The organism is Flavobacterium sp. WG21, from assembly GCF_000335775.1.
Classification (GTDB): domain Bacteria; phylum Bacteroidota; class Bacteroidia; order Flavobacteriales; family Flavobacteriaceae; genus Flavobacterium; species Flavobacterium tructae.
In genome coordinates this window covers 1-115,343 of record NZ_AMYW01000010.1, presented here as the reverse complement: position 1 = coordinate 115,343, position 115,343 = coordinate 1, and the positions used below count along the sequence as shown (strand labels likewise).

Sequence of the window (115,343 nt, the reverse complement as noted above, 5' to 3'; positions counted from 1 at the left end):
AGGAATTAAGGCAGAGGAAGAACAACTTTTTAGATCTCTTTTCACTACTGAAACACCAATGCCATATTCGCAATATAAAGGAGATAAAATTAGAATGAGATATTTTGGGCATGCTTCTATTTTAATCGAAACACCTCAAACGAGCATATTAATTGACCCAATAATTAGCTATTATGGATATCAAACAGATGTTTCCAGATACTCTGATATTGATTTACCTGATGAAATTGATTATGTTCTTATAACGCATAATCATCAGGATCATATCTTATTAGAATCACTTTTGCCATTGAGACATAAGATTAAGAATTTGGTAATTCCAAGATCAAACAATGGATCTCTTCAAGACCCTAGTCTCCGACTTATGTTTGAGAATATTGGGTTTAAAAATATTATTGAGATTGAAGAAATGCGAAAGGTGCAATTCGATGATTGTACAATAACCGGAATTCCTTTTATTGGAGAACATAGTGATTTAAATATTCAGGCAAAAATTTGTTTTCATGTTGAGATTGGAGAAAACTCAATACTGTTTGTTGCCGATTCCTGTAATGTTGAACCTAAATTATATGAGCATGTAAGGAATGAGCTTGGCGACATTGATGTTGTTTTTTTAGGAATGGAATGTGACGGAGCTCCTCTTACTTGGCTATATGGGCCATTAATGTCCGAAGAATTTCCACGTGATAAAGATAACTCGCGTCGACTTGCAGGATCAAACTTTGAAAGAGGGAAAAGTTTAGTAGATACTTTCAATCCTAAAGAAGTTTATGTATATGCTATGGGGCAAGAGCCTTGGTTGGAGTTTATCAGCAGTATAAAATATACTCCTGAATCTAATCCGATAATTGCTTCTGACAAACTGATTGATTATTGTAAAAATAAAGGATTAATTGCCGATAGATTATTTGGAGAAAAAGAGTTGCTTTATGAAAAAAAAAGTAAATAATAATTCCTGGATTATACTATAACTGCCAATTTTTTATAAAAACTAAATGAAAAAATATGAATGAAAAAATAAAGTTATTTTGTTTTCCTTTTGCTGGCGGTAGTAAATACTCTTTCAATTTATATTTAGAATATGCCTCAGAAAACATTCAACTAATTCCGTTCGATTATCCCGGTAGAGGCGCAAGAATAAATGAAATTTTGCTGTCGAATATTGATGAAATTGTTGAAGATGTTTTCAAGAGTATCAAAGGGCAATTAAATGAACAATACGCATTTTATGGGCATAGTATGGGTAGTTTAGTGGCTTATTTACTAATTAAAAAACTAATAAAACACAACCTGCCTTTGCCTTTTTATTTATTTGTATCTGGAGCTGGAGGACCTTCGGTACTCCAGCCTAAAGAACGATCAACACTTCCTACAGATGAGTTTATCAATGAACTTAGAACTATTGGAGGTAGTCCCGAATCAGTACTCGAAAATAGTGAATTAATAAAATTTTTTGAACCGATATTACGTACTGATTTTAAATCTATTGAAACGTATAGCTACGAAGCGACAACTAAGTTTAATATCCCAATTTCTGTAATCATTGGAGATCAAGAAGGTATTAGTATAGAAGAGGCTAAAGCATGGGGTAGGGAAACCTCTTTAGAGGTAGACATTGAGGTATTACCCGGGCATCATTTTTTCATTTATGAGCATCATGAAAAATTAATGAGTTTGATAAATGAAACATTATTAGCAAGTGTTAATGTTAATTACAATGGCTAAAGATAATAAAATAATTATTGTAACTAACAGGTTACCATTTAGTTGTGATGTAGATAAAGATAGGATAAGACTTATTCCTAGCGCAGGAGGTCTTATAACAGGGATAGGTACTATATATCCAAAAAATGATACACATTTATGGATAGGATGGGCGGGGGCCGTTGCAATTGACAAAACGAATGAGAACAGAATAAAGTCGATGCTAAATGAAAAAAGATTCGAACCTGTTTTTATGTCTAAAAAAATGTATATAGAACATTATAATGGTTATTGCAATCAGGTTCTTTGGCCAATATTACATGGGTTTACAAAAAAGGTTGTTTATCAGCAATTTTTTTGGGAATCTTATATAAAGGTTAATAAAAAATTTTGCATACAGTTATTAGCTACATATACAAAAACAGGTATCATTTGGATCCACGATTTTCATTTAATGTTACTGCCAACATTACTTAGGAAAAAAATACCAACTGCCAAAATTGGTTTTTTTTTACATACACCATTTCCTTTGTATGAAGATGTATGCAAGGTCCCGGAATATATTGAATTAATAAAAGGATTGCTAGGGGCGGATTTGATAGGTTTTAGCATTCTTTCATATAAATTAAATTTTATAGAAACTTTGAAAAAAATTGGCTACGAAGTTTATGATGATAGATTTTTAATAGTTAACGGCAAACAAGTTAATATTGATGTATTTCCAATTGGAATTGATTTTAAAGCGTATGAGAAGCTTTCTTTGTCTGCACAAGTATCAAAAGAAGTTCAAAGGATAGGTAAATTATTTACAAATGAAAAACTCATACTATCTATAGATAGGTTAGATTACATTAAAGGTATTCCTGCTAAGTTGAGAGCTTTTGAGCTTTTTCTTCAAAATAATAAATCAAAGATTGGAAAAGTTCAACTCCTACTGATTGTTGTGCCTTCAAGAGTAGAAATAGAGGACTATAAGATATTGAAAACAGAAATTGAAGAATTGGTTACAGATATTAATAATTGTTATAAAGAACTTTCCTGGCTTCCGATAATTTATAGATACAATTCATTTAGTCTTGTTGAAATTTCATCATTTTATAAATCGGCAGACATTATGCTTGTAACTTCTCTAAAGGATGGAATGAACTTAGTGTGTAAAGAGTATATTGCTAGCAGAGAAAATTATTCAGGTGTACTTGTTTTAAGTGAGGAAGCGGGTGCTTCAGATGAACTAAAGGAAGCGATTTTAATAAAACCAGGTTCGTTAACAAACGTTGCAAGGGGAATTGAAAAAGCAATAAATATGTCGCTCGATGAACAGCAACAAAGAATGAAGATTTTAAAGAAAAAAATTAGTCTTAAAGATGTATTTGATTGGAATAGAACATTTTTGGAAAAGTTAGAAGAAATTTAAATTAGATAGTATTGTATTGATCAGGGGTGTTTTTTATTAGATATAATTAAGAATAAATATGAATAGAATTTGCATTATAGTTTTTTATTTTGGTGAAATGCCTTGGTATCATAGTTTATTTATGGAATCTTGTATGAGAAATAAGTCATTTGATTTTCTCTTTTTGAGCGATTGTTTTTCTTCTGTAAAACAATATAATAACATAACTGAGCAGCCTTTTACTATCAGTGAGTTTAATGAGTTGGCAAGTAATAAATTAGGTTTTGATGTTTCGGTTAAAAACGGACTTAAAATGTGTGATTTCCGTCCTGCTTTTGGCCATTTGTTTTCTGAGTATTTAAAGAATTATGAATTTTGGGGGTATTCAGATACTGATATAGTACTTGGGAATTTGGGAAATTTTATCACAGATAAAATACTTTCTAATTATGATTTTATATCAGTAAGAAAGGAATATCCTTCTGGTTTTTTTGCTGTTTATAGAAATGAAAATTTTATAAATAAATTATTCTGTCAAAGTGAATCATATAAAGAACATTTTGTAAAGGATGAAAATACTTTATTTGAAGAATGTGGAGGGTATTACTATCATCTAATCAAACTTAAAATGAATATTTTAGATACAGAATGTCCATACGATACTTTTCATCATTTATTGGAGCGCAATAAAAATCAAGTTCGTTCTTATTATGAAAATCTATCTGTTGATGAAGTGGAAAAGAAAATTACACTTATCGGTAATCAGTTATTTTACAATAATAAAGAAATAATAATGTACCATCTTACAAATTTTAAAAAAAATTATTTCGTAAAAAAACCAAATTGTAAAATTTCAGATTCAGACTTGTACTTTTTTAGGTATAGTATCCGAAAGAAATCTCCCATTAACTTTATTGTAGGTCAGTGTAATGATATTTTCAAAGTTTTATATATGTCACTAAGTACTTTTATAGATTCAAAATTAAAACGCTCTGTAAAAGTTTTTGATGTTAGAGGAAATTATAGATATATGCAAGGAATAGCTGAATTTACAGAACTTGAGGGTAAGCCAGTAATATCTTATGATGGGTTTATGTTTTCAGTTGTTAGATCTTTATTTGAAAGAAAAAAATTTTATATATGTGATGTAAATGCTTATTTAGAAATTAATAATGAGAATTTACTAACAGTCATTTTTTTTAATGGAGATAAGATTATCTTGACGAAAGAAGAAGTATCTGTATAATATGAGAATGCTGAGTTTTTGAAGAAAAGTCAAAAAGAAGTATAAGGCCACAATTAATTCAACTCCAGCCCTAAAAAAAAACGAGTTAAAATATTGTTTATTAATATTTTAACTCGTTTTTTTGTTTCTCTATTTGCCGATGCAGAAATTAATATTCCAGTATCTACTGGGGTTAACAGATGTCGAGGTACATGTAAAGTACAAATCTGAACAAAATAAAACGAAATAAAAACGTACAAACCTTTCAATCGAATGACAGTATTTTGTTCATTTATGAACTGTATTTTTAAGAACACACATTAATCCAGAGGTTAGTGTAAAGTTATAGAATATATTTGGAAGAAAAATAATTTTATTTATATTTTATTAAGAGTAGAGCAGGATTCGAACCTAATCGTGTAAATCTCTGCTTATACAGCACTTTTAAAAATTTTCAATCTACTGTACCACGATTTTGCCACAAAACTTAGAATAATCAATTTCTGAGAACATTATCTTGTTTTAAATGAGCTATGTAATTCTACTTGAATCAAAAATAGGCAATTCCTTTTGACAAATGCGAGAAATTAATAACCTTAATTTTCCTTTAGCAAAGCAGGAGGTAATTTCAAATTATTTGAAAATACAATAGATGATAGAAAAGAATAGAGCTATCACGCCAAAAAAGGATGCTTGATTTTAAAAAGCCTTTTCTGTTCATATTATTACTAATTTAATGATTATGCCTAAAACAGCCGCTCCAACAATAATATAGGGTTCCTGAATTTTCTTTATATAAAGTAATGCAAAAATCGTGACAATTGCCATTAAAGCAGTTGGAATGTCTATAATACTTCTTTTGGCTATCACAATTACAGATCCGACAAGAGCACCTATCACAGCCGTTGTAATGCCTTCTACAAATGCTTTAACTGCTTTGTTTTGTGCTATTTTTTTAAAAGAAGGCGCCATTGCTATAGTAAAGAGATAGCAGGGAAGGAAAGTGGTCAAAGCCGCCACTAATGCACCTAAAAAGCCATTGATTAAATAACCAATAAAACCTACTGTTATTACGACCGGACCAGGTGTAATCATGGCAACAGCAACCGAATCCAGAAATTGTTGCTCAGTAAGCCATTGATTTTCGATTACAACTCCTGAATGTAGAAAAGGTACTATCGCCAGACCGCTTCCAAATACAAAAGTTCCTGCTTTAGCAAAGAAAACAGCAATTTTAGTAAGAGTAGAACTTTCATAGCTCCAAAAACCTCCCAGTAAAAAAAGGAGGGATAAAAAGTTTATAGTTTTATTATTCCACCATTTAGGAGGTGCTTTAATTACCATGTATAAAAGACCGGCTGCAATAAATAAAAGGACCGGTTCGTGTTCTGTAATATAAGTAATAAAAACCGCTAGAATAAAAAAGAGCCAAAGCAGCCATTTGGATTTCATTGATTCCCACTTCAGTTGCCCAATGGATTTTAAAGTAAGTTTATAAGAACTTAATGCTATAATTCCGATTACAGCCGCTCCAACTCCGTAAAATACAGCCTGAATCCAGGATAGTCCTCCGTAGAGTTTATAAGTGATCCCTAATAAGAGCACCATTAAAAAAGAAGGTAGAACAAAGGCAATTCCGATTAATGTAGCACCAAGGAAGCGATAATGCACAAAACCAAGATAAATTCCGAGCTGCGCCGCCAAAGGACCCGGAGCAAGCTGAGCTAGAGCGAGTCCTTCGCGGTATTCGTCCTCTGAGATCCACTTTCGATTCTCCACCAGATCTTTGTGCATATAACCCACCAGAGCAACGGGACCGCCAAAACCTATAGTACCAAGCTTTAGAAAATAAAATGCTAATTCACGTAATGTATATTTGTGACTTTCATTCATGATTTGTAAATTAAAATGCAATTCCAAACTGAAAACCGACTGTAAAGGAAGCAGGATGATTATTACCAAAGCGGATGGGCAGGGGGATTGCGGCAAAGTAGCTGCAATTGGTGCTTTTTATTATTGTTTTATTCAAAACAGGTGTAATGCCATATCTTCCGGAGGAATCAAAAGCAGCCCTTCCCGCAAAAGTATATCCGTGTCCTAAGGCTACCAGAACCCCGGGATGAAACAATAAGTTAGTTACTTTGCTGGTACCCTGATCGCCCTTTATATTGGGAACTACCTCAAAAGAAAATCCGATTTTCTCGTTTTTCCAGATATTGATTCCAGTTGGAAATCCTACAGCGTAGTAGTCTCTGAAATTTACTGCAGTTTCATCTTTATTTAAGGTTACCAGAGGATGCAGTATACCAAAATATCCTGTGATTTTTGGATACGTAGTCTGTGAAAAGCACGGAAGGCTAAATAGTAGTAGAATAGTAAGGAGCGGGAATCTTAAAAGCATCGATTTTGTTTTTATAAATTATAGAAACAAAATTACAAGCATTAAACCTCCCTAAATAGAATGCGTTTTACGTTTTGTATATTGATTACTTTTTTTTGATTTTTTTTCTGTATGCCGACGGATTCTTTCCGGTTTGAAGTTTAAAAATTCTTGTAAAATGGCTTTGATCTGAAAATCCGGTTCTATAGGCAATCTCCGTCAAAGTATAGGTAGTATTCTCAATAAGATTTACCGCTTTTTCAATCCTTTGTTTTCTGACATAATCCCCGAAATTTAAATCTTCAAAATATTTAGAAAATTCTCTCGACAGGTAGGATGGGTTCAAATCGAGTTCATCCGATATTTTTTTAAGGTCGAAAGTAAACTGTGCATCAATCTGGTCCTGAATAAGATTTTTGAGGTCTTTTACCCAGGATGGTGTTTTTCCGGCTGTTTTTTTGTCTTTAAGAAATTTATTGTAAACTTCATGTAGCAGGTTCTCAAACGGGCTGTTCTGCAGATGTTTTTGTTTGTATAGATGTGAAGCCCAGCTGTAAAGTGCGTCATAGAGCACCATTCCGGTTTCAAGGAGTTTGTAATCATCAGTAATATTATGCGAAAGCCCGGCAGACACCGCCCAGAGTCCGGCAGATTCTTTTGCAATTTCATGACGATCGGTATCAGCCCCTCGTACAATTCCTGCCATGATGGAAATAGCGGGATCTTCAATTTCATATTTTTTTTATAATATAATCGAAAGTGCACTGCTCCTGATAATGTGTGAATTCAACATTTGGGATATCAAAAGGAACAGCATTTAATTCTTTTGCTTTGTCCAGAACCTGATCAAAAGGCACGTAAATAAATTCAGCCTCAGGATCCACAAAATTTCTAATAAGCCATGGGCATGCAATTCGGTCTATTTTTGGTCTTTCTCTGGTGATCCATTTCATAAATCAATTGTTTTTTAGAATGCGTGCTAAGTTACATTTTTTTATTATTTAAGTATCAGGTAGTGAGAATGCACAAAGAAATGAAATTAGTTTTTTTGATAAAATTTATTGAGGGTTAGTCTTAAAAAACTTGTTTAAATAACTGGACATTGACTGTTAAATTCTTCTATTGTTAAATTGCGGATTGCTGAGAGTTCTTTGGCAATTCTGGGCTTCCGTATTTGCATTGGCACCAGTGATAAATTTGGGTAATTTCAGATGTGATGAAAATTTTACGCACGGCTCTGCTGCTAGGTAGTCCTTTAAGCCATTTATAGTAGCAGCTCGGATCGACCTTGAAAACCCTGCATATCTTCCCAATGGGAAATATCGCGGCATGCTCTCTGATAAATTCGTATTTTACTCGTCATTCTTGGAGAAGATGTCTTGAGTTTTTTTTAGTATGACGCATTCTCTCTGCAGTTCTTTAATGTGCTTTCTCATTTTCATGAACTCTTTTTTATCAGGATCATTGGAGGGTTGCTTTTTAGCGCCAAACTTCCCTTCTTTGTAAGGCTTCTTCCAGTGCTGCAGGGGGTCTGTGCTGATATTAAGCTCCCACGCCACTTCAAATACCTTTCCGCAATGGATGCTCATATGGACTTGAAATAGAAAATGTAAACTTAAATCAGGGTGCTGAGTCAACGATTTGCTATACTACAGCAAGATTGCTAATGGAAAACTTTAAATTATCTGAGTCTAAAATAATTTCGTTAATTAAAACAAGGACGAGTACCATCTTTAACTCCTAATTATCTTAATAATAAAAAAACAACTAAAATATTATTTAATCTTTAATAAGGAAGCCTGATAATACAGAAACTTCCTCATTAGTTTTATAAGAGATTTTTTCAAGTAGTTATTTAATCCATTGCGCTGGTTGCTTGTCTTTTTGGTTTGTCTTACTAGTAAGAACTTGCTAATTTACACTGTTTTTTATTCCAAAGTAAAAAAGGCGGTTTCATCTCTTCGGCAGTAATTATCAATAATACCTAAGTAGGGAATTATTAGTAAAAGTACAATATTTAAGTTTTCAAAATTAAAATACAAAAAAATAAACAATTGTATATAAGGAATTTATTTATAATTTCCAAAAAAAGACCTCCTTTCATTCTGTAGGATTTTTTATATCTTTGAATAAGCACATTACCAAGCCTAATTATTGTCATACTAAGAATAGAATAGTAAAAAATTACAATTTAATCAATTTCGCAACTCCTAATCCTAAGTAATATGAAAGTTAAATCGTTAAAATTGGTAGTAATTCTTCTTTTTATTTCGCATAATAACATATCTGCGCCATCACCCCCGGAACCACAACCGCAATCTATACCTCCACCAGTTGGAGATCCTGTACCAATAGACAACGAAATTTCGATATTATTTCTAAGCGGAATAATACTTGGAGCTTTTTTTTTTAATTAAAAAAAGAAAAAGCATCTAATATATAGTTTTAGTAAATAAACCCTGTTAATCTTAAAGTTAAAGTAATGAAGATCATAATTCTATTTATTTTCCTGTTGATTAATTCAAAATGTATCTCACAAATTTATTTCAGTCCAAATACGAACATGTATGTAAAGAATGAAGTGTTATATGTTCAACAGAGTATCAACTTAGCTTTGAATTCTAATCTCTACCTACGTAATAATTCACAATTATTGCAGGGAACAATAGGGAATTCAACTAATTCGGGATTGGGGACATTGTCAGTTTATCAAAGGGGAACTTCAGATAATTTCGATTACAATTATTGGTGTTCTCCTGTTGGAAACGCCTCTAATTCATCCGGAAATGAAAACTTTGGTATTACATTGCTGAGCAGACCTACCACGGCAATTGCTTCAGTAGCATCAACAATTTTACCCGTAAGTAATTCCGATGGAACTTCCAATCCTCTGGCAATAGCACCTAAATGGGTTTATAAACTCATAAATGCTAATAATTATTCACAATGGGTTTTTGTTGGGGGATCTACCATTTTAGCACCTGGCGAAGGTTTTTCAATGAAAGGAACAAGTGGAACTGATTCAACCGATCCTGAGGGAACCGGTGTTACAAATAATTCCGGGGGATCCCAAAGATATGATTTTAGAGGAAAACCAAATGATGGCAATATTACTATTTCCTTAGGGGCTAATAATGCCACTTTAACCGGAAATCCATATCCTTCAGCTTTACATTTAAATGCTTTTCTCTTAGATCCTTCTAATGCAAATACAGGTGGTGTTGCTTACTTCTGGGAACAAGATAAGACAGTAAACACACATACTTTAGTAAATTACAAAGGAGGCTATGGCGCATATTCTCCAATCAGTTTAGGTTCCAATGGTGTATATGTACCGGCCACTTTCAATACCTATAACCCGGATGGCTCAGTGAACAATACAGGACTGTCTTCCGGACTTGTAATACAAAGAAAATATTCTCCAATTGGCCAGGGGTTTGTAATTAGTGCGACCGCTAGCGGAACTGCTACGTTTAAAAATGCCCATAGGGCATTTTACAAACAAGGAAGTGGTTTGTCACAATTTGAAAAACATATTCCTAAAGAAAAAAGTACTAAAGGAATTGAAGTTACTGAGGAGATTTCATATTTGAAATTGAATGTTATAATCAATAATGAATTTACCAGACAATTAGCCCTTGTATTTGTCTCTCGCGCAACAGATGGAGTTGATATTGGTATTGATGCGCTTGGTATGGATGAACTTCCCAATGATGTGAACTTTTTAATAGAAAATAATAATTATATCATTCAGGGTTTAAATTTCGATGCTGAAAAAAAAATCCCCATAATCGTAAAAGCAACTACCAATACTATCTTTAAATTCAAGATTCCCGAGGTAATAAATTGGGACGCTTCGCAAATGATTTACCTCTATGATGCATTGAATAATTCTTTTCATGACATAAAAAATGGAATGTATGAGGTAAATCTTGAAAAAGGAGTTTATACAGATCGTTTTAAAATTGCGTTCAAAAACGATAAAAAACTTAATACTACAGAGAAAAACTATAATCCGTTTTTCATTAATCAGGATAATATCAATAATAGTTTAAAAGTATCGAATCCCAAAAATCTTTCTTTAAGAACGTTCAAGCTTTATGAAATAACCGGGAAAGTTATTCTGCATAAAGAAAATCTGGGAACAGAACAAAATTATACTTTTTCAACCAATGGATTTAGCAGCGGAATTTATATTGCTGAATTTTTAACCCTGAATAATGAAAGATTCACGGAGAAAATTATCGTTTTAAATTCTAAAAATTAACAGTCATTACTCAAAATAAACAACAGGAAAAAATAACTAAAATCAAAAATTATGATCAACAAACCTGCTCTTAGAAATCATAAAACATTCTTAGTGTTTCTCTTTCTTCTTTTTGGATTTATAGCTAATGCGCAAGTCGGAATTGGGACAATAACGCCAAATTCCAGTTCAATACTAGATCTTACCTCTACTACACAAGGATTACTTACGCCTAGAATGACAACTGCTCAAAGAACTGCGATCACAACTCCGGCTGATGGTCTTATAGTCTATGATACGGATTTAAAAGTTTTTTACTATTATTCAGCAGGCAGTACTTCATGGATGCCGTTAAGCAGCGGAGTGCAGGGAAGGATCAATTTTAAACGTATAAAATCTACGGATAATTTAGCCACTATTTTAGCTGATGAACTTGCCGCCGGAGGAGGTTCTAAATATCTACTGAATTCCAGTACATTATATGAAATTAACGGTAATGTTACTTTTAATTTTCCTATTGACCTAAATAATGCTTATTTACAGGGAGTGGATTCCAATCAAGATGTTATTATTAGATCATCAGGAAATATTTTTGAAGGTGCAAACGGAGGAACTATAAAAGGTCTAACTCTTCTTGCTACAGCCGGAAACGTATTTAATCTTAGTGGAGCGGCGACTCAAAACTTAATATTCAGAGACTGCATAGTAGCTAATTCTAACTCTGTAGGAAGTATATCAGGCTTTGGATTGGTTTTTTTAAGTATCATTCAGTTCTCAGGAAATACAAATGGAATAACATACAACAATATCACGCAATTATTACTTAGTAATTTGGGGTGGTTCAGCAACAATTCGGGGACTTATGAAAAACTAACCGGAACTTTTACTCTTGTAGAAAAACAAGGCGGCTTCAGTCAGGTCAATGGTACTGCTATTGGATTTGATGTATCTTCAAATCCAACAATATCAGGAGATGCTGTCTTAGAAACAGTTGTTTTTACTGGTACCAACACTAGCGGATATGTAAAGCCCTATACTGCCGGTACGTATAGCGGATATAACTTTACCAATAGCTGGAACGTACGATGTTCTGGAATCCCTACCGAAACCGACGCCAGTGCTGTAGCCGATTTCACTATGGATTATCCTGTTGGCTCCGGTGCTTCTACAACCTTTAATACATCGAATCCAAGTAATATTGTTAAAGTTAATGGGAATTCAACATCCTATAATTTATTTAGATTTTCCTTAGATGCACCAACAAATAATAATAACAGATTGAGATATATGGGAAAAAAGAAACGAATTTTTCAGGTTACAGGCTCTATTTCCTTTCAAGTATCCGCAGTAGGTACCTATATAATCTATATTGCAAAGAATGGAACAGCTTTAACACAGAATAAAATTTATGGAAGAGGGGTAGCAATAAATGACATTATCGTCCTTCCTTTAAATGCTTCTGTTGAACTATTAACAAATGATTATCTTGAAGTTTATGCCCAACGATTCACAGGAGGAATAACTGACGCTATAATTGTTCCTAATATGACATTAACTGTTAAATAATTTTTCTTTTAATTTTAATTAGTATCATATTAATGTAATAGTTTAGTGTAGATGAATATGCAAAAAAAAACTAATGAATAAGTAGAGTTGTCTCCAATTTTACCGCAAAAAACTAAGATGGTTTTGATAAAAATCATGAAGAAAAACTTTTTTAATTGAAATCTGTTTGGTGCTGCCTGTTTTTTCTTCTTACCCAGTATTCCATCTTGAAGCTGGATTTTCCATCGCCTGATATTCTCTGGACTTGTATTTACTTCTTTAGCTGCCCGTATGGTGCTGTAATATCTATTACTGAGTTCTACTGCCTTTTGCTTGAATTCTAATGTATAGTTCTGCCTTGGTTTTTCCATTTCCTTTGTTTTATAATCAAAGGTCTTGTGTTTCTGTGTTCATTTTATGGTATGAACTCCAAATTCCAAAGTATACGATCATCAATACTACTGGGCACATCACCATCATCGACTTAAAAGAAGAAAAAGGTATACACTAAAAGCTAGTGCTAATTAAAGTTTTCGACCTCAAAACAAGGATGGATCTTTAATTGACATTGTACCTTTTTTAAAAGGGCTTGGACTAGATCTGAAAGATCTAAAAAACAGGTTATAGTTCTAAGCCAATGAAGCTAGATATCAGTGTTGCAGAGTTACTATATGAGTTTCCATTTGACAATTCTGATATTAAAATATTTGGCTATCAAATAGCAAATCTTCATCCTTAAATTATCAAATTATGTTCATTATATTTTTATTACTAACCACAAATAGTTAATACGAATTACTCATTAAAAGATTTGGGGGTCAAAGAGGCGATTCCTAATTTTTTTAAAAAAAATAGTTAAAAACGGCGCAAAAGTTAAGCGACGTTTATTTTTTATCTAAAATATTACTTCTTAGATTTTCTCTTTCAATTTGTTTTATAGTAAAGTCTAATTGCCTGTCAAAATTCGTTTTAAGGTCATTAGGTTGAATTTGTATTTCAAAATCTGGTTTAATTCCTTTTGGGTCATATTTAAAATTTGCTGTTCTCATTTTGTATTGAAAAGTAGGGATCCAAACCAAAGTTTTTGAATATGGTAAGACAAATGCCTGTCCACCCGCATTACTATAATTACTTCCTTGTGTATACTCTCCATAGAATACTCCAATATTGTTGTCTTTCAATAAAGCTAGTAGATGCCCGGTTGTTGAAAAGCAAGCACCATTAATTAAAACGCTTATTTTTCCTTTAAAGAAATTTGGCTTATTCTGTTGTTTTTCGAACCACCAGTTATCAGTTCCGTCAGTTTCTGTATTACAGTTTAATCCGTTTTTAAATTTGGTTTCAGCGAGATTTATTTCTTCAATATTATCAGGATATTGAGCAAAATGTTTCCACTCTTTTACACTATTAAATTTTGCTCCAGTATAATCAAAGTAATAATAAGGTCTGTTTGTTAGATAGGAAAATAAATAATTAGCAATATCTGCAGAACCACCACTGTTGCCTCTTAAATCAAGAATTAAATCAGTAATTTTTAAATCATCTGCTTTAGCAAAAAAAGCATCTAATTGTTTTTCGGCTTTTTTTCTATCAACTTCATTATAACCATTTTCAAAAGAGTGAAATTTTAAAATGGCAATTCCATTGGTTCTAAATTTTGTCGATAATGGTTCAATATTCTCAGTTATAATTTTTGTAAAATCTTCAAATTTTACTCCTTTTAAATCAATATTCTTCTTGTCATTGTTACTATCCAAATATTCTATCTTAAAGTTTTCAGATTGGTTGTAAATGAAATAATAAAATGGAAAATTTTTAAATCTTACATTTAGTCCCGTTTCGTTTCTACCCTCAAGATGAATGTATTTTTGAATTTCGTTTACTATTGTATTAATATTTTCACCGTTGATTTTTAATATTTTACAACCTGTGAAAACTTTATTTTCTTTTGTTGTTTTGTCTAAATAAAAGTTGTTACTGATTTTATAAATACTGAAAGGAAAAACAGGGTTGCCATTAAGAAGTTTGCTAATATTGCTTCTGTCAGCCGCTGTATGCCCATCTTTAATTTTTGCCAGTAAAGTGGCTGTTAGTTTATAATAATCAACAATTGAAAGATCGCTTTTAATTGAGTTTCTTAAATCCAGATAAGTTTTACTAAATTCTTTCTTTGTACAAAACATAAATTGTCCTGGATGGATGGTGTTTGTCAAGTTATATAGGACAGTAAATTCAGAAATAATACTGTCTTTACTTAAAGTTTTATCTAATAAAGAATTTTCCGATTCAGTTTTTTGCCCAAAGGAAAAACTGAAAGTAAAAAGTAAAAGGCATAAAATTTTTTTAAATTTATTTTGTTTATTTGGTTTCATTATAGTCTTTTATACATCTTTGAGTTTCTTTGGAAAAACCATTTTATCTTTTTTTTCTAAATTCACAACCTATTCCCTTTGTATAATTATTTTTTTTGGTAATCGAAGAGTTCATTCACGTACTTTCCATAACAACTCTATTGTCGGACTCAATTGATTTTCATTGCAATAGAAAAGATTCGCCTGAATGCATAGTATAATGTTAGGCCCTATCTGAACAAATCAAATAGGGCTCATTGATCGTATAGAAGTAAGGGAAAATTATTTCTTTTCGTATTTTTTTACTCTTTGATTAATTTTACCAAATAGGGAATCACCGACTGCATTTTTCATTTCAATCTCAATTTTGTCTCCAAATTTCATAAATGGCGTGGAAGGTTTTCCGTCTTTTATGGTTTCCAGACATCTGATCTCAGCAATACAGCTGGATCCCGTTGGACTTCCCTGATTGGCCACTGTGCCTGAACCAATAACTGTACCGGCCATTAATGAACGGGTTTTTGCAGCATGGGCAATTAATTCGCCAAAATTAAAGGTCATGTCGACGCCTGCATTGGGAGTCCCTACAATTTCATCATTTAATATTGATATCAATGGTAAGTGCAGTTTACCGTTAATAAATTCGTCTTTCAATTCATCTACAGAAATGATAACCGGAGCAAAAGAAGTCCAGGGTTTGGATTGATAGAATCCGAATTGTTTAGAGAGTTCATTGGGAATTAGGTTTCTGAGTGAAACATCGTTTATTATTGTTACAAATTTAATATGATTTAAGGCATCTTGAGCACTTACACCAGCAGGAACATCATCAGTGATTACGGCAACTTCAGATTCAAAATCAATTCCCCACTCTTCATTTTCAATCTCTATGGCATCATAAGCTCCGATAAAAGCATCCGAGGCCCCCATATACATTAGAGGATCTGTCCAAAAAGATTCAGGAAGCTCTGCGTTTCTTGCTTTTCGAACAAGTTCGACATGAGTAACATAGGCGCTTGCATCTGCCCAGTGATAAGCTCTTGGAATTGGAGCTAAAACACGCACGCTTGTAAAATCAAAACTACCGATTGTTAATTTACCAGAGTTTAGTTGCTGGTAAATATCCTGAAGTTTCTTTTCATTGATTGGCCAGTTATCGATTGCCTGTTGCATGGTTACGGCAATTTCAGTAACCCGGATGGCTTTTGTCAGTTCTTTATTTACAACAACCAATTCTCCATCTCTGGTGTTATTATCTATTGATGCTAGTTTCATTATAATACTTCGTTTAGTTTTTTTATTCGTTTTAAGTTTAACTGATTCATTATTAGCTGTTAAAAGTAGTTGACGCAGTTTTTGATGTTTAGAACGAATATATGAAATAAAGATACATTTACAGCTACTCCATAATAAATTCAATTTTTATAAAATAATAGCTATTCTTGGATTGAGCCCAATATAAAAAAGAGAACAATGCAATTTCCGGTTCTGTCGCATTCTGGAATAACTTTTATCTGAATAAAGATAGATTTTAAAGCAACGGATAACAACTACAGATTTAAGAATAAAGATTATAATCAAAATCAAAATTGGTACACAGGCTATAATTGCAGTTGTGGGGCACAAGTATGTATTCCGCTTTGAAATTTCCTAAATCTAAAAAGAACCCGATCTATTAGATCATACACTCAAGAAATAGTTTCCAAAGAAAAGAAGTGCCCATAACTAGTCATTATAGTATTAAAAAAAAAGTCCTCATTTTAAAGCACTTCGGCTAGTGAACAACTTGTTTTGGTCTTTTTTTTGTGTAAATTCTTATTTGTATTCTACATTATCCACATAAAAAGTACAGTCTGGAAAAATATCTTCTAGTGTAATTATGTGCTCCAAAATTTGTTCGCTATTCAGCTCTGGAAAAGTACCTTTCACTTCCGTTAAGGAGGAAACAAATACCTTTTTTAAATTTTTCAGTCCATCCAGTGCGATTAGATCTGCCAGGTCAATTCCTGTTCGCCAAATATCGAGATATTCCAGATCAGTAAGTTGTTTGAGGTATGGAAGACTGTTTTTAGTAATATTAGGATGCTTCATTAAAGTGAGGCTTTTGAGTTGCTTTACTTTTGATATATGTTGTACACCTTCATCTGTAAGAGCAGTTTCTTTGAGATAGATCGAATCAATAATCTTTACTTTATCAGTAAGTATTTTGAAGTATTTGTCATTATAGTCGGGATCATCTATTCCGGCAATGGCATCCACTTTTTTAGGAATGTCTTTGGAATCATTGATTTGACAAAAATGCCACCAAAATGTTTTTTCTTCACCTTTGAGTTTCATCGCTTTTACAGAATTAATAATAGGCAATACGGTTTATTGTGCCAATATTCAAAGTTAAAAGATATTATTAAAAGTAATACTAATTTGGCCTCACTAAGGCTTAAATTAATTCAATACTAGATTGTTGCCGATCAGGTGCATATCACTGTCAATTGTCAAGTAATTCAATTGCAAGATCAAATTGTATTAACCAGAAAACGGACCTTGCTTTTAAATCCTGTCAGAAAACCCAAATAACAGGATCACTAACCCATTTCTCTTTTCGTAGAGGCAACTTTTTTCAATTAATGTATTAAGTATTAGATCTGATAAAGAGACTAATGGCAAGAGATTATACTATTCTTCCAACTCTTAAACAAGAGGGTTAATGTAAAGCATAACTAAAGAAATTTTCATTCGAAACGGACTAAAAGGGCAGCCAAGATAGTGACCGCCGGACGCTGCGCGCGCATAATGGCTGAGCCAGCCTCCGGGACTTATAGCGCTTCGCATCCTCTAGACCGGTCACTTGATTATTGCTTTCTTTTTTTCCGTTTTTTCTTTTGAAAAATACTTTTAAGTCAGACGTTTATGAGAAAAAGTACTTTCCTGCAATAACTATATTTGTTGAGATAAGGATATAAAATCTTCATCTCGTAGATATATCCATTATCAGCTTTTAATTTCTTCAAATTCTTTTCATCAATTTTTATAGGGATGGATACGGAAGAATTGGCCTCTGAAATCAAGTAGTGCATTAAATTATTAACTTCTTGTGATTTAGGGAACGTTTTTTTTAGTAATTCGTTTGGTTCTCTAATTTTGATAATTGCAAAAGCAATTATGATGTCATCTTGTTTATTTTTAATGCTATAAAGTAATAGAGACTGGAGATATTTTGGAGAAGGGTCATAATTTTGTATCGAATCAAGTCCAAAGTAAGATCCAGGCTTATAGAAAGTTAAATGACCTTCCTCTAAGAAATATTTGAATGTTTTGTCCAAGGACTCTTCCTGTGCATTGGTAAAAGTGCAATAGAAAAAAACAGAAAGAAAAACGATGCAAGTTTTTTTCCAAAAAAAATAAGCCAAATTGGATGGCAAAAAAAACTCTTTGAGGACTTTTAATTAGGTTGTCATTATCATAAATCTACAAGGAAGTTGGTTTATTTGACAACTTTTGCTATGCTGTATGATAACCAAAACATTTAAAAATACAATTCTTAAGCTATATAGGATTGAAATAGTTTTGGATTATAGCTTACTAGTATATTTTTATACTGTATTTTCTTATTTTTACAATGTAAATATAGAGAAAAAGTTTCCTGTGTTCGCTAATCCTTAATAGATTACATTTTAATCTTAATGAAATATTAAGGCGTTAGGTGCACAAATTATTTTACGAGGAGAAATTAAATCAATATATTAGTTTCATAATTCTTTAATTTTTAGATTGCAAAGAATCAGCTTTTGCGAAAAATTATTTTAAATATAAGCGATAAAACCTATGAAATCTGCCTTTTTTTCTTTAAAAAGCGGAATCCTTTTTAGAAGAGCTTTCAGCAATTGAATTAGTACTTTACGCATTGGAGAATTTAGGAGATGATTTTTATGAAGATTCTATTATGGACAACCATAATGATTTCTTAAAACAATTTAATGAAATTGAGCATATAAAATTTCAGATGAATTTAATGTTTTCAGATTTTGGTATGGGATATTTTTTCTCAGATGAATTAAATGATTTTATTCCTGAAAACGAATTTAATAATCAGTTCTATCTATGCCACCTTATAAAGGTAAATGGACTATTTATGGATTTTTTAAAAGAATATAGAATTTCATAAAACAATAAATTTTTTCAAATACAGTTTAATATTAGGTATTGTTTCAACGACTTTATAATATTTCAAAAACATTTGCAAATAATCAATAACCTGTAGTGTATCGCAGTTAAAACTAAACAATCTCAGATTTTCAGCATTTTGTCCAATACAGGAATCATGTTTTTTACTTCAAAATCAAACTCAATAAGTTAACTCTTAATTTAATAATTGCCCATTAACTTCTAATTCAAACAATATCCAATGAATTTTATCAAACCCACCCAACTACTTATAATATTTATTAGCATTTGTCTAATTAGTTGTGATAGTAAAAATGAAGAGCAGTCTGTCCTGCCAGAATCAAACAACGGCATTGAGGAATCAGCTATAATTGCGCAAGGTTACACAAAAGTATTTGAAGAGAATTTTACAACCGATTTAAACAAATGGAACATCTGGATAGGAGGTGCTTATAACGATGAATTACAGCATTATCAAGCATCGAATCTAGGAATTAATAATGGAAATTTAGAAATCAAAGCTAAAAAGGAAACCGTTACCGGAGTCACTGATCCTGAAAATACCCAGCCAAAAAAATTCGAATATACTTCGGGAAGAATCGAATCAAAGTTTGAGATTGCTCCTACTGCTTCCAAAAAGAAAGTGCGAATCAGTGCCCGAATAAAACTCCCTGCCGGATATGGTATGTGGCCAGCATTCTGGTCTTATGGTGATCCATGGCCAACTCATGGCGAGATAGACATATTAGAAGCTTTAGGACAAGACCATAACAGTTATATTATAAATTATTATTACGGAACTACAGAAGGTTATCCACTTACCAACAATGACCTTACGACTTCAATTATTCACTCTGAGAAAGACTTAACTCAGGATTATCACCTATACGAAGTTATTTGGGAACAAAATAGTTTGACTTTTTTACTTGACGGAAAAATCATCAACACCAAATTATCAAGTAACCCTGGAAATAAATTTATTTCTGAATTCTTTAATAAACCTCAACATATAGTTTTAAACACTGCTATTGGGGGAAATATGTTTGATAACTTCAATCCAGAATTGATTCAAACAGGTGTTCTTTACGTAGACTGGGTCAAAGTTTTTGTATCAAATTAATTATTTATTAATGCATTTAAAATAAGAAATCATTTTTTAAATAAAAGAACAGGGTTCTGTGTTGCTCCATGTTTCTTGGCTCCGCCTGAAATCCGTTTTCATTCTGGCAGCCTAAACGATTTTGTAGAATGATCCTAAAAAAACTTTATCTACTTTAATATTTAGATTATTACTTTACATGCAGTATTTGGTTGCTCCTAAAATAGCTTCTTTGTTTTTTCACTTCAAAAACAAAGAGTATAAATCTCTTTTTTGAATATTTTATACTGTTTTTAAAATCAGTGAATTACGTTTTGTGTAAGAAAAACACACAAAAAACGCTAAAAATGTTAAATTTAACTAATATGATTTAAGAGTAATTTCGAAATATTTGTAATTCAAGTGCTTACATTGTAAAGAAGTAAATTTCTTTTGTAATTTTGCACTCCGAATTTATTTTAACATCAAATAATTGCAAATACGAAGAATGACAAAATTTATTAAAAAGAGTTTAATTGTAACCGCGTTATTAATTACAATTATCACTTATGCAGGTAAAAAAAAGGGAGATTATATTCTAAAAATCGCAACCGGAAATGGAAAAATGGTAAGCTTTATTATTGATGCTCTCCAAGATTCATCTTTTTCTATCTATGATCAAAATCATGATTTAGTTTATGCTGGAGAAGCTGCAGTAAATAAATTCGAGACTTCAAAAACAATAAGTTTAGAAGGACTTCCAGTCGGGATTTATTTATTAGAAGTGAGCGAAGACGGTAGAACCATCAAACACGAAATAGAAGTTACTAACAATTTAAAAGCGGTTAGAATGGACAAATCTGTAAATATGAGTCCTTCTTTGCGCCGTTAAATTTTTGCCCCAAATTAAGAGCAGTTCAGAGTTGAGCTGTTTAATGGCTACTCAATTCTGAACTGCTCTTTTATCTTTTCTTGTTTGTTTTGAACAAGTTTACCTGAATATTTTCTCTTTTGCATTTATTCTAGGACCAAAATTTAGCTATGTGTATGAATAATATAATTTATAATTGGAGTCCTTACTTATTATAGCATATGAAAAAGAAATTTCATAAAAGTATAATACAAATATTTTTCTTTTCCTATTTATGATCATAGCCACTTTAGTACAGGGAGGCTGGGCCTTATGGGATTATCGCTCAACAGGTACCTGCTCTTGGTTATATTGTGATATATTTTCAGATTTATTTCTTTTGTCTTTACTACCGACGGCTTTGATTTGCATTATGAATATTTCATTTTTCATGATAACTTCCAAAAGAATTTTGAGTACATTAATTACGGTATTTGTTTTGATGTCGTCTTGCCTAATAATTGATACAGAAATTTTTATTGATAGGGAAGTCGCATGGAGTACATATGGGAATATCTGGAATACAGGATTTTCTTTGGCAGCTGAACCAATTTTAACAATATGTTTATTTTTTATTTATCCCTTTTATTATTTATCTCAAAAAATTTCTTTTTACGCGGACTAAAGTTAAATACTGTTTTTAAATATGTATATATTACTAAACTTCAGTTTTCTCAATAGAATATGAATATCTAAGAATTTAATAAACATAATCATTATTATTTTTAGCTTAATATAAAATCAATAATTTTTTTAAGTATTGTTTTATTTATTTTTGCAGCTTAAATTTAATTTATATAGTATTATGAACAATCTGTTAGAAAAAATTAGCGCAGAGTTTGAAACATTTAAAACCGAATCCGGATCATTAATTGAGAAAGGTATTAAAGCTGCCGGGCCAAGAGCACGTAAATCAACTTTAGAACTTGAAAAATTATTAAAAGAGTTTAGAAAAGTTTCTGTAGAAGAATCAAAAAAATAATTTACCTGTTTTTAATTAAAAGCCCTCTGCAATTTAACAGAGGGCTTTTTTTAAAACTTTAGATATTTATTATAAGTGCCTTTTAAGAAAAAATTACTTACAATCTCTGTAAGCAATGTTAATTTTTAATAGCTTAGTTTTCAAGTTTTGTATGCAATAACAAAAAATTGGAACAATTATCTTCTTATGGTGTGTAATTTTTAATTTTTATACATTTTAGTTTAAAAAAATTGAGTTATTTTTTAAGATAGTTAATTATCAGCTATAATATAATGAGTATTTCAACTAATAGAAAATGTTTTTGCAACCGACAGTCATAAGTACAAAAAGGATTGGATAGACAAATGGGAGTATGATGATTTAGCAAAACTTATTTATACACTAGGAAAATATGATGACAATTTAGCCGACAAAGAACTTATGTATTCTATGCCTTTTTTCGATAATCACGAAATTGAATTTGAAGAATAGACTGTTCAAAATATAAAAAAATAATCCAACAGTTTTCTATTATTTATGGAAAGAAACGATGCCTAGACATTGGGATATTTTTTAGAGCGACTAATTTATATTAAAACGAGGCCTGTAATTTTTGGGAAGCACTAAGACTGACCACCTGCAGCTACAACGGATTTGGGCAACTGGCTTAATGGAAAGTTGATTTTGTATTTGAGATGATTTGACAAATCCTAAAATAGGACTTAATTTAGTCCCAAACCCATTGTAATACCAGAAGGATAAAGATGGATTTTAAAGAGGCTGTTTTATCAAAACCATCAAATTGTATTTTGTGCACTTTTTCTTAATTAAAATGTTTATCTTTAGTTATTATTAACCATTTCCACGGATATAATTCGATCGTTTATCAATTTACAAGAGCTTATATTTTATATAAACATTTGCGGATTTCTAAATTCTTGTCTTATGTTTTTGAATTATAAAATATTAGTCATGGCTCTAAACAAACAAAATTCCCTACGATATATTTATTTAGCTGACGATGACGAGGATGACCGCGAATTGTTTGTAGATGCGCTCAGAGAGGTAGATCCGTCTGTAATTCTAACTCAGGTCGAAGATGGAGGACAACTGATGGATGTTCTCAGTACCATCACAGACTCTATACCTGAGATTCTTTTTTTGGATATCAATATGCCGGGTAAAAGCGGATTTCAGTGCCTAGAAGAGATTAGAAGGCAGGAAGGAGACCTGAAAGAACTTAATGTCATAATACTTTCCACTAGTAATGATCCCGAGGATATTGAAAAAGCATTAGAACTCGGCGCAACTTTTTATGCGGTAAAGCCACATAGATTTGACTTGTTGAAATCTTTTGTAAAAGAGATGCTGCAGATTGACTGGGATATGATCCAGGAAACTGAAAGATTTCGATTGATATAGGATTGGCTAATATTTAAGCTTTGGAAATCTGAACTTACCGGACTCCTTGTGAGAGCTGTTTTTTTAGGGTACTTGTTTTTTAAGTTCCATTGGCATGAAATACTTCAGTAAAAACCTCAAAATAATCTCTTCCAAGATAGTAAGAAAAAAATAAAACACACACTTGTAATAGAGATAAAAAACAGGTGCGTATTTACTAGTTTTGGGTGAATAGAACCAATAGTCAGTCAACATTTGTAATTTAGTAATTTGTGTGTGAATTTTTAATCAAAAATAGAAACCTTCTCTGATACACTATGAAAAGTAAGATAGATAAAATGTTGTCAAGTTATGGGTTGAGTGAAGCTTGCAGTATTTTGCCTTTGCTGGACAATTTTATGGATGAAGATGATATAAGAAATTATTGCTGGCAGGTACTGCATGCTTATTCTGACCTGAAAAAGGAAGACTGGATTATTGGAATTGAAGGAGGGGATTTTATTTATAGTTTTGATAATAACTATGTTTTTATCACTGACGATATCTGGAGCTTTAATTTAATAGCCGAAGAGCCAGTTCTGGTATTGTTGGCTGAAAAGATGAAATTATTAAAGTAAATCAGTGAGCTTTCTCTTGTTATTGAATTGGAAGTTGTTTCACCCTCTCTGCAAACTCTATATTTAATAAACGTAATAGATAATTGTTAATTAATATATGGTAAGAGAATAAATTATTTTGATTTAATTAATATGATAATACAGGTTCGATCCTAAACGTCTTAGATCTTGATTCTACAATGTTTACCGTTTCCTAAAACTGCAAGTGCCACGATTTTACCACAAATATTAAAGTTCTCATAGTATTATCTAGGTTTTCGCATTCTTTGTAGTGGCAGGAGCTTCAGCTCTTCAATTAATCCTGCTGCAATCGGCAGATCCAGTAAAGGTTTTTCCGTCATGTTTATCTCATCTTTGAAACCAAAACCGGCATTGTAAAGGTCATCAAAAAAAAGATTTAGATAACCGAAGTACATAGCAATGCAAAAAGACATTTTCAGAATCTAAAAGCAGGTTTGTTTTTCATTGTATAAATGTATAAAATGTTTATTTTTAGTATTTTGAATAAAATTTGGTTCTTTTAGCTTTACGACTTTTAAACTTAATTGGCCTGCTGAATAATTTCGTTTAAAAACTTATCGTAATCGAAATTCTCAAAGTCTGCAGGTGATTTTAGTTTAATTTTATACGCTTTTGTTGTTGAGGGCATATCATCTTTCATTGTATTAATGGTAGTTTCTTCGAGCGTGCCGTCAGTTTGGTTTTTAGGTTTATAAACGTACTGAGTATGTGAGCCTGCTCCCATAAAATACCCGGTAAATTCATGTAATTGTAAACCATTATTTTGAAAGATAAATTCAAAAGAAATATGTCCGTTAGGACCAACGGCGCTTAAATCAAATACAATTTTATTGTTTTCGATTGCCACATCCTCCACATCGAATTTTTTATAATTATCAGCATTATATTCGGGCGGCATGATGGTATAACTTTTTTTATACAACTCAAAACCTTGCTTGTTACCCAATAAAACAAGGGTGATACGCGCAAGCGATTTGTATTCTTCGTCTTCTTGCAAAATCAAAACTTTGTCTTTAAAGTTGTCCTGATTAAGAAAACCAACAGCTTCATATTGGATTACATAATTATAGTTCTCTAAAAATTCAGTTATTTGGCTGCCTAAAGTATCTTTTTTTAAAGCTGCTGATTGCAATGGAGTTGTCTGTTTGTTTGTTGCTTTTGATACAGGTTTCTTTTTTAAAGTGCTGTCTAACGAATTTTTGTTTTGACAAGCAAATGCCAATAAACTAAAAAAAACACCCGATATAATTTTTTTGCAGACCATAATTTTTGATAAAAAGTAGCAATTACTACCTGCAAATTTTAGAAAAAAAGCATTGTAAATCAAGATCAATATAAATTCGGAGAAAGTTGGAAGAAATTCGATAGTAACTTTTTTAAATTCGTATTCCTTTAAAGATAAAAATCAAGATTTGCCCTATTAAAACTTTGAAATAAAAAATGATATATTCGTGGCTTAAATTGTATTCAGGCAAAATATCATTTGTTGAATAAGAATTTATTTAACCGTTATTTCATATATGAGCAAAATACGAACCTTAATTATAGAAGACGAACCGGCGATACGAAAAGAACTACAATGGTTGGTTTCACAAGAAGAATCCTTAAAGTTAGAAGCTATGACGGGTTCGGTAAAAGAGTCATTGCAGATCATAAAAAACACAGAACTTGATTTAATTTTGATGGATATTCAGCTGACAGATGGTACAGCTTTCGATATATTGAATCAATTAGAACAGGTTTCCTGCCCAATCATTTTTATTACGGCTTATAATCATTTTGCTATAAAAGCGATCAAGTATGGCGCATTGGATTATCTTCTAAAACCAGTTGACAGCGATGAATTTGCAGCAGCCATACAAAAAGTTAAGAAAGTCAAACAGACTGATTATCTCACGCAGATTAATGTTTTGAAAGCATACAGTGCTGTAAAAACTATTGAAATGAGTTCCAGTATTTGTATCACTTCTTTAGATTGCATGCAGATAATTCGGCTGAATGAAATTATATATCTTTCGGGAGAAGGCTCTTATACTCAAATTCATCAGGAAAATAATAAAATTGTAACCGCTTCGAAACCTTTAAAATACTACGAAGAGATTCTGCCAGATGACTTTTTTATAAAAACACATCAATCCTATATTGTGAATAAAAATTTTATTGACAAATACATGAAAACAGGCATAATTGTTATGAAAAATGCTGCTGAAATTCCTGTTGCGACCCGCAGAAAAGAGTTTGTTATAGATCATTTAAACCCTTTGAGATAATGCGCAAAATTGTATTCTTTGTGCTGATTTTATTAGTTTCCTGTCAGCAGAAATCCAAAAAAGAATTGCTTCATCCTGAAAAAGTGCTCGAAAAATTAGTGGTAATCAGCGATAGCATAGATCAGAATCCTGAAATTGATAAACTTATTTTTTGGTCGGGTAAGCTCAAAGAAAAAGATTTCTCAAAAACAAGTTCGACTTTAGCGTTTATACATTACAATTTGGCTAAGAATCTGGCTAAAAGCAATATAGACAGTGCCAAAAATCATATTAATATTGCTTTAAATTTAATCGAAAAAGAAAAAGGTTTCAATGCGCTTAAATTTACGATTTACAACGGTGCCGGATTAATTTCAGAGCACGAAGGCAAGTTCTACCAATCGGTTTATTATTTTAATCAATCGGCGGCGATCATTATGAATGACGATTCACTGCAATGTAAACCAATGGCAAAAGTGATTTGCTTGCTCAATGCGGCTCAGGACAATAACAAAATTAGTCAATATCCAAAATCGGTGGAGCAAAACCAATTGGTATTAAAAATTTTAAAAAAACTGCCCGAAGATAATTTTAAATACAACTTTAGAGCTTATTCGCAATTGTTTACGGCTTGTGAAGAAAGTGAAATTTACAAGACAGATTCGCTTTTATTTTATATTAAAAAACTAAAAAGTATTTCGGTACAAACGAATGATCCGATGCAAATTAGATTTACTAATGAGCATATAGCACATTATTATTTGCTAAGGGAGCAGTACGATAAAGCGATACAGCATTATAATTTGGTAAAAGAATATGATGCAGAAATGGTCTCCGAAGAGCCCGAAAAACCAATTGCAATAAAAAATCTGTATACGACTTTGGCGAATCTTATCGATTTATACGTGCAAACCAAACAGTTTCCCGAAGCAGAAAGTTTAATTAAAAAGGCTGATACAATTGAAAAGCAACATTTTCAAATCTTGTCATATTATGAAAAATGCCTGAATAAAAAGGCAAAAATGCACTTTTATTTGGCTAAAGGCGATAATCTCAAAGCGCAGAACGAAGTGAATCAGGTATTAGAACTAAAAGATAATATTCTGAGAAATTCGGGCATTCAGGCGACAGAAGAAATGGCGACGATTTACGAACTGCAAGCCAAAGACAAATCTATTTACGGATTGAATAAAACGATTGATTCTGCTACAAATCGTCTGGAACGTAATAAATTGTTGCTGTTTATTGTTGGATTATTGGGCCTTTTGGCGGTTTCGTGGGTGTTGTTGCTTTATTTTTTCCAAAGGCAAAAAAGACAAAAGCAGGAAAAAGAGAAAATTTTATTGCAACAGCAATTACTGAGAACTCAAATGGAACCGCATTTTATTTTCAATACTTTATCGGCATTGCAAAGTTTTATCCGATTTGACGAAAAAGAAAAATCGATAAAATATTTAAGTCAGTTTAGTAAATTACTTCGAAGTAGTTTAGAATTAAGCCGAAAAAATGATGTTCCGCTCGATCAAGAGATTGAAGCAATAGAAAATTACCTGAGTTTGCAGCAAATGCGTTTCGAATATACGTTTGCTTACGAAATAATAATTCCCGATACAGATACATCGGCATTGTTAATTCCGCCAATGTTGATTCAGCCTTTTGTTGAAAACGCCATCATTCACGGTATTGGAAATCTGTCTGACAAAGGATTTATAAAGTTGGAAATTGTTGCGAAGGAGAATCAATTGCTGGTAAAAATTACAGATAACGGAAAAGGGTATCAGGACAAATCGAATTTAGAGATGAATCATCAGTCTTTATCGGGTGCTATAGCCCGAGAACGTTTGGAGATTTTAGCCCGAGAAAACAAAATAAAAACAAATATTGAAATTGTTTCGAATGAGAAAGGAACGGTTGTTTTATTGGCACTTCCCATAAAAAACCAGAAGTAGATCGAAAGTTTTAAAGTCGAAAGAACTGTAATTTAAAAACAGAAATATTCAATTAATACAGATTTAAAAAGAATCTTCACGAATATTCAATTATTTCAAGCGAATTGATATTGGCTTGCATTTACATTGTCTTTTTTTTAAAATTTGTATTCGGTTGAAGATAAACTAAAAAAAAGGAAATCAAATTTAACAATCAATAATAAAAATAGACATATGAAATCTGAATACTTTACAGGATTAAGTGATCAAGAGCTTTTGCAGAAAATGAAAAAATTAAAAACCGATAAAATAGTTGATGCCGCAATTATTGGCCTTACAATTGGAATCGCAATTTATAGCGTTGTGCAAAAAGTCTTTGGATTTTTTACTTTCTTTCCTCTAATAATCGGGTACCTAATTATTAAAAATTCTAAAAATAATGAAATATTGTATCGAGAAATGGAGAAAGAATTAGAATCTCGAAACTCAAAAAAGGCATAAAAACAAAGGAATTTTCACAAATATTTAATTATTTCAGACGAATTTATATCGGTTGAGATTCAACATTATCATTTTTAAAATTTGTACGCTATTACCATTTAATTGGCGATAATTTTTGAAAAATCCGTAATTAACAAACAGATTAAGTAAAATGAAGAAAATAATTTATCTTTTTATAATTGGACAACTACTAATAAGTTGTAATGATAATTTGCAGAAGAAAAGCAAATTAGAAATTAAGCCAAATACAAAAAGTGATAATTCAGGAAAAATTAATTTGCAAACGGCTCAAGTAATTTATAAAGATAGTTTGGATATTTCCTTTATAGGAAGAACAACGAAAGAATTAAATAAGTATAATTTTCACATATGTTTTGGGGCAATGATTGAAGAATATTCTGAAAATAAAAAATATGCAGTTTCAGAATATTCTTTAAAAGTTGGCAATTGCAGAAATGGAAAAAGTAAAATAACGATAGAGCAATTTATTAATTATTATGACGAAGTAAAAGCAAATTTTGTAATAAAAGATGAACTGATTGTCAGAAGTAGTTATCCAAAAAAATGTTATTCAACAATTACTTTAAAATTAGAAAATAGAGAAGAAAGCAAGTATTTAATGGAATACGAGGATAATTCAAAAGCAATTCTGACAAACATTCATAAACTTTGGGAAATAAATTTGAATGAAATGAAATTTATTGAAATTGAAACCCCAAAAAACTTTAAATGCAATAATCCGGGTTTTGCGGACGGAATATAGAGATGAAAACACACAAATTCATATTAATCAGAATTGCAATAGTATTGGGGGCTCTCCTAATAATTTACAACGGAGCTTATTATACTTTGCCAGAATACATACAACAAGATAGCTTTAGTTTTATTGCCGAAATTGATAGGATTTTTGAATTAAGCTTGATTTTTTCAATTGTATTTTTACTATTTCTGCTAGTAGAAATTTACATATTTAAGAAACGACAACAAACTAATTTGCGTAATGCAGCAATGATTTTGAGTTTATTTATAACTATTTTGGTCATTGCTTTAGTTTATGCTAACGGAATTTTTTAACCCAATTAAAAAATGAAAAAACGGATTCTAATTTTAATACTATCGAGTGCAAGTTTTATTGGTTGCAAGCAGGAAACAAAACAGCTTAGAATAGAACTTGAAAATGAAAAATCAATTGAGCCGAAAAAGGAAAATTTACAAATAATTGATATTGATTCTTCACAATTTCCAAAATCATTAAAATATGAAGGATTCATAAAAAATGCCGTTCGATGGAAAGATCAATTAGGGGATAATATTGTAATCACTACAGAAACAGGAAGCCGCAGAAATGAAAAATTTCAGCATGAATATGACGAAAGTGGTGATGCAGAATTATTTGGGTATCATTTTTTAGTAAAAAACAACCAGGTAATTCAAACTTGGAAAGTATATGATTACATCGATGATTGTCCGGTTGATATTGTGGCGTCATTTGTAAAAAACACCTTTAAAATTACTGATTTAGACCATAACGGAATTGCCGAAATTTGGTTAATGTACAAAATTGTATGCCATGGCGATGTGAGTCCTTGCGAAATGAAAATTATCATGTATGAAGGAAAACAAAAATTTGCTCTGCGCGGAGAAAGCAAGGTTCAAGTAGGAATTGACGATAACGGAGAAAAAACATTTGAAGGCGGCAATTATAAATTTGATGCAGCATTTGAAAAAAGCCCAAAAGTTTTTAGAAACTTTGCAATCAACTTATGGAATAAAAATATAATTAACTGATTTTTCAATATTTTGATTAATATTGATTTTTTTAACCTTTAGGCTTATTTTATGAAACAACTTTTACTACTTGCCATTTTACCCTTTATGATTTCTTGCAACGGACAAAAGAAAATAGATGTACTAAAATTAAATCTAAACGAACCAATAAAAAATGTGATAGATTTTAATGACAATTTACGTATTGGTGTTGAAACTGTAGAATATCCGTTTTGTTTATTAATTGAAGTAAAAAAATCTGAAAAATATAGTTTTGAAGGAATTGATCTGGAAGGACAAAAAATCATCTTTCAAATAAACGCCGAAAAACTCAAAACAGACAGTATTTCAAGATTTGGTGGTGCTCATATTGATTTAAAACCAATCAAAAATGAAAACGAATTATCGAATACGTTACAAAATTTTAATGCCGAGAATAAAATTTACGGACTGAGAATAGAAATGAAAACTCCGGGTTTAAAATCGGAAATTTTAAAGAAAATTGAGTTAAAATATGGCAAGGGTGCAAAAAATCCAAATACAGATAATGGTTTATATTGGAACCTGAAAAAGGAAAACAAATATATTTTTTTTGCACCCGATTATGACAGACTCATCATTTTAAACAACACCAATTTATCTAAAACGTGTTATTGGGATACTTTTAACGGACTTCTTGATTTTGGAGGTTGCGACAACGAAAAATACACCCAAGAATTGATGAAAAATGCAACAAAACCTGAAGATACTAAAAACAAACCCATCATAAAAATCGATAAAAATTGGAATCTAAACAATTTAATTGTGGGAAAATCAACCGAAGACGATTTTGTGCAATCTCAAACCAACAAAAATTTTGAACGGATGGTAGAAATTGATGGAAGTACAGGAAATGTAAATGAAATTATGTATCAAAATGAATATCATGATTTCTATTTTTATTTATCTGCAAGTAAAAAGAATCCTGAAAACAGGAAAGAAAACCAAATTATGGGATATGCTATAAACGATTTTAGGAAGGTTGAAATTTCATTTGAAAACGGATTGAAAACAGGTATGAAATTCGAAGATGTGGTCAAATTATTCGACAAAAATTCAATAATTGATTATGAAAGTTTAAAATTCGCAAACTACATTGAAATAAAAAATGGACCTTACAAAACAACGTTGAATTTTGACAAAAAAATGTTGTTTTCGGGAATGTTTGTAAAATAAAAACTTCCGCCCACAATCAAAAGAAAAACAATGAAAAATAACCGAACATTATTTTTATCAATGATAACTTTTTTAAGTTTCGTTCTGCAATCTTGTGAAAATAAAACAAAAAATACAGCCGAGATAAAAAAAACAAATCAATCCAAAACAAAACAAACTGATCTTAAAATTGTCCAGACTAAAGAAGAAATTTTTAAGGATGTTTTCGAATTTGTAGCCTACAATGACGACGGAGACTATTCGTATATTCAAGTAAAAAAAGGAGATGAATCATACGGTTTTGTTAATGATAAAAATGAGGACCGGAGTTTGTTAAGAGGCGATATTTGTGAAATTCAATGGAAAAAAGATACCATTTATATTGCAGGTGATGGAGAAACGCCAATGCTTGAGGATTGGTTGGTTTCGGTTAATAAAATTAAAGATGGCAATGTTTCTAAGTTGAGAAAAGAGCAGAAAACAGAATTTAAATATCATTGGAGTGAGCAGGAAAATTACTCGCAGGGTTTTTTAGACGATATCTATTTAGTGACAGAATATTACATTGCCAACTCAAAAAACAAACTTTTGCAACTTCATCTCAAAAGTAAAGAACAAATAAATTATTCGATAGAAAATCGAAAAAGAGAAAACAGAGATTTTACAGTTATGGGAATTGGTTATGAATTTGAAAATCGGACCAATATTTTTCAATGGCTGTATTACGATACCGAAAATCACAAACTTTATGAATACGATTTGGGCAATGATGAACTTAATGAATTTAAATAAAAGTTTCACTCAATAACCATAATTATAAATTTAGGATGAATAGAATTTTAGCACTACTAGCCATTTTGCCGTTTCTGATTTCTTGTCAGAACAAAAAAGAACAAGAGGAGAATAATTTAAAAGAACTTCAAAAGCAAGCTCAGGAATTGAGAAAAAATCAAATTGATTTTTTTATGAATGCAACACCAAAGCATTTTTCTGCGAAAACTTTAAGTGGTAAACTATTTAATTCTCAATATTTTAAAAACAAAAATTTGGTGGTATTCATTTATGACAAGTCCTACTTAAAAATGAGTGATACTTATGATATGACTAAAGAATTAAATGAAATTTATAAGGCATATAAAAGCAAAATCGAGTTTGTAGGTATAATTGAGGGCTATGTTGAAAACCAAAACGAACTGAATGAATATTTGAAAAATTCTAAAATTTTATTTGAGCAAATTGACAATACAAAATCGAAAAACAAACCTGAAATTTTAAATTATAATATGTATTGTAGTCCGGCTAAAATTCTTATTAACTCAAATGGAAAAGTAATTCATTCTTTTTGTGGAGGCGGAAACAGTTATGAATTAATACAAAAATTAGAGCGTATAAAAAACTCTCGCTAATAAAAGGTTTAATGTCACTCGTGAACGCAAAGCATCAAAATGTTCCCGAAAACTTTAAGCCAACATTTTCAAAATGAAATATACAATCCTTTTATTCAGTCTTGTTTTTGGCCTATTTTCTTTCAAAGATTTCGAGATACAATGGGTCGAAAATCTGGATGGCGATTTTTCTTTTTCACGAAAGCACAGTTTAAAATGTGAGGCCTGGTGTTACGAATATGCGGGCGTTACCGAAATAACAGCAAAACGATTGCATAAAGACACGATTGAGTGTTATACCATGGCAAATGCGGCAACCCATTGTTCGTTACGTTTTTATATTGTCAATAATGTCATCAGAAATCCAAGAATTGAGCTGAATAGTATTGCTGGCGGAAAATACACCTATCTATGTAAGGAAGGCAATATAAAAATGGACAAAAAAGTGATGCAAAAAGACATCTTAAAAGCCCAATTTGATATGAAGTTTGACCATCCCGAAAATCCAGAAAAGCTAATGTTTTGGAAAGGAAAAATTTATGCCAAAATAAAATAAGCGCAAAAGTTAATTGTTGTTTCAAAAAATAAACCGAAATGGAATTAGAAAATTTTAAGAATAGTCTAAAAAGATTAAAGAAATGTGATATGTATTGGGACGAAATGCAACCGAATGAAATCGGACGTTTATGTCAGAGATGCAATAAGACAATCATCGATTTTTCAAAAATGTCTTTTACTGATATTGCTTTTAAAATGGCTGAAACCAATGAATCTACGTGTGGTTTTTATTTACCTGAACAATTGGCAAAAATTAAACAATCAAAAAAAAACATCCCTTTAAGTGTTGGATTGACTACTTTAATGGCAACGACTTCATTAGCAAATTCAGAAAACAAAGAAAATAAAGAAATTGAAAAATATTGTTTAAACAAAGTTTACAATGACAAAGAGAAGAATGAAGAATGTACGGAACAAGTTAAAATAGGTCATGATTCAATTTTAATAAGCGGTAAAGTTGAATATTATGATTCGATCGCAAAAAAAAACCTAACCGATGCTTATGCCTATATAATAATTAAAGGAACTAAAACGGGAACTGTAACAAATGAGAATGGTGATTTTCAAATGAAATATTTGCCAGGCCTTGAAAATGAAAAAATTATACTATCAATAGGAGCTATTGGATTTGAACAAAAAGAGATTGAAATAAGTACTGAAAGTAAAAGTACAGACTTAGGTGTAATTGTTTTAGTAGGGCGGGAAGCTAAATTAACTGAATTTATAGTAACAAGAAAAAGAATAAGTTTTGCCGGAAGAATATGGCGAAAAATAACAAAACCATTCAGATAAAAAAGATAATAGCTACTATTTAGTATATAGCATATAAAAAGAGAAAAAAAACGGATTTAAAAAAGAGCTTCACGAATATCGAATCATTTGAGGCGAATTTATATCGACTAAAATTTGTGCCCTTTTAATTTTCAAATTTGTATTGAAAATAGAAACTATTGTAATTTTATAAGAAGAACAGTAATAGAGTTGATATTTAGGGTAATGAAGTTTGGTGCTTTAGCGAAAGCAAAGAGTTTGGAGAGTTCTTGTTTCAATTTTCGTCAATGATGATAGTCGTATTTACAGCTGTTCCTGTAATTTGTTATTGTCTTATTTATCATTTAAAAAGGGGACTAAAATGAAAAAAATATTATTTATACTATTGGTATTTTGCTGCTTTAAAACAACAGCTCAAGTACTAAAAGATTGCTCGAGTTGCTCGACAAAAATAATCACACAAAAACAAATCAATGGTTTGAGCATTGACGAAATCCGACTTTTAACAAATGAAATATTTGCAAGAAAAGGGTATCAGTTTGAAAGAGGCAGATTTGAAGATTACTTTGCTGGGAAGGCGTGGTACAAAGCAAAGAATGACAACAAAAGCATCGTATTTAATGAAATCGAAAAACAAAACATAAAATTTTTTCAAGACATAACAAAGTCACTCAAAGCAAAACAAGCTCAATTAACCAATCAGTTAAAAGTTTTTAAAAACCTTGTTTTAACAGGCAATAAAGAAGAACTTAAATCTAAATTTAATTTTTTCTACGAAAATCAGACTGGAGATGATGAACCGAAATCGCTTAAAGAGGTTTTAAATAAAATCAATCTTGACGATATAAACTATTATAAAAATAAAGGGCTCAATAGTACCACGACAGACAATGGTTTTGTAAAAATTGTTTATGAAATTTCAATAAATGAAGAAAAGATAAATGTCTATTACAACTACATGACTCATTCTGAAATTATTGAAAATTTTGACGAATTTACAGACTATCATTCCGAAAATGAATTTATGTATAATTGGCAATTTGAATTTAAAAATAACAAACTGAAATTTATCAGATTGTCAGTCGCAGGATAAAGAAACTTACATAAATAAAGGCTTTTCGGGAATGCAATTGATTAGTTAGCAATCAGCTTAAAACAAAATACTTAAAAAAAATATGAAAAGATTATTGTTAATGAATTTTATTTTAATTCAGTTTTTTGCGAATTCCCAAACGATAAATCTAAAAGAAAATTTTAATTTTAAAATAACAGAGGTTAAAGGCGATTTGAATAATGATAAATTAGATGATAAAGTAGTAGTTATGCAGGATACTGTAAACGAAATTGCACCATTTAAATTAGAAATATTTTTTGCCAATTCAAATGGGGATTATAAAACTATTGCAACTTCGAGAAAAATTATTGCTCCTCAATATCCAAATGGTAGAAACGGATTTTTAACTGGAAATAGTCTAGAAAATATTACCATAAAAAAAACATTGTTATTGTAAATTATGGGCTTTTACGGGGGCATTTAGAACACAAATTTAGGTTTCAAAACGGAAATTTTGAATTAATTGGTTATTCTGCATCCTATTTAGAAAATCCACAAATAATTCGAATAATAGATTTTAATCTTTCAACAGGATTAAGGTATGAAAAAATGGAAAAAGTCGGTACCGATGAAATCGAAAGTAAATCTACAACAAAAGTAGTAATAAGACCGCTACCAAAAATACAAGATGTAGAGCCATTTGAAAACGATTTATACTAAAAAACCGAACGGCTAACGTTACCAATAATTTTAAGAATGAGACAAATACTTACATTTTTGACAATATTAGTTTTATGTTCATGTAAACAACAAATCGAACAGACTAAAATATCCGGGAATACAACTTCGTTGGATAGCGCTAATAATTCAGCTGTTTTAGTGAAAGTGGAAAAGGTAAATAACAAAACGCCCCAGAAAGACTCTATTAATTGGGAAAAACATCAAGACTCCCTTCGGAATAAAATTTTAAAAGGAAAGAAAAATAAAATATTGAAAGAAAGCTTTCTTCAGGAAATGTATATAAGGAATGTGGCGACAATTTTCAATGACAGCGTTACCGTGAATATACCGTTTAATGTACACGGACTTGATTGCGGAGCACCGGACTGTTATTCTACTGATATTAGTTTTAACTTGAAACTTGGTGACAAATTAATATTCCCAAAGAACATCCAATTTATGGAGCACGAACATGGCTGTGTTGACAATGAACAAAAAATTTCAGGGGATTTTAAATTAATGGAAGAAACTACGAATCATGTAATTTACTATTCAGCCAAGCACAAAAGGACAATGGTTTTATTTCGCTCAAATAGAAAAAATGGGACAACAGCATTTTATTTTACTGGACTTGGAGAGAACAGAATTAATGGAAAGAATGTGTATAACATTACGAAGGAGTACAATGAGGAGGACAAGAATTCTATTTATCCATTTAGGAGTTTGGTCTTGACTACAAATGAGTATGAGAATTTTATAGAGTAAAGACTTAACAGAAAGAAAAACTACTAAAAAATGAACATAATGTTTATGAAAAATATTTTACTTTTTATGCTTTTATCCTCTTTGATGAGATGCAATGCGCAGGAGAATCCAGAACCACTGGTGATTTCAGAAGTGTATTCTCTTTCAAAAAAAGAAAAACTTTCGACAACTGCTTACGAAGTTTTCAAAACCAATAAATTTTTAAATTTTAAAAATAAAGACACTCTTATTGAAAAAATTGATGGTGTTGTTTACAAAAAAAACGATTTGAATAATTTTTTCTCCTATAAAAAAGATTGGGAAAAAATTGAGAAAGAAGATACGACTTCATACACTAAGAAAGAGCGTGCAAAATATGTGTATAAAGACAATACCATGATTGAAACCTATTTAGAATTTGGAAGTTATGAGGTTCGGAAAGAAATAAAAACAGTTTACAATTCAAAATGTTTTGTGTTACGGTACGAAAAAAAATATTTTGTGGGCGAAAATTATAACCGCACCGAAAGCATTACCAACGAATATGATAACCAAAACAGAGCCGTCAAAATCATAAAGCGCACAGAATACAGCAAGAAAGAAAATAATGAAGAAGCAATAATTACAGTAAAATACCAAGACGGAATTGTAACCATTATGAGCGAGAATGGTACGATTGTGTGCGAATTAATTAAAGATGAAAATTCGGTTGGTTTTATTTCTAAATTAAGTGCAAATGGTACTGCTGATTATTTTCGTTATGCAATGGCACAGCGGCAAATTGAAACGGCAAAAGAATACTGTACGGAAAAAATGATAAAGAAAATCGAAAGAGATTTGATTTTTTATCAGAACATTGTTAGCATAAAAGCTCTGGGTGGCAGTGGTAGTTTTGGAGAAAAAGTTACTATTAATGAAGATTGGGAAATTACTTTTAAAGACAAAAAAGCAGAAAAGTACAGTGCTATTTTTGCTTTGGTAAAACAAAAAAACGGCTGGAAAATTGATGATTTTCAAATTAACAGATAACAATGAAAAAAAAGATACTTCTTTCGATTTTTTTACAGCTTGCTTTGTTGAGTTGTAAAAGTAATAATGAGGAAAATGTTTCAAAAGAGAATTTAAAAAATACTGTTGTCCAGAATCAAAGTAATACTGCAAACAAAGAATCATTTACCATCGACTGTGGTTCGGGATGTGCAATGATTTATGACGAAATTTCAAGAAAAATCAACACCAATTCGGTTGAAATAAAATTTGAAATCACACAATATATTGACGAAAAAATCGAAGGCGAATATTTTGAAACCTACCTTTTTGAAAGTGACCAAAATAAAAACTTGAGCAGTATTCATTTGAATAAGAATCAGGGAAATATCTTAAATGATAACAACTCCTTATTGAGAGAAAAGCTTTTAGAAATCGGACTTAAAGTGTATCCCAAAAGTGTTGCGAAACAAGTAAATTCAGAAGAAATAGCATTCGTAGCCGATGATGAGCCTTATCAATTAATGAATGTTCCATTTGATTTAAAAGAGTACATAAATAATTTACCCAATCCAATTGAAAACAGTTATCATCCTACGGCTGTAACCGAAGAATATTTAGTTTCAATTGGGTATGAAGGAGAAAAATATAAATGTTTTTTTATTAAAAACGATATTCATTCAACCACATTAATTGTATCTGTTTCAAGAGCAGACTCAGAATGTTTTCTCTTGCTTAAAGCGAATCAAAACGGGTTTTTATCTCATGAAGAAATTGGCAGGATAGGAGGTGAGGAAACAAAATATTTTAAGATTGATAAAAATTACAACATTGTTTCGTATTGATAAAAGAGAGTTAAAGCTATTTTTTTGAAAAATAAAAAACAATTAGAAATGAAAAAACTAACCCAAAAGTTAACATTTAGTGCAATAATGATGGTAGCATTTTTATCATTAGTCAGCTTTAAAAGTATAAATCAAACGAAAAATATATTTAGAGATAATAGCGATCCCGATATTACAGGTGTTTATGTTTTGACATCTTGCGAAAATTCGAGATTTAAGATTAAAATTGAGAAGAAAGCGGGAGCGTATTTGTTTTTAGTTTTTGATAAGAATAAAATAATTGCAAAAGGTAAACTTAAAAAGCGAAAAAGTGATAATGTTCTCTATCTCACTTTTGGAAAAATGGGAGGAATGTACAGCGAAAATAAAATCCAAATTCAGAATTATGGAAACTCGATGAATGAATATGAACATTTTACACAATGCGATGAAAAATATTTGTCGTTTATAAAATCAGAATAATGAAATTTCTATATCCAAACGCGAACTAATCAATGAAAAGCAATCCCTTTATTACAGTTTTTCTGTTGTTTTGCATAGAAGTACTGCTCTACATTTATATAGAATACACCAATTTGATAGTGCCATCGTCTGAATATGCAGGTTTTCTGTTGCCCGTAGTTTTCTTTATAGTGCCTTTAATTTCGCTTTTACTTTTGTTTTTTGTAAAAGAGATGACGTATAAAAAAGAATTTAGATATTTTTCGATATTTCTTCTCGTTGTTTCCATTATCCTATTTGTGGTATTGTCTTTTTTAATGGCTTTAGGAGGAGCATATCAACACTAATAGAGTATGAAAAAAACAACATTAGATTATATCAACATTTTCTTAGCTGTAATTCTCGGAGTATTAGTTATTCTCAATTTTGCCGTAAGATTTAAAAATAGAGAGCACGATAAGCTGTTTTGGAAAGCCGAAATTCATAGTGTGGAAGAAGATTCTTCGTCAGAAAATTCAAATGCCATCAAAATTATAGAAGCCGTTTTTTCTAATAATTTCAACAATTCTGAAAGCGGTATTGATTATGATTCAAAAGAACTAACAAGTGCTAAAAGTGAAAATTCTGTTGATTTTAAAATCTGGGAAAAAGAACTTCTGCCCGATTCTTTAAATTTGAAATATTTCTCTATCGACGAGCGTAAATTTTATCGGCTTAGCACTCCGCTTCCTTATCAAAAAATGAAAGATTGGGTTAAAGAAAAGACGAATATTCCTGTTTTAACTTTAGAAATTCATCCAAAAGGTAAAATTCAGCTGAAAATAATTAAAAATGAAGAAGAAAATGCCGAAACCCAACTTGTAGCAACGTTTAAGGCCAAAGAAACGACAGGAAATTTGAATATGCTGGTTTATGAAAAATCTTTAGGAGGAAAATATAATGGTTATGAAGGTATTGAGAATATTACCGATTTTTCAGATTTACTTCAAAATCAATACAAATGGTTTTTGAAGATTGAAATGGATGAACAAGATGTATTGACAAGTGTTTACGCCTATTCTTTTATAGACGAAAAAATAGAAATCGCGACCGATAATGATACAGCTGTGGCTCGGAATATTCCAAGAACATTTTACATTTATTGGAAAAATAAAAACAAAAAAGAATATAATATTCAATACGCATTGAGTCCGATTGAAATTTTAAATGCCTTCAGAAAACTAAATAAAACCGATGCTTTAGAAGCGACTACCTTGACGTTCAAGCTCAGTAAAAATGCCTATTCTAAATGCGAAATTTCTAAAAACGGTATCGTTATTCCTTTAAGAGATTTATATCCTCAGAAACCATAAAATTAATGAAACAAATATTCCAAAATAAGATAATCCGGGTTTTGAAGAAAACACTATTTATGGCGTTGCTATTTTTTGCAGGTACCTTTATCGAGATTTACTGGTCTATGGGGGAATTTTCTGAAAGAATGTCAAGTGGATGTATAGATTGCTCTTTTATTGAAGATGTTTATTTTATATCGCTGCTGACAAGTGTTTTCTTAACAATAGTATTTCTACTGCTTTCTCCCGTCAAAAAGATATATTTAAAAAATACAATCGCGCTGCTGCTATTATCCTCGATTTGGGGTTTCTGGAATTACACCGTTTTTGTTGAACGTGAATCGTCATGGAGTACTTATACTTTTAAAGAAGAATTTTTCTGCACTTTTTCCCTTTCTATTTTACCTGTTTTAACTCTATCTATTGCTACAATATTCTCGATTAATTATATTTCAAGAATAAGTAAAACATGACAATGAAAGCATAGCTCTAAAAAGAACTTTTATAAATTTGATCTTAAAAAAACAAAAACATAATTAAAATGAAAATAACACACCTTCTGTCTGCAAGCTTACTGCTTTTAATTTTTGCCTGCAATAAAAAAGAGAATCCTAAAAGAGCCCAATCGGGTTTAGCTGAACATAATCAGGTTGAAAACGATTCCACACAAAAAGAAGAAGAGGAAACTCCTAAAAAAGAAAGCATCAATTTATTTACTTTAATGCCAAAAGACAGTAGTGATGTTGCTTTTGTTTCTCTTTCGGATATTTATCCTGTAAATGACGAAAAAGATACACTTGTTTTACCTAACATAGAAAAATTAGGAAAATACGATGCTCAGTATTTTACCTTTGATAAAAACTACAGAAAAAGATTTTTATCTAAAACAAATATATCCGAAAGCGATTCTGTTTTTATATTCGATTATGCGAGGCACAAATTGGTTTCGTTTGCCGTGAAAAACCTAAAGACCGCTGCGATGTTAAATGTATACTCTTCAGAAGGAGATTGGCCCTATCACAATTATGATTTTATGATTGGATTTGAAATCAATAAGAAACACTTAAATGGTTTTAGTGAATATTTTAGAGATGCATTAGTATATGTGGGTAAAGAAAATCCATTTTCGAAAGAAGGTTTAAAGCCAATTGTCTGGAAAAAAATTGCTGGTAAAGAATATCCGTCAAGACCAATGAAAAGAGAGGATCGTACTTTGTTAAAAAACAAGCTGACTGGCACTGCTTACTCGTTTAAAACAAAGGATTATCACTATTTTTTACAAGAATATTTAGATGCTAATAAAACAATTTATGCCAGACGTCTTTTAGTGACCAATTCTAAAACTAACGATATCATTATTGAAAAGTTTTACTGTCAAAGCGAAGGTACCTCTCCCGCTCCTTTGAATTATGAAGAGGGGGACAACGAAATTAATCAATGGACAGGAAAACTCTTTAAAAATAAACCCCTTGTTGTTTTTGGTTTTGAATATATTTCTTTCGGATGTCCGTCAATTTCAGTTATTGACCAATCAAATGAAGAGATTTTTCTTCAATGTGACAATCGTCATTAACAATACTATTGTAATGTCCGATAGAATGGAGTAGATCACTATAGAAGCCTTTATTATTTATTCGAAACAAAAGCAAAATTGGAATGGCAAGCAGAGTTTCATTAAAAAAAACTTATGATGAAAAAGTTGTATGAATTTAAATGAAAAAAAAATTGCGAAGTTAATCGGTATTCTTATACTAGTATTGAGTTTAACCATAATCTTTTTTTATATCAAAAACGGGTATAAATCATTCGGTTTATACGTAATTCCTATTGTTTTTGTTGTCGTTTCGGGATCAATTATTTTTAAAGAAAACATTTCAAGATGGGTTAATGGCGAAAAAATGATACAATCGGAGAGATGGATGATGAAACATTCACGTTTAGTATTTTTTATTTTACCACTTTCGATATTTTCAATAATAGGGTTTTTAGTGCTGTTTTTGGCCATTAAACTAAAATGGGATGTTGATTTATTAGGCTGGATAACAGTTTCATTATTTGCTTTTTTACCATTAATTTTAATTTATGGTTTGTTGTTTGGATTTTCAATTTCCGAAAAACAACAAAGAGAAATAGAGAAAAGACAAGATAAACTGTTTTCTGATGATCAGGGAATTACTATAGAAATGCCGCTATTTGAGAAGAGTTGTTTTATAAGTTGGCAATCTATTGATACTATTATCTATTATAATTACACTGTGAATAGTGATTTTACAGAATATTATGAAGGTTATATGCTTTATTTGAATGTAGTCCCTATTTATACAAAATACGAAAAACAATGGTGGCTAAATAAACTATTTCCAAAAGACCCTCAAAGTAAAATAATTGATGTTAATAATGAAACAAAATATTTTTTGGAAATGCCAAAAATGGTAGAAAAGTATTTGAATACAAAAGCAGAGATTAATTTTAGAGGCCCTATGAAAGACAGATTAATTTTAAGTCAAACTTATAAAAGCAAGAATAAAATTACAACAATTAAAAAATGGAAACCAGGTAATGATGTAGAGGAACAGATTGTTTTTGACAAATTCAATAGAAGTGTAGAGAAGATTAAGAAAAACTACTGCTAAGAAGGACTCTGCGTCAGAGGTATTGATCTACAAAGTCTAAGAAAATAAAAAAAACGAATATGAAAAAAACAATATTTGCAATTTTGATATCTATAATGGTCGTAACAAAAACTTATGCAGGTTGGTATGAATGTTTTGGCTACAAAGGTAAAATTGATAAATTTCCTATTTCCCTTTCCTTCCAAATTAAAGAAGGCTATTTTGGAGAAAAAAACAAAAAAAAGCTTCAATCTTATTGGAGTTTATAAATATGATAACCATAACAACCCAATTAGACTTGAAGGTGCAATTGATTTTAAAAAGAATAAAATTTTATTATATGAAATCAGTAATGAAAAATACACGGCTACATTTGAATTTGAATTCTCTAAAGAGAAATGTGTTGGAGTTTGGACGAATCTTTCGACCAATCAGCATTTGTCGTTACAATTAACCAATACTTCTATTTTAATTGATTAAATAGAAGAAAATGAATTTAATGATATTGAAATTTTGCAAGCGGGTTCCTTAACAGAATTCTATTTTATTGGTTTATATTCCAAAAAGAGCAATCACGATCAGGCACAAATGGACAAACTGAAAATTATCAATAAAAAAGACAATACTGTTTTTCAAATAATTGATTTTTCAAAAATAGAAACTTTAACCGGTAACATAAGAAATATAATTTTCGATAACGTTGAGATAACCGATAATAAGAAAAAAGAGTTGATTGTCTGGAACGATATTGGAAGAATGGGCGGTTATTTAACCATTAAATTTAATGCAAAAACAAATAATTTTAAATTAGATCCGAAGCCAATAATAGACGGTCCCAATTAATACAGGCAGCTGTATTTTATAGGATAAACCAGTTGGGTGTAATTAATAAAACGTCAGTTCGAGTGTTTTTGTCTAGTAAAACGGAATAAAAAATGTATCGAGAAGCATTTTTAATACTTAATACACCCAACGAATTAGAATAAAATGATAGAATAAATTTAACTCTTTTGGCTCTTAAACTTTTGGCTTACGTAATATGACAAAAAAAATCACAATCATACTATTATTGATTTTTATGCCTTTTATAATACTTTTTGTAACCAACAAAGTATCAATAATGTATTATAAAATGCGCTATGATGCGACGTACAAAAACTACGAAGAAGGCATTGCTGCCAAAAATTATGTTCTTGTTCCGGTTTCAACAGTTATTCTGCAAGATGTAGTATCCGGAAATATAAATTTTGATACTATAAACCATAAATTCATTCTTCCATTAAAGCATCAATATTATGATGAACAAAAAGATGAAGTTACAATAAGCAATTGCACTTATATATATGATAAGAGTGGAGCTTTGCTTTCAAAAACGGAATCTGCAGAGGAAAATGAACAACAAAAACAATTTGAACATTGCATAAAATTAGAAGAAATTCTTCTTTACAATAATAAAATGGTCGATGTTCGATATTTTTCAAAAGAGAGATATTGCTACAACTGGAATCCTTTTAGAGGATATGGCAGCCCCACTGGTTCTGGCAGAAATATAACATGGGAAGGAACTGCATATATTGATTTGAAAATGAAAACAGAAATCTTAAAACTCAAAATAGAGGAAGTATTTGCTCAAAATTTTTTTTCGAATAAATATGAACAAAGTGATTATGAATTGAATTTGAGTGTTTACCTGTTGCCTGTAAAATTTCAAAAAACAGCAGAAGTTGCTTTTTTTGTAAGACACAAAAGTTATGGACCAAATGAGTTATATATTATTAAGTTTAAATAAGTATTTTACAAATCTAAGCTAAAGAAAAAAGGTAATACAAAGATGCTGATTTGCCTTTTTTGTGAATTCTGGATGTTGATTTTTAATAATGTTATTAGGTGATATTACAATTTTGTAAAATTATTTTGTTGAGGGTTAGTAAATTTTTAATAGTAAAGAAGACTGTTTTTTCCAATGGTATGATATCATTGGGGAGAAAACCATAGCAAATGCGATCTTAGACTGGTTAATACATAAATCGCATAGGGTTGAATTGCACGGAGAATCTATGAGGAAGAAAAAAAGCATAAATAAGGGATAATTATTTATCTATATTTGAATATAAATTAATAAATTAATTTTAAAGTGTCAAGACCATCTAAATTTTCATTCATGTCTGTACGAAAAGTATTCAATAAATAAAAAATCCATTTGAAGGTTTATGAAATAAAAATCCTAATTTTGAAAATAAATAACACTGACAATTGATAGACATAGCAACCTAATCTAGGGTAGATAAATCGGATTTAGTCAGACATACATACAAGTTAGGCACAATTTTACCACAGACAACTACACAGACGAATGACACATTTTCCAGTAACAAATTCCAACCTTTCCCCGACACACCTAGGACTGTTCGTACAGGAAAAATATTCATTAAGTAAGGGCACCAAATGTCAATTAATAAAAGCTGGCATTAATGACACATATTTGATAAGCGACAACTTAGACAAATTTGTATTCAGAGTTTATAGTTTAAAGTGGCGAACAAAATTAGAAATTGGCGAAGAAATTAAATTGCTAAATGAACTAAAACAAAATTCCATTTCAATTTCCTACCCGTTATCAGACAACAAAAACAATTATATACAAATATTATCCGCTCCAGAAGGCGACAGATTTGCAGTGCTTTTTACATTTGCAAGTGGTGAAAAACTACACATAATTACAGAAGAAACACATTTTGAAATTGGACAACTTATGGCTAGAATTCATAAGATAACCAATCATAAGAAGTTAAACCGTATAGATTACTCCCCCGAAGTAATTCTTATTGATTCATTAAAAAAAGTATCATCATTTTTGACTAATGATACAGAAGAAATGAACTTTATGAAATTAGCTCAAACATATTTATTAAAGGAATTTGAAAATGCAGACATTTCTCAAATTCGACAAGGAGTTGTTCATCTTGACATTTGGTTTGACAATCTAAACATCACAAATGATAATAAAGTAACAATTTTCGACTTTGACTTCTGTGGAAACGGCTGGCTCTGCTTAGATATTGCTTACTATATTTTACAGCTTCACAACGTTGAGAAGTATGAGGCAAAAGATTATCAACCTAAAGTTGACAGTTTTATTAAAGGGTATGAATCTGTAATGTCAATAAATACAGAAGAAAAGCGACTTATTCCAATGCTTGGGGTAAGCTTATATTTTTTCTATTTAGGTGTTCAATGCCAGCGATACGACAATTGGTCTAACTCCTTTTTGAGCGAGAACTATTTAAAAAGATTTATCAATGGGCTTGTTAAAAGATACTATGACATTTATAAACTTGGAGAATAATAAAAACTGTGCTAACAGCTACTACAACGGATTTAGGTAATTGGCTTAATGGAATGATGGTTATGTATTGGGATAATTTGGCAAATCCGAAGAGTGGACTTAATTTAGTCCCAAACCCGATGTCTTACTAAGACGTTATCCATAATCCCTCTCTAGATAGCCTGACGAGATTCGAACCAATTTTCCTTGAAAACACTGATAGTTTGTATTCTTTTTTAAATTAAATAAAATTTTTCGAACAATAAAAAAAGCCTGAGAATCTACGTTCTCGGGCTTTTTTTATTTTTAGTAGCGGGAACGGGACTCGAACCTGGTAGCAAAATAAAATAACTAAAATAAAAACAGAGTAATATAGTTTTGAACCTAATTTCTCCAGTCCTTGATTTTGCTAGATTTTTATTATTAGAAAATATAATGTGCCACGATTTTGCTACAAAAATCGGACTTCTGGACTTTAATGCAGCATCTTGTATTTTGCAAAATTAAAGGTTCATTCGTATTTTGATACCACAAAGAAAATTTAAATCTTAGGAGTAAGAATTTATATCAGATAGCGGCCCTTGCTAAATAAAGCTAATACTTCGGCTTTATTGTCTGGGCAGACATTATCAGTATGTATTAGATTTGAATAGCTTTGTTAGGTTATCAACTAGTCATAACCTAATATCATTTGTAAAGATTCTATTATATCGTGAAAATTATTTGGTTTTTCTAAAAAAGCAAGACTTTTAAATTTTTTTGTAAGTACTGTAATGGTATTGTCTGAATGTCCTGAATACAAAATTAAAGGAATCTTTTTTAAGCCTTTTATTGCGTGTAGCAGTTTTAGAAATTCTTGTCCATCGAGATAGGGCATGTGGAAATCCAAAAATATAATATCCGGTAATTTTTTCGCTGAATTAAGATTTTTGAAAGCCTGCAAAGCATTGTTTTCTATGGTAAATTTAATGGAGCTGTCAATGGTCTTAATTGCCATTGTAAAGATTTCTGCGTAGTCCGAATTGCTATCTATTAGTAAAAGATGTTTGTAACCCATTTCACGAAAATACAATCAGTGTAAAAATGCATTCCTATATAATTTTCATTTGAAGTTACAGAATTTCCATATTGTCAATTATGAGCTTTACGCATTTTAGAGTTAATTTGGTAGTTATAACTTTAGTTTTTGAAATTCTACAATTGAAAATATGTAAAATTACAAATACGACGAACTGGGTAACCTCATACACAAAAGCACAAGAAACATTAATGAGGAATTAAAATTCGAAGAACCAACCAACTGGATCGACAAATTGGCAGGCAACAAAAGCGAAGAAAACAGATTACAGCAGATACATAAGCAATGGCAGAACGGAGATACTACCTATAATTGGCTGGTCAATGGCATGCTCGAGAGCATTACCAACCCCGATGGGAAGAAAGTACATTTTGAGTACGATGCCCTGGGTCGACGCACCGCAAAAATTGCAAACGAAAAAATAAATCGTTATGTTTGGGATGGAAACGTTCTAATTCACGAATGGAAGTACGACCTGAATGAAAGACCTAAACTCATCATTGACGATGATGATTTTGTGCATGACAAGCCGGAACCCGTTGAGAATTTAATTACCTGGGTCTACGAAGGCGGTTCTTTTGTACCAAGCGCTAAAATGTTCTCTATCATCAACGATTATATTGGCCGTCCTGTACAGGCTTATAGTGAAACTGGCAAATTAGTCTGGGAAACGGATTATAATATTTATGGAGACTTACTTAATTTAAAAGGTAATCGAAGTTTTGTTCCTTTTAGACAGTTAGGACAATATGAGGATATCGAGACGGGGTTATACTATAATAGGTTTAGGTATTATTCAAATGAAATTGGAAGATATATAAGTCAGGATTCAATAGGGTTACATGGAAATAACCTCAATTTTTATGCATATGTCCACAAGAGTAACTGCTGAGTTGATATATTTGGTTTACTTGAAATAATTAGGAAAATGTCTGAAATGGAAGCAAATTTTTAAAAAGACAAAAAGGGTAACTGGAAAAAAGTTAAATCTATTAAATGTAAGTAATTCATGTATATAAATGAAGCTTTGAATTTCAATATTTTGAGGTTCTCGGGTAAAAAAGAAACATTAGAGAACAAACGATGGAAGTTATCAAATTTTCAAGATGGGAATTGTGTATACTCTTTAGGATTATTTTTTAAGAAACTTGATTTTGAAGAAATTTTATATTTGCTAAAAAATGAGACTTTGTCTAAAAAAATAGAATTAAATAATTTTGATCCGAGTGTTTTTGAAGATGTTTTTTCTATTATGGAAGTACTTTTACGAATTTTTAAATTTAGGGATTCATCTTATATAAATGATCGATTAAAGAATTTTTGTTTTATTCAAATTTTATTGAATAATTTAAAAAAAAGTACTGTAGAAAAAAATGATTTGCATTTTGAAAAGATATTGTTTTTTTAATCCTTGCTCTGAAGAATTCGTTGATCGTAATCAATTGAGAAATGGAATATATTTAAATAATAAAAAACAAATTGACTTTTTGGGGTATTTTGAAAACTTATTTGAAAGTATATTTAAACTAAAGAGTGAAAAGAGAGCTTATAGACGAATAACGAAAGACGATATAGATTTGCTGTATAAAATTTTAAAAGAGCTCATTGGTTCTGTTTTTGAAAAACAACTTTGTGAATTCCCCATAGAATATTTAAAATATGATAATATTTTTAAAAGTAGAGAGCGTACTTATGAAACTTTATTAAAATCTATAGATTATTTTTCACTAGTTCATAACCAATCAAATAGTAAAATAGCATCACTTTATTATCAATCAAGTGAACCTTTAGAGATAGTAAATTTTGCTGCAAGAAATTCCAAACTTAAGTTTAAAAGTGAATATATTATAGATTCTTATATCTATAAGTTTTCAGATAAACCAGATGAATTGAAAAATTTCTTGTTTTTTTTAAAAGGTTGCGATTTACAGAAATACTTTAAATTCTCAGTTATAATTTTTAGCCATCCTTTTATAACCAATAATTTAGAATCAAAAAAGAGTTTAGTTAATTCAAGTCTTATTGAAATATTGCCAGAGAATAGTTATGCATACCGAAAATTTGTAAAATACAAAGAACTATTTCAATAATAATATTGAACAGAATTATCGTTTTATCAAGTGGCAAATACAAAATGGATCAGGCTTTAAAAGCTTTGAATCGGCAAATTGAAATATAGAGTCAATTTAGATTATCCCGAGATTATTCTAATTGAACAAAAAGATTGGGAATAATAGAAGAGTAATCAGTTTACAGATAAAACTTTAAAACCAAAAATAAAAGTCTAGGTGCTGTAAATGTTGCAATGTGTTATTCTTATCAGACAATTCAGAATTTAGAGTATATTTGATATGTCATAGAACATAAACGGATGAATTTTTCACAATGGAAAAAGTGATACAATTAAAGGTGAGAAAAGATTTGGATGCCCAACTGCAGCACACCATTATTAAACTCAAAGGAAGACTGATTTCAAAAGGGTATACTGAAATAATTCATATTTTGGATCAGGACGAGGACTTTCATATCAATACGTTTGAAACCGAACTGGAGAAACGAAATGAAGTAAGACAGTACATTGCCGCTTTTATAGAGCAGGAAAACCTAGCCGAAGCCATTACCATTAAGTAAATCCAACTTCCAAGTGTATTTACTAACCGAGCCCGCCGGCTGTTAAGCCGGCGGGCTTTTGGGTATTATTCGAGCACAAAAAAAAGCCGATACATTATCGGCTTTGGTTTATAATCGCTTTTTTTCTTTTTTCATGCGCTCCCTGATTTGATAGAGGTTTTGATTCAATAAACGCAGGATTTGGGAATGATATCCGGAGGGTTCATTCTTCATACCCCTGCACTGGAGCACCTCCATTCGACTGAGTGATATTTCAATGGTTTCGACAGACTTCTCAGTGACCTTAGCGGAAAGAATAAGGGAATCTTTTCTATCATAGTATTCATTGGTAAAAAGACAATGTCCTAAATCGTCGCCCTCCTGCATGAAATCCTTAACGTTTTTGATTACGGAGATGCTAAGTTCCTTTTCCTTGAAAAGAAGCCCGAAAAAGCGTTTTTTATCATTTGAGTATTTTTTCTGCGCCTTTTCGATTTCAAGGCGCAGGTCTTGAAGTTTTTTCTTTCTGAGCAGTTCTCTTTTTCTGCGAAGCAAAAGATCGTGCGCTTCATTAAGGCTAGTAGGGCAGGCGTGCAGGGGATTACCCAAGTCTTTTTTGAAATACTGCAATAATTCGATACAATCTTCCCAAATAGTAATATCACTTATTAAATAGCCGTTTTTGATAACTGTTTTAACTGCCTGCCAATTGCGTTTGATGTTTTGGCGCGATGCGCCGAGATAATACTGCAAAAGTGAAAACTGTTTGGCTTTTAAGAGGGTTTCAGCGATGGAATCCTTTAAAAGAGCAGTAAAGAGAATTTGGGGCGCTATGGCATGCACCGAAGTCTTAAATCCGTTTCTTTTCAGAATTGGGAGTACTTTTATATTTGGATATACTTTGTAGGGATTGATGCGGTATTTGGCGTTGTGGCTAAAATCTTTCGGGCGGATTTCGAGCGGGGAATAAAATTTCCAAGCATCGCAGGCATGTGCAAATACGTTGACACTCATTGAGAGCGTACGGACTTCCCCCTCAGGGCTGATCCAATGTTGCATGACCTCGTTGTGAGAGTAGGTGGGCGTGAAATTCTTTTTCATGTGCTTTTGGGAGCAGATGATGCGGATCACCTGAAATCCTCCATAGGTCTGCAATACAGCGGAGTATTCTAATTCTTTGAAATGCACCTGATTATAAGATTGCATTTTAAGTTTTTCTTTACAGGTGGAGCAGGCTGTAAATTTAGAGCAGGTGTTCGGGTCTGTGGGTTTCCAAATGTGGGCGCACTCCAAACAATAGAATTTGGAGCGTGACAAAACGCCCCATTTCAAAAATATGTTTTTTTCAGCCCATACGTAAACTTCGGGTTTTATTTTGGGCAGAGAAGCGCTTAAAGCGGTCAACTGTTTCTCAAGGTTGGTTTTGGGTATCATAGGTCAAAGAGTGTTAAGGTGGTCTGCACGGGTTTTACATTTTGTTTTGTGACTAGAGGAGCAGGAACTGCAGACTGCATAGGGATGGCGGGGATTTCAGGCTGTGAGAACAGATCTGTTTCTGCGGGCTTGTCAACGACTGCTTTACAGGTAATAGGAGCAGGTGTGCTGATGCTGTCATCGGTGTAGTATTTTACCGCCATGTTGTAGATTTCCTGATTGTCAAAGGCACAAAAGGCTGTTTTTTTGACCTCTGCGAAAATGTAGTGCAGACAGCTTTCTATATTTTTAGATGCTTTGGCGAGGTTTGGCGCAAAGACAGCATCGCTTTGCGCCAAAGTGCTGAGATAGTTTTCTATAGCGGATTTGAATTGTTCTGAAGCTTTCATAAGAAGTGATTTAAGATTGAAGACGATTATTCAAATACTCTAGAGTAGAGGTCAAAGCAGTATTCTTCGAAACATAGCCAACACATAAAAGTGTAATGCGGGTTTTGGAAACGGTTCCCGATCGGCTCTCCAATGGCTTCTTCGAGTTCTGAGCGGATGCTCTCCAGGTCGTCGATAAATTCGATGTAAAAGGCTTTGCAGTCGGCATGATAAATGAACTCGGAAATCATCCCACTGATACAGCCACCTTTCTGCAAATCAAGCAGAAACTCTTTGAGTTGAGCTTTAGGTTTTCCAATGTAAGAAGTTATATTTCTGTGGATTATCTCATTAAAAATATCGCAGACACGATACTGAGAGTACGCGGATTGTTTAAAGGCTTTCATGATGTTTTATTTAGGCGTGTAAAAAAATTAAAGGCGTAAAAAGATTTAAAAAGGCAGGTCATCGGGATTTTCATCCAGAGACTGTTTAGGGGCGGGAGTGGGCTTTGCATTTTCGCTCCCCACAAATACCAGTATCTTAATATCTGAGGTATGAAAGGTCAGGCTTCCAAGGGCTTTGCCCTCACTGTTCTGATAGACATTTAGACCAATGCGCCCAAAGAGCTGTACGAGCGTGCCTTTTTTGAGCCACTGCGCGAGTCCTGAGCTGAGCCAATAGGAGCAGTCAATGTAGGTTACTATTTTTTTGACTTCGGTACTTCCTTTAGATTTATAGCTGTCATTGACTGCTATAGAGAAGTTTACTACTTCGCGGTTTTCTTTTACTTTGAAAACTGTGGCATCTTTTACGATTCTTCCTGTGATTTCCATGACATAAATTTTTAAATGAATAGTTGTTTGAAATCCTCTTCCCCCGTAATCCGAAACGCAAATTTTTCAAAAGAAAAAACGGGAAAAAAGAAAGCAAAGAATCAGTGTCCGGATACCGAGCCGGAGTGCTATAAGTCCCGAAGGGCGGCCCGGGGCCGTTATGCGCATGCAGGAGAGGGCGGGCACTACTTTGGCTGCCCTTTTAATCCGTTTTGTATTGGAAAACAGTTCTCTTTTTTTGTGTTTTTGAGATTCCGCATGAGAATAGCTATCTTAGCGGTGAAGAAGAAAATAACAGCAGCAGCAGCACCCAAAAAATATGGGACCAGACCAGTATATCAGACTCTCACAGCTCAACGACCAGATCCAGGACACGATCAATTCCCGCTTCAAGGGACAGACGTACTGGGTAGTGGCTGATATCACTAATCATTCCTTCAAGGCAGACAAAAAGATCCATTACTTTGAATTGGTGGAAAAATCAGAGACAAGCAGTGTGATCACAGCCAAGATACTGGGTAAGAGTTGGGGAGCAGGTGCGCTGAGAATTCTTGATTTTGAAATCACAACCGGGCAGCGTTTCACTAACAACCTGCATGTGTTGGTGCAGGTGAGTGTGGACTATCATCCGCTCTACGGACTTTCGGTAAACCTTCTGGATATTGACAGTAATTTTATGCTCGGCATTCTCGAGCAACAGCGCAATGCGACGCTTGCCAGACTGGTAAAAGAGAATGATTTTATACACAAAGAGGGCGAGGGGTACTCCACACTGAACAGCCGTCTTAAACTTCCTGCGGTAATCCAAAGGATTGCAGTCATCTCTTCAAGCAGTTCTGCCGGAAATGAGGATTTCAGACATACGATGCAACACAATGATTTTGGATATGTTTTCCAGATCGATGACTACCATACTATTGTTCAGGGCGACAATAATGCCAAATTGTTCCTTAGCAAGCTCATAGAGGTCTACAATACAGGTATTGCTTATGATGTCATTGTCATTACAAGAGGAGGCGGATCGCAGTCTGACTTCCTGATTTTTGACAATTACAATATCGGTAGGGCTGTCGCCAAATTCCCCATCCCAGTAATAACCGGAATCGGGCACCAGAAAAACGTAAGCATTACTGATCTTATGGCGCATACCCACACTAAAACCCCGACCAAGGCGGCGGAGTTCATCATAGCGCACAACCGCAGTTTTGAGCAGCATATACTTGATCTGCAAAGGAGAATAGCCATCAAATCACAGCAGCTTTTTCTGAGGCATTACAAAGAACTCAGTGAGCTTAAAAGCCTGGTCACCCATAATGCAAGGGAACTGATTGCCGTGCAGAAAGAAGAACTGATCCTGAAAAAGCAGTATATTTCCCAGGAAAGCCGAAACATACTGGCAAAAGAAAAGCAGATTCTTCTGCTGACTGCCCAAAAAACAATACAGCGGCCGCAGAGTATCATCCAGCAGCATAACAGCGATCTGCAGCATTTAAAAGCAAACCTGAAAATCTTCACCAATCAATACCTGCGCAGCCGCAAACTTGAATTGGAGGATTACCAGAAAACCATAAAACTGCTCTCCCCACAGCATGTGCTGAGCAGAGGATATGCCGTGATACGGAAAAACAACAAAATTGTAAACGGAGCAGAGAACATACAAGAAGGAGAGGAAATAGAAATACTATTAAAAGATGCTGTACTGAAAAGTACGGTCAATGAAAAAAGAGATTATGATGGAAAAGACACTCACTTATGAGGCCGCAGCCAAAGAGCTTGCCTTAATTGCAAAAGAAATGGAAGACGAGACCATCACTGTGGATGAGCTTGCGGCAAAAGTAAAAAGGGCATCTGAACTCATTGAGTTCTGCCAGGCAAAACTTAAATCCACTGAAGCAGAAGTAGCTAAGATCATCAGCGGAATGGAGAATCCAAAAGGATAAAATCAGCGCAAGTATACAAAAATTGCGTATTTATTCTGTGATCGTATATAGTTTCGAACCTAAAGCCATTAAGTCTTGATTTTGCTGAGTTTCTATTTTTCAAAAACTCCATGCGCCACGATTCTGCCACAAAACTTAGACTGGTGAAATATCTTTAAAAACCGCCTTAACTTTTTGTAGCAAAAAGGTATCACTTTCATTTTGTTAATTTTTAGATATTGCCGTACACAGATTATCTGCTGTTTTTTATTTACATCGCCGGCTTATTTTAGTTTGTGCAGGAAATAGCAGAGGTTGTTTTGGGCCTCCTTTTTCGGTTTCGCAAGTCCTTCGTATACTTTGTACAGAGCATTGGCTCCTGTTATCATAAACGGATAGTAATCTGTTGTTGTAAGCATGGTGGCGATGTCTAAGGATGTCGTGAAAATATCGGAACCAGAAAGGCTGAACTTAAATCTCATCTTCGCCTCAATCTCCTTAATTGACGCTTCGTATTTTTTCTCCAGTTCTTTTGAAAATTCTTCAATATGTTTTTCATCATTTATCTGCTGCAAGTGTAATACATCATCCTTTAACTGTTTGCGGAAATTCTCAAAAATCTCGTCGAAAAATTTTCTGACTTCCATTACCTTGTCAAAAGACGTAGAAGCAAGGGAGGGGAGTTTTAATTTGGTAAGGACTTGTAGTGCTTTTGCATCGGTCGTATTTGTTGGTGATTTAATTATGGAGTTTAAAAAAGCAAATTCAAATTCTGTGTCCGCAGATACGATGGCTCCAAACTTTATTCTGAACTCATTTTTTCTAAGAAGTATAAGATAACGGTCTCTTATAGATTTTATTATTTCTTCTTCTTTCCATGTTTGATAAAGAGAAACAGAAGGTATCCCGTCAGTCAAGAGAGCGGGAAGAAAAAGGTCGGATCCGTCATTTTCAAAAGAAATAGCTAGTTTTTTACAGGGTTCGACCAAATCCACTACTTTTTGATTATCATCTACCGTTCGTACTTTTATATTTTTCAGGAACCACTCGTAGATTTCAGGAAACTCTTGAGGGAAGCTTAAGTCAGGTATATTAACGAAGTGCAGCAGCTCATTTGTAGGCTCTTTTGACAGGGGATAAAACTTAATGTACCCCACATTTGCATTTACTCCTGGAAGCAGTCCTTTCATGTATTGGACCGTATCCCATAATTGTTCTTTTGCTTGCAATTCAGAGATCCTATGATAACCTCTGTACTCTCTTTCCAAGTTTATCAAGTCGAAATTTTTATACGATTTTGAATATAAGGGATCATCTATCACAAAACGGTTTAAGAAAAGTGATTTCTGAAATATCTCATCATGATCCGGAAGCTTTTGCAGAATTCGGAAATCAGAAATCTCCACAGAATCTTCATTGTCTGAAATACATTCTTTGTCCAAACCGCTTCTGTTGGAATTTAAATAGGTTCTGTAACTGTCCAGCTCCTTCTCAATATCCGGGAGCGGTTGCTTTAAAAAGTATTCTTTATTGTTTGTTGTCAGGAAACTGTCGGATAAAAAATTGAATGCGGTGTTCGACATATGCTGTAATTAGTGTATTTAGGAATGGTTATTAAAGGTTTTAGTTAATTTGTATATGTGTCCGACGTTTTTTAAAGGATCATCATCGAATATCTGATTTTTGGACAGTTTTGAAATAGCTTATGATCTTTTTATTGTGATAAAGCTCTTTATTTCTCTCCCAATACCCATATGCTTCTTGAACTGACCGTGTCGGGATGCCGGCATCAAAGTTGGGTTGTCCCGGAATTCTGTAAGGAAGCGGCTTTACATGTTTGGTTCTGGTTACTTCATCGATAAAGAAAGTATTGGTCTGGACAGCTTCCTCTAAATGCTGATCCGCCAGCTTCAAATTATCCTTCAGGATATTTATTGCAACTATGCCAAATTTAAATTCTATCGTAAAATCGTCTGGATATTGATTTAATAGATTTTCAGCCTGTTTGTAATCTTTTAATGCAAATAAGGTCTCCAGCAGGAGATATCTGATACCCTGATGATCTTCGGGATTCAAAGCTAGATTTAACCTGTAGATTTCAACAGCTTCGGAATATTTTGTATGATACTGAAGCTCAACTCCCCAATTTTGACATGCCCTTAAAAAAGGTCTGTTATCAGACATAGGCCATATCAGTTGGTCTTTTTTTAGGTTAAATGCTTTTGGCAGGCATCCGATCCCCACATTAAATGCCTTCTCAGCAGTCAGAAGACTTTCAAAGGTTTTTTCCTGACTACGATATGCAATACTGAGATGAACATAAGCATCGATATAATAAGGATGATCTAAAACCAGTTTTTTCAGCATTTTTTCCGCAATCAGATCACTATCGTCCAGAAATTCGACAGCTTCCCAAAATATATCACTGACTCTTTCATCAATAATGGACAGGGGATATACAAATTCCCAGGTATTGCCATACTGTTTCTGTACTATTGGCTTTTCAGATGTATTACTCATAGTTATGTGTTTTTTTATCTTGTTTTTTGTTTTTAAAAGACCGAATAGCTGCTATTGTTAAACTGGTACAATTTAAATAATTTCCAGTAGTGTAGTATTAAGTACATACAATCAATTACGATTGTTTAAACATTTCTTTGGGATAACCTAATAACCTCATTGTAAATTCTTGCGATTTTCTTTTGATGAAACTTAATTGATTACTTAATACAGTGATGCCGGATGCTCCTATTAACGTAAATACATAGCCATAATCATTAATTTTTTTAACAAATTCAGGAGAATAAACAGGAAGTTTTAGTAACCCATAAATAGCGAATGAAAAAAGACTTGCTTGTAATAACCAGGATAAGATTTTTGTTCTGCGAATGAAACTGTCATTAAATTTTTTAAGCAGATGTATTTCACTTCCTTCAGGCCCTTCTTTCAATTCAATAATTAGTTCATATGCCCTTAGCGCAGACAAGATTTGGAAATCATTTCTATTTTCAAACAATACCGTATTGTCCTTTATGCTTTTAAAGGTGTTGTTAAGAAGCTGGTTATTAATGAATGATTGATCATACAGGTTTAAATAAACTAAGACAACTTCCATTTGATTACTTGTACTGGAGTAATTTTTATTTAGAATATTTTCAAGCGTAATAGTTATAATGCTTCTGCTGCGTATGGAGAGAATATTTTTTATCCAGTTAGTATCAAAACCAAATTTTTGGATACCAATAATTAAAATTAAAATCAAATAATCATCATTTACAAAGGGAGTTGGTGAATCCTTACTGGGATTGCTCTTATTTTTTAACGAGTAAATCTGCTCAAAAGCGGTCTTGTTATTTGTTTGTATTGCTGCAATCATATTCACAAACTGCTTGTCGGAATCACTAACTTCTGAATTAAGATTCAAATCAACGGCAGAACCGCTTAAAAATTGGTCAAATGCGACAAGTTTCGCACTGCTTTTTATACTTTCCTTATAGGTGATTCTGTTGTCTATAGAAACCATTTTTTTCGTTTTAATCCATATTTTAGTGTATCGGGATCCCAGCCCTGAACGGTTCTCATTTTCCCCAAAAGTCTTGAAATCAGATTTGAATATTTCATTGTAGCCGGTTCTTCACCAGGCAGAAAACTTCTCCATGACAAATAAGTAAAGGAAAAAATCTGCTGTGTTATGTACGTCAAATCATAGAATAACATATCATTTATCTCCGCATTGTTATAGTTGCCCTGAGGAGTGAGAATTTTAATCTGGATTGGTTTACTCATTCCGTGCTTAGACGTTTTTAATTCGCTTGCGCCCAACATTTGAACAATGCAGGTTTCCGAATCAAGGAAAACGTTGCTTCCTCGCACCGGTATGTATTCGCCTTTTTTGACAGTTGATCCATAGGAACCAATTCCTGGCTGATTGATGTCAAATAAAGTGACCGGATGTATATTACCAATAGTAACAAAAGCAAATTTTATTCTGTATTGTGAAATATCTTTTATGAGCTGGGTAATCACATCAAATTCTGTATTTTTAATTGGCTTGAAGATGTGAAATATTAGGCGGACAGTCTCATCGTCATTCCAGCCTTGTTCAGATGAAAGCCTATGTATGGATTGTTTAAGACTTTTTAAGAGTTCATCAAAATAATTTTCATATGATACGTCTTTAACTTTATCTCCAAGGAGGTATTGTCCGTCACTGGAAAGAAATGTTGTAATTCCGACAACGCGGTTGGATTCTGATCCAGTATATTGATTTTTTCTAAGCCAGCTGTGACCGATACCGATTACCAGTTCGCGATCCACAGAACGCTGCGTCGGTAGGACCCAAGGAGTTCCTCCCAGTTTGGCATAAATTTGTAAAGCTATCGAGTTAAGGATATACTCATTGTAATTATTGATAATCCTGGTCGTAATAAATTGAATTGGTATCTCAAGAGCTAAAAGTTTTGCTTTTATTTGATAGTAGGGGTTGGTCTGATCACTATATTGTTTAAAATTTTCGGGTATTTCAATAATAGCTAAATGTGGTTTGCTATCGTCATCGTCAGTTATTGCTTTCAAGTACTGTTCTAAGGTATTGCTTTGGATTTCTTTAATATTAAACGATACACTATGCAGGTCGTACTTTTTTTGCAACCCTTTTTGGAAATACCTTGACTGTGGCAAGCCATCCTTTAGGTTAGATAGAAATTGCGTAAAATTTCCTCTAATTGTTTTGTTGCATACGCACAAAACATTGGGAGATTTGATATCAAAGATGTTACTGTCATAAGGACCGAAATTGTTAAGGCCATTATCAGGAAAGGTATTTGTTGTTTTTGTTGCGGCAGGATCAAAAATGAAAGTAGGTGGCTTGATTTCAATGCTGTTATAAACTGTTAATGGATTTGATTTAACTGTAAAACAGAAACCATCTTTGTTTTGAAATAGTAACGGGTTGCCATTCTCATTAAAAAGCGCTTTTGCTATACTGTTAATTTCATTATATAGCTTCTTTGTATCATAAATATCAGATCTTTTATTCTCTATGAGCCTTAATATTTCATCACTTTTTTCCTGAGAGATTGCAAATGCAAGATAATTTCCTATGCTACGTTTGGTTTTACGGATAAAAAGTTCGCCCAAATCATATTCTTTTTCGCCCTCATTGGTATTAATTTTTGCTTTTGTTCCACTTATAGAAAGAATCTCCCCTATGAAATCCTCGTTTGGTGCCAGGATATTAGTAAGTCCCGGTAAAGTTTCCGCGTGCAACACCTCAGAACCGATCAAGTTATAATTTTCGGAATGCAGTTCTGCACAGGTTTTATCAAAAATCCAATTGCGTTTAATGTTGATTAAAAATCCAAATTGCTTTTTGTTTTCTATTTCCGTTAGACGAAGCTGCACTTCGATTAGTTTTTTATAGCCTATACGGTTCTTCAAATTGTCCGGGAGGAAATCAAAGATGATATCGTCTCGTTGCTGTCCAGAGAAAAAACGGAACGGATAAAAATCAACAGGCGTGTGTTGCTGGAAGCGCTCCTTGAAAGTACGGAAGAACAAATGTTTAATGAGTGATGCTGTAATTTGGGAATTGCCAAGTATACTGCGTTCAGCTAAACTACCAATTGCAGTACCGGTATTGTCGTCTTTATTGGATATGTAAATTAGATCGCCGTTCCTAAAAAAAGAGTGTGTATTATTATGTAAAGCCCGTAATTCGCCAAGGCGCTCATGACTGTAGGGTTCAGCATTGAGCTGGTATTTTTCGAATTCAAATTCTATTGGAAAGTAATTTAACTGCATAAAGTGTGGTTAATTATTAATCTTCTAACAGCTTACTAGTGAGCAAAACGGCCATTTAGCTTGACGCAAATTAAGATTAATTTTGGTTATGTATAGATAAGTAAATTTTGTCAGTAATTTATATAATTTATTTGTAACAGCTTTAGTTTTTGCAAAGTTTTATTTGATCTTTTCCGTACTATATAAGTAGGTTTGTTCATATAGAGTTTATTGTGGCAATGGGCGGTCCCAGTGTCTGCTGTTATTTATGATATCTGCTTCTTCTGGAATGACAAGAAAATTTTTAGGCAGAGGGGTTATCGGTACTACATAGGAAGAGGCGACATCAACAGACTCATCAAATATCCATTCTTGATTACTTCTGGAATAAGACTGAAAAAAATGAGTAAAGAGCCAGCTTAATCTGGTTTTTTCTGGATTTATGCTTTCAATTGTTTTAACTATTTTTTTTAATCTTTCCCTTTCAACTGCTGGACCGTCAAAAGTTTCCATTCCAATATGAATAACAGCTTCATAGGGAAGCGTCAACTGTCTTAAAGCTTTGGCAAGCAGTCCGTCAAGATCGCGGGCTTTTCCGATATAGGCTTGAAGAGAATCACATGTACATTTAACTCCTGCGGCATTAGTAATCTGATGAATATACCGGTTATTCGCCAGACCTTCTCCCACATGATATCCTGTCGAATTGAGTGCTACCGTAAAACCTTCATAATCGATAGGTTTTTTTGCCAGCAATTCTAATAATTGTGGTGAATTGTACTTTACGTGATGTTTTAAAAGCTGCGCATTAATCATTTTCAGATCAAACGTTGATGCGATTATTTCAATTTTTTCGTTAGACAGCCTCCAGTTTTTTTCTTTTATTTTTGAATTTTCGAGTCTGAACAAATCGATCAGATAAGTTTCTGGCAGTGTTTTTAATTCTACATGAAAAGTAATTTCCAATAGGTAGTTGTGTGCTAAAACAAATGGTATGATATGGTGCACCATTTTTTGACGCAGTAAGGTTTCCTCATAAAAATAACCGCCTGATTTCTGCTGTCTCTTGCATTCCACCTGATAAGATTTGTCCTCTTTTCGGACTAAAAGATCAGGGGTTTTATCAGCCTCTTCTGGAAGGAATTCTACTTGGTAGCCATTCCTTTTCCAGGCAAGTGCAGCTAGAAATTCAAACAGGATCTGGTCTGCTTCAATTGGTCTTTTTTTTATGAGATCGCTGATTTTTTTTCTGAGTCCATCAAGGGAAGGAAGCAGATCAATGTCCATTCCGATACGTTTAAAAATAGGTACAATGCGTGCCCCCTGATAATATTCATACTTGTGGGGTTCATGTATTAAGCAGTGTACCAGATAAAGATACCAGCCTATTCTGTCTTTTTCAATTACTAGTAACAGTCCGTCCGATACGGGTTTTGAAAGAGGTGGAGAGTCAGAGTGGAAATTACTGAGATATTCTTCAATTGCCTGTTTTCTTTTGTGCCATTGGTCGGGTGTCATAAATGTCATAAAATAGTCAAAGGCAGCAATCACATCTTTGTCATCATATTCGGGAAAAATTAGTTCTGTTATTGGAATTCTCGTCGTCATAGTTGGTTTGAATTTTAATAGTTAAAAAGAAACTAAATCAAAGGAAATTTTTTGGAGGTATAGTAGACTCCAAAAGTAGCATTTGTGATTTTTTTTGAATCAGTAGAAATACGGGTTTTAGCGATCCAGCTTTAAACTGTATTATTTTAGTGCAAAACTGAAACGCTAATGAATGTTGTATACTGCTGATATATTTTTAAGTGATTCAGTAGTAAACTTATGACTAAATGCTATTAGGTTTTTACGGTTTTCCATAATTGGTAAACTTACTTCTGTTTTCACTCGAAACGGCTAAATAGGGTAGCTAAGGTAGCGTCAGCCGTCTGCGCATAAAGAACTCCAGTTTCCTTTCGTCCGCCCTTCGGGACTTATAGCACTCCGCATCTTTAACTGACGCTTGATTATTGCTTTAATTAATTAGTTAGCAGTTTGTTGTGTAGCACCGCTCAACTTCGTGCGACTGAAAATGTTGATTAATTATAGAAGCTGTTTAAATATATTTTTTTGGAGCTTTTCCCGCTATGCCTTCAATCTTTTGTGCCAAATATCGGCACAAAAGGATTTCCATTTTATGTTTCGGTTTTCACTTTTTCAATAATAATTTCAAAAGGTGTTGACAAAAAGGTGTAATACAGTTTTGAACCTAAACTAGATAGGCCGTGATTTTTCTGATTTTTTATTCTTCAAAAAACAATGTGTCACGATTTTGTCGCAAAACTTAAATTGGTGAAACATCTATAAAATACGCCTTAATTTTTTGTCTTAAAAAAATATGAATTCCAATTAAAATAATTAGCGTTTTACGATGACTTCTGATGGTATTCTCACAGGAGAAACATTTTTATTTTCTTTTAACCATTCGTAATACATATCTAGTTCTGATCTGCCGAGGTTTATAACATATTCAATACCGAATATGACTAGAACAAAATACATAACCTTAGATTCAAGATATGAGAACTCCATTTCGTGCAGTATCTCATAAGGTTCAGGATGATTAATATGGTCAGTAAATCTATCTTCTTCATTATAAATTCGTCTCTGATTGTATATCCAAAATTTTCCACGTCCATATCTGGCATAATTTCTTAAAGGATCTAACTCTTTTTTATTAATTATTTCATCAATCCATTGCTGTCCTTTTACATAGCTTACCAATAGCTCTAAGGCACACTTAGCTAGAAAACGTGACATTATAAGGTCATTAGGTTCAGGTTCATTATTCATCGGAATAATAAAACTGCCTGAACCATGTGACATAATACTTCTGGCTATTTCTTCGTTTTCAAATATTATTGATGTACTATTTTTGTCATGACTAATATGAATTTTAGCAACAGCTGGATTAAAAACAATAGCTTCACCTATTGGAATTTTATTTTTTTTGCTTTCAATGAAATTCCTGTTTCTAACATTTAAGAAGTAAGGTTTTTCCAGTAAAGGTTTTTCGATTTTTTTTGTCGAAATACTGGTTGCAATTATCACAGACTATTCCGACGAGCAGAATATGCTCCTTATTGCCAAGACTTTCAGGTATAATGTGTTCAACACTTTTGGAACCTTCAGATTTTTTTTTTGCAGAATAGACAAATCATAATTAGAACAGATCCAATGAATATTGAGTTTCAATCTTTGGATGAAATGTTCCAATGATCATAAAGGGATTTTTTGATGTATAGTGGTGTACTGCAGTAGTACCTAAAAAAAAGTACAAATCTTTAGTTTTTGCAAAATCTTCAAAATATTTATTTCTAACGTCTTGAATTGCTTTACTCTCATCTCCTTCATGTCTTGCCAGACAGTTCCAAAACAGCTGACCGGTTTCCCAATCCTCGATCATTAACCTGCTTTGTTTTCCAGCATCATCTTCAAAAATAAAAGAGAATTTATATGGAAGTTTTTGAACAACTTCGAAAGGATCTTCAGGATGCTCAAATAAATTTGTCTGATCACGATTTGCTTTTAGCTGCTCGATTTTTTTCTTATCCCAGTTCCTTTCCACCTCAACAGCTATAAAATCTAAAATTTTGGTTGGTTTAAAAACAGCCAATGACGTGCAAATTTCCTTATTGTGTGCACTCTTTATTAAGGTTTCTAGATTTGTGTATACATTTTTTAAAGCAATTTTTTTTCTTTCAGTCCAATAATTTTTGGTATCAAGTTTTCCAATGATTTTTATTTCGCTTTCGTGCGAATATGGCCTAAAACTCTCAGGTCTGAAATCACTTTTGTTTTTTACCAGATCGATCTCTACCCAGTCATACTTACTGTACTGTTCATTATATGCTTTTTGTCGAAATGGTATAGGATATATTCTTATCCATGAGCCATCTTCAAGAAATCCTGCAGTGCAAACCAATTCGTCATATTTACTAGAAATAGTGGGATAAGTTTTTGCCGCAATCAGAACTCTTGTTATAGCCATACTACAAATGTTTTATTTTGTAATCAAATGTAGGAAATTTTGAAATAGATTCAGCTAAAGGTTTTCTATGGCACTGACAAACATCAGCTTCGAAACACGTTAAAGCAATTCGGTCATACTTTTTGAGCAGTTTTATGATATTCTCCTGATATGAGACGGTTTCTGATAAAGTAGTTTTCTTATATCTCTCAAAGAGTTCGTCATAGTCTTGCTGGGTATTTAATTCCTGTCTTTGGTCTGAATTTATTCCTACCTCAGGAATATGAACATAATTAATGCCTAAACTTTCACAATATCTGGTTAATAAGGTTTTGCTGAAACCAAATTTCATACTAAGAGGATTTTTCCTGACATCCACCAATAGCTTAACATCATTGATTACTAACTTGTTTAAATAATGTTCAAGTGAAACACCTTCGTAACCTATCGTAAAAAGTACTGTCTCTTTACCTTGTTTTTTTTGGGCATTAACTTTATTTAACTGCTCCTTGTCTAAAATATTTTCAGCAATAAGGCTTCTGGTAGCATAATAGGGATAATTGATGTAGGTATGTTTGATAAGGGCATCATTACTCATTTTACCGTACAGTTTCACAACCTCATCCAATTTCTTTTTATCTTCCGGCTTAATTGATTTTATAAAATCAACAGTACCGTTTTTAATATATAAATTTTCATTTTCGTCAAGTATTCCTTTTTTGAGCATAGTGGTTAAATCAGCCTTGGCTGAATATGAATAGCAACCGTACTTATAAGGAATAAAGTCATATTCTGGTTTTAACTGCTTCTGGCTGAATAAAAAAAGCAATTTCTGGATTCGAATTTTTTCAAGTCCACCCCCTAACATCTGTATTAAAGCTAATATTATTTTTCTTCTGTAAAACATTCTGCAAATGTAAATAAATGAAATTCTAGCATCGACATTTCATAATTAAATTTTCATAATGCAAAAGGATATCATATTTTTGAAACTTATAAAACGAACTTAATTTTTTTACAAGTCTTTGTTTTCAGTGTCATTTGACCGATGGCAATTATAAATTGCTATTATGAAATTAAAAGATTTTAGTTATGAAGTGGATTTTTCAGAGTAAAGGAGAAATAAACATTATAATCAAAAGATTCATTTCGGCAAGCTGATTGCGAGGATCTTGCATCATATGATCGTTTTTATTTTTCAAAACACATATCCAGATTTCGAAGAAGAACGAGGTAGTGATGAATTTCCATAATGGAACAAAATCAGCTTTTTAAGTTAAAGAAAAGTCCATATAAACACCTGATTTTAATTTCAAATTCCTTATGTATAACTGTTTTACTCTTCCAAAGGTTTCTCTGATAAAGTTTCAGATTCTTTTTTTTCCATATCTCTAAGGATGCCTGGACGTAGCAATTCAGTCCATTTGTTCATGTTTGAATGAAGTCGCAGATTGGTCTCTATAGTACCTAAATCCATCCGTTTATTAGGATGGATTTGCAATTTTTCTAATGCTGGCATCAGCATATGAAATAAACCAGGATCACTAATATTGTTAGAAATTTTGAAATGTATTTCCTCTAGAGTAAGATAAATATTATGTTCAAACTCTAACCTATTATTTGGAGCTGGCATTCCGGTAAACTGCTTATTTTTCATCTTTGTTTATTTCTTTTCTTGATCCAAAGTTGGAAACCATATTGGCTGTTAATCTCGCACTTTCGTTAACAGTATTGAAGTCAATCCGACAATTAGGGAGTCTGCGCATTTTTTGCAGTCCATCAATACTTCTTTGGCTTTGAAGACTAAATTTTAATTTTCCTTCAGCCAGCATTTCATTTAAAAGATGAAAATGCCTTTCAAATTCTTTACGGGACGACAAAAATTCCTTATTAAATTTATCCTGCATTTTTATTAAATATTTACAATTTCATAAACATCTTCTGCGTTCTCTATTGAGACTCTCTGGTTAACTGCTTTATTTAGTGCATATTTTAAAACATATTCAAAACGTTCTATTCCATTAACGCTTTCAAAAAAACTTCTTTTGGTATAGTAGTCCGCTTTTTGAAACTCTGCAATGCTAAGTGGTTTGACCGCAGATTCAATCTCTGCCACAAGTGATTCACAAAACGACCTGTTTAGAATCCCCATCTCGTTCAGCATCGATAACTCGTATTCAATAAATTCCAAATATTCAAGATTTAGGTCAACTTCATTTGAAGCTGCTACAGAAATAGGATAGGAAAGAATGAATTGATCATACAGATCAGGAGAACCTGAATCTTTCAAAAGAAGAGCAATCTTATAAAAATTATGCCTAATTGTAAAATGATCAATTGCAGTAATGACAGAATATGAAAATTTCACTATTGCTTTTTCAATAGTATTAGGCTGTTTCTCTGCAAGTGTAAGAAGTATAAAAGAAGATCTTTCAGTTGACCATTGAATTTCATTTTTTATACAACTTTGGATTAACAAAGGTATTATAAATTCTGGATCGGTATTGCCCAATCTTAGAATACTGTGATAGGTTCTTTCTGATATCCTGTCAACGGGATGATTTAACAGCCAAATCAAGAAATTGCCTATCTTTTCATCATTAGAACGTATGCTGGCATCATTATCATTTATCCAGTCATATTTTTCAACAATTTCAGATGTGGGTCTTATTAATTCTTTAAAGTGCTCTGAAATAACATCGTAAATATTTTCAATCTGTACTGATGAGAGTTTGTTTTCTAAGAACCATATGAGCTGTGAGGTTACCATCCATGGAAGATCGTCAAAGGTTTCTATGAAATATCGTAATTCGGAAATTGTTTCTTTATCGGAATTGAATAGACTCATTAATAATCCGCGTGACTTTACGCTTGAGGATGAATAATTAGGTGACCAGACTGGTAATTTTGAGTTTTTAAAAGCTTCGATACCCTGATCAATTAGCATTTTTCTTTTTGACTGGATTTTGTGGAACTTACTATAATTTTCAATGAAAGGTGTGAAAAAGTCAATTTTCTTTTCTTCAGGAATAGATAAGCTGTCTAATTCTTCGTCTTTATTTTTCTTATCTTCAATTTTCCACTCAATTGAAGCTTCTTTCAATTGTTTTTGAAGTTCAATTTTGTAGGAATCATTAAGAAAGCTGAAAATTCCAGTCAAGTAATTTACTCTTGTGTTTTTCATCTTTGGGTGTGAAGCAATTTCAACAACTGATTTCAAAAGAATATGAATTTTGTTATCATCAATTTGATCAAGTTCACTTAATACCTGGTCATGTATTGCGGCGTAATATTCAATATAGTCTTCTACATCTGGGTTTATTATGAATATTTCAGCTAAAGCCCAGCATAAATAAGGAGATTGGATTTCTGCGCTTTCAATAATTTTATAAATAGCGTTTTCTGGCGTTATATTATTTGCGCCAGCTGCATAACCATGTCCTAACATCGGCGTATCGATAGTATCGTATTCGGCATTTTTTATAACCTGATGCTGCGGAGGTAGGCACTCAAATTTAAAATATTCCAATGCCACTTCAAGCTGGTCATTCTCGACTAATCTACTTACAAAACTTTCTTTGGAATTTCTAACAAATCTTTTAAAAGTCATTTCACCGGATGCAAAATCTAAAAGTGCGGCAAAATTCTTTAAATTTTCTTTAAAGGAAGGACCTTCATTTTTTAAGGTAAGGGTACGGTTTATTAAGGCGAGCTGATCCTCTTTGTACCAGCTTGGCCCCATTGAAGTTTTAAGCATTTCCGAGAATACTTCTTCAGCCATTTCGATATTTCCAGCAAGTCCATAGATTTCCATTATTTTTAGTAGCTCGGGTGTTCTTTCCCATCTGTTTTGCACCCCGTTTAAAGTATATTCCTTCCATATTTCGATTATTTCAGATAGTTGCTCCAATAATTGATTTTTAACGAGAATTTTGCAAATTTCGTAGATTGAATACCTGAATCCTTCAGAATACAAGCCGAGCTGATCTTTACATCTGTTTTGAAGGTTAAGTACTATCTGGCTAATTTTTCCGGGTGCGAAATCCACTATTATTCTGACAATGTTAGAATAAATTATTGGGAATATTTTTTCAGGTAGATGATAAGATCTCTCCCATATAATTCTTTCCTGAAGGGAAAAATTTATTTCTAAGCAGAGTTTTATTAATTCATCAATGCAAAATTCATAATTCTCTTCAATAGCTTTTAAGAATAGTATTTTTCCTTCCAAAAACCCTAGTTTGCTTAATACGCCGATGAGATAATCTTCCCAATTTCTAAGACGTTCGACAGGGGATAATTGCACCGGATAGCGGCAGTTTTTATCGAGATAACCAATACAGCGGAATTGGAACAGAATATCATGAACTGTATCATAATTTGGATCGACTCTATTTTCAAGACGTAAATCGTATTCTTGCTTCTGCTTCGGGCATTTATCTATGATTTCTGTTACAAGTTTGTGATTGCGACTATAATAAATTAAAGAATAGATTATGCTTTCTAGATTTTCAGATTCGTATCCATAACTACTTATTACGTGTTCGATATCTTCAATTAATATTTTAAAAGTGCCGTCAGATCTAACATTGGAGGTATTGTAGTGGTTCAGATCTTCGAAAATGTTTGCGGTTCTTGAAAGCATATTTACCCATTTACTATCAATTTCTAGCTTACTATCTTCAGCTCTTTTTTCAACATTGACATAAAAGTCAAGTGTGCGCAAGATGTATGAATTGTGCCAAGCGGTTGATTGTTCTCTAATTGTCAGAAAGGCGAGCATGGCATCATTATCTCCGGCATCTTCAGCGTTATTTTGTAACTGTAAAAGAATTTTATTGATAGAAAGGCATTTTGCAGTACACTGCTCAAAATCATAATTGACTAGAAGAGTGTATGCCTTCATCATGATTCCAAATATTTCGACATTTATTTCACTTCCCCATCGTAAACCGTCATTAATAGTTTTTCGATATCTCTTTTCAAGTGCCGACAATAGAATTTCCGCTTCGTGAAATGCTTGGTTCTCAAAAAATAGCCGAAGAAATAGGATGCTTTCTCGGTCATCAACCAATAAGATCCTGTCTCTGACCAAATATTTTAGCGCTGCTGAATAATTTTTAACTGAAATCATTGCTAGAGCCAGATAATAGGCATTTTCGGCAAATACGCTGTCATATCTAAAATCAATTCGCTGAAGCAGCAGGAGCAGACGTATTGTCTCTAAAGTTTCTTGTAAATCAATCGATAGGGAGATAATCTGCTTTATATCGCTAAGAACCAAATCTGGAGGGACATCATTTTTTGTGCAAAGATCCGCCCAGTCTTGATTGCAGCGCTGCAGAGATAAATGTTTTTTTGATCCTCTGCTGTAATGATATAGCAGATTATTGATCGAGAGGTCGGACGTGCTGTCTTTTTCTAGATACCCACATATATAATCGTTGGCAAGTTCACTGCTTTCGCTAGTTCTACTTTCAATAAACAACTTGAATGAATTGTGATATATCTCCAAATATTGATCACCATAGAGCAGATACTTTATAGATTCGAAATGTGATCTAAATGTAAGTTTATATGTTTCAGGAAGCATTCCAAAAGCTTCCGTTTCAGAAATCGGCTCGCGAACCTGGGAGAATATAATCATTATCCACAGCTTCTCAGGACTTTCGTAGAATCGCTGCCAAATTGATTCGTAGTATTTTGTTATATCACCTTTGATTGATGGAATTTCATTTAACCATTGTTCTAATTCATTGGTAATGAAGTTACTGTTAGTATTTTTGATGAAATTCACCAAGTATCTTAAATATAAGGGATGGCCTTCAGATTTTAGTGCTAATTCCTGGACTGCTTCCATATTTAGAAGTTCTGTACCTAGAACCTTTATAATAAAATTTTCACACTGAGATGCCCCTAAAGGAGTGACATCAATGATCTGCTCTTCTTGTAAAAGCGATTTAATTGAGGAGGGCAGAATCTGTATTGAAGTGCAGGAAAGCAGTATCTTAACACCTGCTGGAATTTCAAGAGGAAGAATACTTAAAAAATCATTTAAGAATTCAATTTCATCCAATCCATCTAAAATTAAAATACCTGTCTGGGCCTTATTTTGGTAATATAGTCCTAATTCAGATAAAAGGTCAGGCAGCCTGAGTAACCTGTCTTCAAATGAAATCTCTTCTTTTGGTATTCTGCTGCCAGTTATTATAGTTGAGCATAGATTCTCTAAATAATCTAGAAAAAAGCCCCTAGATTTTCGTAAAGCACCTGACTCCGTACTGTTGGGTATCTTTAAAAAATATCTGCCAATAATTTTTAGATTTTTTTCAAGGGGAATGTATGATGCAGAAAGAGTTGATTTCCCGCTTCCTGGAGAGCCTTGTAAAAGGAACCATTTTGATTCTGTCAGTAAAGCCTGATCTATGTTTTTTAGTACATCAAGATTTGGGGTGGATGTAGATATTTGATCTTCAAATTCAATTGGAGTACCATAATTCGGTGTGTTTTCTTCAACTTTTATACCGGCTTCAGCTAAAAAAGTGATTGCTTTCAATGTACTTATAAAAGCTAGCCTGTCATCAATCTGCCTAAGTATAATACCATAAACTTTTCCGCCTATTATTAATGGAGCTCCTGAAAGACCTTCATAATCATATCCAGAATCGATTCCCAGATCAGATATAATGTAATCACTGATTTCATTGGCTATCATTTGAGAAATTTTCCCTTGAAATGGAGTTATGTTAATATTACTTTTAGATGGAAAACCATGTGTTTCGCAATTCTCATTAATTCTTAAAATTGATGCTTCTAAAGGCAGTGTAGGTAACTCCTGTTCTGAAAAAGAGAGAATACAAAGATCCAGTTCGAAACTGTATGAGACTATGATGCACTCAATTAAGCTACCGTTTATTTTGGCGTTTATCTTTTCTCCGTTCAGATTGTCCGAAACAACGTGGAATGCTGTGATGATTTTTTTTGGTGCTGCTGCAAAGCCGGTTCCTTGGTCATCACCACAGAAGATTTCAATACAAGAACTTGCTATTTGTGATGAACTTATTATTTTGATCATGATAGGATTATTTTATTTTAATATTTTCCTGAGCAACTATACACTCATACTTATATTTGTCTTTTAATGTACTGTCATTTATAGTTTTAAGTAATGGAATTTCATAATTAAAATATAGACTCCGTACAAAATCGCAATTTCTAGTAACAATCCGCGCAATTGTCTCTATATCCGGGTGGTTGAACGACTTGCCGTTGGTTGATATAATGTACTTATCTGAGTCAATCAGACTTAATAGTTCTTTAGAGGAGTTTAGTACGCTTCCATGGTGGGAAATTTTAATAAGATCAAAATGGATAGGAAATTGATCAGAAGTATATGCAGACTTCAAATTGTCAATAATTACTGAGGGGTGCGAATCAGCAAGAAAAAGCATTTTTTTTCCAAAAGTTTCCAAAATAAAAGAAATTGAACTTCCATTTGCAACAGTTGCATCCTCATCAAAATCCAACAATGCCAATTCTTCCATATCAATTTTTACTGATGATATGTTTTTGCTCTTACTAAATTTTGGTTCTTTTTCCTTTGAAATTATGAATTCAAAAGCATCATCAAAGTACTCAGTTGAATTCAAGTCATTAATAAAGCCTAATTTGTATAATTCTTTAGCCCAATAATTCTTTAGCTTTTCAAGTCTTACTTTGTTCGGGGATAGAATTTTAAAATGAAAAGGATCTGCTATGATATCAGTATTATTAATACAGGGACCGTTATTAAATTGCGAATTCCAATTATAACCTCCATTTAAAATAAGAGCTGCCAGTGTTGACCCTTTTTTTGCACTTATATTTTTTTCAGATTCAATGCTGTCATCTTTTAGAATTGAAGAAATCTTAAGTTCTTCTATTTTTTTTGAATGCGTACCTAAAAAAAAATGATTATGACCACCAATATTTTGAAGATGGCGGTAAGAGTTATGCCAAATGTTATCGATTTTTATAAAGGGATCAGAATTATTTTCCTCAAGTAATTTTATTATTCCAGAAATATGATCACTATCGATATGTGAAACTATTAAATAGTCAACTTTCTCGCCCTTCGCTTCGAGATCAACTAGAATAGGCTTAATACAATTCTTATATGTGCTGACATAACCGCCATCCAACAGGATATTCTTTTTGTCAAACGAAATTAAAAAGCAGTCGCCATTACTGGCTGGCAAAATCCTCACAATAAGATTGTTTTCATCCATACTTGTCATTTAGTATTTTTTATTATTCATGCCAATATCATTCTTTTGAATTAATCAAAGATATTTAGTTTTTTTTAATAAGTAAATGATTTTGGGAAGGATCATTGAGAAGGCGCTCCAATTCAGAATTTACAATTTCTGAAATGTCAGCTTTAATTTGGTTATAGTTGCTTTCAATCATAGTATTATTTATAATGCGCACGGGATCAATTTCCCGGTATAACTGTTCTTCCTTTTTAAGAGCATCATGGTCATTGATTATATTAGAATGAAATGTCTTAAGTTCTATTTTGCAGTCTGGATTGTCTGCCACTATACCAACAAATTCGCCTGAACTTAGAGAAGATATTTTTGAGATAGGAACAGCATATTCTAACTGTTTTGATCTGCTGACAGATGTGTCCGAGCTATTGATGGAAAGGCTCTCTCGGTCCTGCATGATTTTTCCTAAACGCTCTGAGAGCTGTTTGGCGGTATCTCCATTAACCTGGCCGCTTATGATGTTACCCGTGATATTCATTATTACTTCTGCCTGTTCACGTCCGTAATCTTTTCGAAGTTGGCTGAAGTCCTGGATGCCTAAGCAAGTGCTTACCTTATTGCTTCTGGCGGTAGCAATAAGACTGTCAATGTTGTTTAGGAAAATGGTTGGAAATTCATCAAAAATAAGACTGCTTTTCAATTTTCCTTTCTGGTTAACCTGCTTTATCAGTCTGCTTATATATAGAGACAAAACAGCACCATAAGTTTGGATTTTCAGAGGGTTATTTCCCATGCATATAATTTTGGGTTCGTCAGGGTTATTTATGTCTAGAGTGAAGTCATTCCCCGAGAGTACATAATAGAGCTGTTGGCTTGATAGCCTTGCCATTGATATTTTAGCTGAGGCCACCTGCCCCTCAAGCTGTTCCATAACGTCATTTAGGTATGCACGGCTAAAAATTGACTTTAAGGAATCCGAGAGCAATGGAAACTTTAAAATAAATCATTACCATCAAAATTACGGATATGATTTGGAAGCAAGTTTAGCAAAGCACTCTATAAAAGAACTTGAAACGCCCCAATACAGAGAAGATCTTTTAAATTCACTGAAAAAAGGTAATCTTCAGTCAGTAACTTTTGTTGTTAAAGGAGTTGAAAGTAAACAGTATGTTGAGGCAAACCCGCAATTTAAAACGGTTAATGTTTATGACAATAATTTGCAAAGGATTAATCATCGTGAGAGCAAAGAGGAGAAACAAAAAGAAACTCAAGGTAAATCTGCTAGTAAGGATTTTAGCCAGACAAAGGAATCTGTTTCAGATGAGGTAGCTGAAGTAGAAAAAAAAAGATCTCAAAGAAAAGGTAAAGCTAAATCTTTATAGGTAGTTAGATGGAAACTTTAAAACCTTTGTCAGATTTCTTTTTAGCAATTGAGAAAGATTTCCGTATAAGTACAACACATATTGCACTTTATGCTGCTTTACTTCAATATAGAGTTGAGAAAGGTTTTGTAAATCCTATACAGGTCTATAGATATGAAATAGCTCCTTTGGCAAAAATTTTATCAGCTTACACCTATCATAAATGTATTCAGGAGTTGAGTAATTATGGTTATGTAAAATATGAACGATCGTTTAAGAAAACACAAGGGAGTAAGATTTATTTTTTTGAGTGATGGATTAATATAAAAATAAAGGCCCTTAATGGGGCTTTTTTTCTATAAAAGAATATAGAAATGAAAGATGACCAGGAAAGCATAAAAAAGGAAAATAACATCACTAAAAGATAAATAATTATGAAACCATATAGATTTGAAGATTTACTGAATACTATTGGAGAGCTACTTTTGAAAATGAATAGTATTGAAAAACTTTTACAAGAAAATAAAGTAAATACTGTTGCCGCTGATGATGATTTGCTAACTATTTCTGAGGCAGCAAAATTATTAAAGTTATCAGTAGCCACTATTTATACCAAAGTCTGTAGAAATGAAATTCCCGTCAGCAAACAGGGTAAACGCCTCTATTTTTATCGTGGAGAATTATTAAATTGGATAAAATCGGGTCGAATTAAAACTATTGCTGAAATACAACTGGAAACTGAATCTAAATTTAATTCAAAAAATATATATAAATAAACAAGAAAGACAATACTTTGGATAATGTCTTTCTTGTTTTACGGTGTTTTTATTTTAAACTTATCCTCATAGAAGCTTCTCTTTTTTTCTCGTCAATTATTTTGGTATATATCTGAGTTGTTTTAACGCTTTTATGGCCAAGCATTTTAGAAACAGTAAATATATCCGTTCCAGAGAATATCTGAAGAGTAGCGTAGGTATGTCTAAAACAATGAAATGTAATATGTTTTGTAATTCCGGAGTGAGTCACCCAGACAGGTAGTACCCTATCTACATCCCATTTTTTTAAACCAGCAAATACTTTTTCATTTTCTTTTGTTCTTTCACCGAGAATCTCAAATGCCTCATCGGAGATAGGCATAGTCTGAAGCCCTTCAGTTTTCTTTTGCTTAAATCTGATATAATATCCATCATCTTCTATAAATTGTACTTCAGACCATGTAAGTTTTACTATATCTGAATACCTGATTCCTGTCAAGGTAGAAAATATAGAAATTTTATGAACAATAGCGTTTGAACAAGGTGTACTAAATAACTTCTTAGCTTCGCTCAAGGTTAAAAAGTTTCGCTGGGATTCCTGTTCTTTGATTGAATCTATTCCAGAGTTAATGTCGGTTCTTAATTTTCCTTCTCTATAAGCCCTTTTAAGAGTAGTTTTTAGTTTATTATGATAGGAAAGAGCTGTATTTCGAGATAATGTTTTACCTGTATCTCTTCTGCTTTTGGCTTTTAAGAGATATTCTCTGTAATCATTTATTAATATTACCGTTACATCTTTAAAGCAGATATCCTGGTTTTCAGTAAATGATTCAAAGTGTGAAATTGCACTATACCAGATCGACTTGTTGTTTCCCTCTTTTTTATCTGCCAGTTTCTTGAAATACTTTAGAAAAGAGCCTTGTGAGATCCTCTTGATTTCCAGCTGTTCTTTTTCAAAATCGGAATATACATCATCTTTGCGAAGTTCGTTTTGTCTACGAATCTGGATGAGTTCGGCTGTATGCAGGTTTTCTATATTTGAAATTTTTTGAATCTGGCTGTTTGGTTTGTCAAAAAGATACAACTTTAAAAATTCACGTCGTGTAGACCTGTTTGTTTCGGTGTTCAGTACTGGGGGGTAAAAATCCAAATAAAGAGAAATTCTGCCGTCAGCTAGAATTTTTTTTCTTAGTGTTACATTAGTCTTTTTCATTGTCTGGGGCATTAAATATTACATCAATATCTTTTTTTGCGACGTAATTAAACTTTCCAACAGCATATTTAGTTATTCCATGTCTTTGAATAAGCAGATATAAAGCTGCTGGTGAGATTCTGAATTTCTGCTGAATCTGAGTTATGGTATAACATTTATCCAGTCCCGGAAACTCCTGAACAGGCCGGAGCAGTGACTCCTGCAAGGGAATGGCGAAAAAACTGTCCAAATCACATCTGCGTATGATTGTTCTTCTACCAAATTTTGCGATATCAAGCTCACCGCGCTCAATGAGCCTGTAAATAGTCCTTCTGCTAATACCGAGTAAATTACTGGCTACATTAACATCGATATAATCTTTTGCTTTTAAAGCTTCAAAATTGGCATTTTTAAACGTTTCCACCTGCTTATTGCTTTTGTCAATTTTTGACTGGCGAGTCCTTGCTTTATAAGCCTTGGAGCCGCATTTCTGCGAACAGTAAAGTGTCTTTGTGGTGCGTGCTGTAAACTCATTTTCGCAGAATTTACAGATTCTGGTAATCTCAATTTTTGAACTCATAATTAATGTGACTTTAAGTGTCCCACTATGACTATGTGTGTCTCTATGTGCCATAATTTGGCCAAATGAAATAAAAAATTTGTACCTCGGTTTTCGAGGTACAAATGGGGTACAAATTTAATCAAAACATGGCTAAACAACCAAAAGAAAAGATAAATAAAAAACGGGTTAAAATATTGTTTATCAATACTTTAACTCGTTTGTTTGTTTTTGTTTTTTGTTATTTTGTTTCTCTATTTGCCGATGCAGAAATTCGCAAAAATATTCCCTAACAATTCATCGTTGGAAACCTGACCCGTAATAAGACCAAATTGGTATAAAGCTTCACGTATGTCAAGTGCAATCAGGTCGCTTGAAAGATTAGTTTCCAGACCAAATTTCACTTTCTGAATTTCATCCAGGGCTTTAAGTAGAGAATCGTAATGCCTTGTATTCGTTACGATAGTTTCATTATTACGAAGTGCTCCTGTGTTCACGTAAGACAGCAATTGCTCTTTTAGTTCTTCCACTCCAATATTTTCTTTAGCCGAAATTTTTAGAAGTTTTAAGTTTAAAGTTTCAAGTTTTTGATTGATGTTCCCGATTTCATTTTCACTCAATAAATCAACCTTGTTGACCACTACTAATATGGGTTTAAGAGGGTATTTGTTTTTAACTTTTTCAATTTCTACAATATAGTCAGAACCTGAAACCTGAAATCTGAAACCATCAAACAAAAAGACTACAAGCTGTGCCTGATCGATTTTTTCGAAGGTTTTTTTAATTCCGATGCTTTCTACCACATCTTTAGTCTCACGGATTCCTGCCGTATCAATAAATCTGAAACCAATTCCGCCAATCACTAACTCATCTTCGATGGTGTCGCGTGTGGTTCCGGCAATGTCAGAAACAATGGCGCGTTCTTCGTTCAATAAGGCATTGAGCAGAGTAGATTTACCTACATTGGGTTCTCCCACAATAGCAACCGGAATTCCGTTTTTGATGACATTACCAACGGCAAACGAATCAATCAGACGTTTTAGAACAAATTCGATTCTATTTAATAACTCATGAAATTGAGTACGGTCGGCAAATTCTACATCTTCTTCTGCAAAATCCAGTTCTAACTCAATTAAAGAAGCAAAGTTTAGTAGCTCTTCACGAAGTTTGGCTATTTCATTGCTAAAACCACCACGCATTTGCTGCATAGCGATTTGGTGTGACGCTTCATTATCTGATGAAATCAAATCGGCAACCGCTTCTGCCTGCGATAAATCAAGTTTTCCATTTAAAAAAGCTCTAAGGGTAAATTCGCCCGCATCAGCCATTCGGCAACCTTTTCGTAACAATAACTGAATAATTTGCTGTTGGATATACGTCGAGCCATGACATGAAATTTCAATCGTATTTTCTCCTGTATAAGAGTTAGGTCCTTTAAAAACAGAAACCAATACTTCATCAAGTGTTTTTGAATCGTCCACAATATGGCCTAAATGCAAAGTATGGGTTTTCTGGAGAGTTAAGTCTTTGTTTTTTATGGATTTAAAAACCGAATTCCCAATGGCAATAGCATCGGAACCTGAAATACGGATGATCGCAATAGCTCCAGCCCCGGATGGGGTAGCCAATGCAACTATAGAATCTTGATTTATCATGCTGCAAAGGTATAAAAAAAGCCATAAAGTTGCGAACTCAAAGAAGAGTTGATTAGGAGACTTTCAGCTTTTTAAATGTCAATTTTAGTAATTTTTTAAATGTTAAAATACTGATAATTATCAGTTTGATTTGCATTTAGAATGTTTAAATTTGAGAAACAAACCTTTAATCTCAAGCAAAATGAAAAAGATACTATTTCCCACAGATTTTTCTGAAGCAGCGACAAATGCTTTTGTCCATGCCTTAGAATTTGCCAAAATTGTAAACGCCGAATTAGTTTTGTTACACACTTTTGAGATTCCGGTTTACGATAGTCAGTTTTTCCCCGAAAATTACGCCTCGATTTACAGTTCAATCGAACTGGCAAAGTTTGAAATGTTTAAAGATGAGATCCCAAGGCTTAGAACTATTGCCGCGGAACGAAAATTAGATCACATCGTACTCAAACATCGTTTGATGGACGGTGATTTGATTTTTAATCTGAAAAATGCAGTTGAAGAAGATCATGTCGATTTTGTGATAATGGGAACTTCAGGTGTTTCAGACTGGACAAAATTTTTCCTCGGATCGAATACAAGTTCTGTAATTTCAGAAGTCAAAGTACCCGTTTTGTGTATTCCCGCAGATGCAAAGTTCAAAAAAATAAAAACAATTGGTTTTACAACCCGCTATCGTGAAAAAGACAAGGCTGAGCTTCGAAAAGTGCTGGAAATAGCAAAGAAAACAAATGCTAAAGTAAAAAGTCTATACGTTAGAGCATCAAATACAGATGTTTCTGATGCTACAATTAAAGAATGGGATAAAGAATTTGCTCATGAAAATGTAGAGTTTTTGGTCTTGCCAAGTGATGAAGTAAAAGAGACTATTCTCGATTTTGTACTGTATAAAGATGTGGACGTTCTGACGGTTATTACACACAAAAAATCTTTCTTTGAAAGTATTTTCGAATCCAGTTTCAGTAAAAAAATAACTAAGGAAGTTTCGATACCGGTTTTGGTTATGCATGAAAGCTAAAATCAAAGACTAATTAGTGCTGGAATGTGAGTGTAAAAGCTATATTTGTGTTTCATTAATTTATAAGAATGGAAGCCTATCACAATAAAGTTGAATACTATACAGCACACTTTAATAAAATCAACAAAAAATACAACAGCATCAGTATTCTGCGTCTTTTAAGCGTATTTCTGTGTTTGTTTTTATTGTTTTACTACATAAAAACGAATGAAATACTTTACGTAGCTTTTGCTTTTCTATCTTTTGTTGTTTTTCTTTTTTTAATGCGCATTCATTCGCATTTATCTTTTAAGAGAGAACATACAAAGGCAATTCTAAAATTAAATAAGAATGAAATTGCTTATTTGAAAAGAGAAAAAATCCCTTTTGAGAACGGAATCGAATTCAATGACTTCAGTCATCCGTATGCTTACGATCTGGATATTTTTGGGGAGCATTCGTTATTTCAAAATCTAAACAGAACGGCCACTTATATCGGAAAAAAAACACTGGCCAATCAATTGCTGAATTTGTCTTCCAATGAAACTATTCTTGAAAATCAAGAAGCAATCAAGGAATTGAAAACTAAAATGGATTGGCGTCAGGATTTTTTGGCCTTGGCAATGATTAGTTATGACACAAAGAATACTTATGATGCTTTAATTTATTGGAAATCATTTCAAAATAATAAACTACCTAAAGTTTTAATTGCGTTATCCGTTATTCTTCCAGTCCTGTTTTTTGGCTTTTTGGCAGCCTATTTTATTACTTCAAAAGTAATTTTATTATCGTATCTGACCTATGTTTTTATTGCCAATATGATTGTTTTGGGAAGTTCGTTTAAACGGATTCAGTCAGAGATTGCGAAGGCTGATAATGTGGATAAAATTATTAAGCAATATAGTTTACTGGTTCAAAAAATTGAAACAGAAACTTTTCAGTCAAAAAGATTGATTGATTTACAGCAGGAGCTTATTTTTAAGAATGCAACGGCGAGTAAACATTTAAAAGATCTTTCGGAGCTATTTTCCAGAATGGATACGATTAACAATTTTGTTACGGCAACGGTTTTTAACGGCATGTTTTTATTCAATTTGCATGTTTTAAAAGCGCTTTTGAAATGGAAAGAAAACTATTCTGAAAAATTGGAGCAATGGATTAATATTGTTGGCGAGTTTGAAGCACTGAATAGTTTAGCTAACTTATCGTATAATAATCCTGATTTTGTGTTTCCCGAAATTAATTCCGACTATAAAATTGGATTTTCAAATTTGAGTCATCCTTTGTTAAATTCGGCAACAAGAGTAGGGAATGACACTCACTTTTATCCTGAATCTTTCCTGATTTTAACAGGTTCTAATATGTCAGGTAAAAGTACTTTTTTAAGAAGTTTAGGAATCAATATGGTACTGGGAGGAATTGGTTCAGTAGTTTGTGCTTCAAAAGCTAACATGCATCCACTTCCTGTATTAGTTTCAATGCGATTGTCCGATTCGTTAGCCGATAGTGAATCGTACTTTTTTGCTGAAATTAAACGTTTAAAGCAAATTATGGACGCTTTGGAAGAACGTCCTGCTTTTGTTTTATTGGATGAAATTTTGAGAGGAACAAACTCTGATGATAAACGAAACGGAACAATCGAAGTCGTTAAAAAGGTAATCGCTAAGAATGCAATTGGTGCGATTGCTACACACGATATTGAGGTGTGTCTGACAACAAATGAATATCCTGAGGTTTTAACCAATCAGTGTTTTGAAGTCGAAATTAAAGACAATGATCTCCATTTTGATTACAAGCTGCGTGATGGAATTTGTAAAAATAAGAGTGCAACTTTCCTGATGAAGAAAATGGGAGTAATATAATAGATTTTTAGATTATTCGATTTCTGGATCTTTAGATTACATACAGAGTTTATACTTTTACTCAAAATCCAAAAATCGAATAATCTAAAAATCTATAATTTATTTCTGTACTTCTTTAATGGTATTCACAAAAGCTTCGACTGGCTGAGCTCCCGAGATTGCATATTTTCGATCAAAAACAAAAAAAGGAACTCCTTGTATGCCCATATTCTGCGCCTGAATAAGATCAGTGTGTACATCGCTGATGTATAATTTTTCATTTTCAACTGTTTCTTTGACTTCATCTGCGTTTAAACCTGCTTTTACACCAAGTTCAATCAAAGTTTCGGGATCATTTAAGTCTCTTCCTTCTGTAAAATAAGCTCGAAAGAAAATTTCTTCCATTTCATCGGCAAGATTTTTGGTCTTGGCCAACTGAATAATGCGATGTGCCGACAGTGAATTCGAAACTATTGCTTTATCAAAATGATAGTCCAAACCAACGCTTTTAGCGTGTTCTACGACTCCTTTGTGCATTTCGACGGATTGTTCAACAGAGATTCCTTTTCGTTCAGCGAGAAACGTATAAACGTCTTTATCTGTTTGTGCTTCAATAGTAGGATCAAGCTGGAAACTTTTCCATTCAATTTCAAACTCGTCATTAGGAAATTCAGCTAAAGCTGTTTCCAATTGTCTTTTTCCGATATAACAAAACGGACACATGATGTCCGACCAAATTTCTATTTTCATAAATCAAAAATAAGGAAAAAAATTGTTTTCGATTTGGTTTTTCTTTAGAAAACAAACCCGACAGGTTTTTAAAACCTGTCGGGTTTATATGTAATAAGACAAGAAAGAGAAAAATTTTATTTTGACTTGGAATTCATTTTTTTTACAATTTTTTCAAGAGATTTGATTTTTTTATTTTGTTCGATGGTGTAAAGTGTAAGTTCTTCTATTTTTTGAAGGAGTTTCATTTGAAATTCTTTCATGTTTACTCCATTTTCTGCCATTTCTTTTTCAGAAGCTACCTCTGGGAGGTGTTTATTTGTTTTGATGAATTTTTCTAAGCTATTCAAATTCATTAGCTTATAGTCTTCTTTAAATACAAAATCACAGCCATTTACTGATTCAACTTTTATTTCTTGTGCTCTGATTGTTCCGCAGACGTCTAGCTTGTATGTTGGTGAATAAGTTCCAGTTCCAATATTTCCACCATTTGGTGCAATTAATATATTTTGTTGGGAAATTCCTGGCTTAACAGCTTGTAAATAGCCCGCGGAATATCTGTCATCATATCCCATATATAGAAATTGATTCGCTGTTGTACTTTTTAATTTAAAACTACCGATTTCGTGTCCCCCCTCAATTTCAAGTTTGCTGGTCGGATTAATAGTTCCGATTCCTATGTTTCCGCCAGATTTGAGATATAGAGGGGTTCTAATTCCGGTTTCACTAAATGAAAGATCATTATCGCTTGAAGTAATGTCCCATATTTTATTGTTATTGTTAAAAATTACACCGCCATTTTTTACACCAATTTGTCCGGCAACAGTCAAAGTGCGATCCGGGTTATTTAATCCAATTCCAATATTTCCACCGTTAGGAGCAAGCAATATATTTTGCTGTGAGATTCCGGGTTTAACACCTTGTAAGTACCCGGCGGAATAATTATCGTCGTACCCCATGTAAAGAAATTGATTTGCTGTTCCACTTCTTAATTTGAATGTACCGATTTCATACCCAATTTGTGATGAACCATCGATTTCAAGTTTTGTTTTTGGATCGGAAGTACCAATACCTACATTTGAAGTAGTTGTTGTGCCGTTCCATTGGGCATGCATAGTTGCGATACAGTTTAATAAAAACAGGGTAAGTATTTTTTTTTCATGGGATTTACTTTTGATTTTAATTGATTTTTGTTAAGTTTTGTGTAAAATAAAAAACCGCAACTCTTTTTGGGAATTGCGGTTTCTAGGTATAAAAAATGGTTGGTTAATAGCGATGTTGTATTTTTTTTACAATGATATGTCTTTAATTTGAAACTAAAAAAGATCTCTGTAACAAAAAGAAGTTTTGATGTTAACTATTTAACATTACTGGCATTACTAACATGGTAACAGTTTCTCCTTCTTCTAAACCGTCTACCGGTGTTAGGATTCCTGCTCTGTTAGGTAATGACATTTCCAACATAATCATATCGGATTGTAAGTTAGTCAGCATTTCAGTTAAAAAACGTGAGTTGAAACCAATTTGAAGATCATCTCCTTGATAATCACAAGTTAGTCTTTCCTCTGCTTTGTTAGAGTAATCGATATCTTCTGCAGAAACGTTTAATTCAGCTCCGGCAATTTTTAATCGAATTTGGTGTGTCGTTTTGTTAGAAAAAATGGCCACACGTTTCACCGAGCTTAAAAACAAAGAACGGTCAATCATTAATTTGTTTGGATTTTCTTTTGGAATTACCGCTTCATAGTTAGGGTATTTTCCGTCAATCAAACGACAGGTTAAAATATAATTGTCAAATGAGAAAGTCGCATTTGAATCGTTGTATTCAATTTTTACTTCAGCATCAGAAGTTCCCAGGATACTTTTTAAAATATTCAAAGGTTTTTTAGGCATGATAAAATCGGCTACCTGAGATGCTTTTACATCTGTACGGGCATATTTTACCAATTTATGAGCATCTGTTGCTACGAAAGTTAATCCTTCTGGTGAGAATTGAAAGAAAACTCCAGACATTACCGGACGTAAATCATCATTTCCGGCTGCGAAAATAGTTTTACTTACAGCAGTTGCTAAAACATCAGCAGGAACAAGCGTTACAGATGGTTCTTCAAGACTTACTGATTTTGGAAATTCTTCTCCTGCAGCGTATGCTAAAGCATATTTTCCTGAGTTTGAACTAATTTCGACGGTATTGTTTTCTTCAACGGTAAAAGTTAAAGGTTGTTCCGGGAACGTTTTTAAAATTTCAAGCAAAAGTTTAGCCGGTACAGCAACACTTCCTTTACTTGTAGAATCGATCGACAACGTAGCAGACATGGTAGTTTCAAGATCTGAAGCCGAAACGGTCAGTTCGCTGTTGTTTAGTTCAAATAAAAAGTTGTCTAAAATTGGCAACGTATTGTTACTGTTAATTACACTACCTAAAACTTGTAATTGTTTTAATAAGTACGAACTCGATACTATAAATTTCATCTCTATTGTTTTATTTTTTTGCTCTTTTCTTTAGTCTTTTCTCAACTAAGATAGGTTTTACAAATATATCGTAAACAATCTTAATTTGTGCATTTTTTTTATTAACATCTAGTTACTGTATTTTCTTTTTCGGATGTAGGTAAATGCCAGTCCGAAAATCAATAAAATTAGAATTGGAAGTCCGATAGTTATGAATTGCGTGAGCGTGTAATTTTCATAAACTTTCTCTTTGTCTAATAATGGCAGACTGACATCTTTACTTCTAATGTTAATAAGTCCTGTATCGTCCAGTAAATAATTAATACAGTTCATCATAAAATCTTTATTGTCGTACAGGTTTCCGGTACGCTGATCGTAGCCCAATTCAACCGGCATCATATTTTTGTCGAGTTGATTTCTGGCCAGATCACCATCGGCTATTACGATCATTTTGTTTGGTTTTCCTTTTGCTAAAAACGAGTTTTCTTTGAAAGGCAAAACACGATTTTCAAAAGCGGAGTGGAAGGATCCTTCTAATAAAACCGAAAGCGGAATATTTCCTTTGTTTGCATAATCCTGCGGAGTCGTTTTTTCGGTAACGCTATTTAAAGTAATGGGAGCCGGAGTTCCGATTGCTTTTGAATAAGGAGAGGATTGTAGTAAAACCGTTTTTTTGATTCCGTTTTTCAAAGTATCAATCGGACTGGCGAAATCAAATTTGATTCCCCCCAGATTTTTAACGATCGGATGTTGACTGCTCGGCTGCACCAGAGGAGCGTATTTCCATATGAAATCCTGATATTGTGTAGCGCTTCCTTGTTCGCCTGTAGCAAGTTTTAGCGGACTTCCTTGTTCGTCCTTTATCAGATCAGGATTGATTCGGATTCCATATTTAAAAAACATATCGTTAAGATTCAGATCTCTCGGATAAGCCAGAGTCGCTCCCGCCTGGTTGTACAAGCTGTCCATATCGGCGGCAACCTGATCAATTAGCCATAAAGTTTTGCCTCCATTCATGATGAATTGGTCCAAAACCTGTTTTTCCTCATCCGTGAACGTTTCGGTTGGCTTTGAGATAATGGCTAAGTCATACTTTTTTAAGGCAGCTAAAGTTCCTGTTGGATTTTGTCTCACAGAATCTAATGTAAACGGACCAATATAATAGCTTTCACGAATTTGCTGGAGCATTTTGGCAATGTGAATTTCGTTCAACTCTCCATTTCCTTTTATAATAGCGACCTTTTTTTGTCTGTCTTTGCTAATTTTATTGATCGCATCTGCAATCGAATATTCTAAGTGCTGAATTGATCCGATTACTTTTTGAGTTGTTGAAGCTCCCATAATGTTTTTCAACAATGGAATATTAACTTCTTTATTATTGTAAACTGCAACGGCCCACGGAAAAACCATTGCCTGAGATTGTTTTCCTTTATCGTCGACCGTGATGTTTATAGGTGTAAGACCTTTTTGATACAGCGATTTAATAACGTCCATGCTTTCGTCTTCATTTTCCAGAGGATTAACGAATTCAAAAACAATATTGCTGTTGTAGGCCTGAAATTCTTCCAGTAACTGACGAGTCTCTTGCTGAAGACGTTTGAAGTCCGGCGGAAGTTCACCCTGCATATAAATTTTAATCGATAGTGGATTCTTTACCTGTTTTACGATTTGTAAAGAAGTTTCAGATAGAGTGTATCGTTTGTCTTTGGTTAAATCGAATCGGTGGAAGAATAAGCTTCCCAATACATTTAAAGCGATTAAAACAAAAACGGTGATGCCTAATGTCTTAATATTTTGTTGAGTAGATGATTTCATTACGCTTTAAAAGATTTTAATTGATAAACAGTAAACGACAGAAACAATGCGGTGATGCTTAAAAAATAAATCACATCACGAGTATCGATTACACCGCGGCTCATACTTTTAAAATGATCCTGCATTCCCAATACTGAAATAATAGCGGAAGATCCCGGAATCAGTGATGCGAGTCCTTCAAAACCAAAATAAAGAGTAAAACACAGAAAAACAGCTATGATAAAAGCAACAATCTGATTTTCGGACAGGGTAGAAGTAAAGATTCCGATTGCCGAATAAGCAGCAATTAAAAACAATAGTCCAAAATAAGAACCGATAGTACTTCCCATATCAATATTTCCTTCGGGAGCACCTAAACTTGAAATGACTTTCACATAAATAAGTGTCGGAACGATGGCCAAAACAATTAATAAAAAAGAGCCCAGAAATTTTCCGTTTACAATTTCCCAGATCGATAAAGGTTTGGTTAATAATAATTCCAGTGTCCCCTGTTTTTTTTCATCAGAAAAACTTCTCATGGTAACGGCCGGAATCAGAAAAATCAGAATCCATGGAGCCAGGGTGAAAAATGGCGTTAAATCAGCATAACCTGAATTTAAAATATTGTAGTCGCCCTCAAATACCCATAAAAATAGCCCGTTGCTGATTAAGAAAATGGCAATGACCAAATAACCTATAGGAGAGCCAAAAAAGGATTTTATTTCTCTTAAAATGATTGATTTCATGTATAACGTTTATTCGTTTATTTGTTTAATCGTTTAATTGTTTTTTTGTTTCAGGTTTCAAGTTTCAAGTTGCTTTCCTTTGCGAACTTTGTGTTTTGTTAAACCTTTTAAATGTGATCTTTGTGTTCTTTGTGGTTAAACGGTTCCAATTTTCAAATCCAGCATATAACATGAAACTTGAAACTTGAAACAAATTAATTTAAACTTACCAGCTTATCCACACTCCAGGCTTCGGGTTTGGCGTTGAAAAGTTTTTTGGTGAAACTCCAAACCGTATTAAAGAGTTCAGATTGTCTGTAATTTTCTAAATCTTCTTCAGTTTCCCAGTAGCTGTAAGTGAAAAATATGCATTTATTATTTTTATCCTGATACAACTCTAAAAAACGATTTCCATTCGCTTCTCGTATTTTATTTTTCACACTTTCGAAATTCTCCAGAAAATCAGGGATTTTCTCTTCATGAAAACTCATTTTTACTATTCGAACAAACATATTGCAATTTTATATTTCTGATTTTAGATTTTAGATTACTGCTATCTCAAATGCTAAAGGTGCGCAAAAATACCAAAATTGATTGTTCTTTTGATGAAAAAAAATAAATTCGAAATTTTACGTATTTTAAGTTTGAAATTCCAGATCTGAAATCCAAAAAAATATTATAAAAACTTAATCGTAATAACATCTCTGTAATTTAATCCTAAAAGGCTATTCGCTGAACCCACTTTAGACGGATTGCTTCTGAAAATGGCGATTTCAAGGAATCCGGCTTCGTTAAAAATAGCCAGTTTCTCTCCTTCGTAAGTTTTTATAGGGTATTTATCCGAACTAGCAATGGCAGAGTAATTGGGTAAAATGGTTTTGATACTTTTGGGTTTCATTACAATTTCATAAGCCCGACCTTTTGCAACTTCTGTAAACTGCCTTTTCGAAATATTGGTTACTACGTTACCGAAATGGTCAATGTAAATTACGTATCCTTTTATAGAGTTGTTGTCGCCGGCAACTACGGGCTGTAACTCTGTAATTTGCTTGATTTCTTTGATTTCTTTGCCAATAACATTAAGTAAGCCGCCTTTAGAAATGTGACAGGCCACCTTAATGAAAATATCCAAATCGCTAAATTCGCTGGGAAAGCGGTCGTGTATATTGATGGCAACAATTTTTTGCGGAACAATTTTCTGCGTAAGCATACTCAAAATACCATTATCAGCACAAATAAAGTAATGATCGTTCCATTGCATGGCAATATGCTGATTTTCTTTATTGCGTTCGATATCTACTCCAATTAAGTGAACGGTTCCTTTTGGGAAACTCAAATACGACGCGCCAATAACGTAACTTGCTTCGGCTGTGTTAAATGGGTCAATATCATGCGAAATGTCAACAAGTGTAACTTCCGGATATTCCGATAGTATTTTACCCTTTAGTGAACCAACAAAGTGGTCCTTTAAGCCGTAATCGGTAGTGAGGGTAATTATTGACATAATTTTGTTTATAACTATTGGTAGTATTTAAATCTAATTTTCATTAAATTTGAGAAATGCAAAGCTAGTAATAGTAATTGCAAAAATGAAGAAATGAAAAGACAAATTGCAATTATTGGCCAGAGTTTTCAGTCTCGGTCACACCAGCCGAAAACTCCCGCCGAAACTGCGACGAAAAAAAGACCCGACAACTACTGATTTATAAAAACTGATTTATTTTTAATTTAAAACTATCTCATTTGAACGAAAGAATTATTGAGCTCATAGACATCGCTCCAAAAGACTTTTGGGGTGCTCAGGATACGCATCTTGAAATCATTAAAAAGTATTACCCAAAGCTTAAAATAGTAGCGAGAGGGACCACTTTGAAGGCATTTGGCGAGAAAGAAGTTTTAGATGAATTCGAAAAAAGATTCCAGAGGCTTATGCTTCATTTTACCCGATACAATAACATTGATGATAATGTAATCGAACGGGTAATTATGAGCGATGGACAAGATGAAAAAAAAGCATACGATCATGACAAAATATTAGTTCATGGTGTTGGCGGTAAAATCATTAAAGCCATGACGCCTAACCAGCAGTTACTCGTAGATACCATCAAAAAAAATGATATGGTATTTGCTGTTGGACCTGCCGGAACCGGAAAAACGTACACGGGTGTTGCAATGGCGGTAAAAGCACTTAAAGACAAAGAAGTAAAAAGGATCATATTGACGCGACCGGCAGTAGAAGCAGGTGAAAACCTGGGATTTTTACCTGGCGATATGAAAGAAAAACTCGATCCTTATATGCAGCCTCTTTATGATGCGTTGCGCGACATGCTTCCCAACGAAAAACTCGAAGATTACATTTTGAAAGGAATTATTCAGATTGCACCATTAGCCTTTATGCGTGGGCGTACACTTGATAATGCTTTTGTAATTCTGGATGAGGCACAGAACACGACACATTCGCAAATGAAAATGTTCCTGACCCGTATGGGGAAAAATGCCAAATTTATGATTACAGGTGATCCCGGACAGGTCGATTTGCCGCGCAGAACTATTTCCGGTCTGAAGGAAGCGCTTTTGGTACTGAAAGACATTGAAGGTATCGGAATTATTTATCTCGATGATAAAGATATCGTACGTCACCGATTAGTCAAAAAAGTAATTGACGCTTACAAGCAGATCGAAAATCACGACTAAGTTTAATTATAGTGAAATGTTAAATGTAAATCGTAAAATGTGTTTTAACATTTATTAATATTCGTTTTATACCTAGTAATCTTTAATAAGAGAGGTGTAAAACGAATATTTTTTTAATTTAAGGTATGCAGATTTTAAATTAAATAGGGAATGAAAGAAGTTGATAATTTTTACGAAAAACTTGAAGAACCCGGGAAAGGAGTCTTTTTGGCCTTAAAAGAGATTATCTTAAGACAGGACAAAGAGGTTACTCATGTTTTAAAATACGGGATGCCTTTCTTCTGTTATAAAGGGAAAATGTTCTGTTATTTATGGACGCATAAAAAATACAAAAAGCCATATATCGGAATTGTAGAAGGAAAACACTTTGATGAGCCTTTTTTACTTCAGGAAGCCCGATCCAGAATGAAAATTATGCTTTTTGATCCTGAAGAAGATTTACCTGTAGAAAGAATTGAACAAATTATAGGACAAGCTCTCCATTTATACAAAAACGGAATTATTAAAGTTTGAATATTTAAAATGGAATAGTTAACGTAATAGTTAAATATATAATAAACTTGCTGTTTTTGAAGCTTTCGAAGTCCGTAATTTTTGCTCTTCTGCAAGCAAAGCCGTAATTTTGTCATTCATAAATACTTGAATTTTAATATGACGAAGCTTAAAAATATAAAAGTTGTAGTAACCGATTTAGACGGAACCTTACTCAACCCTCAACACAGAATATCAGATTATACCAAATCCATTTTTCAGGAACTTCACCATCAAAATTATCTTATTATCGTAGCAACAGGCCGTCATCATTTAGATGCGATGGCTATTATTGAAACACTTGAAATTCCCGTTTATCTGGTGAGTTCAAACGGAGCAAGGATTCATTCTCCTGAAAGAGAAGAACTTTTTGCGTTCGATTTAAAAAGTGATGTAGTAAAAGCGGCTTTAGATGTCGAGATTGATCCTGAAATTACAGTAGTTTTGTTCAAAGAAAACGTTTGGCAGACGAATAGAATTAATGAGCGATTAAATGCTTTTCAGGCCGAATTAAAATACCGCCCTGAATTGGTAGATTATAAAACGCTGGAAGATTTTGCAGCCATTAAAATTTTCTTCTCGCATGAGAATCATGAAAAACTGGTAGCCCTAAAAGAGACGATTTTGGCAAATTCATCCAGTGATTTACACCATGCATTTAGCTTGCCAACCTGTTTGGAATTCATGGACAAATCGGTTGATAAAGCTGTATCAATTCAGCGTGTTTTAGAAAAAGAAGGCTTTTCTTTAGAAGAGGCAGTCTCTTTTGGTGATGGTTTTAACGATGTACAAATGTTATCTGCAACCGGAAAAGGTTTAATTATGGGTAATGCTCCGGTCTTACTAAAAGAAACTTTGCCTGATCTGGAGGTAATTAAAACCAATGCAGAGGACGGTGTTGCCAATTACATTGCTTCTAAGATTTTGAATAAAGAATTCGTAATGGATTAAAAATAAGAATTTGCTGTATTGCTTTTAAGTTTTAAACAGTTTTACAATCAAAGAATCTGAAAGTCTTCAAAATATGTTTTTGAAGGCTTTTTTTTATCTCTTTGAACGATTGGCTGCTTGAAGTTGTAAAAACATTTTTTTAGTAAGTTTCAAAGTGTATTTTTGTTTTATCAAAAAACTATACCATGACAAAAAACATCTTTATTCTTGCCTTTTTTATGCTATCCATTTCAGGCAATAGCCAAACTCTGAAATTAGAAGAAATAATGAAAGGGGAAGGTTTTACTGGAAATCAACCGACTTACGGACGCTGGTCTTTAGACGGTAAAAAAGTATATTTCGAATGGAATCCAACCAATGATTTGGGTGCAAATACCTATTCCTGGCAAAAAGGAGCGGCAAAGCCAACTTTGGTAGAGCCAAAAGAAGCTGCCTTTTCTAAGCTGGATTTTAAAAGAAAACCAACTTCAGACGTAGTGTATTACAGCGACAAAGGAGGTTTGTACTCGTATTCCATCAGTACAAAAACAGTTAAGAAAATTATTCAGCAAAGCACTCCGGTATCCAATGTTGAACTTGGGGCGACTTCAGGGATTGTTTTCTTTGAACAGAATGATAACATTTTCAAGTACAATGCAAAAGAAGGAACCGTTTTACAGTTAACAAACTTTAAAAAAGGAGTAAAAAAGGAGAAAACGCCTGATAAAGAGTCTTTTTTAAAGACACAGCAAAAAGAACTGTTTCAGTTTGTGAGAGATGCTGCGGCTAAAAAACAATGGAATCTTGCCAAAAGCAAAGCCGTTAAATCTGATTTTGCAAAAGAATATTTTTATGGAAAAGACAACTTTTACAATTTAAAAGCAGATCCAAACGGAAATTTTGCCACTTTTAGTTTGGCTGAAGAATCAGACAATAAAAAAGAAAAGATGGAGGTTTTTATAACAGATGACGGTTATAACCAAACTCCTGATACAAAACAAAAAGTGTCGATAGCCAATCTGGTAAAGACTAAATTGGGAATTTATTCTGTGGCCAAAGACACGGTTTATTACGTTAATTTTTCGACTTTAAGCCATATTCAGGACAATCCGAAGTATTATGAAACGTACGATAACTTAAAAAATAAAGCTAAGGAAGATCGTTTCATTACAGCTCAGGCTCCTGTGTATAACGAGAATGGTTCTGCAGCAATTGTAGAGATCAGAAGTCAGGACAACAAAGACAGATGGCTGGTGAATCTGAATCTTGAGAACGGGACATTTAAAGAAATCGAACATCAGCATGACGATGCGTGGATCGCGGGTCCTGGAATTCCATCCTATTCATTTGATTCCGGAGTTTTAGGTTTTTTAGCAGACAATGAAACTATTTATTTCCAATCTGAGGCGACTGGTTATTCACATTTGTACACATACAACCTAAAATCAGGGAAAAAGACTCAATTGACTACAGGAAATTGGGAAGTTCGTGATGTAGCCTTGTCTAACGATAAAAAAACATTTTATTTAACAACCAATACAACGCATCCTGGGAATAGAAATTTCTATAAACTGCCTGCAGCAGGTGGTGCTTTAGAACCTGTTTTAACCAAAGACGGAGCGCATGAAGTAGTAGTTTCTCCGGACGAGAAATCACTTTTAGTACGTTATTCGTATAAAAATATTCCTTGGGATTTTTATATTGCTGACAATAAAAAGAATGCGAGTTTACAGCAAATATCATCTTCAGTTTCTGCAAGTTTTAAAGAATACAAGTGGAGAGAACCGGAAGTAATCACTTTCAAAGCTCAGGATGGAACTCCTGTAAACGCCAGATTATACACTCCAAAAACGGAAAATGCCAACAAAGCGGCAATCATTTTTGTTCACGGAGCAGGTTATTTACAAAATGCGCACAATTACTGGAGTAATTATCACAGAGAATATATGTTCCATAATTTATTGACTGATTTAGGGTATACTGTTTTGGACATAGATTATAGAGGAAGTGATGGTTACGGTCGTGATTTCAGAACCGGAATTTACCGTTTTATGGGAGGAAAAGATTTGTCTGATCATTTAGATGGAAAAAAATATTTGGTTGAAAAATACGGTATTGACGCCAACAGAGTGGGTATTTATGGAGGATCTTACGGTGGTTTTATTACTTTAATGGGAATGCTGACTGCTCCGGGTGAATTTGCCTCGGGAGCTGCCTTACGTTCTGTTACGGATTGGGCACATTACAATCACGGATATACCGGAAACATTTTAAATTTTCCTGAAACAGATCCGGAAGCCTTCAAAAAAAGTTCACCTATTTATTATGCCGATAATCTAAAAGGAAATTTAGTGATGTTACACGGAATGGTAGACGATAATGTTGAATACAAAGACATTGTTCGTTTGTCTCAACGTTTTATAGAACTTCAGAAAAAGAATTGGAGTCTGGCATCATTTCCTGTGGAGGCTCACGGATTTAAAGAGACTTATTCCTGGATTGACGAATACAGCAGGATTTTAAACTTGTTTAATGCTACTTTATTGAAAAAATAAAATATACGCTAGCAGCTGTAAAGTCCCCATTTATGTATCATGAAAGGGGACTTTGCATTTTAAAGCAGAATTGAAACGAATTATAGGATTAAAAGAGAATAGTAACTTCTAATAAAGATAAAGTGATTGATAAAGTAGAAATTAGTGATTACAAAGCTTTGATGTATGTTTGGGAATCTTCAGTGAAAGCTACACATGATTTTTTAAAGAATGAAGATTTTGAATTTTATAAAACAATAATCCCTGGTTTTTTTGACCATGTAACACTACATTGTATAAAGAATAGTACAAAGGAGATTGTTGGATTTATGGGCACGAATGATGAAAATCTGGAAATGCTGTTTGTTTCGGCAAATGAAATAGGAAAAGGTATTGGAAAAGAACTTTTACTGTATGCCATTCAAAATTTAAATGTAACAAAAGTTGATGTTAATAAAGATAATATACAAGCTTTGGAATTCTATCAGCATTTTGGTTTTGAAGTAAAATCGATGTCTGATGTGGACGGTTGCGGAAAACCATATCCGATTTTACATATGGAATTAACAAATGCGGAAAGGAATAACAGTAGCAGTTTACAAACCGGTAACTGCGACTGAGACCGTGACTAAAAAAAAGAATCTGAATAGGTTCTTTTTTTCTTTTAATTAGTTTTAAATTTGCATTCATAAAAAACAACACAACACTAGACAATGAGCAATACAATCACAACTACAAACTTCAGTTTCCCAAATCAGAAATCGGTTTATCGCGGAAAAGTAAGAGAGGTTTACAACATCAATGACGATCTTTTAGTAATGGTAGCAACCGACAGACTTTCGGCTTTTGATGTGGTTTTGCCAAAGGGAATTCCGTATAAAGGACAAATTTTGAATCAGATTGCTACAAAGTTCATGGAGTTAACTCAGGATATTGTACCAAACTGGCTGATTGCAACTCCGGATCCAAATGTAGCTGTGGGACATTTATGTGAGCCTTTTAAAGTAGAAATGGTGATTCGCGGTTATGTTTCAGGACACGCTGCACGTGAATATGCAGCCGGTAAAAGACAAATTTGCGGAGTTACAATGGCTGAAGGGTTAAAAGAGAACGATAAATTTCCGGAGCCTATTATTACGCCTACTACAAAAGCAGATAACGGTTCTCATGATGAAGATATTTCACGCGAAGACATTTTGGCAAAAGGAATTGTTTCTGAAGAAGATTATCTTGTTTTAGAAAAATACACCCGTGCTTTGTTTCAAAGAGGGACTGAAATTGCGGCAAGCCGTGGTTTAATTTTGGTAGATACTAAATATGAGTTTGGGAAAACAAAAGATGGTGTAATCGTTTTAATTGACGAAATTCATACACCGGATTCTTCCCGTTACTTTTATGCGGATGGATATCAGGAAAGACAGGAAAAAGGAGAGGAGCAAAAACAATTGTCTAAAGAGTTTGTACGCCGCTGGTTGATCGAAAACGGTTTTCAGGGGCAGGAAGGACAGCAAATTCCGGATATGAGTGACGAATATATTCAATCTGTTTCTGAAAGATACATCGAATTGTATGAAAATATTCTGGGAGAAAAGTTCGTAAAAGCAGATATTGATAATATTGATCAACGTATCAATAAAAATGTATTAGAGTACCTTTCAGGAAAATAATAATTTTTATACCTACCATATTACTAAACCCGACAGATTTTAAAAATCTGTCGGGTTTGTTATATAAAAAAGATTCTATAAATTTTATTCTTCCATTCTGGCTTTTAAATTTTCCAGACCTTTCTGCAGGTCATTGCCAATCATTTGGTCCATTTTCATCATTGGCAGCATAATATTCATTGGATAAGGAATAACACCGCTGATTCCCCATTTTACTTTAGTTTGATTTCCCGGTGCAGTCTCCGTTGACATAAAACCTACAGCTGTATCGTCCATTGGTTTTTTGAAACGTAAAGCAAAGTCAATGCGTTTTCCTTCTGTAATTTTTGTGATTTCCTGTTCTCCTTCACCAACTTCTTTTACTGTGCTTTCCCAGGCAGATACTGATCCAACATCTCCATCGGTTCCTGTATAAGTAGATTTCATTTTGGGATCGAGATTGGCCCAAACACTAAATTCATTTTGATTTTTTAAAGATCTGACATATTTGAAGACGCTGTCAACAGGTTTGTTAATGGTGATTTCTCTTTCTATGGCATAAGTTTTAGGCATAAAATTAGCTGCAATCAGTACGATAGCAACGATCAGGATTAAAACAATTAGAATTCTTTTTAAGATCTTCATAGTTTGTGGTTTTAGGTTGTTAGTTTTTTCTTTTCTGTAATTAAAAGTGTAACACCTTTGTTTGCAGAGTTTTTTGTTTCGTAAAGTTAAAAAAGTTACGGTTCGTATTTAATGCCATGAAAAAAAATAATAAGATTTTTTATATTTTTTTACTGTAAACTGTAACAAATCGAATCTTCAGGCGTCTATTAAGAAAGCTGACAATTAACATTCAAATTACTTTTTACAGCTTATATTAATTGAATGTTAAGAATTAGTTAAAACATGGTACTTTGTTATACATAATACATGAAAATAAATTACCTTTACAAAGAATTTAAAAATCATCATCAATCAATCAATCAATTAAAAAATCAATCATTATGAAAAATTCAATCGTTTATTTAGGAGTAGCTTTAGTAGCATTTGCAAATGTTTCAATGGCATCAAATCACACAACAGTTGTGAAACCACAATTAGAGATCGTAAATAGTTTTTCAACACCATTAAATGTGGCAGTTAGTAAAGGAGATTTAGATTTCGTTAAAAAATTATTAGAATATGGAGCTGACGTAAACGAGATGTCAGAAGGTTTATCACCTTTAATGATCGCTGCACGTTATAACAAAGTGGATATTTTGAAAGTATTATTAGCAAAAGGAGCTGATGCTTCTGCTAGAAATGAGAAAGGTTTTACCGCTTTGAAATATGCAGAATTATCGAATGCGACAGATGCAATAGCCATTTTAAAAGGTTTAAAATAACAGTTTAGAAGTTTAAATCTAGTTTTGAGTTAGTATATGAAACGACCTTCCTTGAGCAGAAGGTCGTTTTTCATTTTATAGGGGTGATGTCTTGTTTTTATTATTATTCCACAAAGCCACACAAAGCGCACACAGAGTATCGCAGAGATTTAAAATGATCTTAATGAAAGGAGGAGCATTTCTTTTCCTGAAATGATATAAAAAAAGCACCATTAAAAATAATGATGCTTTTTTACGAAAAAAACTTAATCAAATTAATTTAACCAATTAATCTATCTTCAATATTTTTATTCAATTGGAACATGTTTTTTGCGGTTGAATACCCAGAAGATTATAGGAAATACCAAAAGGGTTAGAATCGTTGCTGTAATTAAACCTCCAATGATTACAATGGCCAACGGTTTTTGTGATTCAGAACCAATTCCGGTAGAAATGGCGGCTGGCATTAAACCTATCGAAGCCATCAACGCGGTCATCACAACAGCTCTTGTACGGGCTTTTACTCCCATAAAAATAGATTCTTCGAGTGAGAATTTCGCTTTTAAATTATGATGGAATTCAGAGATCAGAATTACACCGTTTTGAATACAAATTCCCAGTAATGCGATAAAACCAACACCAGCAGAGATTCCAAAATTCATTCGGGTAAGATGCAGGGCAATGATTCCGCCAATAATGGCGAACGGAACATTAGCCAGAACCAAAAGCGAATCTTTAATATTTCCAAACAGAATGAATAAGAGCACAAATATCCCAATTAAACTGATCGGTACCACTTGCGCCAATCGGGCACTGGCACGAACCTGATTTTCAAATTCTCCTGTCCAGCCAACAGTATAGCCTGTTGGAAGTTTCAATTTAGCTACTTTTGCCTGTGCTTCGGCAATGGTACTTCCCAGATCTCGATCACGAACTGAGAATTTTACCCCAATAAAACGCTTGGTATTATCTCGATAAATAAAAGCAGGACCTGTGATAGTCTTTAAATCGGATATTTCTTTTAATGGAATCTTAATTCCGCTAATCGTTGGAACCTTAAGCTCGGCGATATCATTCTCGTCTTTACGATACTCTTTTGAAAAACGTACTCTTACATCAAATTTTTTATCGTCTTCATATTTTTGAGTAGCTGTTTTTCCTCCAAATGCTAATTCTAAAACGGCCTGTGCATCACTCAGCGTTACACCGTAAGCAGCCATTTTATCTCGGTCCAGAACAACACTAATTTCAGGTTGCCCAACATTTCGAAGGATTCCGGCATCTTTAATACCCGGGATGTTTTTAATCTGTGCCAAGACTTCATTTGATAGTTCATCCAATTTGTCAAGATCATCTCCATAAATTTTTACGGCATTCGAGGCTTTAAAACCGGCAACAGATTCGGCTACGTTATCAATTACGGGCTGTGAGTAGTTATACGTAATTCCCTGATGAACTTTTAATTTATCGTCCATTTCGTTAATTAGTTCGTCCATTGTTATTTTTCGCGTCCATTCTGATTTTGGCTTTAAATCCACCTGAAGCTGTATAAAGCCGAAACCATTCGGATCTGTTCCGTCGTTACTTCTTCCGGTTTGCGACAAAACATTTTTAACTTCGGGAAAACTTTCCAAATCTTTTCGAATCATCGCTGCTGTTTTAACACTCTCAGGCAATGATGTACTCATCGGTAATTCAGCTGTTACCCATAAGGCACCTTCATTTAACTGAGGCAAAAATTCGGTTCCTAAAAAGGTAGCCGAGAAGAAAACCGTTACTAAAAGCGCTATAGATCCTACAAGTGCTTTTACCTTGTGTTTGAAAGTCCAAGCAAAACCTTTACTTACTATTCGATCCCAGAAATTAACAAACGGATTGTTTTTTTCCTTCACATTCTTATTCAATAAAATATGTGATAAAACAGGTACCAATGTTAGCGTAAATAGTAAGGCCCCCATTAAAGCAAAACCAAGGGTATACGCCAAAGGTGAAAACATTTTTCCTTCTACTTTCTGGAAAGAGAATATAGGAAGCAGGGCTGTGATAATAATTAACTTAGAAAAGAATATGGCTTTACCCATTTCTGCTCCGGTTTTTTTAATCAGACTTCCTTTTGCTATTTTATTGTAGGCGGTCATTCCCAGTTGATGTGCCCGATGATCTAAGACTACAAATAATCCTTCGACCATTACTACAGCACCATCAATAATAATTCCGAAATCGACCGCACCTAAACTCAATAGGTTAGCGCTCATTCCCATCATTTTAAGACATAAGAAGGCAAATAATAAGGAAAGCGGAATAACAATCGAAACGGTGAAAGTGGTCCTCCAGTCGGCCATGAAAAGGAATACTACGCAGGTAACGAGAATGATTCCTTCAAATAAGTTGTGCATAACGGTTTCCGTCGTGAAGTTCATTAAATTATCACGATCGTAAAAGGTTACTAGTTTAATGTCTTTTGGAAGCACATTATCGTTCAGATCTTGTATTTTGGCCTTAATTAAAGCTAAAGTTTCCTGTGGATTTTCGCCTTTTCGCATTACGATGATACCTTCAACAACATCATCGTTCTTCGCTAAACCGGTTTGTCCGACTCTTGGCATTGCACTTTCATAAACAGTGGCTAAATTCTTGACTAAAATTGGATTTCCTTTAGCATCGTCAACAATAATATTTTCAAGATCCTGGATCGATTTTAAAAGACCAACTCCACGAACAACAAAGGCCTGACCATTTTTTTCGATGATGTCACCACCAACATTCAGGTTTCCTCCATTTACAGCATTATAAACCTGAAGTGGTGTAATGTTGTATTTGGCTAATTTTATCGGATCAACTCCAACTTCATAGGTTTTAGTTTGCCCTCCAAAAACGTTTAGATCGGCAACACCGGGAACAGAACGAAGTTGTTTGTCTATTACCCAGTTTTGATAGGTTAACAATTCTCTACTGTCTCTACTGTCACTTTTTACAATATATCTGAAAATCTCACCCGTTGGTCCATAAGGCGGCTGAACATCCGGTTCTACATCGTCGGGAAGAGATACATTTTTTAGTAAGTTATTGACCTGAAGACGTGCAAAAGTATCATCGACTCCATCGTCAAAAATAATTTTGATCACTGACAGACCAAACATTGTAATACTGCGAACGCTGGTTTTCTTTTGCACCGAGTTCATTGAGATCTCGATAGGTGAGGTTACAAAACGTTCGACTTCCTCGGCACTTTTCCCATTCCATTGAGTAATGATAATAATTTGGGTATTGGTTACGTCCGGAAAAGCATCGATTGGCATATTCTTGAAAGAAATGAATCCTGCTACGGCCAATAATCCCACCCAGAAGAAGGTAAAGGCCTTATTTTTAAGGGAGAAAGCTATAATGTTTCTTATGAATTTGTTCATTTTAAAAAGTATTTTTAAGGATGAATTTTTATTTATGATGCTTTTTTCTGAAGCATTTTATATGATATATTTCCGCTTAGAATTCTGTATGAAACCGCAAGGCAAAAAATTGTACCGGACCTCTGTCTTTATTATAGGCAGGATTGACGGCAAACTGATAATCCGGGGAAAGCGTAATATGAGTATTGGGTACTAAGAACGAATAGAAAACTTCTGCAATTTGTTCTATACCGTAGTTTAAAGTACCGTCACCAATCATGAAACCATCTCCGCCAAGTTTTTGATATTGTTTATGCGAATTGGATAATCCGTTAGCCACTATGGCAATACCGGCAAAATCCTTATCTCGGTTCCACATCTTTCCGTTCAAATGCATTCCTAACTGTGCAGATTGGTCAATTTCGGTAAAGGCCCAGGTTTCATTTTTACCGTCATTATAGCTCATTCGGGCAAACAATCCCCAAGTATCTCCGTGCGTATAATCCATGTTTAAACCAATGCCATATTTGGTGCGCCCATCTTGTCTGGTACTTTTTATGTCAGGCATTGTTATAAAATTTGAATTGGCTTCGTGGTAATTCCCCATTCCGGCAACATTTCGAAAACCCAATAGTTTTAAGGTTGCCGTATCATTATTTTCAAAGACGAGCTGTTTTTCAATTTCAACGTTTATTGCGTTGGAATTTTTAAAACTGAATTCAACATTCGGTCCGTTGGCATAAGTAGGTAAAGCACTTATAGAAGCTCTTACCTGCCAGGAATCAAACTGATAATTAGCATACAATCCATCTGTATATCCTCGAGTATTTGCGGCATAATCCCAAGCTCCATGTGTCATTAATGCCCAATTTAAGAACTGTGTTCTGGGATCGTGTGAATAGGAGTTATTGTCAAAATAGTCAGCTAGCCCAAATTTTCCGAAAACCAGTTGTAATGATTGGTTGTTTTTAAACTGGAACTTTTGTTCTAAAAGCATTCTTGCTACATAAACAACGGGTTTGGTATCTCCAATTCTAAAGGTTTCCCCGTTAGGAAAGCCTCCCAATCCTCTTGCCTGAGACAAACCTTGACCTCCTGACATTTCAGGGTTAAAGGTCAAGGTAGCTCCTTTCCATAGCGGAACATCAAGGTATAAGGTTGATGTTAAGGATAAAGCGCCTTCTTCTTTAGGAGACATACTATTGGTACCTGAATAATTAGCATGAAAAGCCGGATGGTATTGGTATATAGATGTCATTTGAAAACCCAGACTATATTTTCGAATCGAATCTGTTTCCTGTGAAAAAGATAGTGTTGAAATAAATAGTGTGGCAAAACTCAATATTTTTACAGATTTCTCCATGTATTTATTCGTTTAGAGCGCGATAAATAAATAACTGATTGTTGGTAATTACTTTTTCGTTGTCTTTTAAGCCTTTTGAAATGTAGGTTACATCACCAACGACTCTGTATACGTCTACTTGTCTGGTCTCAATGTTGTTGCGGTCTTTGAAAATCATGACAAAGTTTTTACTCTTATCAAAAACAATTGCTTTACTGGGTACGGCTATCATAGAATCACCTTCATTGTAAGATAGTTTGATATTGGCATTCATATCAGGTTTTAACATGTACCCGGGATTCTCCAATTTTATACGTGCCTGCATGGCTTTAGTTTCGGGATCAATTACATTAAAGATTTTATCTACTTTTCCTTTGAAAACTTTATCAGGATAACTTAGCGTGGTAACATCAGCATCGATACCCAGTTTTACTTTATTGATATCAATTTCGTTGATGTTGGCTAACGCCCAAACTTCACTGATTTCGGCAATATCAAAGATGTTTTCGGAGCGGTCATTTCGCAATAACATGTCCTGATTAATGCTTTTTTGAATGATAAAGCCACTAATTGGGGCCGTTACTTCGTAAATAGACCCCGCTTTGATATTGTAAATTTTATAGGTTTCCTGAACTTTACTCAATTGCGATTGCGCTTTATTTACTTCTGATTTCGCCTGAAGTACATCACTTTCAGAGTTTAATTTTCCGTCAAATAATTCCTGAGCTACTTTCAGATGATTTTTGGCAACCAACAAATCATTTTTGGCATCAATGGATTGTTTTTCAAAATCAGCAATATCAGTACTTTTTATAGTGGCCAAAACCTGACCTTTACGGACATAATCTCCTAGTTCTACATTTACTTTGATTACGTTTCCGCCAACGAGAGGATAAACATCAATCATTTTGTTATTATCAGCCGTAATTTTTCCGTAAAAGCTCAATACATTTTTTACCGGTTGTGTTTTTGCTTCTGCTGTGGTAGTCGTTTTTAGCATCGATTCGCTTAAAGCAAAAGAAGTATTAGTGCTTGGGTTTTCAACTTCTTTTTTGCAGCTTAGGACTGATAAACTTACGAGAACAATTCCTATTAGTAGTTTATATTTCATTTTATTTAATTTTAGAATAAGTCTTTGTTGATGGTACTATTTAGTTCTTCACCCGAAAGGATAACTTTTTTCTTGAGTTCATTTACCTGAACAGAAGCCTGATTGTAACTTTCCATAAAATCGGTAAATTCTAATAAACTGATATTTCGTTTCTGGAAATTGGTTAAGATTCCTTTATAAACCGCTTCGAAATCTGAATTAACAGTAGGTTTTATGATCACATAGTTTTTACGGGATTCTTCCCATTTGTTCCATGCAGTTGTAATTTCGGTTTGCAGTTGAAGGTCAAAATTTTGCTTTTCAATTTTTGATTGCTCGAGAATTGTTTTTGCGTACTTAATATTTCCTTTGTTTTTGTTCCAAAGAGGTAGCGGAATTCCTAGTGTCAGATTGGCTTCTCTGTTAAAGGCACCACTGCGCTGATCGTAAGTGGCACCAACGGTGATATCAGGAACAGAAAGGGCTTTTTGCCATTTTACATTGATTTCATTGGCTTCGATATCTTTTTGTTTGGCTAAATAGTCCGGGCGATTTGCGATGGCTTCATCTTGAAATGTTTTAAGATCAAAAGGGATGGTTTTGGTATACTTATTAAATTCTTCCTTAGTAACTTCCGGAACAACATTTTCGGTAGAGTTTAGTAATAGTTTTAAGTTGCCCTGTTCTTCGATATTTTCATTGACAACCTCCATACGCTCATTTTTGAAGTTTAAGTAAAGCGATTGCAGGCGAACAAGATCTCGTAAAGGAATATTACCTTTTTCGACCTGTATAGAGTAGGAGCTTATCAAATCTTCGATATGCGCTAGCTGGTTGTCAGTAGTTTCGAGACTTTTTTTGTTGTAGTACACAGTGTAAAAGCTCTTTCTCAACTGAAGTTTTAAAGTTCGCAGTAAATCATTGAACTGTAACTCGGCCAATTGTTCATTGGTTTGCGCCAGTTTTATTTCATTGCGCTTTTTTCCGCCTAAATAAATTAATTGCTCGATGCCAAATGCTTTTTGCCCTTGTTTGCCAATATCAAAATATTGATTTCTTTCGGGGTTGTAAGCATTGAGTTGCGCCGTTAGTGATGGATTATCCCAAATTCGGGCCTGAATGGTTAATGCTTTTGACGCATCAATATTATATTGTGATGCCAACAAAAAGAGGTTGTTTTTAAGGAATTGGCTTTCACAGTCCTGAAGGCTGACCGTTTTTTGAGCCAAAACTACCGGACCGATAAGTACAAGTAGGAATGCACAGAGTTTTCTCATTGTATCAAATTTAATTTATACAAATATGCTATCACGGGACTTTAAGAGACCTTAAAATCTACCTTAAAAATAACTTAAAATAAATTACAAATGAAAAAATAACTGAAATAAATTCGTGTTAATATCTGGAACACTGTAGATTATAGATGCATTGTGAAGTGTGAGAATGCGATGAACAATCCTTAATCCAAGACCAAAGCCAGTAGTGCCTTTCGAGTTTTTACCACGCATAAAAGGCTGAAAAAGATTTTTTTGTTCTTCTTCGTTTAAGGTTTGTCCTGTGTTTGAAATGGAGATGACTAAGTGATCATCCTGCGTACTTATAATTACTTTGGCTTGTTTATTATCTGAATAAACACAGGCATTTTTCAGGATATTGCTTATGGCAATTTCCAATAAGTTCTTATTACCATTTATTTCTAAAGCAGTGTCCAGATTGTTGCTTTCTTCTATTTCAAATAAAATTAGGAACTCCGGATAACTTTTGTTTAGATTTTCAATAGCCGAGAACAAAATTTCATCCATACGATGAACTTCTTTGTTTTCGTTTTTCTTATTGTCAATTTTAGAAAGGACTAATAGCGAGTTAATTAATTCAGTCAATTGATTGATGTCTGACAATATCGTTTTTAGAAAGTTTTTTCCTTTGTCAGATGTTGCTGGATCTGCAATTGTATTTTCAATCTGTGAGGTAATTCTGGATAGGGGAGTTCTCAACTCATGTGAGGCATTGGCCGTAAATTCTTTTTGTTTTTGATAGGAAACTTCAATTCGATCCATCATGAAATTAAATTCATTGGCGATCAGATCAATTTCATTTTTGTTGTTTTTTGAAGCAACACGAGTATCGAGATTATTCTCGTTGATATTCTTTATTTTTTGGTGAAAAACATTCAACGGGCTCATGGCTTTTTTAACCATAAAAGAGGTTAGAACCCAACAGATACAGGTAAAAAAGATATAGGAAATAATAAGTGTATACCTCAGGAAAAGTAATTTTCGTTTACCATAATCGTCGGTGGCAGATATCAGAGCATAAAAATCCCTGTCTTTTGTATCATAAAAAACACCATATACTTCGTAATCACCCTGCTGTTTAAAGAATGTTTTATGTTTTCTAAGGTATTTCAGATCTTCAATTGACCAATTAATCTTGGCATCGTCAATACTACTGTAGATGAGTTTGAAGTTAGAATCAAAGACCAGTGTTTTCTCATCATACAGTTGGTTAATAGAGTTTTGATCAATAACTTTTAAAAGCTGATCGTCGACTTCTTTAACGTTAACGAGAAGTTTAATGTTTGAAAGAGCTTTAATTTCCAATCGATCACGAAATTCCTCTTTTCTAAAATTAGAGTATAAAACAAATATCAATGTAGAAGCCAATCCGAAAAGGATTGTAAATAATAAACTTACTAAAAGTGATATTCGGTTTTTTAAAGTCATTCCTGATCGCTTAAATAATATCCGTAACCCACTTTGGTACGAATAAGTTTAACAGTATGGTCCTTGTCGATTTTCTTTCTTAAAAAATTAATATAAACTTCAATAGTATTCTGATTGGTTTCGATGTGATAATCCCAAAGTTTTTCAGCAATAAATTGTTTCGATAAGACTTTACCTTTGGCATGGGCCAGGATTAAAATGAGTTTGAATTCTTTAGGAGTAAGTTTGATTTCTTCGTTTGATCGAAATACTTTCATATCGCTTTCCAGGATTTCCAGATCTGCAATCGTTATTTTAGTTTCTACCTGTTGTGGAATTTCTTTTCGACGTAGTAGAGAAGTGCTTCTGGCATACAGTTCCTTAAAATGAAAGGGTTTAACCAGATAATCGTCGGCTCCATTATCAAAAGAAGCCAGTTTATCCTCAATTTCACTAAAAGCAGTGAGCATAATAATCGGAGTTTTTTTATCGACTTCCCGAATACCTTTACACACTTCAATTCCATTACTTCCGGGAACATTAATATCCAGAATAATTAAATCATATTCATAGGGAAAATACTTCTTCAGCAGTAATGAACCATCATAATAAGAAAAACACTCGAATCCATTTGAAGTAAAGAATGCAGAGATTTCTTTCGATAAGGTAAAATCGTCTTCGAGCAGGAGTATTTTCATAGTGTTCTGTTTGCGTTATGAGATGTGAGATGTGAGTTGTGGGCAATGTGTTAAGGGGGATTAGTCCATTTCTTTTTACATTTTACAACTCACATCTTACTTTATTTTTTTTATTAACCAAGGAACTAGGTACTTAGAGCTAATTATTAAGAACTAATCACCACTTAGTTAAAATAAGAAAAAGTTTCGTTGTTCTCAATTTTCAGTAAGGATTCATAAATCAATTGAATCACATTTTCAACGTCCTCTCTTTGTACCATTTCTACGGTAGTATGCATATAACGCAGAGGCAAGGAAATTAATGCCGAAGCTACACCACCATTACTGTAAGCAAAAGCATCAGTATCTGTTCCGGTAGCGCGCGATGTTGCATGACGCTGAAACGGAATTTTTTTCTCTTCGGCAGTATCTACAATAAGATCACGCAGTTTATTTTGTACAGCCGGGGCATAAGCAATAACCGGTCCTTTCCCCATTTTTAGATCTCCTTCTACTTTTTTATCAATCATAGGAGTGGTAGTATCATGACAAACATCAGTTACAATAGCCACATTAGGTTTAATAGTCTGAGCAATCATTTCAGCTCCGCGTAGACCAATCTCTTCCTGAACAGAATTTACGATGTACAAACCAAACGGTAGTGTTTTATTATTTTCTTTTAATAAACGAGCTACTTCGGCAATCATAAAGCCACCCATTCTGTTGTCGATCGCGCGGCATACAAATTTATTTTCGTTCAAAATCATAAATTCATCCGGATAGGTAATCACACATCCTACGTGAACACCCAATGCCTCAACCTGCTCTTTGGTTTCACAACCTAAATCGATAAAGATATTACTGATTTTTGGTGTTTCTTCCTTATCGCGTAAACGGGTATGAATGGCTGGCCATCCGAAAACACCTTTTACAATTCCTTTTTTAGTATGAATGTGCACTCTTTTTGAAGGTGCAATCAGATGATCGGAACCACCATTTCTGATTACGTATAATAAACCGTCATCGGTGATATAATTAACATACCATGAAATTTCATCGGCATGACCTTCAATAACTACCTTGAATGGAGCATCGGGATTAATAACTCCCACAGCCGTTCCGTAAGTATCCGTAATAAAAGTGTCTACGTAAGGTTTTAGATAATTCATCCAAAGTTTTTGCCCTTCGCTTTCGTAGCCCGTAGGGGAGGCATTATTGAGATAGCTTTCCAGGAAAGCAATTGAGGTATCATTTAAGATTGATTTTGTGCTCATAAAAATATTTTTTTGCTAATTTATAAATTTGGTATCAGAGTTGTATATAAATATATAATTTTACATTTAAATTATGACTCGATGAGATTTACTGCCCCTATTTTATTTTTTATATTGATTTCGTTAACAAGTCAGGCTCAGGTGAAACCGAAAGAGAATGAGCAAATGGGTTACATATTAACGGAACAGGATTCTATTTTGAATGACACGATTGAACTGCCCGAAATTATTATTTCGAAAGAAAAGCTAGATCCCGAAGCACAAAAACAATTTGCGATTCTTCAAAACCGTGTTTACAAAGTATACCCGTATGCAAGACTTGCAGCTGATCGATTAACAGCGTTGAATAACGGAATGGCGCGCTTGAAAACCAACCGAGAAAAGAAAAAATACTTTAAGATTGTAGAAGATTATCTCAATAACGAATTTGAAGCTAGACTTAAAAAACTTTCCCGTAAACAAGGACAGATTTTAGTCAAGCTTGTTCACAGGCAGACTGGAATAACGACCTACGAATTAATCAAAACCTTAAAAAGTGGTTTTAAAGCTTTTGTGTCCAATACAACGGCAAGTCTATTTGACATTAGTCTGAAAATGGAATACAAGCCATTTGAATCCAATGAGGATTATTTAATTGAAACGATTCTGGTCAGGGCATTTGATTCCGGAAAACTCGTGAATCAAAAAGCAGCAAATCCTGTAAATTATGATGATTTGATGAATCATTGGGAAACAAAAGCAAAAGAGACTAAAGTCGAAAAATAGCACTATTTTATTTAAAGCATAATTGATAAAGACCTACAGATAATTCTGTAGGTTTTTTTATTGTTTTAAGTTTTGGATTACAAGGTTAACTTAGGTTTAAGAGAATATACTTACTTATTTTTGCGAACTGAGATTTCTCTCTGACAGCCCGTAAAATCAGTGTTTTTTGTTATATATTTTGTAGTTAAACGATGATTACTTTGTTTTTTTAACAAATTAACTGGGAATATAATTTGTTAATTATAGTTTAATTTGTAGGTTTACGATCTTAACAACCACTAAGTTAACCAAAAACCAATTTATTTATGAGATTAAAACTACTTACACTATTGGTGTTATTAGTGGCCATTCCCATTTGGTCGCAGAAGACATCAGAAAGTGATTTTGTAATTTCTTTAAATGGAAACAAAATCACAACTACTTCAAATTTTAAACAGCAGTTTAAAGACAAAAAAAGTACAGCTAAGCAGAGCCTGAAAACAGAGTATACTTTGCTGCAGTTTACAAAAATTCCTTCTGTAGAAGAACAACAAAAGTTGAAAACACAAGGAATAACTTTACTTAGTTATTTATCGAATAACGCTTATTATGTAGAAATTGCTCCTGAGTTTTATAACAAAAGCAGTGTTTCTGATAACATAAGAGCAGTGATTGCAGTCGATCCGAAATATAAATTGGATCCTATGATTGTGGATAACGCTATCCCGGATTATGCTGCAGCAGGTGGTAACGGAATTAAAGTTGTTGTGAGCTATTTTAAAGGCGTTGATCGCAAGCGTGTTGAGCAGGATTTAGCAGGCTTGTTTTTGAAAAACACTAATAACGATACAACGTTTAATGAAATTTATATCCAAGCCTCCAAAGAAAAGTTAGAAGAGGTAGCAAAATTCAATTGGGTACAAAACATTGACTTGGTTGCTCCACCGGTAGAAAGTGATAATAAGCCGGGTGTAACTTCGCATAAAGCAAATGTTTTGGGATCTACTATTCCTGGTCTTGGTTATGGATTAACTGGTAAAGGAGTGAAAATTGGTGTGTGGGATGGTAACCTTGAACCTCACAAAGATCACACTGGCAGAGTTATCAATAGAGAATACGAATCAAATTCTTCACATGGAGATCACGTTTCAGGTACTATTGGCGGTGCCGGTTTATTGGATCCTAAGGCAAGAGGTATGGCTCCGGAAGTACAAATGTACGGTTGGAATTTTAATACTCAGTCTAACGGTTTAAGCGTTCAGCAAGAAAGAGTGAAAGCCGCGAATGAAGATGGTATTGAATTAACATCAAATTCGTATGGAGTAAATTTAACTTCAGGTTATAATACCAGAAGATACGATACCGGAGATCGTGGTGACGATAATGTTACCGTCTTATTTCCTTATCTTTTGAATATTTATTCGAATGGAAATGCACAAACAGCATACCCTAGCGGATTTAACACATCAACAAAAAATTCAAAAAATGCACTGCATGTAGCGGCAAATAATCCTGATGATTTAATCAGTTCTTATAGTAGTTTTGGGCCAACTATCGATGGACGTTTGGTTCCTCAAATTGCTGCTGTAGGTACAAATGTGTATTCATTAGATTATAGCAATTCATATCAGATCATGAGTGGTACTTCTATGGCTACTCCTGGAACTACAGGTACAGTTGCTTTATTGTATGAAAGATACAAGAATATTTACGGTACAAAACCATTAGCATCTTTAATGAAGGCCTTAGTGACAGGAACTTCTAAAGACGTTGGAAATCCTGGTCCTGACTATAAATATGGTTTCGGAAATTTAAATGGTCTTAGAGCTGTTAGAGCTTTAGATAATAAAACGTTTTATTCTAACACAGTATCTAACGGTCAAAGCTATGAGAAAGAAATTGTTGTACCGGCAGGATTAGTGACTTTAAAAGTGTTACTTGCTTACACAGATTTGCAGGGTACACCAGGAGCCTCTTCTGTTTTGGTAAACGATTTGGATGTGAAAATTGTAAAAGACGGTGTAACCACTTTGCCTTGGGTTTTAAATGCTACAACACCAAATGCTAATGCGGTTCGCGGAGTGGACAATTTAAATAATATTGAACAAATCACTTTGGATAATCCTGCTGCAGGAACGTATAAAATTATCGTTAGCGGTACTAGAGTGCCTATTGGTGCACAAGAGTTTTCTGTAGTGTATGATTTAGTAGCTCCTGAATTAGTTTTAACTTATCCTATCGGAGGAGAGAAATTTAATACAGATACTACAGAGTACATTCGTTGGGACTATGAAGGAGAAGCAAAACCTTTTACAATCGAATATTCTGTTGATGGAGGGATTAACTATCAGGTCATAGCGAAAGATGTTCCTTCTGCTGCGAGAAATTTTGCATGGAAAGTTCCTGCAGGAATTGTGGCTAATGCAAAAGTAAGAGTAATTGCAGGTTCAAAAGTAGACACTTCAAGAGAGGTGTTTAATATTATTACAGAGCCTAAAAATTTAGTGATAGCGCCATCAGCATGTGGTGTTTCATCTTATAAAATGGATTGGGATCCAATTCCGGGAGCAAAGTATGAAGTGCTAAAAATGAATGGATACAACTTTGATGTTGTTGCAACAGTAACTGATCCGACTTATACTTTTGCAGTATCAGTTGGAGAAGATAACTGGTTTTCAGTAAGATCCATTGATATCGCAACAGGAATTGTTTCTGAAAGAGTAAGGGCAGTAAACGTTGAGCCGGTTTCTAAAGCTGTGGTAAGTGCTGCGACTCTTCCTTTCACAGAGAACTTTAATTCCAGAAAAGCTGCAAATTATGTCTTTTCAAAAGGAACAACTGGTGTAGTAAAGTATGAGTATATTAATGCAGATTTTGTAGACGGAGCAAAAATGGCCGGATCAGGTGATGTATCAGCTTCTCCTTGGGCAGCAAGCACATCGGCAAATGCTTTTGCTAACAACTCTAATTTTGTTAAGAAAGTTTCATTTTGTGATATCGACGCTACAAGTTTGACAGGTAAAACAATTGGACTTAAATTTAATTTAATCTGGACTACAGTTGGTGCTTCACCACTACCAAACAAAAACTTCTTTAGACTTGTTGTAAACGGAACTCCAGTGAATAGTTACGAAAATATAGGTGTTTACGGTGGAACAGCTACGTCAGGTAATACAGAGTTATTATACGATTTATCGGCTTATGCGGGAACTATCTTTAGTGTAGCTTTTGAATCGGTTATGGATAACGATGTGCAAGTAATAGCGAATGATAACGTTTACAATTCTGTTTTTATTGATAATGTTTCTATTTTTGAGGCAACTGCGACGGATGTTGAATTAACTTCATTAACTCCAAATGCAGGAATTACAGCCAGTGAAACTGTAAAAGTAAAAGTATTCAATCACTCTCCTGTAGCGGTAAGCAATGTACCCGTTTCTTATAAAATTGATAGTGGAGCAGAAGTGATTGAAACTATTCCGGGACCAATTAATCCTTTTACTGAAGTATCTTATGATTTTGTACAAAAAGCAGATTTTTCAACACCAAAACTTTATAAAGTAGTTGGAAATGTAAATTATACAGGTGATACAGTTATAGATAATAATACGTTAGTGGGAAGTGTTCGTAATACAGGAACTGATGTTTTAATGGGCGGAGCTGCTCCGGCATCTACTTGTGCAGCGACATTTACAGATAGTGGTTCGCGTTATGCAAATTATGGAGATAATCTTACGCAAACTATTACTTTTAAACCTGCAACAGCTGGAAATAGTATTAAGGTAACTTTTTCTGCCTTTAATGTGGAGCAGGACTATGACTACTTATATGTGTACAACGGAACAACTACATCTGCTCCTTTATTAGGTACCTTTACAGGAAATACTTTACCTCCTTCATTAACGTCAACAGCTGCAGGAGGGGAGTTGACTTTTAGATTTACTTCAGACAGTAATACAAATGAATTAGGATGGATTGCTGATATAGAATGTGTAGTGAAACCAACAGTAACAGATGTATCTGTAGTTTCAATTACTACACCTGAAGTTTTAGGTAAAAAGACTAATGCACACAATGTGACTATTAGAGTTAGTAATTTAGGAACGACTGCTTTGACCAATCATCCGGTATTTTATCAGGTAAACGGAGGAGCAAAAGTTACAGAAACTGTTCCGACTATAGGAGCTAATGCTACTGTAAATTTCACTTTTGCAACTAAAGCAGATCTATCAGTTGTAGATGCTACTTATACTATCAAAGCGGGAGCTGATTTGCCGGACGCAAATGCGGCTAACGATGCAGTCGAAAAAGTAGTGTACAATAAAAACGAATTACCGGTTCACACCAATACAAATGGATATGCTATTTCGCGCTTCAAATGGAATGATGTGGTTAATAATTCTGGAACTACAGCGTATTCAGATTTTAAAAACATAAAAATTCCGGTTTATGCTGGCTTTACTTATCAGCCAGAAGCAACAATTACAAAAACCGAAACACCAATAACCAGAGACTTATCAGCAACTGCAACGGGAGTTTTCACAATGGTTGTCATTGACTTGAATGGAGATGGTAATCTGACAGATGAATTTTATGCAGGGAATTTTTGGGTAAACACTACTCCAACTTCTGCGGCACCTGCTATACCATCAACAACAAGTACACATTATTTTAGACATAATTCGACATTGGCAGGAGGATTTACTATTCCGGCTAACACGACTTCGGGAGAAAAATTAATGCGCGTATTGCATATGTTCCGTTCACCTTCAGAATATTTCAATGTGAATCTTGGGCCAACTTTTGATGGATTAACAAGTTCAAGAAGTGATTTTGAAGTAGAGGAGTACACTATTAACGTATTACCTTTTACAGCTGCCGATGCTAGTATTGATGCAATTTCAGCACCAATTAAGCCGGGTAATGCTCCTGTGACAGTTTCAGCTGTAATTCGTAATTATTCAACAGTAGCTATTAATAATTTCCCGGTTGCTTACAAGATTAATGGAGGAGCTGAAGTAGTTCAAAATCAGACAACTTCAATTCCGGCAGGAGGAACAGCTCCTATTGTATTTACAACTAAAGCAGATTTAGGAGCGCCTGGTGATTATACAATTCAGGTTTATACCAAACTGACTGGGGATACCGATCCTTTAAATGATTCTAAATCAATAAGTCTTTCGCATGCTGCAAATCATCCTGTAAATGTGACTGGAACTTTTGATGGAATAAATGACTTTATCAAAACAGACGCTGCACCGGCATTAAATCTTACTAATAATTATACTTATGAGCTTTGGGTAAATCAAAAACAACCTACAACTTTTGCAAGACTTTTAGATAAGAGCACTGCGTTAGCGTTTATTCATACTAATAACAGTTTGAGTTTATATAAGGAAAATAGTTTAGTGATCTCTATTACTACTGCTGCAGGATCATACGTAATTAATACAGGAGTAAATACCATTAAACAAAATACATGGCACCACATCGCTTATACGGTAAGTGCTGCTAACGTGTACACAGTTTATATTGATGGAGTTTCAGTTCCTTATACCAGTACAGGTACTGCTGGGGCAGCAAGCACAAATGCTAGTGCACCTGCTTATATTGGTAATAATGCAGGATTAGCTCGTGGTTTAAATGGTAATATTGATGAAGTTCGTATTTGGGCAGGAGTTCGTAATCAGGCAACAATTGCTGCAAATTCAACGACGAAATACGTTGGAAACGAACCAGGATTATTAGCGTATTACAGTTTTTCAGAAGGCGACAAACCGTTCGTTTTTGATAGTACAATAAGTGATAACACTGCTGTTGTAACCAATGCTGATACTAATGGTTTAGGAGATGGTAAATTCTGGAATGTACCAGTTCTATTGCAAAAAATAGATTTTGTAAATCAATTATCTACAAGTTATGATGTACCTACCAAAACGTTTACTGTAATATTAAACAATGGGTCAGATGTTACAAATGCAATTGCCAACTATACATTAGGAATGAAAAGTATTGCAAAAATTGGAGGTGTGACACAAGTGAACGGAGTGACACCAAACGATTTTACCAATCCAATTACTTTAACAGTAGAAGGTGTTGGCTTTAATACCGGAATTACCGAAACTTATACTGTGAAAGTAGTTACTGGTTTAAGTAATGAAAGTAAATTACTTTCTTATGATTTTAAAACAGTTTCGAATCCAGGTTTACCACAGGAAATTTACACAGATATTGTTGGAAATAATGCTACTAAAACAGTACCGTTCGGTTACAATGTTTCAAGCCTAGTTGCAGATTTTACAGTTTCGCCAGGCGCTGAGCTTTATGTTGACGGTGTAAAACAGCTTAATTCTAAAGTAACTGCTTCAGATTACCGTAATAGTTTCTTAGTAACAGTTGTTTCAGAGAATAAGCAATCTCAAACTAACTATACGGTAGATATTAATGCAAAAAATACTAAAGCAGGTATCTTGTCTTATTCAGTAGCTAATCAGGTAGGAACAAGTGTTATTGATCCTGTAGCTAAAACGGTAAAAGTTCAGGTAAATAATAATGCTAATTTAAGCGCTTTAGTACCTAATGTTCAGGTTTCTGATTTCGCTACATTGCGTATCGGTACTTATATTCAGACTAGCGGAGTGACAACACTTAATTATACTGGACCAGTATCTTATAATGTATTGGCACAAAGCGGAAATATTGAGTATTGGACGTTGACAATTGAATCGGCTAAACCTACAATTACACTTTTAGGTAATGCAGTCATTTCAATTGATAAAGGTTGTGTGTACACAGATCCAGGTTATACAGCTGCAGATAATACAAATGCTGATATTACTTCTTCGGTTATCGTTTCAGGTACTGTTGATGTAAATACTCCGGGACAATATGTAATAACATATACGGTAAAAGATGCATTACAAAATCAAGCTACAGTAACACGTACAGTAAATGTATCAAGTACAACATGTACATTGGGATTACCAACTAATGCTATTGAAGGTTTTGTATTATATCCAAATCCGGTTACCGAAGGTAAGGTTCACATACAATCAGCTTCAAGTAGTCCTAAAAACATTGTGATATCTGATATGACAGGAAAGAAAATACTTTCTGTTCAAACAGAAAAAACAGAATTGAATGTTTTAGGCTTGCCAAGCGGTGTATATCTAATAAGAGTAGAACAGGATGGAAATACATCTATAGAAAAATTAATCATTAGATAATTTCATAGACTAGTTCTAGGTAATTAGCAATTTACAACCCGACAGGTTTTTAAAACCTGTCGGGTTTGTTTTTTACTACCTATATATAAGGAGTGCTTCTGTCCAGCTGAGCGAAAATGCAAGAAAGTAGTTTCTGTCCGGCTGAGCGAAGTCGAAGCTTGGAATTTGAGATTCTATACTATATATAAGAGTAGTTTTTTTGTCCAGCTGAGCGAAGTCGAAGCTTTATCCCGCTATCCGCTGCAATCTTTTGCTTTTTAAAGGAAAAATCAAAAGGATTTCCACTACTATCGGGGCTAGGGTATGGGTTTTCAAAGGAAATAAGACAAGAAAAACAAAAACTTCGCGCCTTTGCGTCTTTGCGAGATTAAAAAGAAACCAGTAAAAACGGGGCTTTGTATCTAATAGTTTCATTTGAATAAAGAAAAACCTTTCAAACCTGAAAAAAG

General features: G+C 33.4%; 107 protein-coding genes (1 of these 107 running past the window's edge). 59 read left to right on the top strand and 48 right to left on the bottom strand.

The genetic code is table 11. The features are described from left to right. The 4 genes in view from C245_RS0110150 to C245_RS0110135 are tightly spaced (at most 58 nt apart) and all read left to right on the top strand, a layout consistent with a single transcriptional unit that may run on beyond the window. Positions 1–949, top strand: the 3' portion of a protein-coding gene (locus tag C245_RS0110150; protein WP_017496488.1) for an MBL fold metallo-hydrolase. Its footprint begins 656 nt before the window's first position; 949 of the gene's 1,605 nt are visible here — the last part of the coding sequence; its start codon lies off the left edge, out of view; its stop codon occupies positions 947–949. A 56-nt stretch (positions 950–1,005) separates the two neighbouring features. Next, positions 1,006–1,725: a thioesterase II family protein gene (locus C245_RS0110145; RefSeq protein WP_017496487.1), complete on the top strand. Its 720-nt coding sequence runs from the start codon at positions 1,006–1,008 to the stop codon at positions 1,723–1,725. Beyond that, positions 1,718–3,118, top strand: a complete 1,401-nt coding sequence (locus C245_RS22905; protein ID WP_035746498.1) for a trehalose-6-phosphate synthase — start codon at positions 1,718–1,720, stop codon at positions 3,116–3,118. Before C245_RS0110145 ends, C245_RS22905 begins: the two co-directional genes overlap by 8 nt. A 58-nt stretch (positions 3,119–3,176) precedes the next feature. Continuing rightward, positions 3,177–4,343: a DUF6625 family protein gene (locus tag C245_RS0110135; protein ID WP_157495821.1), complete on the top strand. Its 1,167-nt coding sequence runs from the start codon at positions 3,177–3,179 to the stop codon at positions 4,341–4,343. A 696-nt stretch (positions 4,344–5,039) separates the two neighbouring features. Here C245_RS0110135 and C245_RS0110130 read toward each other — a convergent pair. The 5 genes from C245_RS0110130 to C245_RS0110115 form a co-directional block, all read right to left on the bottom strand. Next, positions 5,040–6,215 (bottom strand): chromate transporter, encoded by a 1,176-nt coding sequence (locus C245_RS0110130; RefSeq protein ID WP_026109985.1) that lies wholly within the window; start codon positions 6,213–6,215, stop codon positions 5,040–5,042. 10 nt (positions 6,216–6,225) lie between these two features. Beyond that, on the bottom strand, positions 6,226–6,723 hold the full coding sequence (locus C245_RS0110125) for a hypothetical protein (protein WP_017496483.1): 498 nt from the start codon (positions 6,721–6,723) through the stop codon (positions 6,226–6,228). Between the two features lie 85 nt (positions 6,724–6,808). Next, the gene (locus tag C245_RS24590) at positions 6,809–7,408 is read right to left on the bottom strand and encodes a helix-turn-helix domain-containing protein (protein WP_255348300.1); all 600 of its coding nucleotides are present in this window, start codon (positions 7,406–7,408) and stop codon (positions 6,809–6,811) included. Between the two features lie 25 nt (positions 7,409–7,433). After that, entirely contained in the window at positions 7,434–7,655 is a 222-nt protein-coding gene (locus C245_RS24720) for a chromate resistance protein ChrB domain-containing protein (RefSeq protein ID WP_255348299.1), read from the bottom strand. 399 nt (positions 7,656–8,054) lie between these two features. Further along, entirely contained in the window at positions 8,055–8,291 is a 237-nt protein-coding gene (locus tag C245_RS0110115; protein WP_017496482.1) for a hypothetical protein, read from the bottom strand. Between the two features lie 893 nt (positions 8,292–9,184). On the opposite strand from C245_RS0110115, the gene C245_RS0110105 reads away from it, so the two are divergent. Together C245_RS0110105 and C245_RS0110100 are read left to right on the top strand one after the other, a co-directional pair. After that, entirely contained in the window at positions 9,185–10,969 is a 1,785-nt protein-coding gene (locus tag C245_RS0110105) for a T9SS type A sorting domain-containing protein (RefSeq protein WP_026109984.1), read from the top strand. A gap of 51 nt (positions 10,970–11,020) precedes the next feature. Continuing rightward, positions 11,021–12,514 carry a hypothetical protein gene (locus tag C245_RS0110100; RefSeq protein ID WP_035746483.1) on the top strand — a complete coding sequence of 498 codons (1,494 nt, stop codon included), beginning with the start codon at positions 11,021–11,023 and terminating at the stop codon, positions 12,512–12,514. Between the two features lie 29 nt (positions 12,515–12,543). On the opposite strand, the gene C245_RS0110095 is transcribed toward C245_RS0110100, so the two are convergent. The 4 genes from C245_RS0110095 to C245_RS0110080 form a co-directional block, all read right to left on the bottom strand. Further along, the gene (locus tag C245_RS0110095) at positions 12,544–12,864 is read right to left on the bottom strand and encodes a transposase (RefSeq protein WP_017496478.1); all 321 of its coding nucleotides are present in this window, start codon (positions 12,862–12,864) and stop codon (positions 12,544–12,546) included. A 513-nt stretch (positions 12,865–13,377) separates the two neighbouring features. After that, positions 13,378–14,676 (bottom strand): S41 family peptidase, encoded by a 1,299-nt coding sequence (locus C245_RS0110090; protein WP_232424349.1) that lies wholly within the window; start codon positions 14,674–14,676, stop codon positions 13,378–13,380. Between the two features lie 450 nt (positions 14,677–15,126). Beyond that, the gene (locus C245_RS0110085) at positions 15,127–16,119 is read right to left on the bottom strand and encodes a fumarylacetoacetate hydrolase family protein (protein ID WP_017496476.1); all 993 of its coding nucleotides are present in this window, start codon (positions 16,117–16,119) and stop codon (positions 15,127–15,129) included. A 540-nt stretch (positions 16,120–16,659) separates the two neighbouring features. Beyond that, on the bottom strand, positions 16,660–17,181 hold the full coding sequence (locus tag C245_RS0110080; RefSeq protein ID WP_157495819.1) for a hypothetical protein: 522 nt from the start codon (positions 17,179–17,181) through the stop codon (positions 16,660–16,662). A 1,564-nt stretch (positions 17,182–18,745) separates the two neighbouring features. On the opposite strand from C245_RS0110080, the gene C245_RS0110065 reads away from it, so the two are divergent. The 6 genes from C245_RS0110065 to C245_RS0110030 all read left to right on the top strand — a co-directional run bounded on the left by C245_RS0110065 (position 18,746) and on the right by C245_RS0110030 (position 23,972). Continuing rightward, a complete protein-coding gene (locus C245_RS0110065) occupies positions 18,746–19,006 on the top strand; it encodes a hypothetical protein (protein ID WP_017496472.1) in 261 nt (86 codons plus the stop codon). Between the two features lie 240 nt (positions 19,007–19,246). Beyond that, positions 19,247–20,125 carry a family 16 glycosylhydrolase gene (locus C245_RS0110060; protein WP_017496471.1) on the top strand — a complete coding sequence of 293 codons (879 nt, stop codon included), beginning with the start codon at positions 19,247–19,249 and terminating at the stop codon, positions 20,123–20,125. A gap of 466 nt (positions 20,126–20,591) precedes the next feature. After that, positions 20,592–20,975, top strand: coding sequence for a hypothetical protein (locus C245_RS0110055; RefSeq protein ID WP_017496470.1), 384 nt, complete (start codon positions 20,592–20,594; stop codon positions 20,973–20,975). 823 nt (positions 20,976–21,798) lie between these two features. Beyond that, entirely contained in the window at positions 21,799–21,975 is a 177-nt protein-coding gene (locus C245_RS0110040) for a histone H1-like protein Hc1 (protein WP_017496467.1), read from the top strand. 951 nt (positions 21,976–22,926) lie between these two features. Next, positions 22,927–23,376, top strand: a complete 450-nt coding sequence (locus tag C245_RS0110035) for a response regulator (protein ID WP_026109982.1) — start codon at positions 22,927–22,929, stop codon at positions 23,374–23,376. A gap of 296 nt (positions 23,377–23,672) precedes the next feature. Next, complete coding sequence (locus C245_RS0110030) at positions 23,673–23,972, top strand: hypothetical protein (protein ID WP_017496465.1); 300 nt, start codon at positions 23,673–23,675, stop codon at positions 23,970–23,972. Positions 23,973–24,217: 245 nt separating this feature from the next. Here the strand turns inward: C245_RS0110030 and C245_RS24260 are convergent, their stop codons facing one another. Continuing rightward, a complete protein-coding gene (locus tag C245_RS24260; protein ID WP_157495817.1) occupies positions 24,218–24,406 on the bottom strand; it encodes a hypothetical protein in 189 nt (62 codons plus the stop codon). Positions 24,407–24,513: 107 nt separating this feature from the next. Beyond that, the gene (locus C245_RS0110020) at positions 24,514–25,257 is read right to left on the bottom strand and encodes a hypothetical protein (protein WP_017496463.1); all 744 of its coding nucleotides are present in this window, start codon (positions 25,255–25,257) and stop codon (positions 24,514–24,516) included. Between the two features lie 256 nt (positions 25,258–25,513). Between C245_RS0110020 and C245_RS0110015 the strand changes: the two genes are divergently transcribed. The 27 genes from C245_RS0110015 (at position 25,514) to C245_RS0109885 (ending at position 46,429) form a co-directional block, all read left to right on the top strand. Beyond that, on the top strand, positions 25,514–26,263 hold the full coding sequence (locus tag C245_RS0110015) for a LytTR family DNA-binding domain-containing protein (protein ID WP_017496462.1): 750 nt from the start codon (positions 25,514–25,516) through the stop codon (positions 26,261–26,263). After that, a complete protein-coding gene (locus tag C245_RS0110010; RefSeq protein ID WP_017496461.1) occupies positions 26,263–28,191 on the top strand; it encodes a histidine kinase in 1,929 nt (642 codons plus the stop codon). The genes C245_RS0110015 and C245_RS0110010 overlap by 1 nt, the downstream gene beginning before the upstream one ends. Before the next feature lie 213 nt (positions 28,192–28,404). After that, complete coding sequence (locus C245_RS22895; RefSeq protein WP_157495815.1) at positions 28,405–28,671, top strand: FUSC family protein; 267 nt, start codon at positions 28,405–28,407, stop codon at positions 28,669–28,671. A 151-nt stretch (positions 28,672–28,822) separates the two neighbouring features. After that, on the top strand, positions 28,823–29,434 hold the full coding sequence (locus tag C245_RS0110000) for a hypothetical protein (RefSeq protein WP_017496459.1): 612 nt from the start codon (positions 28,823–28,825) through the stop codon (positions 29,432–29,434). Between the two features lie 2 nt (positions 29,435–29,436). After that, positions 29,437–29,745, top strand: a complete 309-nt coding sequence (locus tag C245_RS0109995; protein WP_017496458.1) for a hypothetical protein — start codon at positions 29,437–29,439, stop codon at positions 29,743–29,745. A 12-nt stretch (positions 29,746–29,757) separates the two neighbouring features. Further along, positions 29,758–30,459, top strand: a complete 702-nt coding sequence (locus C245_RS0109990; protein ID WP_017496457.1) for a M949_RS01915 family surface polysaccharide biosynthesis protein — start codon at positions 29,758–29,760, stop codon at positions 30,457–30,459. A gap of 51 nt (positions 30,460–30,510) precedes the next feature. After that, positions 30,511–31,653 (top strand): hypothetical protein, encoded by a 1,143-nt coding sequence (locus C245_RS0109985; RefSeq protein ID WP_017496456.1) that lies wholly within the window; start codon positions 30,511–30,513, stop codon positions 31,651–31,653. A gap of 30 nt (positions 31,654–31,683) precedes the next feature. After that, on the top strand, positions 31,684–32,424 hold the full coding sequence (locus tag C245_RS0109980) for a hypothetical protein (protein WP_035746480.1): 741 nt from the start codon (positions 31,684–31,686) through the stop codon (positions 32,422–32,424). Between the two features lie 35 nt (positions 32,425–32,459). Continuing rightward, positions 32,460–33,038, top strand: a complete 579-nt coding sequence (locus C245_RS0109975; RefSeq protein ID WP_017496454.1) for a hypothetical protein — start codon at positions 32,460–32,462, stop codon at positions 33,036–33,038. A 73-nt stretch (positions 33,039–33,111) separates the two neighbouring features. Then, complete coding sequence (locus C245_RS22890; RefSeq protein WP_017496453.1) at positions 33,112–33,573, top strand: hypothetical protein; 462 nt, start codon at positions 33,112–33,114, stop codon at positions 33,571–33,573. Positions 33,574–33,611: 38 nt separating this feature from the next. After that, positions 33,612–34,367 carry a carboxypeptidase-like regulatory domain-containing protein gene (locus C245_RS0109965; protein WP_081603529.1) on the top strand — a complete coding sequence of 252 codons (756 nt, stop codon included), beginning with the start codon at positions 33,612–33,614 and terminating at the stop codon, positions 34,365–34,367. Positions 34,368–34,707: 340 nt separating this feature from the next. Next, positions 34,708–35,439 carry a YARHG domain-containing protein gene (locus tag C245_RS0109960; RefSeq protein ID WP_017496451.1) on the top strand — a complete coding sequence of 244 codons (732 nt, stop codon included), beginning with the start codon at positions 34,708–34,710 and terminating at the stop codon, positions 35,437–35,439. An 82-nt stretch (positions 35,440–35,521) separates the two neighbouring features. Next, positions 35,522–35,857 carry a hypothetical protein gene (locus tag C245_RS0109955; protein ID WP_017496450.1) on the top strand — a complete coding sequence of 112 codons (336 nt, stop codon included), beginning with the start codon at positions 35,522–35,524 and terminating at the stop codon, positions 35,855–35,857. A gap of 299 nt (positions 35,858–36,156) precedes the next feature. Continuing rightward, the gene (locus C245_RS0109945) at positions 36,157–36,885 is read left to right on the top strand and encodes a hypothetical protein (protein WP_017496448.1); all 729 of its coding nucleotides are present in this window, start codon (positions 36,157–36,159) and stop codon (positions 36,883–36,885) included. Positions 36,886–36,930: 45 nt separating this feature from the next. After that, on the top strand, positions 36,931–37,893 hold the full coding sequence (locus C245_RS0109940; protein ID WP_035746492.1) for a hypothetical protein: 963 nt from the start codon (positions 36,931–36,933) through the stop codon (positions 37,891–37,893). Positions 37,894–37,895: 2 nt separating this feature from the next. Beyond that, positions 37,896–38,696, top strand: a complete 801-nt coding sequence (locus tag C245_RS0109935; protein ID WP_017496446.1) for a hypothetical protein — start codon at positions 37,896–37,898, stop codon at positions 38,694–38,696. A 48-nt stretch (positions 38,697–38,744) separates the two neighbouring features. Next, complete coding sequence (locus C245_RS0109930) at positions 38,745–39,158, top strand: hypothetical protein (protein ID WP_017496445.1); 414 nt, start codon at positions 38,745–38,747, stop codon at positions 39,156–39,158. Positions 39,159–39,190: 32 nt separating this feature from the next. Next, positions 39,191–39,484 carry a hypothetical protein gene (locus C245_RS24255; RefSeq protein ID WP_157495813.1) on the top strand — a complete coding sequence of 98 codons (294 nt, stop codon included), beginning with the start codon at positions 39,191–39,193 and terminating at the stop codon, positions 39,482–39,484. 6 nt (positions 39,485–39,490) lie between these two features. Next, positions 39,491–40,489, top strand: a complete 999-nt coding sequence (locus C245_RS0109920) for a hypothetical protein (RefSeq protein ID WP_017496443.1) — start codon at positions 39,491–39,493, stop codon at positions 40,487–40,489. A gap of 523 nt (positions 40,490–41,012) precedes the next feature. Then, positions 41,013–42,044, top strand: a complete 1,032-nt coding sequence (locus C245_RS0109910) for a hypothetical protein (RefSeq protein WP_017496441.1) — start codon at positions 41,013–41,015, stop codon at positions 42,042–42,044. A gap of 130 nt (positions 42,045–42,174) precedes the next feature. After that, positions 42,175–43,104 (top strand): hypothetical protein, encoded by a 930-nt coding sequence (locus tag C245_RS0109905; RefSeq protein WP_017496440.1) that lies wholly within the window; start codon positions 42,175–42,177, stop codon positions 43,102–43,104. 59 nt (positions 43,105–43,163) lie between these two features. Further along, on the top strand, positions 43,164–43,352 hold the full coding sequence (locus C245_RS24380) for a hypothetical protein (protein ID WP_198288047.1): 189 nt from the start codon (positions 43,164–43,166) through the stop codon (positions 43,350–43,352). Next, positions 43,306–43,563 carry a hypothetical protein gene (locus C245_RS0109900; RefSeq protein WP_157495811.1) on the top strand — a complete coding sequence of 86 codons (258 nt, stop codon included), beginning with the start codon at positions 43,306–43,308 and terminating at the stop codon, positions 43,561–43,563. The genes C245_RS24380 and C245_RS0109900 overlap by 47 nt, the downstream gene beginning before the upstream one ends. 33 nt (positions 43,564–43,596) lie before the next feature. After that, on the top strand, positions 43,597–43,926 hold the full coding sequence (locus tag C245_RS0109895; protein ID WP_017496438.1) for a hypothetical protein: 330 nt from the start codon (positions 43,597–43,599) through the stop codon (positions 43,924–43,926). 235 nt (positions 43,927–44,161) lie between these two features. After that, entirely contained in the window at positions 44,162–44,872 is a 711-nt protein-coding gene (locus C245_RS0109890) for a hypothetical protein (protein ID WP_198288046.1), read from the top strand. A 142-nt stretch (positions 44,873–45,014) separates the two neighbouring features. Then, positions 45,015–45,173, top strand: a complete 159-nt coding sequence (locus C245_RS24580) for an ATP-binding protein (protein WP_304412208.1) — start codon at positions 45,015–45,017, stop codon at positions 45,171–45,173. Positions 45,174–45,436: 263 nt separating this feature from the next. Beyond that, positions 45,437–46,429: a phosphotransferase gene (locus tag C245_RS0109885; RefSeq protein WP_017496436.1), complete on the top strand. Its 993-nt coding sequence runs from the start codon at positions 45,437–45,439 to the stop codon at positions 46,427–46,429. Positions 46,430–47,078: 649 nt separating this feature from the next. Here the strand turns inward: C245_RS0109885 and C245_RS0109880 are convergent. Further along, the gene (locus C245_RS0109880) at positions 47,079–47,465 is read right to left on the bottom strand and encodes a response regulator (RefSeq protein ID WP_017496435.1); all 387 of its coding nucleotides are present in this window, start codon (positions 47,463–47,465) and stop codon (positions 47,079–47,081) included. A gap of 256 nt (positions 47,466–47,721) precedes the next feature. Here C245_RS0109880 and C245_RS24715 point away from each other — a divergent pair, with 256 nt between their 5' ends. The 4 genes from C245_RS24715 (at position 47,722) to C245_RS0109860 (ending at position 50,117) form a co-directional block, all read left to right on the top strand. Then, the gene (locus C245_RS24715; protein WP_017496434.1) at positions 47,722–48,378 is read left to right on the top strand and encodes an RHS repeat domain-containing protein; all 657 of its coding nucleotides are present in this window, start codon (positions 47,722–47,724) and stop codon (positions 48,376–48,378) included. Between the two features lie 117 nt (positions 48,379–48,495). Continuing rightward, complete coding sequence (locus C245_RS0109870; RefSeq protein ID WP_017496433.1) at positions 48,496–48,894, top strand: hypothetical protein; 399 nt, start codon at positions 48,496–48,498, stop codon at positions 48,892–48,894. After that, entirely contained in the window at positions 48,872–49,576 is a 705-nt protein-coding gene (locus tag C245_RS0109865) for a hypothetical protein (RefSeq protein WP_017496432.1), read from the top strand. Before C245_RS0109870 ends, C245_RS0109865 begins: the two co-directional genes overlap by 23 nt. A gap of 295 nt (positions 49,577–49,871) precedes the next feature. Beyond that, on the top strand, positions 49,872–50,117 hold the full coding sequence (locus C245_RS0109860; protein ID WP_017496431.1) for a hypothetical protein: 246 nt from the start codon (positions 49,872–49,874) through the stop codon (positions 50,115–50,117). 108 nt (positions 50,118–50,225) lie between these two features. Here C245_RS0109860 and C245_RS0109855 read toward each other — a convergent pair whose 3' ends face one another. From C245_RS0109855 to C245_RS0109840, 4 genes are read right to left on the bottom strand one after another with little or no spacing between them, the layout of a single operon-like run. Next, on the bottom strand, positions 50,226–51,530 hold the full coding sequence (locus C245_RS0109855; RefSeq protein WP_017496430.1) for a PcfJ domain-containing protein: 1,305 nt from the start codon (positions 51,528–51,530) through the stop codon (positions 50,226–50,228). Next, positions 51,527–51,919 (bottom strand): Cas9 inhibitor AcrIIA9 family protein, encoded by a 393-nt coding sequence (locus C245_RS0109850; RefSeq protein ID WP_017496429.1) that lies wholly within the window; start codon positions 51,917–51,919, stop codon positions 51,527–51,529. The genes C245_RS0109855 and C245_RS0109850 overlap by 4 nt, the downstream gene beginning before the upstream one ends. A gap of 26 nt (positions 51,920–51,945) precedes the next feature. Beyond that, the gene (locus C245_RS0109845) at positions 51,946–52,305 is read right to left on the bottom strand and encodes a hypothetical protein (RefSeq protein ID WP_017496428.1); all 360 of its coding nucleotides are present in this window, start codon (positions 52,303–52,305) and stop codon (positions 51,946–51,948) included. Between the two features lie 45 nt (positions 52,306–52,350). Further along, positions 52,351–52,734 carry a single-stranded DNA-binding protein gene (locus C245_RS0109840; protein WP_017496427.1) on the bottom strand — a complete coding sequence of 128 codons (384 nt, stop codon included), beginning with the start codon at positions 52,732–52,734 and terminating at the stop codon, positions 52,351–52,353. Between the two features lie 319 nt (positions 52,735–53,053). Between C245_RS0109840 and xseA the strand changes: the two genes are divergently transcribed. Beyond that, a complete protein-coding gene (xseA, locus tag C245_RS0109835; RefSeq protein ID WP_026109979.1) occupies positions 53,054–54,490 on the top strand; it encodes an exodeoxyribonuclease VII large subunit in 1,437 nt (478 codons plus the stop codon). Next, positions 54,450–54,674 (top strand): exodeoxyribonuclease VII small subunit, encoded by a 225-nt coding sequence (gene xseB / locus C245_RS0109830; protein WP_017496424.1) that lies wholly within the window; start codon positions 54,450–54,452, stop codon positions 54,672–54,674. Before xseA ends, xseB begins: the two co-directional genes overlap by 41 nt. A 263-nt stretch (positions 54,675–54,937) precedes the next feature. On the opposite strand, the gene C245_RS0109825 is transcribed toward xseB, so the two are convergent. The 13 genes from C245_RS0109825 to C245_RS22880 all read right to left on the bottom strand — a co-directional run bounded on the left by C245_RS0109825 (position 54,938) and on the right by C245_RS22880 (position 73,626). Further along, entirely contained in the window at positions 54,938–56,236 is a 1,299-nt protein-coding gene (locus C245_RS0109825) for a hypothetical protein (RefSeq protein WP_017496423.1), read from the bottom strand. Between the two features lie 82 nt (positions 56,237–56,318). Continuing rightward, the gene (locus tag C245_RS0109820) at positions 56,319–57,173 is read right to left on the bottom strand and encodes a tetratricopeptide repeat protein (protein WP_017496422.1); all 855 of its coding nucleotides are present in this window, start codon (positions 57,171–57,173) and stop codon (positions 56,319–56,321) included. Between the two features lie 115 nt (positions 57,174–57,288). After that, entirely contained in the window at positions 57,289–58,176 is an 888-nt protein-coding gene (locus tag C245_RS0109815) for a hypothetical protein (protein ID WP_017496421.1), read from the bottom strand. Further along, on the bottom strand, positions 58,164–60,455 hold the full coding sequence (locus C245_RS0109810) for a Piwi domain-containing protein (RefSeq protein WP_017496420.1): 2,292 nt from the start codon (positions 60,453–60,455) through the stop codon (positions 58,164–58,166). The genes C245_RS0109815 and C245_RS0109810 overlap by 13 nt, the downstream gene beginning before the upstream one ends. 207 nt (positions 60,456–60,662) lie before the next feature. Then, a complete protein-coding gene (locus C245_RS0109805; RefSeq protein WP_017496419.1) occupies positions 60,663–62,042 on the bottom strand; it encodes a hypothetical protein in 1,380 nt (459 codons plus the stop codon). Positions 62,043–62,834: 792 nt separating this feature from the next. Further along, a complete protein-coding gene (locus C245_RS24570) occupies positions 62,835–63,527 on the bottom strand; it encodes a hypothetical protein (protein ID WP_017496418.1) in 693 nt (230 codons plus the stop codon). A gap of 112 nt (positions 63,528–63,639) precedes the next feature. Continuing rightward, complete coding sequence (locus C245_RS0109795) at positions 63,640–64,467, bottom strand: hypothetical protein (protein WP_017496417.1); 828 nt, start codon at positions 64,465–64,467, stop codon at positions 63,640–63,642. 1 nt (position 64,468) lies between these two features. Then, a complete protein-coding gene (locus C245_RS0109790; RefSeq protein WP_017496416.1) occupies positions 64,469–65,353 on the bottom strand; it encodes a DUF488 family protein in 885 nt (294 codons plus the stop codon). A 429-nt stretch (positions 65,354–65,782) separates the two neighbouring features. Next, on the bottom strand, positions 65,783–66,103 hold the full coding sequence (locus tag C245_RS0109785) for a hypothetical protein (RefSeq protein WP_017496415.1): 321 nt from the start codon (positions 66,101–66,103) through the stop codon (positions 65,783–65,785). Beyond that, a complete protein-coding gene (gene avs1c / locus C245_RS0109780) occupies positions 66,093–66,353 on the bottom strand; it encodes an AVAST type 1 anti-phage system protein Avs1c (protein ID WP_017496414.1) in 261 nt (86 codons plus the stop codon). The genes C245_RS0109785 and avs1c overlap by 11 nt, the downstream gene beginning before the upstream one ends. A 5-nt stretch (positions 66,354–66,358) precedes the next feature. Then, on the bottom strand, positions 66,359–71,521 hold the full coding sequence (locus C245_RS0109775; RefSeq protein WP_017496413.1) for a serine protease: 5,163 nt from the start codon (positions 71,519–71,521) through the stop codon (positions 66,359–66,361). Between the two features lie 7 nt (positions 71,522–71,528). Continuing rightward, positions 71,529–72,722: an AVAST type 1 anti-phage system MBL fold metallo-hydrolase Avs1a gene (avs1a, locus tag C245_RS22885; RefSeq protein ID WP_017496412.1), complete on the bottom strand. Its 1,194-nt coding sequence runs from the start codon at positions 72,720–72,722 to the stop codon at positions 71,529–71,531. 55 nt (positions 72,723–72,777) lie between these two features. Continuing rightward, positions 72,778–73,626 (bottom strand): TraM recognition domain-containing protein, encoded by an 849-nt coding sequence (locus C245_RS22880; RefSeq protein WP_017496411.1) that lies wholly within the window; start codon positions 73,624–73,626, stop codon positions 72,778–72,780. Between the two features lie 100 nt (positions 73,627–73,726). On the opposite strand from C245_RS22880, the gene C245_RS22875 reads away from it, so the two are divergent. From C245_RS22875 to C245_RS0109750, 3 genes are all read left to right on the top strand, one after another. Further along, on the top strand, positions 73,727–74,077 hold the full coding sequence (locus tag C245_RS22875) for a hypothetical protein (protein ID WP_017496410.1): 351 nt from the start codon (positions 73,727–73,729) through the stop codon (positions 74,075–74,077). Positions 74,078–74,085: 8 nt separating this feature from the next. Then, a complete protein-coding gene (locus tag C245_RS0109755) occupies positions 74,086–74,370 on the top strand; it encodes a hypothetical protein (protein WP_017496409.1) in 285 nt (94 codons plus the stop codon). Between the two features lie 120 nt (positions 74,371–74,490). Next, positions 74,491–74,832, top strand: coding sequence for a helix-turn-helix domain-containing protein (locus tag C245_RS0109750; RefSeq protein ID WP_035746474.1), 342 nt, complete (start codon positions 74,491–74,493; stop codon positions 74,830–74,832). Between the two features lie 49 nt (positions 74,833–74,881). On the opposite strand, the gene C245_RS0109745 is transcribed toward C245_RS0109750, so the two are convergent. The 3 genes from C245_RS0109745 to mnmE all read right to left on the bottom strand — a co-directional run bounded on the left by C245_RS0109745 (position 74,882) and on the right by mnmE (position 78,217). Beyond that, a complete protein-coding gene (locus C245_RS0109745) occupies positions 74,882–76,024 on the bottom strand; it encodes a site-specific integrase (RefSeq protein ID WP_017496407.1) in 1,143 nt (380 codons plus the stop codon). Then, the gene (locus C245_RS0109740) at positions 76,011–76,637 is read right to left on the bottom strand and encodes a helix-turn-helix domain-containing protein (protein WP_232424347.1); all 627 of its coding nucleotides are present in this window, start codon (positions 76,635–76,637) and stop codon (positions 76,011–76,013) included. Before C245_RS0109740 ends, C245_RS0109745 begins: the two co-directional genes overlap by 14 nt. 179 nt (positions 76,638–76,816) lie before the next feature. Next, complete coding sequence (gene mnmE, locus C245_RS0109735; protein ID WP_017496405.1) at positions 76,817–78,217, bottom strand: tRNA uridine-5-carboxymethylaminomethyl(34) synthesis GTPase MnmE; 1,401 nt, start codon at positions 78,215–78,217, stop codon at positions 76,817–76,819. A 181-nt stretch (positions 78,218–78,398) separates the two neighbouring features. Here mnmE and C245_RS0109730 point away from each other — a divergent pair, with 181 nt between their 5' ends. After that, positions 78,399–79,232, top strand: coding sequence for a universal stress protein (locus C245_RS0109730; protein WP_026109976.1), 834 nt, complete (start codon positions 78,399–78,401; stop codon positions 79,230–79,232). Positions 79,233–79,300: 68 nt separating this feature from the next. Next, complete coding sequence (locus C245_RS0109725; RefSeq protein ID WP_017496403.1) at positions 79,301–81,073, top strand: DNA mismatch repair protein; 1,773 nt, start codon at positions 79,301–79,303, stop codon at positions 81,071–81,073. Positions 81,074–81,172: 99 nt separating this feature from the next. Here the strand turns inward: C245_RS0109725 and C245_RS0109720 are convergent, their stop codons facing one another. From C245_RS0109720 to C245_RS0109685, 7 genes are all read right to left on the bottom strand, one after another. Beyond that, the gene (locus C245_RS0109720; RefSeq protein WP_017496402.1) at positions 81,173–81,802 is read right to left on the bottom strand and encodes a DsbA family protein; all 630 of its coding nucleotides are present in this window, start codon (positions 81,800–81,802) and stop codon (positions 81,173–81,175) included. 116 nt (positions 81,803–81,918) lie between these two features. Continuing rightward, positions 81,919–82,896, bottom strand: coding sequence for a hypothetical protein (locus C245_RS23670; RefSeq protein WP_017496401.1), 978 nt, complete (start codon positions 82,894–82,896; stop codon positions 81,919–81,921). Between the two features lie 238 nt (positions 82,897–83,134). Continuing rightward, positions 83,135–84,253 carry a DNA polymerase III subunit beta gene (gene dnaN / locus C245_RS0109710; RefSeq protein ID WP_026109975.1) on the bottom strand — a complete coding sequence of 373 codons (1,119 nt, stop codon included), beginning with the start codon at positions 84,251–84,253 and terminating at the stop codon, positions 83,135–83,137. Between the two features lie 108 nt (positions 84,254–84,361). After that, entirely contained in the window at positions 84,362–86,047 is a 1,686-nt protein-coding gene (gene gldG, locus C245_RS0109705; RefSeq protein WP_017496399.1) for a gliding motility-associated ABC transporter substrate-binding protein GldG, read from the bottom strand. Beyond that, complete coding sequence (gene gldF, locus C245_RS0109700; RefSeq protein WP_017496398.1) at positions 86,047–86,772, bottom strand: gliding motility-associated ABC transporter permease subunit GldF; 726 nt, start codon at positions 86,770–86,772, stop codon at positions 86,047–86,049. The genes gldG and gldF overlap by 1 nt, the downstream gene beginning before the upstream one ends. A 194-nt stretch (positions 86,773–86,966) precedes the next feature. After that, positions 86,967–87,263, bottom strand: coding sequence for a putative quinol monooxygenase (locus C245_RS0109695; protein WP_026109974.1), 297 nt, complete (start codon positions 87,261–87,263; stop codon positions 86,967–86,969). Between the two features lie 164 nt (positions 87,264–87,427). Then, entirely contained in the window at positions 87,428–88,255 is an 828-nt protein-coding gene (locus C245_RS0109685) for an S-adenosyl-l-methionine hydroxide adenosyltransferase family protein (RefSeq protein WP_017496395.1), read from the bottom strand. A gap of 239 nt (positions 88,256–88,494) precedes the next feature. On the opposite strand from C245_RS0109685, the gene C245_RS0109680 reads away from it, so the two are divergent. The 6 genes from C245_RS0109680 to C245_RS0109650 all read left to right on the top strand — a co-directional run bounded on the left by C245_RS0109680 (position 88,495) and on the right by C245_RS0109650 (position 95,107). Continuing rightward, positions 88,495–89,445, top strand: a complete 951-nt coding sequence (locus C245_RS0109680; protein WP_017496394.1) for a PhoH family protein — start codon at positions 88,495–88,497, stop codon at positions 89,443–89,445. Positions 89,446–89,595: 150 nt separating this feature from the next. Continuing rightward, positions 89,596–89,958: a DUF1801 domain-containing protein gene (locus tag C245_RS0109675; RefSeq protein ID WP_017496393.1), complete on the top strand. Its 363-nt coding sequence runs from the start codon at positions 89,596–89,598 to the stop codon at positions 89,956–89,958. Positions 89,959–90,096: 138 nt separating this feature from the next. After that, complete coding sequence (locus C245_RS0109665) at positions 90,097–90,927, top strand: Cof-type HAD-IIB family hydrolase (RefSeq protein WP_017496391.1); 831 nt, start codon at positions 90,097–90,099, stop codon at positions 90,925–90,927. 185 nt (positions 90,928–91,112) lie between these two features. Continuing rightward, complete coding sequence (locus C245_RS0109660) at positions 91,113–93,461, top strand: prolyl oligopeptidase family serine peptidase (RefSeq protein WP_017496390.1); 2,349 nt, start codon at positions 91,113–91,115, stop codon at positions 93,459–93,461. A gap of 122 nt (positions 93,462–93,583) precedes the next feature. Continuing rightward, positions 93,584–94,060: a GNAT family N-acetyltransferase gene (locus tag C245_RS0109655; RefSeq protein WP_017496389.1), complete on the top strand. Its 477-nt coding sequence runs from the start codon at positions 93,584–93,586 to the stop codon at positions 94,058–94,060. A gap of 93 nt (positions 94,061–94,153) precedes the next feature. Then, positions 94,154–95,107: a phosphoribosylaminoimidazolesuccinocarboxamide synthase gene (locus C245_RS0109650; RefSeq protein ID WP_017496388.1), complete on the top strand. Its 954-nt coding sequence runs from the start codon at positions 94,154–94,156 to the stop codon at positions 95,105–95,107. A gap of 84 nt (positions 95,108–95,191) precedes the next feature. Here C245_RS0109650 and C245_RS0109645 read toward each other — a convergent pair whose 3' ends face one another. Then, positions 95,192–95,731: an SRPBCC family protein gene (locus C245_RS0109645; RefSeq protein ID WP_017496387.1), complete on the bottom strand. Its 540-nt coding sequence runs from the start codon at positions 95,729–95,731 to the stop codon at positions 95,192–95,194. Positions 95,732–96,093: 362 nt separating this feature from the next. On the opposite strand from C245_RS0109645, the gene C245_RS0109640 reads away from it, so the two are divergent. Then, positions 96,094–96,474 (top strand): ankyrin repeat domain-containing protein, encoded by a 381-nt coding sequence (locus tag C245_RS0109640; protein WP_017496386.1) that lies wholly within the window; start codon positions 96,094–96,096, stop codon positions 96,472–96,474. A 287-nt stretch (positions 96,475–96,761) separates the two neighbouring features. Here the strand turns inward: C245_RS0109640 and C245_RS0109635 are convergent, their stop codons facing one another. The 7 genes from C245_RS0109635 to C245_RS0109605 all read right to left on the bottom strand — a co-directional run bounded on the left by C245_RS0109635 (position 96,762) and on the right by C245_RS0109605 (position 106,924). Next, positions 96,762–99,860 (bottom strand): efflux RND transporter permease subunit, encoded by a 3,099-nt coding sequence (locus tag C245_RS0109635; RefSeq protein ID WP_017496385.1) that lies wholly within the window; start codon positions 99,858–99,860, stop codon positions 96,762–96,764. 76 nt (positions 99,861–99,936) lie between these two features. After that, positions 99,937–101,202 carry a carbohydrate porin gene (locus tag C245_RS0109630; protein ID WP_017496384.1) on the bottom strand — a complete coding sequence of 422 codons (1,266 nt, stop codon included), beginning with the start codon at positions 101,200–101,202 and terminating at the stop codon, positions 99,937–99,939. A gap of 4 nt (positions 101,203–101,206) precedes the next feature. After that, entirely contained in the window at positions 101,207–102,292 is a 1,086-nt protein-coding gene (locus C245_RS0109625) for an efflux RND transporter periplasmic adaptor subunit (RefSeq protein ID WP_017496383.1), read from the bottom strand. An 11-nt stretch (positions 102,293–102,303) separates the two neighbouring features. Beyond that, positions 102,304–103,548 carry a TolC family protein gene (locus tag C245_RS0109620; RefSeq protein ID WP_017496382.1) on the bottom strand — a complete coding sequence of 415 codons (1,245 nt, stop codon included), beginning with the start codon at positions 103,546–103,548 and terminating at the stop codon, positions 102,304–102,306. An 84-nt stretch (positions 103,549–103,632) separates the two neighbouring features. Further along, entirely contained in the window at positions 103,633–104,994 is a 1,362-nt protein-coding gene (locus C245_RS0109615) for a HAMP domain-containing sensor histidine kinase (RefSeq protein ID WP_017496381.1), read from the bottom strand. After that, positions 104,991–105,671: a response regulator transcription factor gene (locus tag C245_RS0109610; protein WP_017496380.1), complete on the bottom strand. Its 681-nt coding sequence runs from the start codon at positions 105,669–105,671 to the stop codon at positions 104,991–104,993. Before C245_RS0109610 ends, C245_RS0109615 begins: the two co-directional genes overlap by 4 nt. Positions 105,672–105,835: 164 nt before the next feature. Continuing rightward, complete coding sequence (locus C245_RS0109605) at positions 105,836–106,924, bottom strand: M42 family metallopeptidase (RefSeq protein WP_017496379.1); 1,089 nt, start codon at positions 106,922–106,924, stop codon at positions 105,836–105,838. Between the two features lie 81 nt (positions 106,925–107,005). Between C245_RS0109605 and C245_RS0109600 the strand changes: the two genes are divergently transcribed. Together C245_RS0109600 and C245_RS0109595 are read left to right on the top strand one after the other, a co-directional pair. Further along, complete coding sequence (locus C245_RS0109600) at positions 107,006–107,689, top strand: DUF4294 domain-containing protein (protein WP_017496378.1); 684 nt, start codon at positions 107,006–107,008, stop codon at positions 107,687–107,689. Between the two features lie 305 nt (positions 107,690–107,994). After that, complete coding sequence (locus C245_RS0109595; protein WP_017496377.1) at positions 107,995–114,894, top strand: S8 family serine peptidase; 6,900 nt, start codon at positions 107,995–107,997, stop codon at positions 114,892–114,894. A gap of 225 nt (positions 114,895–115,119) precedes the next feature. Here the strand turns inward: C245_RS0109595 and C245_RS24565 are convergent. Then, positions 115,120–115,343, bottom strand: a 224-nt coding sequence (locus tag C245_RS24565; RefSeq protein WP_035746471.1) for a hypothetical protein, incomplete at its 5' end; no start/stop codon positions are given.

Excerpts from the sequence above, each read along its gene's own strand:
- gldG (WP_017496399.1), bottom strand. The coding sequence starts at position 86,047 with ATGAAATCATCTACTCAACAAAATATTAAGACATTAGGCATCACCGTT.
- C245_RS0109905 (WP_017496440.1), top strand. The coding sequence starts at position 42,175 with ATGAATTTAAATGAAAAAAAAATTGCGAAGTTAATCGGTATTCTTATA.
- dnaN (WP_026109975.1), bottom strand. The coding sequence starts at position 84,253 with ATGAAATTTATAGTATCGAGTTCGTACTTATTAAAACAATTACAAGTT.
- C245_RS0109740 (WP_232424347.1), bottom strand. The coding sequence starts at position 76,637 with ATGGCACATAGAGACACACATAGTCATAGTGGGACACTTAAAGTCACA.
- C245_RS0109940 (WP_035746492.1), top strand. The coding sequence starts at position 36,931 with ATGAAAAATATTTTACTTTTTATGCTTTTATCCTCTTTGATGAGATGC.
- C245_RS22880 (WP_017496411.1), bottom strand. The coding sequence starts at position 73,626 with ATGGAACAGCTTGAGGGGCAGGTGGCCTCAGCTAAAATATCAATGGCA.
- C245_RS0110100 (WP_035746483.1), top strand. The coding sequence starts at position 11,021 with ATGATCAACAAACCTGCTCTTAGAAATCATAAAACATTCTTAGTGTTT.
- xseA (WP_026109979.1), top strand. The coding sequence starts at position 53,054 with ATGGGACCAGACCAGTATATCAGACTCTCACAGCTCAACGACCAGATC.
- C245_RS0109600 (WP_017496378.1), top strand. The coding sequence starts at position 107,006 with ATGAGATTTACTGCCCCTATTTTATTTTTTATATTGATTTCGTTAACA.
- C245_RS0109685 (WP_017496395.1), bottom strand. The coding sequence starts at position 88,255 with ATGTCAATAATTACCCTCACTACCGATTACGGCTTAAAGGACCACTTT.
- C245_RS0110020 (WP_017496463.1), bottom strand. The coding sequence starts at position 25,257 with ATGGTCTGCAAAAAAATTATATCGGGTGTTTTTTTTAGTTTATTGGCA.
- C245_RS0109920 (WP_017496443.1), top strand. The coding sequence starts at position 39,491 with ATGAAAAAAACAACATTAGATTATATCAACATTTTCTTAGCTGTAATT.
- C245_RS0109595 (WP_017496377.1), top strand. The coding sequence starts at position 107,995 with ATGAGATTAAAACTACTTACACTATTGGTGTTATTAGTGGCCATTCCC.
- C245_RS0110030 (WP_017496465.1), top strand. The coding sequence starts at position 23,673 with ATGAAAAGTAAGATAGATAAAATGTTGTCAAGTTATGGGTTGAGTGAA.
- C245_RS0109990 (WP_017496457.1), top strand. The coding sequence starts at position 29,758 with ATGAAAAAACGGATTCTAATTTTAATACTATCGAGTGCAAGTTTTATT.
- C245_RS0109605 (WP_017496379.1), bottom strand. The coding sequence starts at position 106,924 with ATGAGCACAAAATCAATCTTAAATGATACCTCAATTGCTTTCCTGGAA.
- xseB (WP_017496424.1), top strand. The coding sequence starts at position 54,450 with ATGAAAAAAGAGATTATGATGGAAAAGACACTCACTTATGAGGCCGCA.
- C245_RS0109620 (WP_017496382.1), bottom strand. The coding sequence starts at position 103,548 with ATGAGAAAACTCTGTGCATTCCTACTTGTACTTATCGGTCCGGTAGTT.
- C245_RS0109850 (WP_017496429.1), bottom strand. The coding sequence starts at position 51,919 with ATGAAAGCTTCAGAACAATTCAAATCCGCTATAGAAAACTATCTCAGC.
- mnmE (WP_017496405.1), bottom strand. The coding sequence starts at position 78,217 with ATGATAAATCAAGATTCTATAGTTGCATTGGCTACCCCATCCGGGGCT.
- C245_RS23670 (WP_017496401.1), bottom strand. The coding sequence starts at position 82,896 with ATGCATGCCCAATGGAACGGCACAACAACTACTTCAAATGTAGGTATT.
- C245_RS0110095 (WP_017496478.1), bottom strand. The coding sequence starts at position 12,864 with ATGGAAAAACCAAGGCAGAACTATACATTAGAATTCAAGCAAAAGGCA.
- C245_RS0110135 (WP_157495821.1), top strand. The coding sequence starts at position 3,177 with ATGAATAGAATTTGCATTATAGTTTTTTATTTTGGTGAAATGCCTTGG.
- C245_RS22905 (WP_035746498.1), top strand. The coding sequence starts at position 1,718 with ATGGCTAAAGATAATAAAATAATTATTGTAACTAACAGGTTACCATTT.
- C245_RS0109945 (WP_017496448.1), top strand. The coding sequence starts at position 36,157 with ATGAGACAAATACTTACATTTTTGACAATATTAGTTTTATGTTCATGT.
- gldF (WP_017496398.1), bottom strand. The coding sequence starts at position 86,772 with ATGAAATCAATCATTTTAAGAGAAATAAAATCCTTTTTTGGCTCTCCT.
- C245_RS0109730 (WP_026109976.1), top strand. The coding sequence starts at position 78,399 with ATGAAAAAGATACTATTTCCCACAGATTTTTCTGAAGCAGCGACAAAT.
- C245_RS0109785 (WP_017496415.1), bottom strand. The coding sequence starts at position 66,103 with ATGAAAAATAAGCAGTTTACCGGAATGCCAGCTCCAAATAATAGGTTA.
- C245_RS0109910 (WP_017496441.1), top strand. The coding sequence starts at position 41,013 with ATGAAAATAACACACCTTCTGTCTGCAAGCTTACTGCTTTTAATTTTT.
- avs1a (WP_017496412.1), bottom strand. The coding sequence starts at position 72,722 with ATGACAAGTATGGATGAAAACAATCTTATTGTGAGGATTTTGCCAGCC.
- C245_RS0109820 (WP_017496422.1), bottom strand. The coding sequence starts at position 57,173 with ATGAGTAATACATCTGAAAAGCCAATAGTACAGAAACAGTATGGCAAT.
- C245_RS0109615 (WP_017496381.1), bottom strand. The coding sequence starts at position 104,994 with ATGACTTTAAAAAACCGAATATCACTTTTAGTAAGTTTATTATTTACA.
- C245_RS0109985 (WP_017496456.1), top strand. The coding sequence starts at position 30,511 with ATGAAACAACTTTTACTACTTGCCATTTTACCCTTTATGATTTCTTGC.
- C245_RS0110055 (WP_017496470.1), top strand. The coding sequence starts at position 20,592 with ATGACAAAATTTATTAAAAAGAGTTTAATTGTAACCGCGTTATTAATT.
- C245_RS0109890 (WP_198288046.1), top strand. The coding sequence starts at position 44,162 with ATGCCTTTTATAATACTTTTTGTAACCAACAAAGTATCAATAATGTAT.
- C245_RS0110015 (WP_017496462.1), top strand. The coding sequence starts at position 25,514 with ATGAGCAAAATACGAACCTTAATTATAGAAGACGAACCGGCGATACGA.
- C245_RS0109635 (WP_017496385.1), bottom strand. The coding sequence starts at position 99,860 with ATGAACAAATTCATAAGAAACATTATAGCTTTCTCCCTTAAAAATAAG.
- C245_RS0109965 (WP_081603529.1), top strand. The coding sequence starts at position 33,612 with ATGGAATTAGAAAATTTTAAGAATAGTCTAAAAAGATTAAAGAAATGT.
- C245_RS0109955 (WP_017496450.1), top strand. The coding sequence starts at position 35,522 with ATGAAAAGATTATTGTTAATGAATTTTATTTTAATTCAGTTTTTTGCG.
- C245_RS0109720 (WP_017496402.1), bottom strand. The coding sequence starts at position 81,802 with ATGAAAATAGAAATTTGGTCGGACATCATGTGTCCGTTTTGTTATATC.
- C245_RS0109995 (WP_017496458.1), top strand. The coding sequence starts at position 29,437 with ATGAAAACACACAAATTCATATTAATCAGAATTGCAATAGTATTGGGG.
- C245_RS0110130 (WP_026109985.1), bottom strand. The coding sequence starts at position 6,215 with ATGAATGAAAGTCACAAATATACATTACGTGAATTAGCATTTTATTTT.
- C245_RS0109795 (WP_017496417.1), bottom strand. The coding sequence starts at position 64,467 with ATGGCTATAACAAGAGTTCTGATTGCGGCAAAAACTTATCCCACTATT.
- C245_RS0109960 (WP_017496451.1), top strand. The coding sequence starts at position 34,708 with ATGAAAAAAATATTATTTATACTATTGGTATTTTGCTGCTTTAAAACA.
- C245_RS0110115 (WP_017496482.1), bottom strand. The coding sequence starts at position 8,291 with ATGAGCATCCATTGCGGAAAGGTATTTGAAGTGGCGTGGGAGCTTAAT.
- C245_RS0109810 (WP_017496420.1), bottom strand. The coding sequence starts at position 60,455 with ATGCAGTTAAATTACTTTCCAATAGAATTTGAATTCGAAAAATACCAG.
- C245_RS0109630 (WP_017496384.1), bottom strand. The coding sequence starts at position 101,202 with ATGGAGAAATCTGTAAAAATATTGAGTTTTGCCACACTATTTATTTCA.
- C245_RS0110010 (WP_017496461.1), top strand. The coding sequence starts at position 26,263 with ATGCGCAAAATTGTATTCTTTGTGCTGATTTTATTAGTTTCCTGTCAG.
- C245_RS0109840 (WP_017496427.1), bottom strand. The coding sequence starts at position 52,734 with ATGGAAATCACAGGAAGAATCGTAAAAGATGCCACAGTTTTCAAAGTA.
- C245_RS24720 (WP_255348299.1), bottom strand. The coding sequence starts at position 7,655 with ATGAAATGGATCACCAGAGAAAGACCAAAAATAGACCGAATTGCATGC.
- C245_RS0109805 (WP_017496419.1), bottom strand. The coding sequence starts at position 62,042 with ATGACGACGAGAATTCCAATAACAGAACTAATTTTTCCCGAATATGAT.
- C245_RS0109870 (WP_017496433.1), top strand. The coding sequence starts at position 48,496 with ATGTATATAAATGAAGCTTTGAATTTCAATATTTTGAGGTTCTCGGGT.
- C245_RS0109790 (WP_017496416.1), bottom strand. The coding sequence starts at position 65,353 with ATGTTTTACAGAAGAAAAATAATATTAGCTTTAATACAGATGTTAGGG.
- C245_RS22895 (WP_157495815.1), top strand. The coding sequence starts at position 28,405 with ATGAAATCTGAATACTTTACAGGATTAAGTGATCAAGAGCTTTTGCAG.
- C245_RS0110125 (WP_017496483.1), bottom strand. The coding sequence starts at position 6,723 with ATGCTTTTAAGATTCCCGCTCCTTACTATTCTACTACTATTTAGCCTT.
- C245_RS0110060 (WP_017496471.1), top strand. The coding sequence starts at position 19,247 with ATGAATTTTATCAAACCCACCCAACTACTTATAATATTTATTAGCATT.
- C245_RS0109935 (WP_017496446.1), top strand. The coding sequence starts at position 37,896 with ATGAAAAAAAAGATACTTCTTTCGATTTTTTTACAGCTTGCTTTGTTG.
- C245_RS0109640 (WP_017496386.1), top strand. The coding sequence starts at position 96,094 with ATGAAAAATTCAATCGTTTATTTAGGAGTAGCTTTAGTAGCATTTGCA.
- C245_RS24255 (WP_157495813.1), top strand. The coding sequence starts at position 39,191 with ATGAAAAGCAATCCCTTTATTACAGTTTTTCTGTTGTTTTGCATAGAA.
- C245_RS0109815 (WP_017496421.1), bottom strand. The coding sequence starts at position 58,176 with ATGGTTTCTATAGACAACAGAATCACCTATAAGGAAAGTATAAAAAGC.
- C245_RS0109610 (WP_017496380.1), bottom strand. The coding sequence starts at position 105,671 with ATGAAAATACTCCTGCTCGAAGACGATTTTACCTTATCGAAAGAAATC.
- C245_RS0110105 (WP_026109984.1), top strand. The coding sequence starts at position 9,185 with ATGAAGATCATAATTCTATTTATTTTCCTGTTGATTAATTCAAAATGT.
- C245_RS0109880 (WP_017496435.1), bottom strand. The coding sequence starts at position 47,465 with ATGGGTTACAAACATCTTTTACTAATAGATAGCAATTCGGACTACGCA.
- C245_RS0110000 (WP_017496459.1), top strand. The coding sequence starts at position 28,823 with ATGAAGAAAATAATTTATCTTTTTATAATTGGACAACTACTAATAAGT.
- C245_RS0109745 (WP_017496407.1), bottom strand. The coding sequence starts at position 76,024 with ATGAAAAAGACTAATGTAACACTAAGAAAAAAAATTCTAGCTGACGGC.
- C245_RS0110035 (WP_026109982.1), top strand. The coding sequence starts at position 22,927 with ATGGCTCTAAACAAACAAAATTCCCTACGATATATTTATTTAGCTGAC.
- C245_RS0109725 (WP_017496403.1), top strand. The coding sequence starts at position 79,301 with ATGGAAGCCTATCACAATAAAGTTGAATACTATACAGCACACTTTAAT.
- C245_RS0110090 (WP_232424349.1), bottom strand. The coding sequence starts at position 14,676 with ATGTTTTGTACAAAGAAAGAATTTAGTAAAACTTATCTGGATTTAAGA.
- C245_RS0109645 (WP_017496387.1), bottom strand. The coding sequence starts at position 95,731 with ATGAAGATCTTAAAAAGAATTCTAATTGTTTTAATCCTGATCGTTGCT.
- C245_RS24380 (WP_198288047.1), top strand. The coding sequence starts at position 43,164 with ATGAAAAAAACAATATTTGCAATTTTGATATCTATAATGGTCGTAACA.
- C245_RS22890 (WP_017496453.1), top strand. The coding sequence starts at position 33,112 with ATGAAATATACAATCCTTTTATTCAGTCTTGTTTTTGGCCTATTTTCT.
- C245_RS0109750 (WP_035746474.1), top strand. The coding sequence starts at position 74,491 with ATGAAACCATATAGATTTGAAGATTTACTGAATACTATTGGAGAGCTA.
- C245_RS0109775 (WP_017496413.1), bottom strand. The coding sequence starts at position 71,521 with ATGATCAAAATAATAAGTTCATCACAAATAGCAAGTTCTTGTATTGAA.
- C245_RS24590 (WP_255348300.1), bottom strand. The coding sequence starts at position 7,408 with ATGGCAGGAATTGTACGAGGGGCTGATACCGATCGTCATGAAATTGCA.
- C245_RS0109625 (WP_017496383.1), bottom strand. The coding sequence starts at position 102,292 with ATGAAATATAAACTACTAATAGGAATTGTTCTCGTAAGTTTATCAGTC.
- C245_RS0109860 (WP_017496431.1), top strand. The coding sequence starts at position 49,872 with ATGGAAAAAGTGATACAATTAAAGGTGAGAAAAGATTTGGATGCCCAA.
- C245_RS0109885 (WP_017496436.1), top strand. The coding sequence starts at position 45,437 with ATGACACATTTTCCAGTAACAAATTCCAACCTTTCCCCGACACACCTA.
- C245_RS0109855 (WP_017496430.1), bottom strand. The coding sequence starts at position 51,530 with ATGATACCCAAAACCAACCTTGAGAAACAGTTGACCGCTTTAAGCGCT.
- C245_RS0109755 (WP_017496409.1), top strand. The coding sequence starts at position 74,086 with ATGGAAACTTTAAAACCTTTGTCAGATTTCTTTTTAGCAATTGAGAAA.
- C245_RS0110040 (WP_017496467.1), top strand. The coding sequence starts at position 21,799 with ATGAACAATCTGTTAGAAAAAATTAGCGCAGAGTTTGAAACATTTAAA.
- C245_RS0109695 (WP_026109974.1), bottom strand. The coding sequence starts at position 87,263 with ATGTTTGTTCGAATAGTAAAAATGAGTTTTCATGAAGAGAAAATCCCT.
- C245_RS0109845 (WP_017496428.1), bottom strand. The coding sequence starts at position 52,305 with ATGAAAGCCTTTAAACAATCCGCGTACTCTCAGTATCGTGTCTGCGAT.
- C245_RS0109825 (WP_017496423.1), bottom strand. The coding sequence starts at position 56,236 with ATGTCGAACACCGCATTCAATTTTTTATCCGACAGTTTCCTGACAACA.
- C245_RS0109665 (WP_017496391.1), top strand. The coding sequence starts at position 90,097 with ATGACGAAGCTTAAAAATATAAAAGTTGTAGTAACCGATTTAGACGGA.
- C245_RS0109980 (WP_035746480.1), top strand. The coding sequence starts at position 31,684 with ATGAAAAATAACCGAACATTATTTTTATCAATGATAACTTTTTTAAGT.
- avs1c (WP_017496414.1), bottom strand. The coding sequence starts at position 66,353 with ATGCAGGATAAATTTAATAAGGAATTTTTGTCGTCCCGTAAAGAATTT.
- C245_RS0110145 (WP_017496487.1), top strand. The coding sequence starts at position 1,006 with ATGAATGAAAAAATAAAGTTATTTTGTTTTCCTTTTGCTGGCGGTAGT.
- C245_RS0109675 (WP_017496393.1), top strand. The coding sequence starts at position 89,596 with ATGAAAGAAGTTGATAATTTTTACGAAAAACTTGAAGAACCCGGGAAA.
- C245_RS0110080 (WP_157495819.1), bottom strand. The coding sequence starts at position 17,181 with ATGAAACTCAAAGGTGAAGAAAAAACATTTTGGTGGCATTTTTGTCAA.
- C245_RS24260 (WP_157495817.1), bottom strand. The coding sequence starts at position 24,406 with ATGTCTTTTTGCATTGCTATGTACTTCGGTTATCTAAATCTTTTTTTT.
- C245_RS0109930 (WP_017496445.1), top strand. The coding sequence starts at position 38,745 with ATGAAAAAACTAACCCAAAAGTTAACATTTAGTGCAATAATGATGGTA.
- C245_RS0110085 (WP_017496476.1), bottom strand. The coding sequence starts at position 16,119 with ATGAAACTAGCATCAATAGATAATAACACCAGAGATGGAGAATTGGTT.
- C245_RS0109650 (WP_017496388.1), top strand. The coding sequence starts at position 94,154 with ATGAGCAATACAATCACAACTACAAACTTCAGTTTCCCAAATCAGAAA.
- C245_RS0109660 (WP_017496390.1), top strand. The coding sequence starts at position 91,113 with ATGACAAAAAACATCTTTATTCTTGCCTTTTTTATGCTATCCATTTCA.
- C245_RS0109975 (WP_017496454.1), top strand. The coding sequence starts at position 32,460 with ATGAATAGAATTTTAGCACTACTAGCCATTTTGCCGTTTCTGATTTCT.